The following is a 110,699-nucleotide window of genomic DNA, read 5'->3' on the forward strand; positions in this document are numbered from 1 at the left end:
TGTGAAAGTAGGTAATCGTCAGGCTCCCCAGCAGTGTCAGAAACCCCACCCCGAAAAGGTGGGGTTTCTGCGTTTACGGTAGTGCTAAAAACACTGCATATAAGTGAGAGCATTTGGGTTTGGAATAGTCGACTAACTCTTGACATCGAGCGGTTGTTCCCCCATAATCATCAGTTCTCTGCGGAGGGGTGCCCGAGTGGCTAAAGGGGGCAGACTGTAAATCTGTTGGCTTACGCCTACGTTGGTTCGAATCCAACCTCCTCCACCAGAATGCAAGTTGTAGCAGTTGTTGGGAATCCATGGGTCCTTGCGGGTGTAGCTCAATGGTAGAGCAGAAGCCTTCCAAGCTTACGACGAGGGTTCGATTCCCTTCACCCGCTCCAGCAATATAGAAGTAGCGCCCATGTGGCTCAGTGGTAGAGCACTCCCTTGGTAAGGGAGAGGTCGGCAGTTCGATCCTGCCCATGGGCACCAGAAGTACTCGGTGATTGTTTGCGCCCGGCGCAACGTACGGATAAATCCTCTTAGGAGTCGAAAATGGCCAAGGGTAAGTTTGAGCGGACCAAGCCGCACGTGAACGTCGGCACGATCGGTCACGTTGACCACGGCAAGACCACGCTGACGGCAGCGATCACGACGGTTCTGACGCAGAAGTTCGGCGGCGAAGCGAAGGCGTACGACCAGATCGACGCGGCGCCGGAAGAAAAGGCACGTGGCATCACGATCAACACGGCACACGTCGAGTACGAAACGGCTAACCGCCACTACGCACACGTCGACTGCCCGGGCCACGCTGACTATGTGAAGAACATGATCACGGGCGCAGCGCAGATGGACGGCGCAATCCTGGTGTGCTCGGCCGCTGACGGCCCGATGCCGCAAACGCGTGAGCACATCCTGCTGGCGCGTCAGGTTGGCGTGCCGTACATCATCGTGTTCCTGAACAAGTGCGACATGGTGGACGACGCCGAGCTGCTGGAGCTGGTCGAGATGGAAGTGCGCGAGCTTCTGTCGAAGTACGACTTTCCGGGCGACGACACGCCGATCATCAAGGGTTCGGCCAAGCTGGCGCTGGAAGGCGACAAGGGCGAGCTGGGCGAAGTGGCGATCATGAACCTGGCCGACGCGCTGGACACGTACATCCCGACGCCGGAGCGCGCAGTGGACGGCGCGTTCCTGATGCCGGTGGAAGACGTGTTCTCGATCTCGGGTCGTGGCACGGTGGTCACGGGTCGCGTTGAGCGCGGCGTCGTGAAGGTCGGCGAGGAAATCGAAATCGTCGGTATCAAGCCGACGGTGAAGACGACCTGCACGGGCGTGGAAATGTTCCGCAAGCTGCTCGACCAGGGTCAGGCAGGCGACAACGTCGGTATCCTGCTGCGTGGCACGAAGCGCGAAGACGTGGAGCGTGGCCAGGTGCTGGCCAAGCCGGGTTCGATCAACCCGCACACGCACTTCACGGCTGAAGTGTACGTGCTGAGCAAGGACGAAGGCGGCCGTCACACGCCGTTCTTCAACAACTACCGTCCGCAGTTCTACTTCCGTACGACGGACGTGACGGGCTCGATCGAGCTGCCGAAGGACAAGGAAATGGTCATGCCGGGCGACAACGTGTCGATCACGGTGAAGCTGATCAACCCGATCGCGATGGAAGAAGGTCTGCGCTTCGCCATCCGTGAAGGTGGCCGTACCGTTGGCGCAGGTGTCGTTGCCAAGATTCTCGAGTAACGCCAGATAGTTCTCGTTAATCTGTAGTTTCGGGGTTGGCGGTGTCGTCAACCCCAAATGGTTTAGGGGTATAGCTCAACTGGCAGAGCGTCGGTCTCCAAAACCGAAGGTTGGGGGTTCGATTCCCTCTGCCCCTGCCAACTCTCGCGTCAAATTGACGCTTCGTTAAGGTGTTATGGCGAATCCTTCCGTCGAAACTGTGAATACATCCGGCGACAAGCTGATGCTCGTCGCGGGCGTATTGCTAGTCTTGGCCGGGTTCGTGGGGTTCTTCTGGCTTAACGGTCAGGAATGGTACGTCCGCGGAGCCGCCTTGGCTGTTGGTGCAATCGCGGGTGTTGCAGTCGGTCTTCTATCCGCGCCTGGCAAGGGTTTCATCGCTTTCGCCAAAGATTCGTACAAGGAAGTCCGCAAGGTTGTCTGGCCGACTCGCAAAGAGGCTACTCAGACAACGTTGGTGGTGTTTGGCTTCGTGTTTGTGATGGCGATCTTTCTTTGGGTTAGCGATAAATCCATCGAATGGGCGATTTTCTCGGTGATTCTGGGTTGGAAATGATATGAGCGATACTCCGGCATCTCCGAGCGGCAAACGTTGGTACGTCGTGCACGCCTACTCCGGCATGGAGAAGAGCGTGCAACGCGCGCTTCAGGAGCGCATCGAACGCGCCGGCATGCAAGACCAGTTTGGCCAGATCCTCGTCCCGACCGAAGAGGTTGTCGAGGTGAAGGGTGGTCACAAGTCGGTGACCGAACGTCGTTTCTTCCCGGGCTACGTGCTCGTGGAAATGGAAATGACGGATGAAACGTGGCACCTCGTGAAGAACACCGCGAAGGTCACGGGTTTCGTAGGTGGTGCGCGTAATCGCCCGAGTCCGATTTCCCCGCGGGAAGTCGAGAAGATCATGTCGCAGATGCAGGAAGGCGTGGAAAAGCCGCGTCCAAAGACCCTGTTCGAGGTCGGCGAGATGGTCCGGGTAAAGGACGGTCCTTTCACCGATTTCAACGGCAGCGTCGAAGAAGTGAACTACGAAAAGTCGCGCGTCCGTGTCTCCGTTACGATCTTCGGCCGTGCAACGCCGGTCGAGTTGGAATTCGGCCAGGTCGAGAAGTTGTAATCCAGAATTCCGCGGAGCGCGCCTATCGGCGCGTTTTGCACTTCGCGCTTACGGTCCGCGTAATGACCGTTGAGGAGCGTAAGTAGCCGGATTCCGGTGAACGCGCGCTACTACTCACTGAACGTTCGCAGCCAATGCGACGTTCCAACGAGGTTTTCAACATGGCAAAGAAAATCATCGGCTTTATCAAGCTGCAGATTCCTGCAGGTAAAGCCAACCCGTCGCCGCCGGTCGGTCCGGCACTGGGCCAACGCGGCTTGAACATCATGGAGTTCTGCAAGGCGTTTAACGCGCAGACTCAAGCTCTGGAACCGGGTCTGCCGATTCCGGTCGTGATCACAGCGTTCGCTGACAAGAGCTTCACGTTCGTCCTGAAGACGCCGCCGGCAACGGTTCTGATCAAGAAGGCAGCGAAGATCGACAAGGGTTCGAGCAAGCCGCATACCGACAAGGTCGGCAAGATCACCCGCGCTCAAGCTGAAGACATCGCCAAGACCAAGATGCCCGATCTGACGGCAGCTGATCTGGACGCAGCGGTTCGTACGATCGCTGGTAGCGCCCGCTCGATGGGCATCACCGTGGAGGGCGTGTAAATGGCTAAGCTTTCGAAGCGTCTGCAAGCATTTGCAGCAAAGGTTGACCGTCAGAAGCTGTACCCGATCGACGACGCTCTGTCGCTCGTGAAGGAATGCGCAAGCGCGAAGTTCGATGAGTCGATCGACGTCGCTGTTCAACTCGGCATCGACGCAAAGAAGTCGGATCAAGTGGTCCGCGGTTCGGTCGTTCTGCCTGCAGGTACGGGCAAGTCGGTGCGCGTGGCAGTGTTCGCGCAAGGCGAAAAGGCTGAGCAGGCTCGCGCAGCAGGCGCTGAAGTCGTCGGTATGGAAGACCTGGCTGAACAAGTCAAGGCCGGCAATCTGGACTTCGACATCGTGATCGCTTCGCCGGACACGATGCGTGTTGTCGGTACGCTCGGTCAGATCCTCGGCCCGCGTGGCCTGATGCCGAACCCGAAGGTCGGTACGGTCACGCCGGACGTCGCGACTGCGGTCAAGAACGCCAAGGCTGGTCAGGTGCAATTCCGTGTCGACAAAGCGGGTATCATCCACGCCACGATTGGCCGCGCTTCGTTCGAGCCGACGGCTCTGCGCAGCAATCTGAGCGCGCTCATCGACGCACTGCAAAAGGCCAAGCCGGCAACGAGCAAGGGCGTGTACCTGCGTAAGGTCGCTCTGTCGAGCACGATGGGTGTCGGCGTTCGCGTCGATCAGGCATCGCTCGCGGCACAGTAAGTAATTCATCGCCTCGATGAAAATCGGGGCGGTTTATGGGCTTTGGGCGGTTGTGAGGTGGCAGTTCGCATCAAGCAACCGGTTGTCAAAGACCGTTGGCGGGCACGCAGCAGGTAGGCGGACCCTTAATGCAAAGCCAACGCAGATGGCGAACCCGAAAAGGTTTTGTAGTGATGAAACCGGTTGGCATCCGCAGCAATGCGTGTGTCGGGCGGTCGAAATACTCCTGACTGGTCGGACGCCGTTATTGAACGCGGTACACAAGGCGCACGCTGCGTGTATCGAATCTGGAGGTTAACCGTGCCACTCAACAAAGAAAGCAAGCAGGCCGTCGTCGCTGAGGTTGCCGCGCAAGTCGCGAAAGCCCAGACCGTGGTTCTGGCTGAGTATCGTGGGATCACGGTTGGCGATCTGACCAAGCTGCGCGCGAAAGCGCGTGAGCAACAGGTTTACCTTCGCGTGTTGAAGAACACGCTGGCGCGTCGCGCTGTCGAAGGTACGCCGTTCGCTCCGCTGGCAGAGCAGATGACTGGCCCCCTGATCTACGGCATCTCGGAAGATGCAATTGCTGCTGCTAAGGTCGTCAATGACTTCGGCAAAAGCAATGACAAGTTGGTCATCAAGGCTGGTTCCTACGAAGGCAAGGTGATGGACAAGGCTGGCGTGCAAGCGCTGGCAAACATCCCGAGCCGCGAAGAACTGCTCTCCAAGCTGTTGTACGTTATGCAAGCACCTGTTTCTGGCTTTGCGCGCGCTCTGGCCGCGCTGGCAGAAAAGAAACAAGGCGAAGAAACCGCTGCGTAATGTACTTCAGTCGAGCGTGATTGATCGCTGGCTGTATCCGAATTCAATTTAGGAGTATTTCAAATGGCAATCGCAAAAGATGACATCCTCGAGGCAGTAAGCTCGATGTCGGTTCTGGAACTGAACGAACTGGTCAAGGCGTTCGAAGAAAAGTTTGGCGTGTCGGCAGCTGCTGTTGCAGTGGCAGGCCCGGCAGGCGGCGGCGCTGCTGCTGCAGCTGAAGAGCAAACCGAATTCACGGTCAACCTGGTTGACGTTGGCGCGAACAAGGTTTCCGTCATTAAGGCAGTTCGTGAACTGACGGGTCTCGGCCTGAAGGAAGCGAAGGACCTGGTCGACGGCGCACCGAAGCCTGTTAAGGAAGCGGTACCGAAGGCTGCTGCAGAAGAAGCCAAGAAGAAGCTGGAAGAAGCCGGCGCGAAAGCTGAAATCAAGTAAGTTTCAGCGCGCTGTGCGAAGGCTGGCGGTTTTTCACCGCCGGCCTTTTTGTGCTTTGTGGGGGACGCGTTTTTGCCTCGCTGTACGGCAATAATGTGACTCCCAGAAGCCAAAGAAAACCGCCTATCGGCAACATTGACCGGCGCTTCTCTTTGTCTTCTGAAGCGACTGCAGAAGGCAAGTTTGGTCGGGTAGCGGGCAACATAGGCATCCGCTGCCGTCAGCCAGCGGTTGGTAGCGGCCAACCACCAAGCTTCTAGGCTCGTTCAAGCCATCGGACGGCCATCGGGTCTCAGTCGGTGAACACTCGGGTTGTCTCATCAAGGTATCCTGCCTCGACAACAATGCCCGCCGTGATTCGGAGATCGTATGCAATATTCCTTCACCGAGAAGAAGCGCATTCGTAAGAGTTTTGCGAAGCGCCCCATCGTTCACCAAGTACCTTTCCTGCTGGCTACCCAGCTTGAATCATTCAGCACGTTTCTGCAAGCAGACACGCCGTCTACGCAGCGCAAGCCGGAAGGCCTGCAGGCTGCGTTCACATCCGTTTTCCCGATCGTTTCGCACAACGGGTTCGCACGTCTTGAGTTCGTCAGCTACATGCTGTCGCCGCCGGCATTCAACATCAAGGAATGTCAGCAGCGCGGTTTGACGTACTGCTCGGCGCTGCGCGCGAAAGTGCGTCTGGTGCTGCTCGATAAAGAATCGCCGAGCAAACCGGTCGTCAAGGAAGTGAAGGAACAGGAAGTGTACATGGGCGAAATTCCGCTCATGACGCCGACGGGTTCGTTCGTCATCAACGGTACGGAGCGTGTGATCGTTTCGCAGCTGCACCGTTCTCCTGGCGTGTTCTTCGAACACGACAAGGGCAAGACGCACAGCTCGGGCAAGCTCTTGTTCTCGGCACGTATCATTCCTTACCGCGGCTCGTGGCTCGATTTCGAGTTCGACCCGAAGGACGTGCTGTACTTCCGCGTCGACCGTCGCCGCAAGATGCCGGTCACGATCCTGCTGAAGGCAATCGGCCTGACGCCGGAACAGATCCTCGCAAACTTCTTCGTGTTCGATAACTTCACGCTGATGCCGGAAGGCGCGCAGATGGAGTTCGTGCCGGAGCGTCTGCGTGGCGAAGTCGCGCGCTTCGACATCACGGACCGTGACGGCAACGTGATCGTCCAGAAGGACAAGCGGATCAACGCAAAGCACATCCGCGACCTGGACAACGCGAAGACCAAGTTCATCTCGGTCCCGGAAGACTATCTGCTCGGCCGCGTGCTGGCGAAGAATGTCGTCGACGGCGACACGGGTGAAGTCATCGCCAACGCGAACGACGAAATCACCGAAACCGTCCTCGAGAAGCTGCGCGAGTCGAAGATCAAGGACATTCAGACGCTCTACACGAACGATCTGGACCAGGGCCCGTACATCTCGTCCACGCTGCGTATCGACGAAACCGCGGACAAGATGGCCGCGCGCATCGCGATCTACCGCATGATGCGTCCGGGCGAACCGCCGACCGAAGAAGCGGTCGAGGCGCTGTTCAACCGTCTGTTCTACAGCGAAGACGCATACGACCTGTCCAAGGTGGGCCGTATGAAGTTCAATCGTCGCGTGGGCCGCGACGAGATCATCGGACCGATGACGCTGCAAGACGACGACATCCTCGCCACGATCAAGATTCTGGTCGAGCTGCGTAACGGCAAGGGCGAAGTGGACGACATCGACCACTTGGGCAATCGTCGTGTGCGTTGCGTCGGCGAACTGGCGGAAAACCAGTTCCGCGCAGGTCTCGTGCGTGTCGAACGTGCTGTCAAGGAACGCCTCGGCCAGGCCGAAAGCGAAAACCTGATGCCGCACGACCTGATCAACTCGAAGCCGATTTCGTCGGCGATTCGCGAGTTCTTCGGTTCGTCGCAGCTGTCGCAGTTCATGGACCAGACCAACCCGCTGTCGGAAATCACCCACAAGCGCCGTGTTTCGGCACTTGGCCCGGGCGGTTTGACGCGTGAGCGCGCTGGCTTTGAAGTCCGCGACGTGCATCCGACGCACTACGGTCGTGTGTGCCCGATTGAAACGCCTGAAGGTCCGAACATCGGCCTGATCAACTCGTTGGCTCTGTACGCGCACCTGAACGAATACGGCTTCCTCGAAACGCCGTATCGCAAGGTCGTGGACAGCAAGGTGACGGATCAGATCGACTATCTGTCGGCGATCGAAGAAGGCCGTTACGTGATCGCTCAGGCGAACGCGGCCGTGGCGGAAGACGGCTCGCTGACCGACGAACTGGTGTCGTCGCGCGAAGCCGGCGAAACGCTGATGGTCACGCCGGACCGCATCCAGTACATGGACGTGGCGCCGTCGCAGATCGTGTCGGTGGCTGCATCGCTGATTCCGTTCCTCGAGCACGACGACGCGAACCGCGCGTTGATGGGCTCGAACATGCAGCGTCAGGCTGTGCCGTGTCTGCGTCCTGAAAAGGCCGTGGTCGGTACGGGTATCGAGCGCACGGTGGCGGTCGACTCGGGCACGACGGTTCAGGCATTCCGCGGCGGTGTGGTCGACTATGTCGACGCAGGCCGTATCGTGATTCGCGTGAACGACGAGGAAGCGGTGGCTGGCGACGTCGGTGTCGACATCTACAACCTGATCAAGTACACGCGTTCGAACCAGAACACGAACATCAACCAGCGTCCGATCGTGAAGGTCGGCGACAAGGTTTCGCGCGGCGACGTGCTGGCTGACGGCGCATCGACGGATCTTGGCGAACTGGCTCTCGGCCAGAACATGCTGGTCGCGTTCATGCCGTGGAATGGCTACAACTTCGAAGACTCGATTTTGATCTCTGAGAAGGTGGTGGCCGACGACCGTTACACGTCGATCCACATCGAAGAACTGAACGTCGTGGCTCGCGACACGAAGCTCGGACCGGAAGAAATCACGCGCGACATCTCGAACCTCGCGGAAGTGCAACTTGGCCGTCTCGACGAGTCGGGCATCGTGTACATCGGCGCGGAAGTCGAAGCAGGCGACGTGCTGGTCGGCAAGGTCACGCCGAAGGGCGAAACCCAGTTGACGCCGGAAGAAAAGCTGCTGCGCGCGATCTTCGGTGAAAAGGCTTCGGACGTGAAGGACACGTCGCTGCGCGTGCCGTCGGGCATGAGCGGCACGGTCATCGACGTACAAGTGTTCACGCGTGAAGGCATTCAGCGCGACAAGCGTGCGCAGCAGATCATCGACGATGAACTGAAGCGCTACCGCCTCGACCTGAACGACCAGCTGCGCATCGTGGAAGGCGACGCGTTCCAGCGTCTCGCACGTATGCTGACCGGCAAGGTCGCGAACGGCGGTCCGAAGAAGCTCGCGAAGGGTACGAAGATCGAACAGGCTTACCTGGAAGATCTCGACCATTACCACTGGTTCGACATCCGCCTCGCGGACGAAGAAGCAGCGGCACAGCTCGAAGCTATCAAGGACTCGATCGAACAGAAGCGTCACCAGTTCGATCTGGCGTTCGAAGAAAAGCGCAAGAAGCTCACGCAAGGCGACGAACTGCCGCCGGGCGTGCTGAAGATGGTCAAGGTGTATCTGGCAGTCAAGCGCCGCCTGCAGCCTGGCGACAAGATGGCCGGCCGCCACGGTAACAAGGGTGTCGTGTCGAAGATCGTTCCGATCGAAGACATGCCGTACATGGCCGACGGCCGTCCGGCTGACGTCGTTCTGAACCCGCTCGGCGTGCCGTCGCGGATGAACGTGGGTCAGGTTCTCGAAGTGCATCTGGGTTGGGCCGCGAAGGGTCTCGGCTGGCGTATCGGCGAAATGCTGCAGCGTCAGGCGAAGATTGCTGAACTGCGCGAATTCCTGACCAAGATCTACAACGAGTCGGGCCGCGCCGAAGAGCTGGACAGCTTCACCGACGAGGAAATCGTCGAACTGGCGAAGAACCTGCGCGAAGGCGTGCCGTTCGCAACGCCGGTGTTCGACGGCGCGACGGAAGAAGAAATGTCGCGCGCGCTGGATCTGGCTTTCCCGGACGACATCGCGAAGAACCTGGGCATGACGCCGTCGAAGAATCAGGTGCGTCTGTACGACGGCCGCACGGGCGAAATGTTCGAACGTACGGTGACGGTCGGCTACATGCACTACCTGAAGCTGCACCACCTGGTCGACGACAAGATGCACGCGCGTTCGACGGGCCCGTACTCGCTCGTGACGCAGCAGCCGTTGGGCGGTAAGGCGCAGTTCGGTGGCCAGCGTTTCGGTGAAATGGAAGTGTGGGCGCTCGAAGCGTACGGTGCATCGTACGTGCTGCAGGAAATGCTGACGGTGAAGTCGGACGACGTGACAGGCCGGACCAAGGTGTACGAGAACCTGGTCAAGGGCGATCACGTGATCGATGCAGGCATGCCGGAATCCTTCAACGTGCTGGTGAAGGAAATCCGCTCGCTCGGTATCGATATCGACCTCGACCGCAACTAATCGGACTACTGGAGAGAAGCGATGAAAGCTTTGCTCGATCTATTCAAGCAAGTCCAACAACCTGAAGTTTTTGACGCGATCAAGATCGGTCTGGCCTCGCCGGACAAGATCCGTTCGTGGTCTTTCGGTGAAGTGAAGAAGCCGGAAACCATCAACTACCGGACGTTCAAGCCGGAACGCGATGGTCTGTTCTGCGCGAAGATTTTCGGGCCGATCAAAGACTACGAATGCCTTTGCGGCAAGTACAAGCGCCTGAAGCATCGTGGCGTGATCTGCGAGAAGTGCGGCGTCGAAGTGACGCTCGCCAAGGTGCGTCGCGAACGGATGGGCCACATTGAGCTGGCCTCGCCGGTCGCGCACATCTGGTTCCTGAAGTCGCTGCCGTCGCGTCTGGGCATGGTGCTCGACATGACGCTGCGCGACATCGAACGCGTGCTGTACTTCGAAGCGTATGTGGTGATCGACCCGGGCATGACGCCGCTGAAAGCGCGGCAGATCATGACTGAAGAGGATTACTACAACAAGGTCGAAGAGTACGGTGACGAATTCCGTGCCGAGATGGGCGCGGAAGGCGTTCGCGAACTGCTGCGTGCGATCAACATCGACGAACAGGTCGAGATGCTCCGCACCGAACTGAAGAACACGGGTTCGGAAGCGAAGATCAAGAAGTACGCGAAGCGCCTGAAGGTGCTTGAGGCATTCCAGCGTTCGGGCATCAAGCCTGACTGGATGGTGCTCGAAGTGCTGCCGGTGCTGCCGCCGGAACTGCGTCCGCTAGTGCCGCTGGATGGCGGCCGCTTCGCGACGTCGGACCTGAACGACCTGTATCGCCGCGTGATCAACCGTAACAACCGGTTGAAGCGTTTGCTCGAACTGAAGGCGCCTGAAATCATCGTCCGCAACGAAAAGCGGATGCTGCAGGAAGCCGTCGATTCGCTGCTCGACAACGGTCGTCGCGGTAAGGCAATGACCGGCGCGAACAAGCGTCCGCTGAAGTCGCTCGCTGACATGATCAAGGGTAAGGGCGGTCGTTTCCGTCAGAACCTGCTCGGTAAGCGCGTTGACTATTCCGGCCGTTCGGTGATCGTGGTCGGCCCGACGCTCAAGCTGCATCAGTGCGGTTTGCCGAAGCTGATGGCGCTCGAACTGTTCAAGCCGTTCATCTTCAACAAGCTCGAAGTGATGGGTGTCGCTACCACCATCAAGGCTGCGAAGAAGGAAGTCGAGAACCAGACACCGGTGGTGTGGGACATCCTCGAAGAGGTGATCCGCGAACATCCGGTCATGCTGAACCGTGCGCCGACGCTGCACCGTCTTGGCATTCAGGCTTTCGAGCCGGTGCTGATCGAAGGTAAGGCGATCCAGCTGCATCCGCTCGTTTGCGCGGCGTTCAACGCCGACTTCGACGGTGACCAGATGGCTGTTCACGTTCCGCTGTCGCTCGAAGCGCAGATGGAAGCGCGTACGCTGATGCTGGCGTCGAACAACGTGCTGTTCCCGGCTAACGGCGATCCGTCGATCGTGCCGTCGCAGGATATCGTGCTCGGTCTGTACTACGCGACCCGTGAAGCAGTGAACGGCAAGGGCGAAGGCCTGACGTTCACGGGCGTCTCGGAAGCGCTGCGTGCCTACGAGAACAAGGAAGTCGAGCTTGCCTCGCGCGTCAACGTGCGGATCACCGAAATGGTCCACAACGAAGACAAGTCGGAAGGCGCGCCGGCATTCGTGCCGAAGATCACGCTGTATGCAACGACCGTCGGCCGCGCAATCCTGTCGGAGATTCTTCCGCCGGGCCTGCCGTTCTCGGTGCTGAACAAGCCGCTGAAGAAGAAGGAAATCTCGCGCCTCATCAACACCGCATTCCGCAAGTGCGGTCTGCGCGAAACGGTGATTTTCGCCGACCAGTTGATGCAGTCGGGTTTCCGTCTGGCAACGCGCGCTGGTATTTCGATCTGCGTGGACGACATGCTCGTGCCGCCGCAGAAGGAAACCATCGTCGGCGACGCTGCGAAGAAGGTGAAGGAATACGACCGTCAGTACATGTCGGGTCTCGTCACGTCGCAAGAGCGCTACAACAACGTGGTCGACATCTGGTCGGCAACGTCGGAAGCGGTCGGCAAGGCGATGATGGAGCAGCTGTCGACGGAGCCGGTGGTCGATCGCGACGGCAACGAAACGCGTCAGGAGTCGTTCAACTCCATCTACATGATGGCGGACTCGGGTGCTCGTGGTTCCGCGGTTCAGATTCGTCAGCTGGCCGGTATGCGTGGCCTGATGGCGAAGCCGGACGGCTCGATCATCGAGACGCCGATTACGGCGAACTTCCGCGAAGGCCTGAACGTGTTGCAGTACTTCATCTCGACCCACGGCGCACGTAAGGGTCTGGCTGATACGGCACTGAAGACGGCGAACTCCGGTTACCTGACGCGACGTCTCGTCGACGTGACGCAGGATCTGGTGGTGGTCGAGGACGATTGCGGTACGTCCAACGGCGTCGCCATGAAGGCGTTGGTCGAAGGCGGTGAAGTCGTCGAAGCTCTGCGTGACCGTATCCTGGGTCGCGTGGCGGTGGCTGACGTCGTCAATCCGGAATCGCAGGAAACGCTGTACGAATCGGGCACGCTGCTCGACGAAGACGCGGTCGAGGAAATCGAACGCCTCGGCATCGACGAAGTGCGCGTGCGCACGCCGCTGACTTGCGAAACGCGTTACGGTCTGTGCGCAGCCTGCTATGGCCGCGACCTGGGCCGTGGCTCGCTCGTGAACGTCGGTGAGGCTGTGGGTGTGATCGCCGCTCAGTCGATCGGCGAGCCGGGCACGCAGCTGACCATGCGTACGTTCCACATCGGTGGCGCGGCGTCGCGTGCGGCAGTGGCTTCGTCGGTTGAAGCCAAGTCGAACGGTACGGTGCGTTTCACGTCGACGATGCGTTACGTCACCAATGCGAAGGGCGAGCAGATCGTCATCTCGCGCTCGGGCGAAGCGATGATCACCGACGACCACGGTCGCGAGCGCGAACGTCACAAGGTGCCGTACGGCGCGACGCTGTTGCAACTGGACGGCGCGCAGATCAAAGCCGGCACGCAACTGGCGACGTGGGACCCGATGACGCGTCCGATCATCACCGAGTACGGCGGTACGGTGAAGTTCGAGAACGTCGAAGAAGGCGTGACGGTTGCGAAGCAGATCGACGATGTGACGGGGCTCTCCACGCTCGTCGTGATCGACGTGAAGCGTCGCGGTTCGCAAGCCGCGAAGACGGTGCGTCCGCAGGTCAAGCTGCTCGACGCGAACGGCGAGGAAGTCAAGATCCCGAACACCGAGCACTCGGTGCAGATCGGCTTCCAGGTCGGCGCTCTGATCACTGTGAAGGACGGTCAGCAAGTGCAGGTCGGTGAAGTGCTCGCACGTATCCCGACTGAATCGCAGAAGACGCGTGACATTACCGGCGGTCTGCCGCGTGTGGCGGAACTGTTCGAAGCACGTTCGCCGAAGGACGCAGGTATCCTGGCGGAAGTCACGGGTACGACGTCGTTCGGTAAGGACACGAAGGGCAAGCAGCGTCTCGTTATCACGGACCTCGAGGGCAACCAGCACGAGTTCCTGATCGCGAAGGAAAAGCAGGTTCTGGTTCACGATGGTCAGGTCGTCAACAAGGGTGAAATGATCGTGGACGGACCTGCCGATCCGCACGACATCCTGCGTCTGCAGGGCGTCGAGGCGCTGTCGCGCTACATCGTGGACGAAGTGCAGGACGTGTACCGTCTGCAAGGCGTGAAGATCAACGACAAGCACATTGAAGTGATTGTTCGTCAGATGCTGCGCCGCGTGCAGATTACGGACAACGGCGATACGCGCTTCATCCCGGGCGAACAGGTCGAGCGGTCGGATATGCTCGACGAAAACGACCGTATGATCGCGGAAGACAAGCGTCCGGCAACGTACGAAAACGTGCTGCTCGGTATCACGAAGGCCTCGTTGTCGACCGATTCGTTCATCTCGGCGGCGTCGTTCCAGGAAACGACCCGCGTGCTGACCGAAGCGGCGATCATGGGCAAGCGCGACGACCTGCGCGGTCTGAAGGAAAACGTGATCGTCGGCCGTCTGATTCCGGCCGGTACGGGTCTCGCGTTCCACAAGGCGCGCAAGAGCAAGGAACTGTCCGACCGCGAGCGTTTCGATCAGATCGCAGCGGAAGAGTCGTTCGAATTCGGTACGCCGGAAACCCCGGCCGCCGAACAGCAGCACTCAGGCGAGTAAGTCCCGGCGGCGTAAGCCGCTTGGGGCTCTAGCCAGCGAAGCCGCTCAGTTTCGACTGAGCGGCTTTTTTTTATGCGCCTTTTTGCCGCGCGACGTCGCCGATTCCTAGCCCGGATGGCTAACGTTGTCGCAAAGCGCGGGCGCAGCACGAATGCGTTGGTAAAATTCGTGTCACCGCTTTACGCCGCCTCTCTCAAATTCATGTCCCGTCCGCTCGAAATCCTCAACGAAGTTTTTGGTTACCCCGCGTTCAGAGGACAGCAAGGCGAAATTGTCGAGCACGTCGCCGGCGGCGGTGACTGTCTCGTGCTGATGCCAACGGGCGGCGGCAAATCGCTGTGCTATCAGATTCCGTCGCTGGTGCGCCGCGAAGGCGGCTTCGGCACGGGCATCGTGGTGTCGCCACTGATCGCGCTGATGCAGGACCAGGTGGCTGCGCTCACCGAAGTCGGTGTGCGCGCGGCTTACCTGAACTCGACGCTCTCCAGCGCCGAGGCGATGGCTACCGAACGCGCGCTGCGCGACGGCGAGATCGACTTGCTTTACGTGGCGCCCGAGCGCCTGATGACGCCGCGATTCCAGGAACTGCTGGAACGCACGCGCATCGGACTTTTCGCGATCGACGAAGCGCATTGCGTATCGCAATGGGGGCACGACTTCCGGCCGGAATACATTCAGCTTTCCGTGCTGCACGAGCGTTTCCCGAACGTACCGCGCATTGCGCTGACGGCGACCGCGGACGCCATCACGCGCGACGAAATCATTCATCGTCTCGCGCTCGACGACGCTCGCATTTTCGTCTCGAGCTTCGACCGGCCGAACATTCGTTATCGGATCGTCGAAAAAGACAACGCGCGCACGCAGTTGCTCGACTTTATCCGCGCGGAACACACGCGAGCCGACGGCACGACCGACGCTGGCGTCGTCTATTGTCTGTCGCGGCGCAAGGTCGAAGAGACGGCCGAGTGGCTCAAGGAAAAGGGCATGCGCGCGCTGCCGTATCACGCCGGCATGGAATTCGAAACGCGCCAGAAGCATCAGGAGATGTTCCAGCGCGAGGAAGGCATTGTGATGTGCGCGACGATCGCGTTCGGTATGGGTATCGACAAGCCGGACGTGCGGTTCGTCGCTCACCTCGATTTGCCGAAGAGCGTCGAAGGGTATTACCAGGAAACCGGCCGCGCGGGCCGCGACGGCATGCCGGCCAATGCGTGGATGGCCTACGGCCTCGGCGATGTCGTGCAGCAGCGCAAGATGATCGACGAATCGGACGCCGACGACGCGCACAAACGCGTCCAGACCGGCAAGCTCGATGCGCTGCTCGGCCTGTGCGAGGCGGCGACGTGCCGGCGCGTGCGGCTTCTGGCGTATTTCGGCGAATCGAGCAAGCCTTGCGGTAACTGCGACAACTGCCTCGAGCCGCCCGCCACATGGGACGCGACGCGCGAGGCGCAAATGGCGCTGTCGTGCGTGTTCCGGGCGCAGCGGGCGAGCGGTTTTCACTTCGGCGCCGGCCACCTGATAGACATTCTGCGCGGCAATCGCAGCGAAAAAATCGTTCAGCGCGGTCATGAGAAGCTGACCACGTTCGGCATTGGCGCGGCGCTCGGCGAACCGGAGTGGCGCGCGGTGTTTCGACAGCTCGTGGCGTTCGGCTATCTGACGGTCGACCACGAGGGCTTCGGCTCGCTCGTCCTGACCGAGGCGAGCAAGCCCGTTCTGAAAGGCGAACAGAACGTGACGATGCGCCGCTATGTGAAGCCGACGCGCACGCGTCAGTCGTCCGGACGAACCAGCGAGCGCGCGGACCCGACCATCGGAATGGGGCCGCGCGAGCGGGCGCGCTGGGAGCGTTTGCGCACCTGGCGCACGGAAACCGCGAAGAGCGACGGCGTGCCCGCCTACGTGATTTTCCACGACGCGACACTCGCGGAGATCGCGCGCAACGGCCCAGACTCGATCGAGGACTTGCGAGGCATTCCAGGCATGGGCGCGCGCAAGCTCGACCGTTTCGGGGACGAACTGCTCGAAGTCGTCGCCGCGGACTAAGCCGTCCGCGGTCGCCGCAACAGGTCCACAGGTCTGCGAAACATTGCAACCTGTTGACTCGCTTAGTATTTTCGGAATATTATGCTAGGTTCCGGTTCTTGGGATGCTTGCGCGCGGACTCTGTTCACGTGCTCGCGGTCGCAGCCGGAAGTTCGATGCGCAGTCGTTTTCGCTTTGCCCGAAAACAGATGCGTCGATTTTGTTCAATTTCAGGAATAGACAATGCCAACCATCAATCAACTGGTTCGCAAAGGCCGCACGTCGGAAACGACGAAGAGCAAGAGCCCGGCCTTGCAGGACTGCCCCCAGCGTCGCGGCGTGTGCACCCGTGTGTACACCACGACGCCTAAGAAGCCGAACTCGGCACTTCGTAAGGTCGCGAAGGTGCGCCTCACGAACGGCTTCGAAGTTATCTCGTACATCGGTGGTGAAGGCCACAACCTGCAGGAACACTCGGTCGTGCTGATTCGCGGCGGTCGTGTGAAGGACTTGCCGGGTGTGCGTTACCACATGGTTCGCGGCTCGCTGGATACCCAGGGCGTCAAGGATCGTAAGCAGGCTCGCTCGAAGTACGGTGCGAAGCGTGCCAAGGCCGGCAAGTAATTCGCCGGTCAGCAGCAGTTCAGGTCGCCTGCAAAGGCGGTAATAGCGGTGGTGCCGGAATCGCCGGTGCTGTCGAGTAAGTGGTCACCCGACCAGGCTGGTAAGTCGTAAGAGATGAATCGGGTTAGTTGGTGGCCGCGGGGCTAAAAGTAGCTCCAACTGAAAAGTTAAAGGAAGAAACATGCCGCGTCGTCGCGAAGTCCCCAAGCGGGAAGTGTTGCCGGATCCGAAGTTCGGTAACGTAGATGTAGCTAAGTTCATGAACGTGCTGATGCTGTCCGGCAAGAAGTCTGTTGCCGAGCGCATCGTGTACGGCGCTTTCGAACAGATCCAGACCAAGGGTGGCAAGGACCCGCTGGAAGTGTTCACGGTAGCGCTCAACAACGTCAAGCCGGTGGTCGAAGTGAAGAGCCGCCGCGTTGGTGGTGCGAACTATCAGGTTCCGGTCGAAGTGCGTCCGTCGCGTCGTATGGCATTGGCGATGCGTTGGCTGCGTGAAGCCGCGAAGAAGCGCAGCGAGAAGTCGATGGCCCTGCGTCTGGCAGGTGAACTCTCCGAAGCGGCCGAAGGCCGTGGCGGCGCAATGAAGAAGCGCGACGAAGTTCACCGGATGGCAGAAGCCAACAAGGCGTTCTCGCATTTCCGTTTCTAAGCTTCCCGCATCGGGTTAGCAGAAACAACGGAAAGAAATTCCGGGCGGGTGCGCTTACAAAGCGCCTCGCCCGTTTGTGTTACAGCGCGATGGGTATTTTTCTCGCATCGCGTTATCCCAATAGAGGATCAAAGTGGCTCGCAAGACACCTATCGAGCGCTACCGTAACATCGGTATTAGCGCTCACATCGACGCCGGCAAAACGACGACGACCGAGCGCATCCTGTTCTATACCGGCGTGAACCACAAGATTGGTGAAGTTCACGACGGCGCTGCGACCATGGACTGGATGGAGCAGGAGCAGGAACGCGGCATCACGATCACGTCGGCTGCTACGACGGCGTTCTGGAAGGGCATGGCCGGCGACCGCGCTGAGCACCGCATCAACATCATCGACACCCCGGGTCACGTCGACTTCACGATTGAAGTCGAGCGCTCCATGCGCGTGCTCGACGGCGCGTGCATGGTGTACTGCGCTGTGGGCGGCGTGCAGCCGCAATCTGAAACGGTTTGGCGTCAGGCTAACAAGTACAAGGTTCCCCGTCTCGCGTTCATCAACAAGATGGACCGTACCGGCGCGAACTTCTTCAAGGTTTACGACCAGCTGAAGCTGCGTCTGAAGGCAAACCCGGTTCCGGTCGTGGTGCCTATCGGCGCAGAAGAAAACTTCACGGGCGTCGTCGACCTGATGAAGATGAAGGCGATCATTTGGGACGACGCGTCCCAGGGCACCAAGTTCTCGTACGAAGAAATCCCGGCTGAACTCCTCGATTCGTGCAACGAATGGCGCGAGAAGATGATCGAAGCGGCCGCTGAGTCGAGCGAAGAATTGATGAACAAGTACCTGGAAGAGGGCGAGCTCTCCGAAGCGGAAATCATCAAGGGTCTGCGCGACCGTACGATCGCTTGCGAAATCCAGCCGATGCTGTGCGGCACCGCGTTCAAGAACAAGGGCGTGCAGCGTATGCTGGACGCGGTTCTGGACTTCCTGCCGTCGCCGATCGACATTCCGCCGGTTACGGGCGAACTGGAAAACGGCGAGAAGGGTGAGCGCCGTGCTGCCGACGACGAAAAGTTCTCGTCGCTGGCATTCAAGATCATGACCGACCCGTTCGTCGGCCAGCTGATCTTCTTCCGTGTGTACTCGGGCGTCGTCAATTCGGGCGACACGGTGCTGAACGCGACCAAGGACAAGAAGGAACGTCTCGGCCGTATTCTGCAGATGCACGCGAACCAGCGCGAAGAAATCAAGGAAGTGCGCGCGGGCGACATCGCCGCGGCAGTCGGCCTGAAGGAAGCGACGACGGGCGACACGCTGTGCGATCCGCAGCACCCGATCGTCCTCGAGCGCATGATTTTCCCGGAACCGGTGATCTCGCAGGCTGTTGAGCCGAAGACGAAGCCTGACCAGGAAAAGATGGGTCTGGCACTGAACCGTCTGGCGCAGGAAGATCCGTCGTTCCGCGTTCAAACGGACGAAGAATCGGGCCAAACCATTATTTCCGGCATGGGCGAGCTCCACCTCGAAATTCTGGTTGACCGTATGAAGCGCGAATTCGGCGTGGAAGCAACTGTCGGCAAGCCGCAGGTTGCGTACCGCGAAACGATTCGCGGCAAGGCGGAAGACGTTGACGGCAAGTTCGTCAAGCAGTCGGGTGGTCGCGGCCAGTACGGTCACGCGGTCATCACGCTCGAGCCGAACGAGCAAGGCAAGGGCTACGAGTTCCTGGACGAGATCAAGGGCGGTGTGATTCCGCGTGAATACATCCCGGCAGTCGACAAGGGTATCCAGGAAACGCTGAAGGCTGGCGTGCTGGCGGGCTTCCCGGTCGTTGACGTGAAGGTTCACCTGACGTTCGGTTCGTACCACGACGTCGACTCGAACGAAAATGCATTCCGCATGGCCGGTTCGATGGCGTTCAAGGAAGCAATGCGCAAGGCTCAACCGGTCATCCTCGAACCGATGATGGCTGTTGAAGTCGAAACGCCTGAAGACTACATGGGCAACGTGATGGGCGACCTGTCGGGTCGTCGCGGCATCGTGCAGGGCATGGACGACATGGTTGGCGGCGGCAAGATCGTCCGCGCAGAAGTTCCGCTGTCGGAAATGTTCGGCTACTCGACGTCGCTGCGTTCGCTGACCCAGGGTCGTGCAACGTACACGATGGAGTTCAAGCACTACGCTGAAGCACCGCGTAATGTGTCGGAAGCGATCATCAACGCCAAGTCGAAGTAATCGCGCGGCAAGTCATTCAACGATTAACTTTTTGAAAGAAGAGAAACATGGCTAAAGGTAAATTCGAACGGACCAAGCCGCACGTGAACGTCGGCACGATCGGTCACGTTGACCACGGCAAGACCACGCTGACGGCAGCGATCACGACGGTTCTGACGCAGAAGTTCGGCGGCGAAGCGAAGGCGTACGACCAGATCGACGCGGCGCCGGAAGAAAAGGCACGTGGCATCACGATCAACACGGCACACGTCGAGTACGAAACGGCTAACCGCCACTACGCACACGTCGACTGCCCGGGCCACGCTGACTATGTGAAGAACATGATCACGGGCGCAGCGCAGATGGACGGCGCAATCCTGGTGTGCTCGGCCGCTGACGGCCCGATGCCGCAAACGCGTGAGCACATCCTGCTGGCGCGTCAGGTTGGCGTGCCGTACATCATCGTGTTCCTGAACAAGTGCGACATGGTGGACGACGCCGAGCTGCTGGAGCTGGTCGAGATGGAAGTGCGCGAGCTTCTGTCGAAGTACGACTTTCCGGGCGACGACACGCCGATCATCAAGGGTTCGGCCAAGCTGGCGCTGGAAGGCGACAAGGGCGAGCTGGGCGAAGTGGCGATCATGAACCTGGCCGACGCGCTGGACACGTACATCCCGACGCCGGAGCGCGCAGTGGACGGCGCGTTCCTGATGCCGGTGGAAGACGTGTTCTCGATCTCGGGTCGTGGCACGGTGGTCACGGGTCGCGTTGAGCGCGGCGTCGTGAAGGTCGGCGAGGAAATCGAAATCGTCGGTATCAAGCCGACGGTGAAGACGACCTGCACGGGCGTGGAAATGTTCCGCAAGCTGCTCGACCAGGGTCAGGCAGGCGACAACGTCGGTATCCTGCTGCGTGGCACGAAGCGCGAAGACGTGGAGCGTGGCCAGGTGCTGGCCAAGCCGGGTTCGATCAACCCGCACACGCACTTCACGGCTGAAGTGTACGTGCTGAGCAAGGACGAAGGCGGCCGTCACACGCCGTTCTTCAACAACTACCGTCCGCAGTTCTACTTCCGTACGACGGACGTGACGGGCTCGATCGAGCTGCCGAAGGACAAGGAAATGGTCATGCCGGGCGACAACGTGTCGATCACGGTGAAGCTGATCAACCCGATCGCGATGGAAGAAGGTCTGCGCTTCGCTATCCGTGAAGGCGGCCGTACCGTCGGCGCAGGTGTCGTTGCCAAGATTCTCGAGTAAAATCGCGGATTGACGTTTTAGCAGTAAAGCTTTTGCAGTAAGTGGTGCCCGGAGCCGGGCGCCCGCTCCCGGCGGGCATCCGGCTCTACGCTCTTTTATCGTCTGGCGGTGCAATACCGCCTCGCTCTTTTCCAAGGAATTGTCATGCAGAACCAGAAAATCCGCATTCGCCTGAAGGCTTTCGACTATCGCCTGATCGATCAATCGGCTGCTGAGATCGTCGACACCGCGAAGCGGACTGGCGCAATCGTTCGTGGTCCGGTGCCGCTGCCGACCCGTATTCAACGCTTCGACATCCTGCGTTCGCCGCACGTCAACAAGACGTCGCGCGATCAGCTCGAAATCCGTACGCACCAACGCCTGATGGACATCGTCGATCCGACGGACAAGACCGTTGACGCACTGATGAAGCTGGACCTGCCGGCTGGCGTGGACGTCGAAATCAAGCTGCAATAAGGCCCTTGGGCCGCACCCGGCCCGCCGGGTAACGCTAAGTCTTTGATTGCTTGCGGAAAACGAAAAGCCTCGCTATAATGCAAGGCTTTTCGCGCATTGGCGCAAAAAAGTCGGTGTGCTGCAGCGTGAATTCACGCCCGAAACGGCACCGGCATTTTGTAAATTAGCCCCGACCAATCGCAGTCGGGAATGGAGAAAACGATGAGCCTTGGACTCGTAGGTCGCAAGGTTGGCATGACCCGTATCTTCACGGCAGAAGGGGATTCGATTCCCGTTACCGTGCTGGACGTGTCCGACAACCGCGTGACGCAGATCAAGACTGTTGAAACCGACGGCTACACGGCCGTGCAGGTTGCATTCGGTACGCGCCGTGCATCGCGTGTGACGAAGCCGTTGGCCGGTCATCTCGCCAAAGCCGGTGTTCAAGCCGGTGAAATCCTCAAAGAATTCCAGATCGATGCCGCTAAGGCTGCCGAGTTGTCGAACGGCGCCGTGGTCGGTCCTGACCTGTTCGAAGTGGGCCAGAAGGTCGACGTGCAAGGCGTGTCGATCGGTAAGGGCTACGCCGGTACCATCAAGCGTTACAACTTCGCATCCGGCCGTGCATCGCACGGTAACTCGCGCTCGCACAACGTGCCGGGTTCGATCGGTATGGCGCAGGATCCGGGTCGTGTTTTCCCGGGTAAGCGCATGACCGGTCATATGGGTGACGACACGGTAACGGTGCAAAACCTCGAAATCGCTCGTATCGACGCTGACCGCAACCTGTTGCTGGTCAAGGGCGCCGTTCCGGGTGCGAAGGGTGGCAAGGTATTCGTTACGCCGGCCGTGAAGACGCGTGCCGTGAAAGGAGCGAAATAATGGAACTTAAGCTCCTGAATGCCAATGGTCAGGAAGGTGCAGGCGTTAGCGCGTCGGACGTCGTGTTCGGCCGCGATTACAACGAAGCCCTGATTCACCAGGTCGTGGTGGCGTATCAAGCGAATGCCCGTAGCGGCAACCGCGCGCAGAAGGACCGTGAGCAAGTCAAGCACACGACCAAGAAGCCGTGGCGCCAGAAGGGTACGGGCCGCGCCCGTGCCGGTATGTCGTCGAGCCCGTTGTGGCGCGGCGGTGGCCGGATCTTCCCGAATTCGCCGGAAGAAAACTTTTCGCACAAGGTCAACAAGAAGATGCATCGCGCAGGTCTCTGCTCGATCTTCTCGCAGCTGGCCCGCGAAGGCCGTATCTCGGTGGTCGACGAGCTGACGCTCGAAGCGCCGAAGACGAAGCTGCTGGCCGAAAAATTCAAGGCGATGGGTCTCGACTCCGTGCTGGTGATTACCGACACGGTTGACGAAAACCTGTACCTCGCGTCGCGCAACCTCGCCCACGTGGCGGTTGTCGAGCCGCGTTACGCCGACCCGCTGTCGCTGATCTACTTCAAGAAGATCCTGATCACGAAGGCTGCGGTCGCCCAGATCGAGGAGTTGCTGTCATGAGCGAGATTCGCAAAAACGATCATCGTTTGATGCAGGTCCTGCTCGCGCCGGTGATCTCCGAAAAGGCGACGCTGGTGGCCGACAAGAACGAGCAAGTCGTGTTCGAAGTCGCGCCCGATGCCACGAAGCAGGAAGTGAAAGCTGCAGTCGAGCTGCTGTTCAAGGTGGAAGTCAATTCCGTCAACGTGCTGGTCTCGAAGGGCAAAGCCAAGCGCTTTGGCCGTTTCATGGGCAAGCGCAAAGACGTGAAGAAGGCGTACGTCTGCCTGAAGCCCGGCCAGGAAATCAACTTTGAAGCGGAGGCCAAGTAATCATGGCAATCGTTAAAGTTAAGCCGACTTCGCCGGGCCGCCGCGCGATGGTCAAGGTGGTCAACAAGGATCTGTACAAGGGCAAGCCGTTCGCACCGCTGCTCGACGCGCAATCCTCGACCGCCGGCCGTAACAACAATGGTCACATCACCACGCGTCATAAGGGTGGCGGCCATAAGCATCACTATCGTGTCGTCGACTTCCGTCGCACGAAGGATGGCATTCCGGCAAAGGTCGAACGTCTTGAGTACGATCCGAACCGTAGCGCGAACATCGCGCTGGTTCTGTACGCAGACGGCGAGCGCCGCTACATCATCGCTCCGAAGGGTGTCACCGTCGGCCAGCAACTGATGTCGGGTTCGGAAGCGCCGATCCGCGCAGGCAACACGCTGCCGATCCGTAACATTCCGGTCGGTACGACGATCCACTGCATCGAAATGCTGCCGGGCAAGGGCGCGCAAATGGCGCGTTCGGCTGGTACGTCGGCGATGCTGCTGGCTCGTGAAGGCATCTACGCACAGGTCCGCCTGCGCTCGGGTGAAATCCGCCGCGTTCACGTTGAGTGCCGCGCGACGATTGGTGAAGTTGGCAACGAAGAGCATAGCCTCCGTCAAATCGGTAAGGCTGGCGCGAACCGCTGGCGCGGTATCCGCCCGACGGTGCGCGGCGTTGCAATGAACCCGGTCGATCACCCGCACGGTGGTGGTGAAGGCAAGACGGCTGCAGGTCGCGATCCGGTGAGCCCGTGGGGCACGCCTGCTAAGGGTTATCGCACCCGCAGCAACAAGCGCACGACGAGCATGATCGTCCAGCGCCGTCACAAGCGTTAAGGAGTAGGCAATGGCACGTTCTGTAAAAAAAGGTCCGTTCTGCGACGCCCATTTGCTGAAGAAAGTTGAGGCGGCAGCAGCTTCGCGGGATAAGAAGCCGATCAAAACCTGGTCGCGTCGCTCGACGATCCTCCCGGATTTCATCGGTCTGACGATCGCCGTTCACAACGGCCGTCAACACGTTCCGGTGTACATCTCGGAAAACATGGTCGGCCACAAGCTTGGCGAGTTCGCACTGACCCGTACGTTCAAGGGTCATGCAGCCGACAAGAAGGCTAAGAAATAAGGGGCTCATGATGGAAGTGAAAGCAATTCATCGCGGTGCCCGCATCTCGGCGCAGAAAACGCGCCTTGTGGCTGACCAGATCCGCGGTTTGCCGGTCGACAAGGCGCTGAACGTTCTGACGTTCTCGCCGAAGAAGGCTGCGGGAATCGTGAAAAAGGTCGTGCTGTCGGCGATCGCGAATGCGGAGCATAACGAAGGCGCCGATATCGATGAGCTCAAGATCACGAGCATCTACATCGACAAGGCTGCGTCGCTCAAGCGTTTCACCGCGCGCGCTAAAGGCCGCGGTAACCGCATCGAGAAGCAATCCTGTCACATCACTGTGACGGTCGGGAATTAAGGGGTCATACGATGGGACAGAAAATTCATCCGACTGGCTTCCGTTTGGCCGTCAGCCGCAATTGGGCGTCGCGTTGGTACGCGAACAACAACAATTTCGCGGCGATGTTGCAGGAAGACATCGGTGTTCGTGAATACCTGAAGAAGAAGCTGAAGAACGCGTCCGTCGGCCGCGTGGTGATCGAGCGTCCTGCAAAGAACGCACGCATCACGATTTTCAGCTCGCGTCCGGGTGTCGTGATCGGTAAGAAGGGTGAAGACATTGAACTGCTGAAGTCCGAGCTGCAAAAGCGCATGGGCGTTCCGGTTCACGTCAACATCGAAGAAATTCGCAAGCCGGAAACCGACGCGCAACTGATCGCGGATTCGATCACGCAACAGCTCGAGCGCCGGATTATGTTCCGCCGCGCGATGAAGCGTGCGATGCAAAACGCGATGCGTCTGGGTGCCCAAGGCATCAAGATCATGAGCGCTGGCCGTCTGAACGGTATCGAAATCGCTCGTACGGAATGGTATCGCGAAGGTCGCGTGCCGCTTCATACGCTGCGTGCTGATATCGACTACGCAACTTCGGAAGCGAAGACGACGTACGGCATCATCGGCGTGAAGGTGTGGGTCTACAAGGGCGACACGCTCGGCCGCAACGACGCACCGGTGGTTGAAGAAGTCGCCGAAGAAAAGCGTCCGCGCCGCAACGCACGTCCGGGTGGCGATCGCCGTCCGCGTCGCGATGGTGAAGGTGGTGGCCCGGCAGGTGCACGCCGTGGCGCTCCTCGTCGTGCTGGCGGTGCCGGCGGCGACGGGAAGACTGGAGAATAACGATGCTGCAACCGAAACGCAGAAAGTATCGCAAAGAGCAGAAGGGTCGTAACACCGGTGTCGCTACCCGCGGTAACGCGGTGTCGTTCGGTGAGTTCGGCCTGAAGGCTATCGGTCGTGGTCGTCTGACCGCGCGCCAGATTGAAGCGGCACGTCGTGCAATGACGCGTCACATCAAGCGTGGTGGCCGCATCTGGATCCGCATCTTCCCGGACAAGCCGATCTCGCACAAGCCGGCTGAAGTACGTATGGGTAACGGTAAAGGTAACCCTGAGTACTACGTCGCAGAGATTCAACCGGGCAAGATGCTGTACGAAATGGACGGCGTAACCGAAGAGCTGGCACGCGAAGCGTTCCGTCTGGCTGCAGCTAAGCTGCCGCTGAAGACGACGTTTATCGTGCGTCAGCTCGGCGCCTAAGGAGCAAATGATGAAGGCTTCCGAACTTCACCAGAAAGATCAGGCCGCGCTCAACAAGGAGCTGTCGGACCTGTTGAAGGCGCAATTCGGCCTGCGCATGCAACTCGCGACCCAGCAGCTCACGAACACGAGCCAGCTGAAGAAGGTTCGTCGCGACATCGCACGTGTGCGGACCGTCCTGACTGAGAAGGCGAACCAGAAATGAACGATAGCGTAAAAACCTCGCTCAAGCGGACGCTGGTCGGCAAGGTCGTCAGCAACAAGATGGACAAGACGGTCACCGTGCTGGTTGAGCACCGCGTGAAGCACCCGATCTACGGCAAGTACGTTGTGCGCTCGAAGAAGTACCACGCGCACGACGACGCGAACACGTACAACGAGGGTGACCTCGTTGAAATCCAGGAAACTCGTCCGATTTCGAAGACGAAGGCTTGGGTTGTGGCTCGCCTGGTCGAGGCTGCTCGCGTCATCTGACGCCGCATAGCTGTAGACGTAGTTGAAATCGCAGTAGATTTCGCTTGCAAGACCGAGATTATTTGTTATAATCTCGGTCTTCCCTCTTTATGGGAGCCCCGTCGCGGGCGAAGTTGGTGGGGGAAGCGGTTCAGGCGCCAGTCTGTCCCGAAGGATTCACCGGATTGCGATGGCGGGTTTCGTTTGCCGTCGCTGCTGTTCTAACCCAAGCAGCCGATTGGCTGACGGGACCAAGACTGACCGGGTACGCCATGGTGGTGTGACCGGATTAAGTTGGGAAAGATAAACCATGATCCAGACCGAAACTCGGCTTGAAGTGGCCGACAACACGGGTGCGCGTGAAGTCATGTGCATCAAGGTGCTCGGCGGCTCGAAGCGTCGTTATGCCAGCATTGGCGACATCATCAAGGTGACCGTCAAAGAAGCAACGCCGCGCGGGCGCGTGAAGAAAGGCGAAATTTATAACGCCGTGGTGGTTCGCACCGCCAAGGGCGTGCGCCGTCAGGACGGCTCGCTGATCAAGTTCGACGGCAATGCTGCAGTGCTGTTGAATGCCAAGCTCGAACCTATTGGCACCCGTATTTTCGGGCCTGTCACGCGCGAGTTGCGTAGCGAACGATTCATGAAGATCGTTTCGTTGGCACCTGAAGTGCTGTAAGGAGTCGCGATGAACAAGATTCGCAAAGGTGACGAAGTTATCGTCATCACCGGCAAAGACAAAGGCAAGCGCGGCGTCGTGCTGTCCGTTGGCGAAGGCAAGGTCATTGTCGAGGGTATCAACCTCGTCAAGAAACACGTCAAGCCGAACCCGATGAAGGGTACGACGGGTGGTGTGGAAGCCAAGACGATGCCGCTGCAAATTTCGAACGTCGCATTGGTCGACGCGAATGGCAAGGCATCGCGTGTAGGCATCAAGGTCGAAGGGGACAAGAAAGTTCGTTTCCTTAAGACGACCGGTGCCGAGCTGAGCGCCTGACGCTGCGGAGTAAAAAAATGGCTCGTTTGCAAGAGTTTTACAAAGAAAAGGTTGTACCCGGCCTCATCGAGAAGTTCGGTTACAAGTCCGTGATGGAAGTGCCGCGCATCACCAAGATCACCCTGAACATGGGCCTTGGCGAAGCGGTTGCTGACAAGAAGATCATCGAGAACGCCGTCGGCGACCTGACGAAGATCGCAGGCCAAAAGCCGGTGATCACGAAGGCACGCAAGGCAATCGCTGGCTTCAAGATCCGTCAGGGCTACCCGATCGGTGCAATGGTCACGTTGCGCGGTCAGGCAATGTACGAATTCCTGGACCGTTTCGTGACGGTCGCGCTCCCCCGTGTGCGTGACTTCCGTGGCGTGTCGGGTCGTGCATTCGATGGTCGCGGCAACTACAACATCGGTGTGAAAGAGCAGATCATTTTCCCCGAAATCGACTACGACAAAATCGACGCACTGCGTGGGCTGAACATCAGCATCACGACGACTGCGAAGACCGACGACGAAGCAAAGGCTCTGCTCGCCAGCTTCAAGTTCCCGTTCAGAAACTGAGGTTACCGTGGCTAAACTGGCACTGATCGAACGTGAAAAGAAGCGTGCTCGCCTCGCTGCTAAGTACGCGCCTAAGCGTGCAGAGTTGAAGGCGATCATCGGCGATATGAGCAAGTCGGACGAAGAGCATTACGCAGCACGTCTGGAACTGCAACAACTGCCGCGCAACTCTAACCCGACCCGTAAGCGCAATCGTTGCGCGATTACCGGTCGCCCGCGTGGCACGTTCCGTAAATTCGGGCTGGCGCGTAACAAGATTCGCGAAATCGCGTTCCGCGGCGAGATCCCTGGCCTGACCAAGGCGAGCTGGTAATAGGAGAAACGTAAATGAGCATGAGTGATCCTATCGCCGATATGCTGACTCGCATCCGCAACGCGCAGATGGTCGAGAAGGTTTCGGTGACAATGCCCTCGTCGAAAGTCAAGGTTGCGATTGCGCAGGTCCTGAAGGACGAAGGCTATATCGATGATTTCGCAGTGAAGTCCGAAGGTGCGAAGTCTGAATTGAACATCGTGTTGAAGTACTACGCCGGCCGTCCGGTCATCGAGCGCATTGAACGCGTTTCGAAGCCTGGTCTGCGTGTGTACCGCGGCCGTAACGACATCCCCGTGGTCATGAATGGCCTCGGCGTGGCAATCGTGTCGACGCCCAAGGGCGTGATGACGGACCGCAAGGCGCGCGCAACGGGCGTTGGCGGCGAAGTCATCTGCTACGTCGCTTAAGGCCGAAAGGAGAGAAACATGTCTCGAGTAGGTAAGAGCCCGATCGCGCTGCAAGGCGCAGAAGTGGCCCTGAGCGATGATCGCATCACCGTCAAGGGCCCGCTGGGTACGATTACGCAGGCGGCAAACCGCCTCGTGAAAGTGGTGAACGACAACGGCATTCTGAAGATCGAGCCGGTTGACGAAAGCCGCGAAGCGAATGCGATGTCGGGCACGATGCGCGCACTGGTTGCGAACATGGTGAACGGCGTGACGAAGGGTTTCGAGCGCAAGCTGACGCTGGTTGGCGTCGGTTACCGCGCACAGGCGCAAGGCGACAAGCTGAATCTGTCGCTGGGTTTCTCGCACCCCGTGGTGCACCAGATGCCGGAAGGCGTGAAGGCTGAAACCCCGTCGCAAACCGAAATCGTGATCAAGGGGATCGACAAGCAGAAAGTTGGCCAGGTCGCTGCAGAAGTGCGCGGCTATCGTCCGCCGGAGCCCTACAAGGGCAAGGGCGTGCGCTATGCCAACGAGGTCGTGATCCTCAAAGAAACGAAGAAGAAGTAAGGGTGCGCAATCATGGATAAGACTCAATCTCGCCTGCGCCGCGCTCGTCAGACGCGTATCAAGATCGCTGAGCTGCAGGTCGCGCGTCTCGCCGTGCATCGCACGAACACGCACATCTATGCGCAAGTGTTCTCGCCGTGCGGCACCAAGGTGCTCGCCAGCGCGTCGACGCTCGAGGCCGAAGTGCGTGCGCAACTGGCTGATCAAACGGGCAAGGGCGGCAACGTCGCCGCTGCCACGCTGATTGGCAAGCGCATTGCAGAAAAGGCTAAGGCTGCCGGCATCGAATCCGTCGCCTTCGACCGTTCGGGTTTCCGTTACCACGGCCGCGTGAAAGCGCTGGCTGATGCGGCGCGCGAAGCCGGACTCAAGTTCTAAGGGAAGAATTCGTCATGGCAAAGATGCAAGCGAAAGTTCAGGCTGACGAACGCGACGACGGCCTGCGCGAAAAGATGATTTCGGTCAACCGCGTGACCAAGGTCGTGAAGGGTGGCCGCATTCTCGGCTTCGCCGCACTGACCGTGGTTGGCGACGGTGATGGCCGCGTCGGTATGGGCAAGGGCAAGGCGAAGGAAGTGCCGGTCGCTGTCCAGAAGGCGATGGAACAAGCCCGCCGCAACATGTTCAAGGTGCCGCTTAAGAACGGTACCCTGCAACACGAAGTGCACGGCAAGCACGGCGCATCGATGGTCCTCCTCGCTCCGGCGAAGGACGGTACCGGTGTGATCGCCGGCGGCCCGATGCGCGCAGTGTTCGACGTGATGGGCGTGCAGAACGTTGTGGCCAAGAGCCACGGCTCGACGAACCCGTACAACCTCGTTCGTGCAACGCTCGACGGTCTGCGCAAGCAGTCCACGCCGGGCGACATCGCGGCGAAGCGCGGCAAGTCCGTCGAAGATATTCTGGGCTAAGGTGGACACCATGTCTGAAAAAACTGTCAAGGTCCAGCTCGTCAAGAGCCTGATCGGCACCCGTGAAACGCACCGTGCAACGGTGCGTGGCCTCGGTCTGCGCCGACTCAACTCGGTCAGCGAGTTGCAGGACACGCCGGCCGTGCGCGGCATGATCAACAAGGTTTCGTACCTCGTTAAGGTCATCAGCTAAGCGGCTGACCAGGACTCAAGGAGTTGATAATGGAATTGAATGATCTGAAGCCGGCTGAAGGCGCGAAGCACGCAAAGCGTCGCGTTGGTCGCGGTATCGGCTCTGGCCTCGGCAAGACCGCTGGCCGTGGTCACAAGGGTCAGAAGTCGCGTTCGGGCGGCTTTCACAAGGTTGGCTTCGAAGGCGGTCAAATGCCGCTGCAACGTCGCCTGCCGAAGCGTGGCTTCACCTCGCTGACGAAGGAATTCGTCGGTGAAGTGCGTCTCTCGGATCTGGAAAAGCTGCCGGTCGACGAAATCGATCTGCTGGCTCTGAAGCAAGCCGGCCTGGTCGGCGAGCTGATCAAGAGCGCCAAGATCATCGCGACGGGCGAGCTGAAGCGCAAGATCGTTGTGAAGGGTCTGGGTGCGACGAAGGGTGCGCGCGCTGCTATCGAGGCAGCCGGCGGCTCTTTTGCCGAGTAACGCGCAAGTTATTTTGCCGTCACTAGCATTTGCATCGGAGAAGGTACTTGGCTAACAGCCCGAGTCTCGCAAAACCCGGTCGCAGCGCGGCGAAGTTTGGCGATCTGCGTCGGCGAGCAGTGTTTCTGCTGCTGGCGCTGATCGTCTACCGTGTCGGCGCGCACATTCCGGTGCCGGGTATCGACCCGGACCAGCTGGCGAAGTTGTTCCAGAGCCAGTCGGGCGGCATCCTTGGCATGTTCAACATGTTCTCGGGTGGCGCGCTTTCGCGGTTCACGATTTTCGCGCTTGGGATCATGCCGTATATCTCGGCGTCGATCATCATGCAGTTGTTGGCAATTGTCTCGCCGCAACTCGAAGCGTTGAAGAAGGAAGGGCAGGCGGGGCAACGAAAGATCACGCAGTACACGCGTATCTTCACGGTCTTGCTGGCAACGTTCCAGGCTTTCGGCATTGCCGTAGCTTTGGAAAATCAGCCGGCTCTGGTGATCGATCCGGGAATGGTGTTTCGGTTGACGACGGTCGTGACGCTGGTGACGGGCACGATGTTCCTGATGTGGCTGGGTGAGCAGATCACGGAGCGCGGGCTTGGCAACGGTATCTCGATCATCATTTTCGGCGGTATTGCAGCGGGTTTCCCGAATGCAATCGGTGGTCTTTTCGAACTGGTGCGAACCGGCTCGATGAGTATCATCTCGGCGATTATTGTCGTCGCGCTGATCGCCGCAGTGACGTACCTGGTGGTGTTCATCGAACGTGGCCAGCGCAAGATCCTTGTGAACTACGCGAAGCGGCAAGTCGGTAACAAGATTTACGGCGGTCAATCTTCGCATTTGCCGCTGAAGTTGAACATGTCGGGCGTGATTCCGCCGATCTTCGCATCGTCGATCATTCTCTTCCCGGCAACCATCCTGAACTGGTTCAGTTCGGGGTCGCGCACCAGTTGGTTCGCAGACACGCTGCACAACGTGGCCGAGGCCATTAAGCCCGGTCAGCCCGTGTACGTGTTGCTGTACGCGTTGGCGATCGTTTTCTTCTGCTTTTTCTACACCGCGCTGGTGTTCAACAGCAGAGAGACGGCCGACAACCTGAAAAAGAGTGGCGCTTTCGTTCCTGGCATCCGCCCGGGCGATCAAACGGCGCGATATATCGACCGCATCCTCACGCGTCTGACGCTGGCCGGTGCGATCTACATCGTGTTTGTTTGCCTGCTGCCCGAGTTTCTGGTGCTGCGCTGGAACGTGCCGTTTTATTTTGGTGGAACGTCGCTGCTGATCATTGTCGTCGTCACAATGGATTTCATGGCGCAGGTGCAGTCGTACGTTATGTCGCAACAGTATGAATCGCTGCTGAAGAAGGCTAATTTCAAAGGCGGCGGCGTCCCGATGCGTTGAAAGGACTTATGGCCAAAGACGATGTTATCCAGATGCAGGGTGAAGTCATCGAAAACCTGCCTAATGCTACCTTCAGGGTGAAGCTGGAAAACGGCCATGTCGTATTGGGACACATATCCGGCAAGATGCGGATGCACTACATCCGAATCCTGCCGGGCGACAAGGTGACGGTTGAATTGACGCCTTACGATCTCTCGCGTGCGCGGATCGTGTTCCGGGCGAAGTGATTTGAAAAAAGGGTAATATCATGAAAGTGATGGCATCGGTTAAGCGCATTTGCCGCAATTGCAAGATCATCAAGCGCAAAGGCGTTGTGCGCGTGATTTGCAGCTCTGATCCGCGCCACAAACAGCGTCAAGGCTGAACGCCGCGCTTTTGCTTGCGCTTTTTGTTTGAGGAAAAACAATGGCTCGTATCGCAGGGGTTAACATCCCGAATCACCAGCATACTGAAATCGGCCTGACGGCTATTTACGGTATCGGCCGCACGCGCTCGCGCGACATTTGCGTCGCTGCTGGTGTGGCATTTTCGAAGAAGGTCAAAGACCTGAACGACGCAGACCTCGAAAAGCTGCGTGAAGAAGTCGGCAAGTTCATCGTTGAAGGCGATCTGCGCCGTGAAACGACGATGAACATCAAGCGCCTGATGGATCTCGGCTGCTACCGTGGCGTTCGGCATCGTAAGGGCTTGCCCCTGCGCGGCCAACGTACGCGTACGAATGCCCGTACGCGCAAGGGTCCGCGTCGTGCAGCGCAATCGCTGAAGAAGTAAGCGGAACTGACAGTTACAGGAAAACGTAATGGCTAAGGCTTCGAACAACTCCGCGGCGCAACGCGTTCGCAAGAAGGTCAAGAAGAACGTCGCCGAGGGCGTGGTTCACGTTCACGCGTCGTTCAACAACACCATCATCACGATCACCGATCGTCAAGGCAATGCACTTGCCTGGGCAACGTCGGGTGGTCAGGGCTTCAAGGGTTCGCGTAAATCGACCCCGTTTGCAGCTCAGGTGGCGGCCGAATCGGCTGGCCGCGTGGCGATGGAATACGGCGTGAAGAACCTCGAAGTGCGGATCAAGGGCCCCGGTCCTGGCCGTGAATCGGCGGTGCGCGCGTTGCATGGTCTTGGCATCAAGATCACGGCAATCTCCGACGTGACCCCGGTCCCGCACAACGGCTGCCGTCCGCCGAAGCGTCGTCGTATCTAAGACGCTGTTTTCGCTAGCGCCTGTTGCCGCTGGTTCAAGTGACCGGCGAAACAGGCTGCTTGCGCTATTGAATTGACTAAGCCCACCGTTCGACCCAAAGGGTTCGGACTAGCGCGAGTGCGAGCATTCGCGTGATCAATCAACGAAGGAATCAACGTGGCACGTTATATCGGCCCTAAGGCCAAGCTGTCCCGCCGTGAAGGCACTGACCTCTTCCTGAAGAGCGCCCGTCGTTCGCTCGCTGACAAGTGCAAGCTTGACAGCAAGCCCGGCCAGCATGGCCGCACCTCGGGTGCGCGTACGTCCGACTACGGCACGCAGCTGCGCGAAAAGCAAAAAGTGAAGCGCATCTACGGTGTTCTGGAGCGTCAATTCCGCCGTTACTTCGCCGAAGCCGACCGTCTGAAGGGCAACACGGGTGAAAACCTGCTGCAATTGCTCGAGTCGCGTCTGGATAACGTCGTGTACCGCATGGGCTTCGGTTCGACGCGTGCTGAAGCGCGTCAGCTGGTGAGCCACAAGGCGATCACGGTGAACGGCGTCGTGTCGAACATCCCGTCGATGCAAGTGAAGGCAGGCGACGTCGTCGCAGTGCGCGAACAGAAGAAGAAGCAAGCGCGTATTCTCGAAGCGCTGTCGCTGGCTGAGCAAGGCGGCATGCCGAGCTGGGTCGCCGTGGATTCGAAGAAGTTCGAAGGCACGTTCAAGTCCAAGCCGGAACGCAGCGACATCGCTGGCGATATCAACGAAAGCCTGATCGTCGAATTGTATTCGCGGTAATCGGATTAACGGCCGGGGCACCTCGTTGCGTTGCGCAAGGGGGCGTCTCGGCTGTTTATTTTCAGGTTGTTACCGGTCAGCCTTATCGGTGTAACGAGCCGAGGGTATTGAAAAGGAAAACCTATGCAAACCAGTTTGTTGAAGCCCAAGATCATCGCAGTTGAATCGCTGGGCGAAAGCCACGCGAAAGTGGTCATGGAACCGTTTGAACGCGGTTACGGCCACACCTTGGGTAACGCGCTTCGGCGCGTGCTGCTGTCGTCCATGATCGGCTATGCGCCGACCGAAGTGACGATCGCAGGCGTCGTACATGAATATTCGACGCTCGACGGTGTGCAAGAGGACGTGGTCAACCTGTTGTTGAACCTGAAGGGCGTGGTGTTCAAGCTGCATAACCGTGACGAAGTGACGGTTACGCTGCGCAAGGAAGGCGAAGGCGTTGTGACCGCTGGCGACATCGAGCTGGCGCACGACTGCGAAGTGATCAACCCTGACCACGTGATCGCGCATCTGTCGAAGGGCGGCAAGCTCGACGTTCAGATCAAGGTCGAAAAGGGCCGCGGCTACGTGCCGGGCAATGTGCGTCGTTATGGCGAGGAGTCGGCCAAGATTATCGGCCGTATCGTGCTGGACGCGTCGTTCTCGCCGGTTCGCCGCGTGAGCTACGCCGTTGAAAGCGCTCGCGTCGAACAGCGTACCGACCTCGACAAGCTCGTGATGAACATCGAAACGAACGGTGTGATTTCGCCGGAAGAAGCGATCCGTCAATCGGCGCGCATTCTGGTCGATCAGCTGTCGGTGTTCGCTGCACTGGAAGGCACCGAAGCAACGGCTGAAGCGCCGTCGCGCGCACCGCAGATCGATCCGATCCTGCTGCGTCCGGTCGATGATCTCGAACTCACGGTTCGTTCCGCGAACTGCCTGAAGGCCGAGAACATCTACTACATCGGCGATCTGATCCAGCGCACGGAAAACGAGTTGCTCAAGACGCCGAACCTGGGCCGCAAGTCGTTGAACGAAATCAAGGAAGTCTTGGCGTCGCGTGGTTTGACGCTCGGCATGAAGCTGGAAAACTGGCCGCCCGCAGGGCTGGACAAGTAACTCGGCAGTCATCCGGGGCAGAGCCCGCCGCTGTACTGGCAAAGACGCGGATTTTCCTTTAAAATCCGCGTCTTGTCTTTTTTCACTACCGGCCCGTGCACTCGCTACTTTGGTAGATCGAGCGCGATAGAAGAGCTGGATCAAAACTTTGAATCGAAGGAATTAACATGCGTCACCGTCATGGTCTGCGGAAACTGAACCGCACGAGCAGCCACCGTCTGGCAATGCTCCGTAACATGTCCAACTCGCTGATCGAGCACGAAGTCATCAAGACCACGCTGCCGAAGGCGAAAGAACTCCGTAAAGTCGTCGAGCCGCTGATCACGCTCGGCAAGAAGCCGTCGCTGGCAAACCGTCGTCTGGCGTTCAACCGCCTGCGCGATCGTGACTCGGTCACGAAGCTGTTTGAAGTCCTCGGCCCGCGTTACGCTACCCGTCCGGGCGGCTACCTGCGCGTGCTGAAGTTTGGCTTCCGCGTCGGCGACAACGCACCGATGGCTCTGGTCGAACTGCTCGATCGTCCGGAAGTTGAAGAAGTCGAAGTGCAAGAAGCTGAATAAGCTTTGAAGCGCTGATAGCACAGAAGAAAGCCAGGCTCACAGCCTGGCTTTTTTGTTTATGGCGGCAGGCGTAGTAGGCGCGCTGGCACAGGCGGCGAAACGCCGCATCCTCGCGTCCACGCGGTCGGGCAGCCAGCGGCGGTCCAAGACCAGGTGATACGATATTGACACGCAAATTGTGCCTGGCTGGAGCTTGCTGTGAACGTGAATGTGACTCTCCTTCTCACGACGGTGCCCGACGCGGCCGCTGCACAGAAGCTGGCCGCGGACGCATTGGCCGCACGCCTGTGTGCATGCGTTACGCAGCTCGGCCCGGTGCAGTCCAATTACCATTGGCAGGGTCAGCTAGAAACGGCGCAAGAAATCCAGCTGCTGTTCAAGACCAGCGCCGCCCGCGTGCTCGAGCTCGAGCAGTACCTACAGGCGAACCATCCCTACGACACGCCGGAAATCCTGTCATGGCAAGCTGCCGCATCGGCCGCCTATGGCCAGTGGATCATTTCTGAAACCCAACGTCCCCTACATGTTTAACGGTCTCAACCGACGCGCGCGTCACGCGTTGCGTGCCGCATTCCTCGTTTCCGCGTGCCTGATTCTCGCGCAGTTCGGCACGCTTGCCCGCGCTTCGGACGACTTCCTCGATCCTGCCGTCGCCTTCAAATTCAGCGCGACCGAGAAGCCCGGCGAGGTCGACGTGACCTACAAGATCGCGGACGGCTACTACATGTACCGCGAGCGCTTCGCATTTGCGGCCCGCAACGGAAACGCGACGATCGGCGAACCGCAGTTGCCGGCGGGTCATATCAAATTCGATCAGACGTTCAACAAGAACGTTGAGACGTATCGCAACGAACTGACGATCCGGATTCCCGTGAAGCAGGCCGCAGGTGGGTTCGATCTGGCGGTCACATCGCAAGGCTGCGCGGACGCCGGCATCTGTTATCCGCCGATGGAGCGCGTCTACCACGTCAGCGGCGCGGCGCTGCTGCCGGCCGGCAGCGCGGCTGCGCCGCAATCCGCGGCAAACGACGCGCCTTGGTACGAGCGCGCCACCAGCGCCGACTACGCGCAATCGCTGCTGCAAGGCGGAGGCTTCCTCGCGATCATTGGGCTTTACTTCGTTGCGGGCATCGTGCTGAGCCTGCTGCCGTGTTCCTATCCGATGATTCCGATCCTGTCGGCGATCATCATCGGTGAAGGCGCGCGGGTCACGCGGGCGCGCGGCTTCGCGCTGTCGCTGGCCTATGTCATCGGGATGGCGCTCGTCTACACCGCGCTCGGCATTGCCGCCGCGCTGGTCGGGCAGAGTCTTGGCGCCTGGCTGCAGAATCCGTGGGTGTTGGGCGCGTTCGGCGTGCTGCTGACTATTTTCGCACTCACGCTGATCGCCGGGTTTGACATCGCGTTGCCGCAGCGCTGGCAGGAAGGCGCGTCGCACGCGTCGGCGGGACGTTCGGGCGGCAAGTTCGCAGCCGTCGCCGGAATGGGCGCGCTGTCGGCACTGGTGGTCGGCGCCTGCATGACTGCGCCGCTTTTCGCGGTGCTGGCCTTCATCGCGCATACGGGGAGCGCGGTGCTCGGCGGCGCGGCGCTGTTCGCAATGGGGCTGGGGCTTGGCGTGCCCCTGATGATTGTCGGTCTCGGCGCCGGGACTTTGCTGCCGCGCGCCGGCGCATGGATGGACGACATCAAGGTGCTGTTCGGCGTCGTGCTGCTCGCCGCGGCGCTGTGGATCGTGTGGCCCGTGCTTGGAGCAACCGCCACCATGTTGCTCAGCGCACTCTGGTTGCTGATCGCCGCCGCATGCTTGGGCCTTTTTTCCGCGTCTGGCGCGCAGGCGTCGATATGGCGGCGGCTTGGACGCGGCATCGGCGCGGCCCTCGCTGTTTGGGCGGCCGTGCTGCTGGTCGGACTTGCTGCGGGTTCGTCCGATCCATTGCGTCCGCTCGCCGTGCTGGCGTCGCGGTCGGCGGCGCCGGCCGCGACGTCTGTGGCCGGCGCGCCGCAAACCGCGTCGCACGACGATCTGGCGTTCCAGGCGGTGCGTTCATCGGCGGAACTGGACGGCGCCGTCAAAGCGGCGGCACAGCCCGCCATGCTCGATTTTTACGCGGACTGGTGCGTGAGCTGCAAAGAGATGGAGAAATTCACCTTCAGCGATCCGCGCGTCCAGGCGAAGTTAAAGCAGATGAATCTGCTGCGCGCCGACGTCACCGCGAATAACGGCGACGATCAGGCTCTGCTCAAGCGATTCGGCCTTTTCGGCCCGCCGGGGATTATCTTCTTCGACCGCGGCGGCAAAGAGGTGCTGCGCGTCGTCGGTTACGAATCGGCTGACAAATTCCTGCGTTCGCTCGAGCGGGCGAGTGCGCCGCAGACCTGATCGCACGCAAATCACACGACGATGTGCAACGCGCGGGGCTTACGCCCGGTGAGCGCACAAAAAAAACGGAGGCGCGACTCAAAGTCCGCCTCCGTTTTCCATTTCTAGCGAGTTCTTCGCTACACCCGCTAACCTAAAACCCAACCCAACTCACTTCTGCGACCGCAGAATCCGCGCCGCATCCAGCGCGAAATACGTCAGAACGCCGTCCGCGCCCGCACGCTTGAACGCGAGCAGCGATTCCATCATCGCCTTGTCGTGATCGAGCCAGCCGTTCTGGGCCGCCGCTTTCAGCATCGCGTACTCGCCGCTGACCTGATAGACGTAGGTCGGGAACTGGAACTCGTCCTTCACGCGACGCACGATGTCGAGATACGGCATGCCCGGCTTGACCATCACCATATCGGCGCCTTCGTTGATGTCCGCCTGGACTTCGCGCAGCGCTTCGTTCGAATTCGCCGGGTCCATCTGGTACGTCATCTTGTTGCTTTTGCCGAGGTTCGTGGCCGAGCCCACGGCGTCGCGGAACGGGCCGTAGAACGCGGACGCGAACTTGGCCGCGTAAGCCATGATCCGCGTATGCACATGGTCCTCGCTTTCCAGCATTTCGCGGATGGCGCCAATGCGGCCGTCCATCATGTCAGAGGGCGCAACGATATCGACGCCCGCCTCGGCCTGCGCGCGCGCCTGCTCGATCAGGATTTCGACGGTTTCGTCGTTGATCACGTAACCCGTCTCGTCGAGCACGCCGTCCTGGCCGTGGCTCGTGTACGGGTCGAGCGCGACGTCGGTGAGCACGCCGAGCTCAGGGAAGTGCTTCTTGAGTTCGCGAACCGCGCGCGGAATCAGCCCCGCGGGGTTCGCCGCCTCGCGGCCATCGGGCGTTTTCAGCGACGGCTCGATCGCCGGAAACAGCGACAGCACGGGCACGCCCAGCTCGACGCATTGCTCGGCGACTTTCATCAGCAGGTCGACGGAAACGCGATCGACGCCGGGCATCGACGGCACCGCTTGGCGAATATTAGTGCCCTCGACCACGAACACGGGATAGATCAGGTCGTTGGTGGTGAGAATGTTTTCGCGCATCAGACGGCGCGAAAAGTCGTCGCGGCGCATGCGGCGCGGGCGATAGTGCGGGTAGAAGCTCATGTGGGATAGAAAACGTGAGTGTCTTGAGTGGGGCGGTGACACGAGCGGCACCAACTGCAGGCGGCCACTCGCGGAAACTTTTCAAGACAATGGTATATCATACCGATCGAGCAAGGCGCCTGGCGCTGACCTCCCCGCTTCTCCTCCCTGAGCGGGTGCCTGTCGTTTTTCGATTAGGCTGTTTGACCCGCCGTTAATGCGGCGGGTTTTTTTATGCGCCGACGAAAACGGCGCTTTCCCTGATTCGAAAACCCGGACTCGGCTTACTGCGCGGCGTCCGTTTCGCCTTTGGCGCCGGGGATCAGCCAGCTTTCGACCAATTCATGCGCCTCGTCGATACCGACACGCTTGAGCGCCGAAAAAAGCTGCGCCGTCAGTTCGCCCTGGTAGCCCGCGGCACGATACTCGGCGAAACCCTTCTGCGTTGTGCGCAACGCATTCACACTTTCCTGGCGCGTCAATTTGTCGCATTTGGTCAGGAGTGCGTGAATCGGCTTGCCGGTCGGCGCGAACCACTCGATCATTCGCCGGTCCAGATCGGTCAACGGACGGCGGGAATCCATCATCAGAATCATGCCGCGCAATTGCGAGCGCGACTGCAGGTACGTGGAAAGCAGCGCCTCCCAGTGAGCCTTCGCCGCGCCGGGCACTTCGGCGTAGCCGTAGCCCGGCAGGTCGACCAGATGGGCGACCGGTTCGTCCTCGCGTCCGACCGAAAAGTAATTGATGTGCTGCGTGCGCCCCGGCGTTTTACTCGCGAATGCCAGCCGCTTCTGATTGCACAGAATGTTGATAGCCGTCGATTTGCCCGCGTTCGAGCGCCCCGCGAAAGCGATCTCGGGCTGGGCGGTGGCAGGCAGATCGCGCAGGTGATTGACGGTCGTGAAGAAGCGCGATTGGTGGAGCAGGAAGGACATGAGCAGGCCAGAATTCGAGACGCCGGGGAACCCGGAGTGGGGACGGGTCAAGCCCGACTGGCGTCTTAGCGATTAGCGAGTTATTGTACAATACGATGGTTTACTGAAAACCTGAGGGGGCCAGCCCGCGTGCCTCGGCGGCTCCTGGCGGTCACTTGGGTCGCCGTCGTATTGTGCAAAACCTCTAAAATCCCACAAGACGAGACAGGGTGTGCGAATGAATCGACTGTGCAAGGCTCTGATGGTGTTTCAGGTAGCGGCAGGTCTTTCAGGTTTGGCAATTCAGGCACGAGCAGCAGATCCGGCAAAGCCGGACATCAACCGGGGGCAGGCAATCGCGGTGCAGGTTTGCGCGTCGTGTCACGGCGCAGACGGTAATAGCGCCGGCGGTGCCTATCCGAAGCTCGCGGGTCAGCATCCCGACTATCTCGTCAAACAACTCAAGGATTTCAAGCTGCAGCCCGGCGCCAAGCAGCCCGTGCGCAACAATGCGATCATGACGGGCATGGCGTCAGCGCTGTCGGATCAGGACATGGTCAACGTCGCTGCCTATTTCGCGACGCAGGCTCCGAAGCCCGGCTATGCGCACAACAAGAACACCGTGCCGCTCGGGCAGAAGATCTATCGTGGCGGTATTGCCGACAAGGGCGTGCCGGCATGTGCAAGCTGTCACGGGCCCACGGGTCAAGGTATTCCGTCGCAATATCCGCGTTTGTCAGGACAATGGGCGGAGTACACGGTGGCGCAGTTGAACGCGTTCACGCAAGGTCCGGGCGCGCGCAATAACAACGAGGCGATGCATGCTGTCGCAACGCGTCTGTCGGACAGCGAGATAAAGGCTGTTGCCGATTACATCGCGGGCCTGCACTAAGAGGTTCGCGCGCAAGTGCAACCGGCCCGTCGAGGCCGGTGAAAAACAAGAAAAGGGTGGGGGCGTCGTATCTACGATCGCCCTTCACCCTTTTTTGCTGTTCAGTCGGAGTATGAATGAGCGTCACCACGTCGGGTTTGCAGTCGAAGTCGGGCAATCGCGTCTTGCGCAGCGTCATCGAAGTATTGAGTTCGATGCGTTTTGCCATTGCGCTGCTTGTGATTCTGTCGATCGCCAGCATCATCGGCACCGTTCTCACGCAGGACGATCCCTACCCCAACTACGTCAATCAGTTCGGTCCTTTCTGGGCCGACATCTTCCGCTCGCTGAGCCTCTACACGGTCTACAGCTCGTGGTGGTTCATGCTGATTCTCGGCTTTCTGATGGTGTCGGTGTCGCTGTGCGTGATCCGCAACGCGCCGAAAATGATCGCCGACACGAAGAGCTGGAAAGACAAGGTCCGCGAAGCCAGCCTGCGCGCGTTCCATCACAAGGGCGAATTCGCGGTGCACGGCACGCGGGCGCAGACCGCGGCGGTGCTCGGGAAACTATCGGCGAAACTCGGCTATAAGTTCGTCACGCGGGAGTCCGAGGGCGCGACGCTGATCGCGGCCAAACGTGGCGCGTTGACCAAGCTCGGCTACATTTCCGCGCACATTGCAATCGTGGTGATCTGCCTGGGTGGCCTGCTCGACAGCAATCTGCCGATCAAGCTGCAAATGTGGCTCTTCGACAAGTCGCCGATCCGCGCGAACACGGTCATCAACGACATTCCTCCGGAACACCGTCTGTCGCAATCCAATCCGACGTTCCGCGGTTACGCGTGGGTGCCGGAAGGGCAGCACGTGTCGACGGCGATCCTGAACCAGCCGGACGGCTCGCTGATTCAGGACTTGCCGTTCTCGATCGAGCTGCAAAAGTTCATCGTCGACTATTACTCGACGGGCATGCCCAAGCTGTTCGCGAGCGACATCGTCGTGGTCGATCACAAGACCGGCGCCCGCGTGCCGGCGCGCATCGAGGTGAACAAGCCGTTCGAGTACGACGGCGTGTCGATCTATCAATCGAGCTTCCAGGACGGCGGCTCGCAAATGCAGATGACCGCGTTTCCGATGACCGGCGCAAGCGCGGCAACCGCGCCGTTCGGCGGCGCGATCGGCGGCAATGCGCCGTTGAGTTCCGCGACGCCGCTTGCAGACGGCCAGACGGTCGAGTTCACCGATTTCCGTGCGATCAACGTCGAAAACATTTCGAACGCCAACGGCCAGACGGATGCCCGCGGCGTCGCCGCGCACCGCTCGCTGAAGGAAGCGTTCGACGAGCGCCTCGGCTCCGGCGCGAAGACTTCGAAGCCGCTCGAGCTGCACAACGTCGGTCCTTCGGTGCAGTACAAGGTGCGCGACAAGGACGGCCAGGCGCGCGAGTACAACAACTACATGCTGCCGGTCACGGTGGGCGGCGAGCGGTTCTTCCTCGCCGGCATGCGCCTGAATCCGGACGATCCGTTCCGCTACCTGCGCATTCCCGCGGACAGCGGCGGCACCGTCAAGGAGTGGATGAACCTGCGCGCCACGCTGGAAAATCCGGGGGCGCGCGCGCAAGCCGCTCGCCGCTTCGCGCAGCGTTCGGTGCCCGAAGCGAACACCGAATTGCAGCAGCACCTGGAAGAAAGCGCGCTGCGCGTGCTGACCCTTTTTGCCGGCGCAGACACAAGCGTCAAGATGCCGAACGGCCAGCCGGTGGGCGGCTTCCAGGCGATCGCCGGATTCATCGACCATTCGGTGCCGAAGGGCGAGCAGGAAAAGGCCGCGGGTTTGCTGCTGCGTATGCTGGAAGGCTCGATGTGGGACCTGTGGCAACTGTCGCGCCAGCAACTCGGCGAGCCGCAGGCAGACGCGAACGCGGACGCGAGCCGCTTCGTCCAAAGCTCGATCAACGCGCTATCAGACAGCTTTTTGTATGGATCGCCGGTCTACTTGCAGCTCGATTCCTTCAAGCAGGTGCAAGCCTCGGTATTTCAGCTGACGCGCGCGCCCGGCAAAAAAGTCGTGTATCTTGGCAGCCTGCTCCTCGTATTGGGCATCTTCTCGATGTTCTACGTCCGCGAACGGCGCCTCTGGTTCTGGCTCAAAGATAGTGAGCAGGGCACGCATGTCGTGATGGCAATGTCGAGCGCCCGTAAGACGCTCGACTTCGAGAAAGAATTTGCTCAGACGCGCGACGCGGTCGGCGCCGCGCTGGGCGCGAAACCCGCTGATCCAGCATCCGGCAACGCGGGCGCGCAGTCCGCAAGCTCACAAGATTCAACCCGGTAATACCATGGACTTGACTCAGGTTTCCTCATCCTCTCCTTCCTCCTCCCGGCCTGCCAGGGCGGCCGCGGAGGAAGCGCTCAACGCGGCTCAATACGACGAGCGGCCGTTTCTGAAGCGGCTCGGCATTGTCGACTGGCTGTTCGCCCTCGCGATGGTCGCGGGCGCCGGGTTCGCGCTGACGCGCTATCACCCGTTCATGAATTACTACGACAAACTGGTGCTGGTGTGCTCGGTGCCGGTGTTCGTCGTGCTCGGCTGGCGCTGGAAACCGGTGCGTCCGCTGATGGCGGGAATCGCGGCGCTGTCGCTGCTGGCCATCCAGATTTATCACGGCGATCTGAGCCGCGCCGACAACGCGTTCTTCCTGAAATACTTCCTGTCGAGCCAGTCCGCGATTCTGTGGATGAGCGCGCTCTTCGTCTTCGCGACCGTGTTCTACTGGATCGGTTTGCTGTCCCGTTCGCCGACGGGCGGCGCGATCGGCTCGCGCATGGCGTGGGTTGCGGTGCTGATGGGTTTTGTCGGCCTGATGGTGCGCTGGTACGAGTCGTATCTGATCGGCGCGGACGTCGGCCATATCCCTATCTCGAACCTGTACGAAGTGTTCGTGCTGTTCAGCCTGATCACCGCGCTCTTCTATTTGTACTACGAGCAGCACTACAACACGCGCGCGCTCGGCGCCTTCGTTCTGCTGGTGATCAGCGCCGCCGTCGGCTTCCTGATGTGGTACTCGGTTGCCCGCGACGCGCAGCAGATCCAGCCGCTCGTTCCGGCTCTGCAAAGCTGGTGGATGAAGATCCACGTGCCGGCGAACTTCATCGGCTACGGCAGTTTTGCGTTGTCGGCGATGGTGGCGGTCGCGTATCTAGCCAAGGAGCGCGGCGTGCTGGCCGATCGTCTGCCGGCGCTCGAAGTGCTCGACGACGTCATGTACAAGTCGATCGCCGTCGGTTTCGCGTTCTTCACGATCGCGACGATTCTCGGCGCGCTGTGGGCGGCCGAAGCGTGGGGCGGTTACTGGAGTTGGGACCCGAAGGAAACGTGGGCGCTGATCGTCTGGCTGAATTACGCGGCCTGGCTGCATATGCGTCTGATGAAGGGGCTGCGCGGCGCGGTTGCCGCATGGTGGGCGCTGACCGGCCTGCTGGTCACGACGTTTGCGTTCCTCGGCGTGAATATGTTTCTGTCGGGGCTGCATAGTTACGGCAAGCTGTAATATCCGCCGTTCTCGACCGACAAAGAACCGCCGCGTGTTTCACACCGGCGGTTTTTTTATGGCTGGCGGAATATTTGCGCATCGAATGTGTTCGTATTGAAGAGCGCGCATGGATAGCCCGACGAGCGATCATCACCTGGCCCCGTTAGATGTTTCAACGCAAGGGCCGCAAGGAGCAGCACGATGTGGATCAAGCGAAGCGACAGGATTCAACTCACCGGCGACGATATCGCTCGCAGCGAAATCACGCCGCAGCACATTTTCGAAAACCGGCGGCGCGTGCTGCAGGCGGCCGGCGCGTTGGCGCTCGGCGGTCTGATCGGCGTGAACGGCGAAGCGCTGGCTGCGTACACGTCGACCGATCCGAAGGCGCAGAAACTCGCCGCGAAGACCAACGCGAAGTTCATCGCGCTCGACAAGATCACGCCGTTCAAGGACATCACCAGCTACAACAACTACTACGAGTTCGGCACCGATAAGTCCGACCCGGCGCAGCACGCGGGCACGCTGCGTCCGCGTCCGTGGAAGGTGAGCGTCGAAGGCGAGATCAAGAACCCGAAGGTGTACGACATCGACGAGTTGCTCAAGCTCGCGCCGCTCGAGGAGCGCGTGTATCGGCTGCGCTGCGTCGAAGGTTGGTCGATGGTGATTCCGTGGATCGGCGTGCCGCTCGCGGAGTTGATCAAGCGCGTGCAGCCGACCGGCAACGCGAAATACGTACAGTTCATCACGCTCGCGGACCCGTCGCAGATGCCGGGGCTTTCCACGCCGATACTCGACTGGCCTTATTCCGAAGGCTTGCGCATGGACGAGGCGATGAATCCGCTCACGCTGCTCACGATGGGCGTCTACGGTCAGGTGCTGCCGAATCAGAACGGCGCGCCGGTTCGCATCGTGGTGCCCTGGAAATACGGCTTCAAGAGCGCGAAGTCGCTCGTGAAAATCCGCTTTGTCGAGAAGCAGCCGCCGACGAGCTGGAACACGTACGCGTCGAGCGAGTACGGGTTTTATTCGAATGTGAATCCGAATGTCGACCACCCGCGCTGGAGTCAGGCGACCGAGCGGCGCATCGGCGAAGACGGATTTTTCACGCCGAAGCGTAAGACGTTGATGTTCAACGGTTACGGCGATCAGGTCGCGTCGCTGTATCAGGGCATGGACCTGAAGAAAAACTTCTGAGCGACATGACGATGGCTTCCGACACTCAATCCGTCGCTCGCACAGAGCGCAATGCGCCGCGAGCGCAGGCTCGCGCAACGCAGACGGCGGGCGCGACGGCGAAACGGCCGACCGCCGGCGCGCGCTGGGTCGTGCCCGCGAAAATCGCGGTGTTTATCGCGGCGTGGTATCCGCTTGCGCGCATCGTGTTGTTCGGCATGACCGACCGGCTCGGCGCCAACCCGATCGAGTTCATCACGCGTTCCACGGGTCTCTGGACGCTCGTGTTTCTGTGCATCACGCTGACCGTGACGCCGTTGCGTCGTCTGACAGGCGTCGCGGCGTTCGTGCGCTTTCGCCGCATGCTTGGGCTCTACGCGTTTTTCTACGCGACGCTGCATTTCACGACGTACCTGTGGTTCGACAAGTGGTTCGACGTCGCTGAAATCATCAAGGACATCGGCAAGCGGCCGTTCATCACCGTGGGCTTTGCCGCTTTCGTGCTATTGATCGCGTTGGCTGCCACGTCGCCGCGCGCAATGGTGCGCAAGCTCGGCCGCCGCTGGCAGACTTTGCATCGTGCGATCTACGTGATCGGAGCGCTGGCGATTCTGCATTTCTGGTGGATGAAGGCCGGCAAACACGACCTGATTCTGCCGAAGATCTACGGCGCGATCATGCTGGCGCTGCTGGGCTGGCGCCTGATCGTGTGGCTGCGAGCGCGCAGTTTGAAGCCGCGTTAGACGAGCGCGTGCCGCAAACAAAAAAGGCGATGCCACCGAGGGCATCGCCTTTTTTATTCAATCGCCGGTTGAGACGTCGCGGTGCTGGTTACGCCGGCAAGATCGCTTCGCCCGCAAACAGTTGCTGGACTTCCTCGCGAGCGCGGACCACATGCGCCTGTGTACCATCAACCATCACCTCCGCTGCGCGCGGACGCGTGTTGTAGTTCGAGCTCATCGCGAAGCCATAGGCGCCGGCCGAACGAATTGCGAGCAGATCGCCCGGCTCGACGGACAGCAGCCGCTCGCGCCCGAGCCAGTCGCCGCTTTCGCAAACGGGACCGACGATGTCGTAGACATGCGCCGGCACGTCGCGCTTAACCGCGGCGTCGATTGCGTGATACGCGTCGTACATCGCGGGACGGGCGAGATCGTTCATGGCCGCATCGACGATGGCGAAGTTCTTTTCAGCGCCCGGCTTCAGAAACTCGACGCGCGTGAGCAGCACGCCCGCATTGCCGACGAGCGAGCGGCCCGGCTCGAAGTACACCTCGCGATGGCCGTGGCCGCGCGCCTCGATCCGATCGAGCACGGTGCGCACGAACTCGCCGATGTCCGGCGGCGTCTCGTCGTCGTAAGTAATGCCCAGACCGCCGCCCACGTCGATATGACGGATCGTGACGCCGTCCTGCTCGATCTGCTCGACCAGTTCCAGAACCTTGTCGACCGCGTCGAGATAAGGCGCTATCTCGGTAATCTGCGAACCGATATGGCAGTCGATGCCGACCACCTCGAGGTTCGCCATGGCCGCGGCCGCCTGATAGGTCGCGCGCGCATCTTCGAACGCGACGCCGAACTTGTTCGACTTGAGCCCGGTGGAAATATATGGATGCGTTTTCGCGTCGACATCCGGATTCACGCGCAGCGAGACCGGCGCCTTCTTGCCCATTTGCTCAGCGACCTGGTTCAGCCGATCGAGCTCCGGTATCGACTCGACGTTAAAGCACTTGACGCCCGCCGCGAGCGCCTCGCGCATTTCGTTGGCATGCTTGCCGACGCCGGAAAACACCGTGTTTTCCGCTTTGCCGCCGGCGGCCAGCACGCGCGCCAGTTCGCCGCCCGACACGATGTCGAAGCCCGCGCCGAGGCGCGCGAACACGTTCAGCACCGCGAGATTGCTGTTGGCCTTGACGGCGACGTGCACGCTCGCGCGACGGCCGGCGCATGCGCCGGCGTACGCGTTCCACGCGGCGGTGAGCGCGGCGCGCGAATAAACATAGAGCGGCGTGCCGAACTGTTCGGCGAGCGAAACGGCGGACACGCCTTCGGCGTGAAGCACGCCGTCGACGTAGTCAAATGCAGGTCGAGTCATGCGAAGGTCTTATTGAGCGGGAGTGGCGGCGGGCTGCGAGGTCGGCTGCGAAGCTGCCTTTGAAGCCGATGCAGCGGAAGCTGCGGACGTAGGCGATGCGGACAGTTCATCTGCCGGTGCAAGCGAAAGCGGCGTGCCGGAAGTATCGGGAATGGAGTCCGAGTCGGTAGCGGTTTCTGCGCCCGGTTTCACTTCATCAGGCGACGACGGCTGCGTGCGGTCGATCGGCTTGGCCGGCGACGGCGGCACCGTGGGCAAATAGAGCGAACCGCGTTGCCCGCAACCGGTGAGCGAACCGCCGAGCGCGCAACCTGCGAGAATGGCTAAACCCGCTACAATCGCGCGGCCGGGCGCCGCCGCGCGCATCCGAGATACGACTCGCATGACTGTCCCTGAATAAATAATCGATGGAGTTTAGCATGTCCGATAGTGATTACCTGACCCGCGCGGAGGCCGCGCTAGCCGTCATCGAACGCGCTTTGGACGACACCGAGGCCGACATCGAACTCGAGCGCAGCGGCAACGTGCTGACCCTCGAGTTCGCGAATCGCTCGAAGATCATCGTCAACCTGCAACCGCCTATGAGCGAGATCTGGATCGCCGCGAAAGCGGGCGGTTTTCACTACCGTTTCGTCGACGGCGAGTGGCGCGACACGCGCAGCGGCAAGGAGTTTTTCGAGGCGCTCTCCGAATACGCGACGCAGCAGGCTGGCGAACCGGTCCACTTCGAAGCCTGAACGCAGAGTCGGGCTGTCGACGGAAAGAAGGTCAAAAAAAGCCGCCGCGCAGATCATGCGCGGCGGCTTTTTTCTTCAGCAAGCGGGGCGCTGTGTCAGTGCCCGCGGAACAGATTCATGATGTCCTGCTTCTCCTGTTCGCCGACCTGTCCCGGCGCGGCGGATGCGGCGCTCGCTTCATCGAGCGCGGCCTGGCTGATGCCGACCGTCGAGACAAAGCCGTGCCCCGGCGTGAATTCGTCGAAATACAGTTCCGAGCCGATTTCGGTCACGCCATCGGGCTTCGGCATCTTGTAGTCCGGCACGCCTTTGAGCGCGCGTCCCATGTACTCGATCCACACCGGCAACGCGAGGCCGCCGCCGGTTTCCTTGTCGCCGAGACTGCGCGGGTTGTCATAGCCGATCCACGCAATCGCCGTGAGCGTGTGCTGATAGCCGGCGAACCAGGCGTCGCGCGAATCGTTCGTCGTGCCGGTCTTGCCGCCGAGATCCGTGCGCTTGAGCGCGTTGGACTTCGCGCCCGTGCCGCGCTGCGCGACGCTTTGCAGCAGGCTGTTCATCACATACGCGTTGCGCGGCTCGATAGCGTGCGGCGCGCTTTGCTCGGCGACGAGCGGCTGTGCGTGTGCGACGACGACGCCGCGCGGATCGGTGACCTCGGCGATCAGGTACGGGTTGATCCGATAGCCGCCGTTCGCGAACACCGAGAACGCGCCCGCCATCTGCAACGGCGTGACGAGACCCGCGCCGAGCGCCATCGGCAGATACGCCGGATGACGGTCCGCATCGAAGCCGAAGCGCGTAATGTACTGCTGCGCGTACTTCGTGCCGATGTGGTTGAGGATACGAATCGACACCAGGTTTTTCGACTTCTGCAACGCGGTGCGCATGCTCATCGGCCCGTCGAAACCGCCTCCGTAGTTCTTCGGCTCCCACGGCTGGCCGCCTGTTTCCGCGGCGCTGAAAAAGAGCGGCGCGTCGTTGATGACGGTTGCCGGGCCGAGTCCCTTTTCGAGCGAAGCCGAATAGATGAACGGCTTGAAACTCGAGCCCGGCTGACGCCATGCCTGCGTGACGTGATTGAACTTGTTCTTGTTGAAGTCGAAGCCGCCGACGAGCGCACGAATCGCCCCGTCCTGCGGCACGACGGAAACGAAGGCGCCTTCGACTTGCGGCAACTGCGTGATTGCCCACTCGCCTTCGTCGTTCTTCACGAGACGAATGATCGCGCCGGGCCGCAGCCGCTGATTCGGCTGCGCGCGTGCGCTTAGCGCCGATTGCGCGAAGCGCAGGCCGTCGCCCTGAATGGTCGCCACATTGCCGTCGATAAACGTGGCCTGCACCTGCTTCGGGCTCGCCGCGGTCACGACTGCCGCAATGATTTCGCCGTTATCCGGATGCTCGAGCAGCGCGTCGTCGATGGCCTGCTCGCGGTCGTCCGCGTCCGACGGCAAGTCGATGAACGCCTCCGGGCCGCGGTAACCGTGGCGCCGCTCGTAGTCCATCAAACCTTTGCGCAACGCGCGATAGGCGACGTCCTGATCGGCGGAGTCGATCGTCGTCACGACGTTCAGGCCGCGCGTGTACGCTTCCTCGCGGTACTGCGCGTACATCATCTGCCGCACCATTTCCGCGACATACTCCGCGTGCACGCTGAATTCCTTGCCGGCGCCCTTCACGACAAGCGGCTGACGGCTCGCTTCGTCGTACTGCTGCTGGTTGATGTAATGCAGCTCGTACATGCGCTGAAGGATGTACTCCTGGCGCACCTTCGCGCGCTTCGGATTCACCACGGGGTTATACGCGGACGGCGCCTTCGGCAAGCCGGCCAGCATCGCAGATTCCGCGAGCGTCAGGTCCTTCAGATCCTTGCCGAAATACACGCGTGCCGCGCTCGCGAACCCATATGCGCGCTGACCCAGATAGATCTGATTCATATACACCTCGAGAATCTGATCCTTGCTGAGCTTCGACTCGATCTTGTACGCGAGCAGCATCTCGTAGATCTTGCGCGTATAGGTCTTCTCGCTGGAGAGAAAGAAGTTGCGCGCGACCTGCATCGTGATCGTGCTCGCGCCTTGCGTCGCGTGGCCGTTGGTCAGCGCGACGAAGCCGGCGCGCGCGATGCCCGTCAGGTCGACGCCGCCGTGGTCGTAAAAGCGCGCGTCTTCAATGGCGAGCACGGCCTTCTTCAGGCTGTCGGGCACGTCCTGAATGCGGACGATGTCGCGGCGTTCTTCGCCGAACTCACCGATCAGCACGTGATCGGCCGTATAGATGCGCAGCGGCACTTTCGGCCGGTAGTCGGTGAGCGCTTCGAGCGAGGGCAGGTTAGGCGTCGCGACCACGAGCGCATAACCGAGCACCAGCAGCACGCACGCGATGCCCGCGACGATCAGGCCAAAAAACCCAAGCAGGAGCTTGAGCCACAACGGGCGTTTGCGCTTAGGCGGCGCGGGCGGCGGAGAGGTGGGAGACGTGGATTGCATATAGGCACCAAAAAACAGTCCCGCGATTATAGCCGCCCCGCTTTTCAGCTTTCGGCATGCTTACTGACAGTTCTTTACAAGTCTCCGCGCCACGTTGAATGAGGCTTCACTGTAGCTGCTTTGACGATCGCCGGCGCGTCGGTTTCGACGACGTTGGCCGTTTGGCTGAGTGTCGCTCAGACGCGCCGATGCGCACAATTCTTCCTCGCTGCTCGCGTTCGAATCGTTCGCCGCGCGAGTCTCAGGGAGGGCGTGATGACAATAAGAAGTTCATGGCTGGAAGCTGTGCAGGCGGGTATGCAGCGTTTCGCTGCGGGTATCGACGTGAGTTCGCAGGACGTGCGGCTCGTCGTGGTGAGTCAGCGTGCGCGAGCCTGCGCGTCGTTGCAGATCGAATATGTGCGCACGGTGCCGTTGCCGCCGAATGCAATGGCCGGCATCGAGATCGCGGATCGCCAAGCGGTCTCGCGCGCGTTGCGCGATGCGTTTGCCGATCTGCCTCATTCATGCGCGACGTCCGCATTGCGATGCGCGATGGCGGTGCCCGCGTCCGCGACGCTGACCGCTACGGTCCCGCTCGCACGCCTCGCCGTGCAAAGCGGTGGCGCCGAAGACGGCGGATATGAACTCGCCGAACTCGAACCGGCGGTGATGAGCGAAGTGGAACGCATCGCGGGGCTCGAGCGGCATGCATTGGCCGTCGACTGGTTTGTCGATGACCGGCCGTCGCCGGTTCGTTCGGTGACGATTGCCGCGACCGCGCGTCAGCATATCGAAGCGCGCATCGAATGCGCGGCGGCCGCGGGCATTTCGCTGACCGCGATAGACGGCGAGCCGCATGCCGCGCTGCGTGCGATGCGCTACGCGGCGAGTCGCGAGCTCGATCCACATGAACCGTATGTGGCGTTGTGGATCGGCGCCGACGGCGTGCAAGGCTGGCGTCTCGTCGACGACAGCGTCGCCGCCGAAATGCGCTATCCCGCGCCTGAGCATTCCGATCTCGCCGATGCATTGCGCGATCTGGCGCATGGCCCGGAGTGCGACTGTGCGCTGGTGGGCGGCGAGCTCGATCTGTTGGAGGGCGTCGGCTTCTCGATGGCGGATATCGCGGATGTTCTCGGCTGCACCGTGTTGCCGTTCGAGTGCGGCGCATTGGGCGGCGTCGCGCGCAAGCTGAGCGATCCGCTGCTGCACGAACCGGCAGGCGCCGTTGCATTCGGGCTTGCATTGCGCGGGGTGCTCGAATGAGCGCGGCCGCTTTCGATGCAGGGCGTCTCGGCGCGGCGGCGCAATCGCATGTCGCGCGCGATATGCGCCGGCTGCGCGCCGCGCATTCGTTCACGCCGAGGCTCGGCGGTTTCAATCTGCTGCCGCACAGACAACGCGACGCGCGGCTTGCGCGTCGGCGGTGCGTCCTTCTATGGGCCGCCGCCGCGTTGGCCGGCTGCGCTGCTGTGATTGCGCTCGCCGGATATCAGATGGTCGAGAAAGCGCGGCTCGATGCGCAGCGCGAGTCGGCCGAGCAGGCGCTTGCGCAGCTCGCCGCGCCGCTGGCGGAGCATACGAAGCTGCTGCGCGCGCGCGACAGGCAACGCGATGAAGCCGCCCGCGCAAAACGTCTCGCCGAGCCGCTCACCTATTTGCGCGATCTGCTCGATGCGCTGAGTTTCGAACCTGGCGACGGTGTGCTGTTGCAGCAGCTTCGCCAGCGCGAGCATGAGACCGAACTCGTGGCGAGTTCGCGAGCGCACATCGATTCCGCGCAGTGGCTCAAGCGCCTCGGTGCGATACGCGGCGTGGAGAGCGCGGAGATGAGCGAATCGCATCGCGCGTCGGGCAAGGCGAATGCCGCGGCGAGCACTGCCGGCTCAACGGAGTTCGGTGCCCGCCTGCGCTGGGAGCACACCATAAAAAATACGGCCGAGCATGCGGGCCTGGCGGCATCGCGGAAAACGAGCGCCGATCACAGCGGAGGTTTGAAATGAGTACGACGTTTATCGACTTCGGCGGCGCGCAACAGCCAGGTTCCATGCTGGCGCATTGGATCAAACGTGCGCGCGCGCCGCTTCATACGTGGAGCAGGCGTCGCCGCTGGGCGGTTGCGTTGCTGATTGCGCTGGTGGTGTTCGGCCTCGGCGCGCATGGATGGATCGTGGCCGATCTCGGGCGCCTCGAAGCAAGCCGCGCGGCGCTGCATGCGAGCGCGCAGCGTCTCGCGGAGGCAAAGCGTGCGCTTTTGCAATTGCCCGCGTTGCGTCGCGAAGCCGATGCGGCGAGCGGAACGACAGGAGGCGCGTGGCCGTCGCGGGCGCAATGGACTTCGGCGGATGACGTGCGCGTCGTCTCCGAACTCGCCGCGCAAAACGGCGTGATGTTGCTGGCCGTGGAGCCCGGTACCGCGAGCGGCACGGGCGCACAAAGCGAGCGACCGTTGCAGTTCTCGGCGCATACGGACTTCGTTCATCTGATGTCGTTTCTGCGTGGCTTGACGGAGTTGCCGGTGCTGATGGTTCCCGTCGACGTCACGATCAAGCGCGATGCGGCGTCGCTCTCGGTGAACGCGACGCTGCGCGTGTACAGCGGCTTGCGCCCGGCGCCCGCGAGCCTCTCGGTGCAGGAGCTCGCCGACGCAAGCCTTGATTCGGATGACGAAGAAGATGTCGTGTTCTTCGACCCGTTCTCGCCCGCCCAGATGCAGGCCGCGATCGACTTGCCTGGGCTCGCGCAACTGCGCCTCGTTGGATTGCTGCATGACCGTGCGCGCGGTCTGGCGTTAGTCGATACGCCGGACGGCGCAGCGACTGTCGCGTCCGGTCAGCAGATCGGCGACGAGCGCTTCACGCGCTTCGATGCGTCGGGTATCACGCTCGCCCGAGGTGATGCGACGCGCACGCTGCTGCTCGCGGAGGCATCGTGATGAGCATCAGGAAGGTCTTGTGTGCCGCCGCGCGGTCGATGGTGGGGGCTGTTTTCCAACGTGTGGCCCGCGCATGCTCTGGCTTTGGCCTGTCGATCAGCGTGCATCTCAGCGTGTGCGTCAGCATCGCAATCGGCGTGGCGCTCAGTGCGGGCATCGCGCAGGCGGCGATTCCATCGCTGCCACCGTTGCCTGCCTATCTGCCGCTCGACGACACACCGGCGCAGTCCGACGCGCGCTACGATGCCCCGCCGCTGCCACGCGGCGAAGTCGCGCAAACGCCGAACCCGTTCCGCGACGATTCTCCCGATGACACGGCGGTCTCGCACACGACGCCTGCGCTGGCCGGCCCAACCCGCACGGACGATGCAACCGACCCCGCCGACGGCTCCGCGCCTCTTGGCCCGCAAGCGGCAGCATTAAGCCGCGAGGCCGCTGCGACATCATCCGCGCTCGAAGGCCCGCCCGTCCCGTTGCCGCCGCTCGCACGCCTGAGCGGCGCGCCGAAAACCGCCGCCGACGCCTCGCTAGCCGCCGACGACAAGCCGATCTCGCTGAACTTCCAGCGCGCCGAGCTGGGCGCGGTGCTGAATGCGTTCGCGCAATTCACCGGCTTGAACATCGTCGCGAGCGAGAGAGTGCGCGGCGCGGTGTCGCTGCGCCTCGACAAAGTGCCGTGGCGCGTCGCGTTCGACACGCTGCTCGACGTTCACGGCCTCGCGATGGAGCGCCACGGCAACGTCGTGTGGGTCGCGCCCATCGCGGATCTGGCGGCGCGCGAGCGGCAGCGCTACGAGGCCCACGCGCGGGCCGCCGATCTCGAACCGCTCGCGAGCCGCACATTCCAGTTGCACTATGCACGCGCCGAAGACGTGCGGCGTCTGTTGACCGGCTCGGGCAACCAGCGCGTGCTGTCAAAGCGCGGCGCTGTGACCGCCGATCCGCGCACGAATCTGCTGTTCGTGACCGACCTGGAGGGCCGCCTCGCGCAGATAGCCGCGCTGCTTGCTTCCGTCGACCGGCCGACGCGGCAGGTGCTGATCGAGGCGCGCATCGTCGAAGGCGAGCATGGTTTTTCGCGCAATCTCGGCGTGCGGCTTTCGATGGCGGGCACCAGCGCCGACGGCACCACGCGTGGCCTCAGCGGCGGCAAGGACGGGCTGGTCGCCGATCTGTCCGCGCGGCCGATCGCGGGCTTCGACGCCGCCACGGCCGGGCTCACGCTGTTCGCGGCGGGCGCGACGCGGCTTCTGAACATCGAATTGAGCGCGCTCGAGGCCGAGGGGCGTGGAGAGGTCGTTTCAAGCCCCCGCGTCGTTACGGCCGACCGGATGAAGGCCGTGGTCGAGCAGGGCACCGAACTGCCGTATCAGGCGAAAGTCGGGCAGGGCGTGTCGGGCGTGCAGTTCCGGCGGGCCACGCTGAAGCTCGAAGTCGAGCCGCAGATCATGCCGGACGGCCGCGTCGTGCTGGACCTCGATGTGGCCAAGGACAGCGTCGGCGAACAGACCGACGCCGGTCCCGCGATCAACACCAAGCATGTGCAAACCCGGGTCGAAGTGGAAGATGGTGGTACGGTGTCGATCGGCGGAATCTACGCGACGGACGGTCGCGACGATGTGACTCGGGTGCCGCTCCTGGGCAAAATACCGGTTTTAGGCGCGCTTTTCCGCCATCGGGCTCATCGCGACCAGCGCAGCGAACTGGCTGTTTTCATCACGCCGCGCGTCGTTCAGACGAATTGAGGGCACGCGCCCGCCGCTCGAAAGCGGCGGCGCGCAGGCTCGACAAGGCAGCCGCTTTGCCAGTAAGCTGCGGCACGAACCATACCGGATTAGCCAGAGGACACCGTTGCAAGCGCGGGACGCACACGCCAATGTATTTTTTGTAGGGCTCATGGGGGCAGGAAAGACCACCGTGGGCCGGGCCATTGCGCGCCGTCTCGATCGCCCGTTCTTCGATTCGGACCATGAAATCGAAGCGCGTACGGGCGCACGCATTCCGGTCATCTTCGAGCTCGAGGGCGAAGCCGGCTTTCGCGACCGCGAAGCGAGCGTCATTTCGGAACTCACGGAGCGCGACAACATCGTGCTGGCAACCGGCGGCGGCGCCGTGCTTCGGCCGGAAAACCGCGCGGCGCTGCAAAACCGCGGCGTCGTGATTTACCTGCGCGCGAATCCGCACGATCTGTGGCTGCGCACGCGGCGCGACAAGAATCGTCCGCTGCTGCAAACCGACGACCCGAAAGCGCGGCTCGAAGCGCTCTACGAAGTGCGCGATCCGCTCTACCGCGAGTGCGCGCACTTTGTGATTGAAACAGGCCGGCCTTCGGTCAACGGACTCGTCAATATGGTTCTGATGCAGCTCGAGATGGCCGGCGTCGCCAAACATCCTGCGTCATAATGGGCCGTATGATTACCGTCAACGTCGAACTGGGCGAACGCGCCTACCCCATCCATATCGGCGCCGATCTCATCGGCCAGACTGCGCTGTTCGCGCCGCACATTGCGGGCAATTCGGTCACGATCGTCACCAACACCACCGTCGATCCGCTCTATGGCGACACGCTGCGCGCGGCGCTTGCGCCGCTCGGCAAGCAGGTGTCCACGGTCGTGTTGCCCGACGGCGAGGCGTACAAGAACCTCGAAACGCTGAACCTGATTTTCGACGCGCTGCTCGGTTCGCGCGCCGACCGCAAGACGACGCTGATCGCGTTGGGCGGCGGCGTGATCGGCGATATGACGGGTTTTGCGGCGGCCTGCTATATGCGCGGCGTGCCGTTCATCCAGGTGCCGACCACGCTGCTCTCGCAGGTGGATTCGTCGGTGGGCGGCAAGACGGGCATCAATCATCCGCTCGGCAAGAACATGATCGGCGCGTTTTATCAGCCGCAGGCGGTGATCGCCGACATCGGCGCATTGCGCACGTTGCCCGCGCGCGAACTGGCCGCGGGCATCGCCGAGGTCATCAAGACCGGCGCGATTGCCGACGCCGGCTTTTTCCGCTGGATCGAGGCCAACGTCGAGGCGTTGAACGGCTGCGAACCCACGGCGCTCGCGGAGGCGGTCAAGCGCTCGTGCGAGATCAAGGCGTCGGTGGTCGCGCAGGACGAGCGCGAAGGCGGGCTGCGCGCCATTCTCAACTTCGGCCACACGTTCGGTCACGCGATCGAAGCGGGCCTTGGCTACGGCGAGTGGCTGCACGGCGAGGCCGTCGGCTGCGGAATGGTGATGGCGGCGGATCTGTCCGTGCGTCTCGGCTATCTCGACGAAGCGTCGCGCAAGCGGCTCGTCGACGTGATCGTCGCCGCGCATTTGCCGACCCGCGCGCCCGCGCTCGGCGAATCGCGCTACATCGAACTTATGCAGGTCGACAAGAAGGCGGAAGCCGGCGCGATCAAGTTCATTCTGCTGAAGCGTTTCGGTGAGACGCTCATCACCCAGGCGCCCGACGCCGAGGTGCACGCCACGCTGGCCGCCGCCGTCTGACACGCGGACATTCCAGCAAGGCGCCGCGCACGGCGTCGAGCGGCGCCGCCCATGTTTCGGAGAAGCCGGTGACAGACAGGCGCAGCGACGATGTAAAGCAGCAACCCGCCGCAGCCGCGGCCGCGGCCGCGCTCGGCGCGCTCACGCAGGAAGCGCTCGAAGCGCATCTCGCGCCGTATGCCGCGCACTCGGCGCATTCGCGCGGGCGCCGCTATCCGGAAGCCCCGCCGAGCGCGCGCACCGAGTTCCAGCGCGACCGCGACCGCATCGTTCATTCGACCGCGTTCCGCCGCCTCGAATACAAGACGCAGGTGTTCGTGAACCATGAGGGCGACCTGTTCCGCACGCGTCTCACGCATAGTCTGGAAGTCGCGCAGATCGCGCGCTCCGTGGCGCGTAACCTGCGCGTGAACGAAGACCTCGTCGAAGCCATTTCTCTTGCCCACGATCTCGGCCACACGCCGTTCGGCCATGCCGGCCAGGACGCGCTGAACGAGTGCATGCGCGAGCACGGCGGCTTCGAGCACAATCTGCAAAGCCTCGCAGTGGTGGACGATCTCGAGGAGCACTATGGCGCGTACAACGGCCTGAACCTGTGTTTCGAAACGCGCGAAGGCATTCTCAAGCATTGCTCACGTGAGAATGCGCGGCGGCTCGGCGCTTTAGGCGAGCGGTTTCTCGAAGGGCGTCAGCCGTCCATCGAAGCGCAGATCGCGAATGTCGCCGATGAAATCGCCTACAACAATCACGATGTCGACGACGGCCTGCGCTCGGGTCTACTGACCGTCGAGCAACTCGCCGAAGTCGAGCTTTGGCAAACGCACTTCGAAGCGGCGCGGCGCGATTTCCCGCAGATCGAAGGCCGCAGGCTGATTCACGAGACGGTGCGGCGCATCATCAATACGCTGATCGTCGATCTTATCGACACGACCAAGCTGAACCTTGCGCATCATGCGCCGGATTCGCTCGACGCCGTGCGCGCGGCGCCGGCGCTCGTCGCGCATAGCGAGCCGATCGCGGCTCAGGCGGCGGCGCTCAAGCGCTTTCTGTTCAAGAACCTGTACCGCCATTACCGCGTGATGCGGATGGCCAACAAGGCGCGCCGCGTCGTCGTCGGTCTGTTCGACGCGTTCACCGACGATCCGCGGCTCCTGCCGCCCGGCTATCAGTCGACCGACGCCGCGCTGCAACCGCGCCTGATCGCGCATTACATCGCGGGCATGACGGACCGCTATGCGCTGAAGGAGTATCAGCGCCTTTTCGTCATCGACGACAACTGAGCGGCCACGACGGCGACGCCGTAGCGTGCCGCGGTGGCCGCGCGCCCGGCAAGCGCGCGTTCGCACTAGCCGCGCCTGTCAGCGCACCCGCGAGGCAAACAGCGCGCCTACGATCAACGCGACGCCGCCGACAATCGCCAGCGTCTGCCACGGATTCTCATGCACGTAGTCGTCGGCATCGGCTAGCGCGACGTTGGCGCGTTCGCGCACGGCTTCGCGCGTGTCGCTTAAACGGGCGCGCGCGTTGTCGAGCTGCTTGCGCAATTTGCCGCGCAGTGCGACGGCGTCGGCCTGCGTGCCGTCCGCCAGGGTGGATTCAAGCTCGGACATCAGCGTGCGCAGTTCGCCTGCAATGTCTTCTGCCGCGTGGCGGCTGTGTCGCGCAATGCGTCGCGCGCGGCGGCTCGTGCTGGTCCAGGATTCGCCGAGGGCGTCTCGCGTATTCGGAAGTGCTGTCATGGTCGCTCCGTCGATGAGGGTGAAAAAGGCCCACGTTCACGGTTGCGTTAAACCTGATCGCAACGCAGGAAACACCAGCAGAACGCAACTTCGGTGCCACAGCCGAATGCTCCGCCCACGGCGGCGCGCGCCGAATTTCCTCAGCACATATTGCCTTCGCGACGGGTCAAATTTACAAACGCAGCGGCAACGGGACGCGCGGCATCGGTAAAGCCGGCGCGGTGGCTCGCCGCGCGCACAAAATAAAAAACGCCGCCATTGGATGAATGACGGCGTTGTTCAAGCCCCCGAAATTCGACTACCCTAATCGCACGGCATAGTTTCATGCCCGCGCGTTGAACGCTGTGCGAAGCGGGCGTTTGGAGCGACTGCAAAAAGCGAGTGTTAAAAGCGGTAACCGATATTGACGTAGGTAACGATCGGGTTCAGCTTGATCTTGGTTTCCGATTGCACATTGAGCGTGCCGACCGGCGTCTTCGCCTGCGTGTTCAGTTTGGCCGTCGTGCTGAGCGGCAGGTACGACACCGAAGCGCCTGCGAACCAGTGCTCGTTGAACGCGTAAGTGAAACCCAGATTAAACACCGGCTCCCACGAACTATCCGTAGTGACGCTGGTCGGACCATGCAGGACGTTTGCCTGAAATGCGCCGTTGGTGATCTTCTCGTCGGTGAACCAGATACGGCTCACGCCGATACCGAGATACGGACGGAACGTAGCGGTGGGGGCGTTGAAGTAGTACTTGAACAGCAGCGTCGGGCTCCACTGTTTCGCCTGCCCGATCTTGCCGAATTGTTCGAGGCTGCCGCTGCCGTTCAGGTCGAACGAAGGCGGATAGCCAACCACGAATTCGGTCGCGATATGGTCGGTGATGAAGTAGCCAAGAGCCAGGCCGATGGTGTCGGCCGAACTCAGCGTTGCTCCGGTGTTCGGTTCGGTGATGTTGGTCGGACTACCGCCGATGCTCGTCACTTTCAGGGGCTTGCTGCTCGATTGAGGCGCAAGATGGAACCAGCCTGTTGTGACGGTAAAGCTACCGGCCGATTGTGCGTATGCTGCCGTTGTCATGCCGGCTAGCATCGCGGTCCCCACTACGGCCTGTTTTAATTTCATATGTGCTCCTCCAAAAAAGGCCCGCTCATTATGAACACAACGTTTGAAACTAACCATACGCGGCGGTTAGAGTTTTCTCCCTAAGCCACGCGCGCTTTCTGGCCTGGCCGCGCCGCGCCGAATCTCCGGCGCATGCGGCTCTTCGGACCTTCGGGTATGTACCAACGCGACTATCGGATACTTCAGCATGGCACGGCTTGCACGTCTTTATGTTCCTGACCAGCCGCAGCACGTCATCCTCCGCGGACTCGATCAGCAGCCTGCGTTCGTCGACGACCAGGACTATGAATTGTTCATCGACTGTTTGAAAGCGGCTTCCCGCGACCATCACCTGTCGATCCACGCTTATGCGTTGATGCCGGGCGCGGTTCAACTGCTCGTCACGCCGACCGAGGAGTCGAGTCTGCCCAAGGCGATGCAGGCGGTGGGGCGCCGCTATGTGGCGCACTTCAACCGTCGCTACGCGCGGCGCGGCACGCTGTGGGAAGGGCGTTATCGCGCCACGGTGATCGAGGGCGAGCGGTACTTTCTGCTGGCGAGCCGCGTCGTCGAAATGTGTCCGGTGCGCATGCAGCTCGTGAGCGCGCCGGAAGACTACCGGTGGTCGAGCTACCGGCACCACATCGGTCTCACGCTCGACAGCCTGATCACCGACCATCCGCTTTACTGGTCGCTCGGCAATACGCCGTTCGAGCGGCAGCGCGCGTACCGCGAGCTCTGCGAGCAGCCGCTCGACGAACGCGAGGCAAGCCAGCTTCAGCAGGCCACGTTAAAGGGCTGGGTGCTCGGCAGCGACACGTATCGCGAATGGGCGGCGCGCGCGGCGAACCGGCGCGTGTCTCCGTTGCCGCGCGGACGGCCGCGCAAAGTCCGCGAGACGCCGCAGACGCAATAAACGCAGCGAGCGCCCCACGCTCGATAGGCAATCAGAATCAACGGTTTATTTTTTGAACGGCATTCGGACATGCCGTTTTATTTTGCCCACTTTCGATATGGCACCAATAAAAAGGAGCCGCAATGCACCAAATTGATAATTGGGGATCGAACGCAACGTTTTATTTGCTATTCCGTTGATTCGTCGCGTATATTCCGAATTCCGGCGTTTTTGATATGTGCAGGATGCAGCCTCAGAAGCGCCTTCGCCGTTGCGGGTGTGCACGTGCGGCAATAGAAAAAACGGTTTAACGGCCTGTCCGGCCCCTCACAGACGGTGTCCCCATGAACGATCACCAGCAACCGGTTCACCCGGTTCCCGCCGCGCAAGGGTTGTACGACCCGCAAAACGAACATGACGCCTGCGGCGTCGGCTTCGTCGCTCATATCAAGGGCAAGAAAAGCCACGAGATCATCGAGCAGGGCCTGAAGATTCTCGAGAATCTCGACCACCGCGGCGCCGTCGGCGCCGATCCGCTCATGGGCGACGGCGCGGGCATCCTGATCCAGATTCCGGACGGTTTCTATCGCGAGGAAATGGCGAGGCAAGGCGTGACCTTGCCGCCGTTCGGCGAATACGGCGTCGGCATGGTGTTCCTGCCGAAGGAACACGCGTCGCGTCTCGCGTGCGAGCAGGAACTGGAGCGCACGGTCAAGGCCGAAGGCCAGGTCGTGCTCGGCTGGCGCGATGTGCCGGTCGATCACACCATGCCGATCTCGCCCACTGTGAAGGCGAGCGAGCCGCTGATCCGCCAGATCTTCATCGGCCGCGGCAAGGACATCATGGTGACCGACGCGCTCGAGCGGAAGCTGTATGTGATCCGCAAGACCGCGAGCCACCGCATCCAGGCGCTCAAGCTCAAGCACGGCAAGGAATACTTCGTGCCGTCCATGTCGGCGCGCACGGTGGTCTACAAGGGGCTGCTGCTCGCGGGTCAGGTCGGCGTGTACTACCGCGACCTGCAAGACGAGCGCACCGTGTCGGCGCTCGCGCTCGTGCACCAGCGCTTCTCGACCAACACGTTCCCGGCGTGGGAACTGGCTCACCCGTACCGCATGATCGCCCACAACGGCGAAATCAACACGGTGAAGGGCAACGTCAACTGGCTGAACGCGCGTACCGGCGCGATCGCGTCGCACGTGCTCGGCGACGATCTGCCGAAGCTGTGGCCGCTCATCTATCCGGGCCAATCGGACACGGCATCGTTCGACAACTGCCTCGAACTGCTCGTGATGGCCGGCTATCCGCTCGTCCACGCAATGATGATGATGATCCCGGAAGCCTGGGAACAGCACACGCTGATGGACGACAACCGCCGCGCGTTCTACGAATACCACGCCGCGATGATGGAGCCGTGGGACGGCCCCGCTGCAATCGCCTTCACCGACGGCCGCCAGATCGGCGCGACGCTCGATCGTAACGGCCTGCGCCCGGCGCGCTACATCGTCACGGACGACGACCTCGTCATCATGGCGTCCGAAGCGGGCACGCTGCCTATCCCCGAGTCGAAGATCGTCAAGAAGTGGCGTCTGCAGCCGGGCAAGATGTTCCTGATCGACATGGAGCACGGCCGCATCATCGACGACAAGGAACTGAAGGACAACCTCGCGAACGCGAAGCCGTACAAGAGCTGGATCGACGCCGTGCGCATCAAGCTCGACGAGATCGAGCCGAAGGCCGAAGACGTCGCGACGGAACGCCGCGAAGCCGCCGCGTTGCTGGATCGTCAGCAGGCGTTCGGCTACACGCAGGAAGACCTCAAGTTCCTGATGGCGCCGATGGCGCAAGCCGGTGAAGAAGCCGTCGGTTCGATGGGCAACGACTCGCCGCTTGCGGTCATGTCCAACAAGAACAAGACGCTCTATCACTACTTCAAGCAGCTGTTCGCGCAAGTCACGAACCCGCCGATCGACCCGATCCGCGAAAACATGGTGATGTCGCTCGTGTCGTTCGTCGGTCCGAAGCCGAACCTGCTCGACACGAACAACATCAACCCGCCGATGCGCCTCGAAGTGTCGCAGCCGGTGCTCGACTTCAAGGACATCGCGAAGATCCGCGCGATCGATCAGTACACGGGCGGCAAGTTCAGCTCGTACGAACTGAACATCTGCTATCCGGTCGCGTGGGGCAAGGAAGGCATCGAGGCGCGCCTCGCGTCGCTGTGCGCGGAAGCCGTCGACGCCGTCAAGTCCGGCTACAACATGCTGATCGTGTCGGACCGCAAGACCGACCGCGACAACGTCGCGATCCCGGCGCTGCTGGCCACGGCCGCTATTCACACGCATCTCGTGCAGCAAGGTCTGCGCACGAGCACGGGTCTGGTCGTCGAAACCGGCTCCGCGCGTGAGACGCATCACTTCGCGCTGCTCGCGGGCTATGGCGCGGAAGCCGTGCATCCGTACCTCGCGATGGAAACGCTCGCGCAACTCGCGGCCGGCCTGAAGGGCGACCTGTCGGCGGAGAAGGCGATCTACAACTTCACGAAGGCGGTCGGCAAGGGCCTGCAGAAGGTCATGTCCAAGATGGGCATTTCGACCTACATGTCGTACACCGGCGCGCAGATTTTCGAAGCAGTCGGCCTCGCTGAAGACCTCGTGCAGAAGTACTTCAAGGGCACGTCGTCGAAGGTCGGCGGTATCGGTTTGTTCGACGTCGCCGAAGAAGCGATCCGTCTGCATCGTGACGCATTCGGCGACAACCCGGTTCTCGCGAGCATGCTCGACGCGGGCGGCGAGTACGCGTATCGCGTGCGCGGCGAAGAACACATGTGGACGCCGGATGCGATCGCCAAGCTGCAACACTCGGCGCGCAGCAACTCGTATCAGACGTACAAGGAATACGCGCATCTGATCAACGATCAGACCAAGCGTCACATGACGTTCCGCGGCCTGTTCGAATTCAAGCTCGATCCGGCCAAGGCAATTCCGCTCGACGAAGTCGAACCGGCGAAGGAAATCGTCAAGCGTTTCGCGACCGGCGCCATGTCGCTCGGCTCGATCAGCACCGAAGCGCACGCCACGCTGGCGGTCGCGATGAACCGCATCGGCGGCAAGTCGAACACGGGCGAAGGCGGCGAGGACGAAAACCGCTATCGCAACGAACTGCGCGGCATTCCGATCAAGAACGGCGACACGATGAAGTCCGTGATCGGCGACGAAGTGATCGTCGACATTCCGTTGAAGGACGGCGATTCGCTGCGCTCGAAGATCAAGCAGGTCGCATCCGGCCGCTTCGGCGTGACGGCGGAATATCTTGCGTCCGCCGATCAGATCCAGATCAAGATGGCGCAGGGCGCGAAGCCGGGCGAAGGCGGCCAGTTGCCGGGCCACAAGGTGTCCGACTACATCGGCAAGCTGCGTTATTCGGTGCCGGGCGTCGGCCTGATTTCGCCGCCGCCGCACCACGACATCTATTCGATCGAAGATCTGGCGCAGCTCATCCACGATTTGAAGAACGCGAACCCGGCGGCGAGCGTCTCGGTGAAGCTCGTGTCGGAGTCGGGCGTCGGCACGGTTGCCGCGGGTGTTGCCAAGGCGAAGGCCGATCACGTCGTGATCGCGGGCCACGACGGCGGCACGGGCGCGTCGCCGCTGTCGTCGATCAAGCACGCCGGCACGCCGTGGGAACTCGGTCTCGCCGAAACGCAGCAGACGCTGGTGCTGAACCAGTTGCGCGGCCGTATCCGCGTGCAGGCCGACGGTCAGATGAAGACTGGCCGCGACGTCGTGATCGGTGCGCTGCTCGGCGCCGACGAATTCGGCTTTGCGACGGCGCCGCTCGTCGTCGAAGGCTGCATCATGATGCGCAAGTGCCATCTGAACACGTGCCCGGTCGGCGTCGCGACGCAAGATCCGGTGCTGCGTGCGAAGTTCAAGGGCCAGCCGGAACACGTCGTGAACTTCTTCTTCTTCGTCGCTGAAGAAGCACGCGAACTCATGGCGCAACTGGGCATCCGCAAGTTCGACGACCTGATCGGCCACGCCGAATTGCTCGACATGAAGAAGGGCGTCGAGCACTGGAAGGCGAAGGGTCTCGACTTCTCGCGCGTGTTCTATCAGCCGCAAGTGCCGGCCGAAGTCGCGCGCAAGCACGTCGAACAGCAGGATCACGGTCTCGATCGCGCGCTCGATCACACGCTGATCGAGAAAGCGAAGGCGGCCATCGAGAAGGGCGAGCATGTGTCGTTCATCCAGCCGGTGCGCAACGTCAATCGTACGGTCGGCGCGATGCTGTCCGGCACGATCGCGAAGAAGTACGGCCACGACGGCTTGCCCGACGACACGATTCACATCCAGTTGAAGGGCACGGCGGGCCAGAGCTTCGGCGCGTTCCTCGCGAAGGGCATCACGCTGGATCTCGTCGGCGACGGCAACGACTACGTCGGCAAGGGTTTGTCGGGCGGGCGCATCATCATTCGCCCCACGAACGATTTCCGCGGCAAGTCGGAAGAGAACATCATCTGCGGCAACACGGTGATGTACGGCGCGATCGAAGGCGAAGCCTTCTTCCGCGGCGTGGCGGGCGAGCGTTTCTGCGTGCGTAACTCGGGCGCGACGGCGGTTGTCGAAGGCACGGGCGACCACGGCTGCGAATACATGACGGGCGGCACGGTGGTCGTGCTCGGCGAAACCGGGCGCAACTTCGCTGCCGGCATGTCGGGCGGTATCGCTTATGTGTACGACCCGGACAACACGTTCGCGGGCAAGTGCAACAAGTCGATGGTCGCACTCGATCCGGTTCTGCAGCAGGCCGAACAGGAACGCACGGTCGACCGCGGCCTGTGGCACGCCGGCACCACCGACGAAGCGCTGCTGAAGGGTCTCGTCGAGCGTCACTTCCAGTTCACGGGCTCGCCGCGTGCAAAGGCGCTGCTCGAAAACTGGGACGCGTCGCGCCGTCAATTCGTGAAGGTGTTCCCGACCGAATACAAGCGCGCGCTCGGCGAAATGGCAGCGAAGAAAGCGAACAAGGAAGTGCTCGCCGCCTGAGCGCGGATTGAGCACTGACTGAACGCTGACTAAGCGCTGACTAAGCGCCGACCGCTCCCGCACAGTAGACGTCACCTTTAGCCGTACCCGCCGCCGCTCGACAATCCGAAGCGCGGTGGGTCCAGATTACCCCTAGATACAGATAGAGAAGAGAACCACATGGGCAAGGCAACCGGTTTTCTCGAGTTCGAGCGCCGCCACGAGGCGTACGAAGCTCCGCTCACGCGTGTGAAGCACTACAAGGAATTCGTCGCGGCACTCACCGACGACGAAGCGAAGATTCAAGGCGCACGTTGCATGGACTGCGGCATCCCGTTCTGCAACAACGGCTGCCCGGTGAACAACATCATTCCGGACTTCAACGACCTGGTGTTCCATCAGGACTGGAAGACCGCGATTGAAGTGCTGCACTCCACGAACAACTTCCCGGAATTCACGGGCCGCATCTGCCCGGCGCCGTGCGAAGCAGCGTGCACGCTCGGCATCAACGACGATCCGGTCGGCATCAAGTCGCTCGAACACGCGATCATCGACAAGGCGTGGGCCGAAGGCTGGGTCGCGCCGCAGCCGCCGAAGCACAAGACCGGCAAGAAGGTCGCCGTGGTCGGTTCGGGCCCTGCTGGCCTGGCCGTCGCGCAGCAACTCGCGCGCGCGGGCCACGAGGTCACCGTGTTCGAGAAGAACGACCGCATCGGCGGCCTGCTGCGTTACGGCATTCCCGACTTCAAGCTGGAGAAGTGGCTGATCGACCGCCGCATGCGCCAGATGGAAGCGGAAGGCGTGACGTTCCGCGCCAACGTGTTCGTCGGCAAGGTGGACTCGCTGCCGCCGTACATCGGCAACACGGCGAAGGAAACCATCACGCCGGAACAGTTGAAGGAAGACTTCGACGCGGTCGTGATTGCCGGCGGTTCCGAAACGCCGCGCGATCTGCCGGTGCCCGGACGCGAGCTGGAAGGCATTCACTATGCAATGGAATTCCTGCCGCAGCAGAACAAGGTCAACGCCGGCGACAAGGTCGCGAACCAGTTGCTCGCGAAGGGCAAGCATGTGGTCGTGATCGGCGGCGGCGATACGGGCTCGGACTGCGTGGGCACGTCGAATCGTCATGGCGCGAAGAGCGTCACGCAGTTCGAACTGCTGCCGCAACCGCCGGAAGAAGAGAACAAGCCGCTCGTGTGGCCGTACTGGCCGATCAAGCTGCGCACGTCGTCGTCGCATGACGAAGGCTGCTCGCGCGATTGGGCGGTCGCCACGAAGCGCCTCGAAGGCAAGAACGGCAAGGTCGAAAAGCTGATCGCGGCACGCGTCGAATGGAAGGACGGCAAGATGGTCGAAGTGCCGGGTTCGGAGTTCGAAATGAAGGCCGACCTCGTGCTGCTCGCGATGGGCTTCACGCAGCCGGTGTCGCCGGTGCTCGAGGCGTTCGGCGTCGACAAGGATGCGCGCGGCAACGTGCGTGCTTCCACTGAGGGCGACAAGGCGTATTACACGTCGGTGGACAAGGTGTTCACGGCGGGCGATATGCGCCGCGGCCAGTCGCTGGTGGTGTGGGCGATCCGCGAAGGTCGTCAGTGCGCGCGTTCGGTCGATGCGTTCCTGATGGGTCATTCGGAACTGCCGCGTTAAACGTCTGTCTCGCCGCCAGCCAGGGTTTGCAGGAAGAGGTGGAGACGACGACAGTGCCTGCTTCGCGTTATAGCGGGCGGCACCGCTGAGAGCAGTGAGAACAAAGCCGGGCACCTGAGAAGGTGACCCGGCTTTTTAACGTGCGGTTTCTGCGTGCCTTAGTGCCTTAAATTGCGCAGAGGCTAGCTACTTCCCATAACGCGCCAGCGTCAGCCCGTCCAGATCGATCTCCGGTTCGCGCTGCGTGATCAGATCCGCGACGACACGCGCCGAGCCCATCGACATCGCCCAGCCCGTCGAGCCGTGGCCGAGGTTGAGCCATAGGTTGCCGATGCCCGAAGGCCCGAGCAACGGTGCGCCGTCGGGCGTCATCGGGCGGCGGCCGACCCAGAAATGCGCGGACGTCGGCGCCGCGGCGTGCGGAAACCAGTCGGCCAGCACTTTCATCAGCGTCTGCAACGCCTGCTCGCGCAGCGTCGCGTCGCGGTTGCCGAGTTCCGCCGTGCCGGCCACCCGCAGGTTGTCGCCGAAACGCGTGATCGCCGTCTTCAGCGATTCGTCCATGAGCGCGGCGCGCGGGGCCTTTTCGTCGTCGATCACAGGCAGCGTCGCCGAATAGCCTTTCACCGGATAGAGCGGCACCTTCACGCCAAGCGGCGCGAGCAACGCCGCACTGTCGACACCAAGCGCCACCACCACGCCGTCGGCCGGCACCGCCTCCGTGCCGCGCTCGCTTTCGACACGCACCGCGCGCACGACGCCGCCTTCCACGTCGAGCGATGTCACGCGCGTGTCGAAGCGAAAGCGCACGCCATGACGTTCGCAGATGGCGCGGAGTTCACGCGTGAAGCGCGCGCAGTCGCCGGCTTCGTCGTCGGGAAGATGGACGCCCGACACCGGCGTCGCGCGTGCCCAGCGCAGGCCCGGCTCGATGTCGACGCATTGCGCGGCGCTCACTTCCCGATAGGCGATGCCCGCGTCGCGCAGCACCGCGAGCGCCGGCTGCGCGAGTTCGACGTCGTACTCGCTGCGAAAGAGTTGCAGGTAGTCTTGGCTGCGGCCGTAATCGAACGGATGACGGCTGCGGAATTCGCGCAGACACTCGCGGCTGTAGTAAGCGATGCGCTGCATCCGCTGCTTGTTGACGCGAAAGCGCTCGAGCTCGCATTCGCGCAGCCAGCGCGCGATCCAGCGCCATTGAGCCGGGTCCAGCGTCGGCCGGAAAATCAGTGGCGAAGCGGGCTTGAACAGGTATTTGAGAATCTTGGCCGGCATGCCGGGCGCGGCCCACGGCGTCACATAGCCGGGCGCGATCACGCCCGCGTTGCCGAAGCTCGTGGCGAGCGCAACGTCCGGCTCGCGTTCGATCAGCGTCACCTCGCAGCCTTGATGGCGCAGGTAGAAGGCGGTGGCGACGCCGATCACGCCGCCTCCGAGAACAATCGTTTTCATGTGCTGTTATCAGGCAAATCAGCGGCAACGTCGGGTTGCAACTCAGGCCGCAACTCAGGCCGCCATGTCATGCAGCAGGATGCGCCGCGCCGAGCACCTTGCCCTTCGTCTCAGGCAGGCACAAAGCGGCGACGATCACGAGCAGATAACCCGAACCGGCGACAATCCCCATCGCCTTCACGAGCGACATGCCCTGCGAAAGCGTGCCGACGAGAATCGGAAAGAACGAGCCGAAGCCGCGCCCCAGGTTGTAGCAGAAGCCCTGGCCCGATCCACGAATCGCATTCGGATACAGCTCCGACAGATACGCGCCCACGCCGGCGAAAATCCCTTGCACGACGATGCCGAGCGGAAAGCCGAGCGCGAGCATCATGCCATCGGTGATCGGCAGCATCGTGTAGATCATGCCGAGCACGAACGAGCCGATCGCGAACAGGATGAAGGACGCGCGCCGGCCGATCTTGTCGCACAGAATCGCGCCGACGATATAACCGGTGAACGAGCCGACAATCAGCACGATCAGATAGCCGCTCGTGTTGAACACCGACAGATGGCGCACAGTCTTCAGATAGGTCGGCAGCCAGGTGGTAATCGCGTAATAGCCGCCGAGCATGCCGGTGCATAACGCGCTGCCGAGCAGCGTCGTGCGCAGATGAGGCAGCGAGAAAATCTGCAGGAAATGCGCGGTCTCCAGGCCGCTGTCGCGCGCACGGCGCGTCTCGAGATAAATGTCCGGGTCGCTGACGTTGCGGCGAATGTAGATGATCCACGCCGCGGGCAGGAGGCCGATCCAGAAACAGGCGCGCCACGCGACTTGCTCCGGCAGCAACGCAAAGAACGCCCAATAGACGATGGCCGCGGCCGCCCAGCCGAACGACCAGCTGCTCTGCACGGTCCCGACGGCTTTCGCTCGATGCTGCGGCGAGCGTATCGTCTCGGCCATCATGATCGTGACCACTGACCATTCACCGCCGAAGCCGATGCCTTGTAGCGTGCGTGTCGCGAGCAGTTGCCAGAACGAATGCGTGAAGCCGGACAGAAACGTGAACAGCGCGAAAGTCGCGATGGTCCATTGCAGCACGCGGATGCGGCCGTAGCGGTCGGCCAGAATGCCGGCAAGCCATCCGCCGAGCGCCGATGAAATCAGCGAACTCGTCGCGATCATGCCCGCTTCGCTTTTGCTCATGCCCCACGTCGCGATCAGCGTTGGAATCAGGAACGAGTAGATCATGAAGTCGAACGCGTCGACCGCGTAGCCGCCGAAACCCGCGTAGAGCGTGCGGCGTTCCCGCTGCGTCAATTCGGTGAACCATTGGAGAGAAGGCATGTTTGTTGTGTTCTCCTGGGCTTTTCTTGTGTGCGTGCGGCTCGAGGGGAGGTCTTTGCATTCTACGGGGCGAGGCGTCGTGCGGCCACTTGTGGTCAAAATTGGCAGCAGACGGTAAGCAGGGAGTAAGCAGCCGACAGGAGACGAAATGCCTAGGAGAATGGCTTAAGAAGCGCTTTTTCGCGCGTGATTGCAGCGGGCATATCGGAAGCGCGCGCGGCACGGGCAAAGACCAAGCTGACCGTTGCTTACGAACTAATACGTCGTAACCAAAAAAATATTGGAAACGTTAAACTGCGCCCGCAGCGCTCAGGCTGCACTTTTTTTACTCACCTCGCGCATGACACATCAGATCGCCTAATGCCCGCCACCGCGAAAACCTGTCCGGCAACTCGCCGCCACCTTGTTCCCCCGGCCATGCCCGCGCACTCGCTGGCGGCATGCGCGTCGCGACGGACGTTCCTGAAGCGCTCCGCCAGCGTGCTGCTGGTGTCCGGCGTGGGCAGCTCGCTGCTCTCCGCATGCGGCGGCGGCCTCGGCGACGAGCAGGGCGACACGCCGCGGCTTGCATCGGTGGACAATTTCCGCGATGTCGCGGGCGCTGCGGCCGGCTATCCGACCGTCGACGGCAAGAAGATGCGGCGCGGCCTCTTTTTCCGCGCGAACGTGCTGACGCTGAGCGTGGCCGATCAGACGGAAATGGAGCGGCTCGGCATTGCGAGCGTCTACGATTTGCGCACGCCGGGCGAGGTGGAACGAACCGCCGACATCGTTCCTCGCGGCGCGGTTTCGCAAACGCTCGATGTGCTCGGTGTGCGCGACTTCACGCCGCCGCCTTTCGATTCAGCCGCTGGCGCGACCGCGTTCATGGAGTCGCAGGCGCGCGGCTATGTGACCGGCGCGGCGCAGCGGGCGAACTTCGGCGCGCTGCTGCGCCAGCTCGCGGACGGCACGGGCCCGCAGCTCTTTCATTCCAACGCGGGTAAGGATCGCGCCGGCTGGGTTGCGGCGCTGCTGCAGAGCATCGCGAATGTGCCGCTCGATGTGATTATGCAGGACTATCTGCTGAGCAACGTCTACCGCGCGCAGGCCATCAGGTCGCTGAAGGAAACATTGCGCGCGCAGGACGGCGACGCGCTCGCCGCGATTCAGGAACCGTTGCTCGGCGTGCAGGAGAGTTTTCTGCAGGCTGGCTTCGATCAGGTGCAGACGAGCTACGGCACGATGACGCGCTATCTGACTGACGGGCTTGGCGTATCGGAGGCGGCTATCGAGAGCTTGCGGAGCCGGCTGGTTGTTTGATGTGGCGGCGAGGGAGCGGGTTAGGCGCGTGGGCTGAACGGGCTAGCTGAAAACAGCGGCTGAAGATGCGCGCCGAACGCGCGGGCCGAACGCGCACGCCAAACACGCAGGCCAAGCACGCAGGCCGAACGCGCAGGCCGAACGTGCAGGCCAAACACGCAGGCCAAACACGCAGGCCAAACACGCAGGCCAAACACGCAGGCCAAAACACGCAGGCCGAACACGCAGTCAAAAAAAATCCGCCCCGGATACGCGGGCGGACTGAGAGGGCGGCATCGAGGTTGCCGGGGTCGACTATAAGGCCCGCGATCATGCGTTAGCCGATGCGGTAAGGCAGCGTAAGCGCGCGCCTTGCGCCGCGCCGCGCAGTGCGATCACGACCGCTACCGCTACCGCGAGCCCACCTGTCACGCCGACGCCGACGCCGACGCCGCCACCATCGCCACCGGCAACTCAATACACACTTCCAGCCCACCCTCGGCGTGATTGCGCACGTGGCAACGTCCGCCGCGATCGTGCGCGAGCCGCGCGACAATCGCGAGACCGAGACCGCAATGGCCTTCACCTCCGCGCGCGGCGTCGAGCCTCACGAACGGCTTCATCGCGGCGGCAATGCGGTCGTCGGGAATGCCCGCGCCATGATCCCGCACGCTGATGACCCAATGTCCGTCGCTGCGTGCGGTGCGGATATCGACGGGCGGCGCGCCATGCTCGAGTGCGTTATCGACGAGGTTGGTCGCCAGCCGGTCGAGCAGCGTGCGCGGCAGCGTGAACGACGCGCCGGCACGCAGATCCAGCGCGAACAGCCGGGCTTCGCCGCCCGCGTCCTGCGAGCCCGAGCCATCGACGGCGCCGTCGGTCGTGCAGTCACCTACACCGTCACTATCCGAAAACTGCTCGCGCAGGAATTCATCGACCTGAACCGGCGGACCGGCATCGGCGGATTGACCGGCGAACTCAAGAAACTGCTGGACAATGTTAGTCAGCGAATCGACATCGCGAATCAGGCCGGCACGTTCGCTTTCCGCGACCAGCACGCTCGCGCGCAGCTTCAGGCGCGTGAGCGGCGCTTTCAGGTCGTGCGCGACGCCGGCGAGCATGACCGCCTGGTCGTCGCCGGCCTCGTTCAGGCGCCGCATCATGTCGTTGAACGAGCCGATCAGCTCGCGCAGTTCGCGCGGGCCTTGCACCGTCACGGGTTCCGGCCGGCCGCCCGAACCGAAGACGCGCGCGGCGTCGGCGACGCGCGACAGCGGACGCTGCATCTGCCACACCGCGAACAACGACAGGATCAACGCGGCGGCCAGCATCGAAATGGCTTCGATCAGAAAGCGCGGCGGCGGCGGCAGATCGACCGGCAGCACGACCCAGTTCGACTTGCCCGGAAACAGCACCCACAGTTGCGGCGGACGCAGATCGTCGACGGCAATCTGGGTGCCTGGCGGAAGCGTCTCACGCAGATGCTGCGTCAACTGGACAACCAGGTGCTCGGTGGGTTCGCGCAGGTGGACGCTCGGCGGCATGTTCCAGGTCGGAACCAGATGCACGCGCATGGCCGGCGCGAGCGCGGCGCCCTTGATCGGCTCGCCGTTGATGGCCTGAAGCGCCAGCACGACGCCGCGCGCAAAGCCGTCGATCTCATGGCGCGGCGGCTGCATCACCACCAGCACGAACCAGCCGGCCTGAATCGCCAACAGCACCGCCGTCGAAAGCAACGCCATTCTGCCGAACAGCGTGTTCAGCGGGTTTCTCATGCGTTCGAGGCGGCCTCGTCGGAGAAAGGTGTGCCGTCGGCGTCGGGGACGAAAACATAGCCCTTGCCGCGCACCGTTTGCACGTAGCACGGATTGGACGGATCGTCCTCGATCACGCGCCGCAGACGCCAGATCGGCACGTCGAGGCTGCGATCGCGGAAGGCGAGGTTGTCGCGATGCACGAGGTCGTGAATCAGCACACGCGATAACACCTTGTACGGGTTGTTGACGAAGATCTTCAGTAGCGCGAACTCACTGTCGCGCAACGGCAGCTTCGTATCGGCGCGCGACAGCGAGCGTGTGGCGAAATCCAGTTCGAACGGGCCGAACCTGTACGGCTTGCGGGCTTCCGGCGCGCTCGTGGTCGACGGCCCGCGGCGCCGCAGCACCGTGTGGATGCGCGCGAGCAGTTCGCGCGGATCGAAGGGCTTGGTCAGATAGTCGTCCGCGCCGAGCGACAGCCCGACGATGCGGTCGGCCACCGTGCCGCGCGCCGTCACGAAGATCACCGGAATGTCGTCGCCAGCGGCGCGCAGCGCGGTGAGCGCGCGCAGGCCGTCGGTGTTCGGCATCATGATGTCGAGCACGACGACCGACGGCCGTTCGCGCTCGAGCCGGCGCTGGAGATGGGTGCCGTCATGCAGCACCGACGCGTCAAAGCCGTTCGACTGCAAGAACTTGCAAAGCAGATCGCGTACGACCGGATCGTCGTCGACGATAAGGACCTGTGGATTCATGGCGAAATTCTAGACCGGCGCGCGCGACGCGCGGCCGACTGTTTTCTTACCAATGCTTACCCGATGCGGTGCGAGTTTTTCGGCGCGATTCTGGCGCAATTGGGCGCAATGTCCGCACACGCGAGCGTAAGGCCCGTCAACCAAGGTTCACAGCATATTTCAGCACTGCCGCTTCTGGCAACGCGGGCGCGCGTGCGGGCTCGCATTCGATGTGCGCACGCGGTATTTCTCGAAACAGTTTGCGCACAACGGCAAGTGCCGGAAAGCACTCGCAACGCGTCGTAAGCACCGTCGAAAAGCGCGCTTTTCTTCGTGCATCGGCGAGGCGTGGGCGGCGAGATGATTCGTCCTGCGATACGTCGCGCCGCACGCCGGCAGAGCTTCAGGCTCTCATCCGGCGCACGCGGTGCGCGACCGACATCTTGCCAAACCCAGCCCAACCAGCGCCATGCGAGGCTCATCATGACTGTTCCCAGTAACCTCAATTCCACCCATTTTTCTTCGATTGCGCCCACCAAGGCGACGGAAAAGCCGGCGTCCAACGGCAGTTCCGCAGCGACAAGCGGGAGCGGCAGCGGCAACGCGCAAGCCAAGGGCTCGGCGACTCAGCCGCAGCCGTCGGTGCCCGCGGGCCTCGTCGGCCATCACGTCAACACGACCGCCTGACGTACCGAGGCGCGCGTGTCGACATCAATAATTTCCGGGCGCCTCGTGCGCGCCGCTGCGTGGCTCGCGCTCGGCGCGGCGCTGTTGCCGCTCGACGGCTGCGCCGTTGCGGCGCTGCCTTGCCGGCTCACGTCGGCGACGCTGAAGATCATCCCGGTCGTCGGCCATGCGGCGGCCACGCCGTTCGACATCTGCTCATCCGCGATCGATTGAAACATGAGACCACAACGGATTGCCTGCGCGCTGGCGCTGCTGTGCGGCACATTCTCGCTGACCGTGCCGGCGCAGCCGGCGGCGCGCGACGCGGGCGCCGCAGCTTCGGCGTCGGCATCGAAGGACGCATTCGCCGACGCCCGCCGACGCGCGCAGGACACGCCATTTGCATTCCGCGGCATTGCGCTCGGCATCACGCTCGATGAGTTCCGCGCCGGTTCGAAAGTGCGTGCGACGCCGGTCGGCAGCGTGCCGGTCTGCGAGACGGACGTGCAGGCGGGCGCGCTCGGCATGCGGCTGAAGTCGCACGAGAGTCTGACCGTCGCGTGCCGGTGGGCGCATCGCGACGACAACGGTTGGGCGCTGTCGCAAGCGGTCGTCGACGGTGCGCCGGCGGCCGAGCATGTGCTGCGTTTCGCGCGCATGGAAGGGCAAAGCGCGCTGCGGCTCTACGAGATTTCCTTCGTGATCGACGAAGTCACCGCCGAAGATCTGCGCGACGCGCTCGCGGACCGCTACGGCCCGCCGCGTCATGCGACGCGGAACGTGTCGTCGCCGGGCGCGTTGCCGGTCTACGTGTGGGAAAACGCGGTCAGTTCGATCACGTTGTGTTTCCTGCCGGGCACGCGCAACGGCACGCTCACTTATCTGCTGAAGGGTTCGGACGCGTGGGTGAAGTCCGTCGTGCGGCAGTGGCAGGCGAGCGATGCAGAAGCCGGTTGATGCAGCGGCGCCGATGCGCGGATCAGCACCATTCAGCGAGGGAGTAAACCCGATGCCTACGCTACGTTTTTCCGTCGCGCTATGCGCGGCGGCATGTGTGTCCGCTTGCGCGAGCGGACAGAGGTCGATTGTCGAAACACCGATGGCGCCGCCGCTCGTGTCCGCGCCGCTGAACGTCAACACGCAGGGCGCAATTTATCAGGCGGGCACGCTGATGGTGCTGTACGAGACGCCGCGCGCGCAACACATCGGCGACGTGCTGACGATCCGCCTGTCGGAGTCGTATAGCGGGAACAACAGTTCGACGGCGGCCGCGAGCCGGGCGAGCAGCATCACCGCCGATGCCGCCGATAAATCGACGGGCGCCGCCGCGCGGCTCGCGAGGCTCTTCAACATCGGCTCGGCCAGCACCGAATTCAAAGGACAAGGCAGTCTCACCGACGCGAGCGCGATGACCGGCACGCTCGCCGTGACCGTGATCGGCACGATGCCGACCGGCAACCTGGTCGTGTCGGGCGAAAAGGTGATTTCGATGGGCGGCAACCGCGACCGCTTGCGGCTGTCAGGCGTGGTGAATCCTAAGGATATCGAAACAGGCAACTACGTCGCGTCGAGTAAGGTCGCGAATGCGCGCATCGAGCAGGCCGGCGCCGGCATGATCTCCGACGCGACGACGATGGGCTGGCTGCAGAGAATGTTTTTGAGCGTGCTGACTTTCTGAGGCGTCGTCAACGAACGCGCTCACTGCGCAGCCGCGCCCGCTCCGCGCTCGGCCGCGCCGATCTCGCCGTCCGGCACGAACACATAGCCGCGTCCCCACACCGTTTGCACATAGCGCGGCTCGGACGGATCGACTTCGATCAGCCGACGCAAACGCCAGATCGACACATCCAGACTGCGGTTGCGATGCGTCTCGCTATTGCCATGCAGTTTTTCGAGCAGTTGCGCGCGCGTGAGCACGGTCATCGCGTGAGTGACGAACACTTTTAGCATCGCGAATTCGCTTGAGCGCAGCGTGATGCGTTCGCCGTCGCGGCGCAATTCACGCGCCGGGAAATTCACCTCGAAGCGGCCGAAGCGATACGGCGCGCGTTGTTCGGGCGCGCTCGGCGCAATCGAGCCGCGCCGGCGCAGCACCGTGCGAATCCGCGCGACGAGTTCGCTCGGTTCGAACGGCTTGCCCAGGTAATCGTCCGCGCCGAGTTCGAGACCGATCACACGGTCGATCGGATCGGCGCGTGCGGTCAGCAGAATCACGGGGATATCGTCGCCCGCCACGCGCAGCGCGCGCAGCGCACTGATGCCGTCGAGCTCGGGCATCATGATGTCGAGCACGACCAGCGCGGGACGCTCGTCCTGAAGCTTGCGCTGCAGCGCCATGCCATGCTCGAGCGTGGCAACCTTGAAGCCGCGCCCTTCGAGATACTGGCTGACGAGCTCACGTACGACGGGGTCGTCGTCGACGACCAGAATGGATTGGTTCATTCAGGTCATCTTAGTGATCCGCGCGCGCGCAGCAAAGCGGCTAACGCTTTCCAATCCTTTCTCGCGTAAGAGAAAGCAACCGGCATGCGGCTAGTTGACCTGCGAGGTCTGAATGGTCTGCCGTGTTTCGCGGCCGAAATCGGTCCGGTCGATCACCATCTTGTCGATCAACCCATTGAGCTTGGTCGACGCCGACGAGAAGCGGTCGCTGTTCAGGCCGCCCGTCTGGTAGCGCGCGGTGACGAGAATGCGGCCACTCTGCACGAGCGTCAGGTCGATGACCGACAGATACTGGATCGCGTCGTCGCTGAACGAGCGGCGGCCGTAGTCGATCGCCGCGTTGTAGACGAGGCGCGCCTCGCAGCCGGCGGGCGAGGTGCCGGGATTGTAGACATCCGAACGAATGCCGCGGCGATCGAGCGCGAGTTGCAGCGCCGGCACGAAATCGCCGACCGACACAGCAGTGTTCACTTCGATGCAAACGTGCCGCACATCCGCGGGACGGCCGCTCACGAAGGTCGGCGACGAATAGTTCGCGGCGATCGCGTAGCCGGCCTGGATCACGGAGCCGGTGGCGTCGGCTGCCTGGATCAGCGTCCACGCGCAGCCGTTCAGTCCGACCGTCAGCGTCGTACAGGCGACGAACCGCGCGCTCGGCCGCCGCAACCTGACCCAGGCCGCGCGAGGGGCTCGCGTTAAAGCGTTAGCGCGTGTGGTGGTCAGGAAGGTCATGAGGCGGAGCCAGGGCGATTAAGCCGATCATGGAGATCGACCGAGCGAAGCGAAATGCGGCGGAACGCGCATCGTCCTCGACGCGTCTGCATTCAGCGCGCGACGCGCAGCCGCAACTCGTTTTGCCCTTGCACGCTCGCAGTGACATTCACGCGCCGCTCGCCGGTCGTCACGATGAAATGCTGGCGCGTCGGCGTGTTCACGTCATGCACGACGTTCGGAAAGCACGCGGCGATGTCAGCGCCGATTTCCTCGAGCGGATCGTTGACGACACCGTCGGCTTGCCAGTGCGCGCGCCAGTGGCAGTCGTACGCGTGCGTGTTGGCGCGGCAATCTTCGGTGCTCGCGACGCCCGGCAGTTGCGCGGCCGGTTGCGTGTGCAATTGCTTGTAGTCGGATGCTTCGACGATGTGCCTGAGCGCGGGGCACACGTCGGCGGGTTCGTTCGGCGGCGTGGTTTGCGCGGCGTGAGCAAGATGAGCGGCACTTCCGAGCAGCACCGCTGCGGAGAGAGCGAGGCCGAGCCGGTGAATCGAAGGATAAGAGCGGCGATCGAATGACATGAGCGAGAGTCCGTTAGCAGTGGATGGCGTGCGGGCCGCAGGGGACGGCGCGCACGACTATCGTCGCTGTTTCGGGCTCGTTTCAAAGGGCTGAAAAGCTTGCCCGCTTCGCAAATGCTTTCGAGGTGTTCTCGCGCGTTTCGGGATCTTGCCGCGGCTCGCGCGAATGTGAGTACGGGTGCGAGTGCGTTGGCGAACGGCGCGCGGCGGTGTGAATCAGCCGAGCGTCAGTCCGCCGTCGACGTGGATCACCTGGCCGGTGATGTGACGCGCTTCGTCGGAAAGCAGGAAGGCGATCAGCGCGGCAATGTCGGCTGGCTCGGCGATGTGGCCGAGCGGTGTCGATTCCGCGGCACGCGTCCACACGGCGGCGTTATCGGCGCTCGGTCCGCGGTCCTTGCGCGTATAGCCGGGCGCGACGCAATTCACGGTCACGCCATGCGGCGCGAGTTCGGCGGCTGCGGTTTTCGCGAGCGACTCGAGCGCCGCCTTGGCCGCGGCGGTCGCGGCAAACGGCGTATCCGCTCGATAACGATGCGCGACGAACGAACTCAACGCGATCACTCGGCCTCGCTTCGAGGTTTCCAACGCAGGCGTGGCGCGCTTCACGAGCGCCGCGAAGGCGGCGGGCATCGCGGCGAATGCGGCGCCGAGCACATCGGAATCGAGCGTCTGGAGCGTCTGGCGCTGCGCATGCCCCGCGTTCGCGACCAGTTGATCGAGTGCGCCGAAGTTCGCGAGCGTTTGATGCACCACATGTTCCGCGGCGCCGCGCTCGGCGAGATCGCCCGTCACCGTTGCGCAGGCCGCGCCGTTCGCGCTGCAATCGGCGGCAACGTGCGCGAGACGCTCGCGCGACTCGCGCTCGGCGCCGCGTGCGTGCAGCATCAGCGCGGTGCGCGGCGCGGCGATCCGCCGGGCCAGCGCCGCGCCGATGCCGGAACCCGCGCCGGTGATCAGCACGACGCGATCAAAGCCCGCACTGGCTTCGCTCGCTGCGGCGCTCTCCGGGTTCATGCCGCGACCGCTTCGCCGGCGCGCTCGACTTCGAGCGTTTCGTCATGGAACGCCGCCAGCGATTCGCGATGCGCGACGCTGACGATGGCCGCCTTCGGCAGCCGCTCGGTGAAGAGGCGATAGAGACGCGCTTCGTTCTCGGCGTCGAGCGCGCTCGTCGCTTCGTCGAGGAACAGATAGTCGGGCTTGTGCAGCAGCACGCGCGCGGCGGCGAGGCGCTGTTGCTCGCCCGGCGAGAGCACGCGCGTCCAGTGCGCGGATTCCTGCAAACGGTCCGCGTATTGCGACAGGTGGCAAACGACGAGCGCCTCGCGGCATTCGTCGTCCGTATACGTGTCGGCCGCCGACGGATACGCGAGCGCCGCCTTCAGCGTGCCGATCGGCATGTAGCTCACTTGCGGAATGAACATCATGCGGGCGTTGACCGGCGCGTCGATCGCGCCATCGCCGAACGGCCACAAGCCGGCGAGCGCGCGCATCAGCGTGCTCTTGCCCGAGCCGGACGGCCCGCGCACGAGCCAGCGCGAGCCCGGATGAATCACGATGTCGCGGATGCGCGAGAGCGGGCTGCCGTTCGGAAGCGCGAGCTGGAGGCCGTCGGTGGAGAGCTTGTCGGCGTCGACGAAATGCAGGTTGATGCCGCCGTGCGCGGTGGCCGGCGAGACGGATTCCTTCAGACGCGGCGCATGCACGACGCGCTTGAATTCGCGCAGACGGTTGACCGTGGCGCGCCATTCGACCAGCGTCGAGTAACTGTTGATGAACCACGAGAACGAGTCGCTGACCGTGTTGAATGCGCTGGAGATTTGCATCAGCACACCGAACGTGAAGGCGCCCGCGAAGTAACGCGGCGCGGCGACGACGAGCGGAAAGATGATCGCGATCTGACCGTAGAAGCTCAGCACGAAGGTGAGCCGCTTCGTGTACTTCATGACCTGCCACCAGTTATCGCGGATGCGGCCGAACAGCGAATGGGCGTTCGTCTTCTCCGTGTCCATGCCGTTGTAGAACGCGATCTGCTCGGCGTTCTCGCGCAGGCGGATCAGGCCGAAACGGAAATCGGCCTCGACTTTCTGCGCCTGATAGTTGATCGGCACGAGCGGATGACCGACTTTCTGGATCACGAGCGAGCCGACCACTGCGTACAGCGCGGCTGCCCACACCATGTAGCCGGGAATCTGCAGCGGCACGCCGCCGAGCGTGATGGTCAGCGCGCCGGCCAGCGCCCACAGGATCGTGATGAACGAGACGAGCGTGACGACCGTGGACAGCAGATCGAGCGTGAGCGACAGCGTGGTCGTGGCGAACGACTGCAGGTCGTCGCTGATCCGCTGGTCTGGGTTGTCGGCGAGGCGGTCGCGCTCGATCCGGTAAAACGCGCTGTCGTGCAGCCACTCGTTCAGATAGCGCGTCGTCAGCCACTGACGCCAGCGAAAGCCGAGCATCTGGCGCATATAGCGTCCGTACACCGCGAGGATGATGTAGCCGAACGCGAGCCCGGAAAAGATCATCAGCAGATGCGGGAAGTCGCGCACGTTCTTGGTTTGCAGCGCGTTATAGAAGTCGGCGCTCCAGCGGTTCAGGCGGACGTTGATCCACACCACCGCGAGGTTCATCGCAATGATCGCGATGAGCATCCCCCACGCCGTCTTTTTTTCTTCCGACACCCAGTAAGGCTTGATGAGGCTCCATGCGGAGACTTTCTCGTCGGGCGGCAGCGCGGGGCTGACAGAAGTATTCGTTGTCATGAGCGTCCTGGGAATGCTGTTCGATTCGGGCCGGTCCACGCGGGCCGACCCCTCGCGGGTCTTCGTATCTGTCGTGTCTTGTCTGTGCGTATCTGCGCGGTCACGGCGGCTGACGGCCGGGCGCCGCGGCGACTGCCGATTCTGGCGCGAAGCCCTTAAGCGAAAATTAATTCGCGGCGCCGGCGCAAAGCCGGCAGTCATTGCTGCCGCCTCTGCGCGAGCGCCGCCGCGACATAACCGCCGACCGTTCGCGCGATGCCGCGTTTTCCGCGTCATCTCTCGTGGCATTGTGCCAGAGCGGTGGGCCGCTCATCCGGCTAAAGCGTAAGGCGCAAAAGGTGGTGCCGGATCAAGCCGCGCGCGGCGCGATGCGCCGCTCGTTTGCGAGCGCCGCGCCTTTTATGGTCTAATGACCTTCGACGAAACAGGGGTGCTTTGCACTTGAGCGGCGTGATTCTCACGCTGCGGCTGCGAGGCTGAGAGAGACCCTTTGCACCCGATCCGGGTAATACCGGCGCGGGAAGTTTCCGGAAGCAGCCAGTCTTCCATTCCCCGCCGGGCGGCGTACTTCATTGGAGTACGCATGTTGCCTGGCCGGCCTTGCCCGCCGGTTTCGTCCTGGGTACGCGCTTTTTGTCGGCCGTACGGAAAGGACTCGATGACCGCCTATTGTTCAGTTATGTGTTTTGCTCCTTGTCGCGCCGTTCTTGACGCGCGCTGCATTGCTTTTGTCCGTCGTATCGAAGCGGAGCGCGCACGATGAGCCGCGCCGCACAACCCGATTTCGCTGTGCTCGGCGGCGGTCTGTGCGGGCGCCTCGTCGCGTGGCGGCTCGCCGGAGAAGGACATCGCGTGGCGCTTTATGAGCGCGGCGACGCCGACGGCTCGCAGGCTGCCGCGTGGGTCGCGGCCGCCATGCTCGCGCCGCTTGCCGAAGCCGCCAGCGCCGAACTTCTGATTACGCGTCTCGGCGCCGCATCGCTCGAAACCTGGCCGCAAGTGCTGGCCGGGTTGCCCGAGCCGGTGTTTTTCCAGCGCAATGGCACGCTCGTCGTCTGGCATCACGCGGATCGGACCGAGGCGCCGTTGTTCGAAAGACGGGTGCGCTCGAACGCGCCGGCCGAACTGCTGGACGGCGGCTTCGTCACGCTGGCCGGCGCGCAACTCGGTGCCGCCGAACCTGCGCTCGCGGGGCGCTTCAATCAGGGCTGGCTGCTGCCGCGCGAAGGTCAACTGGACAATCGCCAGGTGCTGCGCGCGTTGGCGGCGGGTCTCGGGCAACGCGGCGTACAAACGCATTGGAATACGCCCGCGCTCGATGGGGCGCTGCCGCCTGCGCGCATCACCATCGACTGCCGCGGTCTCGGCGCGAAACCCGTGCTGCCGACGCTGCGCGGCATCCGCGGCGAAGTCGCGCGCGTGCACGCGCCCGGCATTAATCTGACGCGGCCGGTGCGGCTGCTGCATCCGCGCTATCCGCTCTACATCGCGCCGAAGCAGGACGATTTGTATGTGATCGGCGCCACCGAGGTGGAAGGCGAGGACATGTCGCCCGTCAGCGTGCGATCCGCGCTGGAGCTGCTGAGCGCGGCGTTTTCCGTGCATCCGGGCTTCGGCGAGGCGCGCATTCTCGAGCTGAATTCGCAGTGCCGTCCGACCTTGCCCGATCATCGGCCGGCGCTGTTGTGGGACGGCGCGCAGACGCTGCGCGTGAACGGGCTGTACCGGCACGGCTACATGATCGTGCCCGAGGTCGCCGACGAAGCCGCGCGCTTCGCGGCGGCGCTGCTGGACGGACGCATCGGCGACGCCGACGCGTTCGCGGACTGGCGGCGCGCCGCGCGCTGGAGCGAACTGTTCCACGAGCAGCGCGCGCGGGAGCCCGCGTGAGCACCGGTTGCCGGCGCGACGCTGCGAACGCCTGCGCAATTGCCATCGACTGAACCGTATTCGAACACCATGGACATTCATATCAATCAGAAGCCGTTGTCGTTGCCCGAGGGCGCGACTGTCGCCGATGCGCTCGCTGCGTACGGCGCGCGGCCGCCGTTCGCCGTCGCGCTGAACGGCGATTTCGTCGCGCGCACGCAGCATGCGGCGCGCGCATTGCAGCCGGGCGACAAGCTGGACGTCGTGCAGCCTGTGGCCGGCGGTTGAGCGCGTTGCCGCGCCAAACCAAGCCAGCCGATCACGCAATCGCAGACGAGCGAACACAACCACGCACGACCACGCACGATCACGAGCAATCGCCGCCCGCCCCGCCTTGCCGGAGACCAGATGATGCAAATGACTTCCCCCCAAACCGCCGACGCGCTCACGCTCTACGGCCAACCCTTCGCGAGCCGGGTGCTGCTCGGCACGTCGCGCTATCCGTCGCTGCAATCGCTGTCCGATTCGATCGACGCCGCGCGCCCCGGCATGGTGACCGTCGCGCTGCGCCGGCAGATGAACGAAGGCGGCGCCGAAGCCGGTTTCTTCGATCTGCTCAAGCGCCACGGCGTGCCGCTGTTGCCGAACACGGCCGGTTGCCTGACCGTCGGCGAGGCGGTGGCGACCGCGCACATGGCGCGCGAAATCTTCGAAACCGAGTGGATCAAGCTCGAACTGATCGGCGACGACTACACGCTGCAGCCCGATCCGGTCGGCCTGATCGAGGCGGCGGCGAAGCTCGTCAAGGACGGCTTCAAGGTGCTGCCGTATTGCACCGAAGACCTGGTGATCGGCCGCCGTCTGCTGGACGCCGGCTGTGAGGCGCTGATGCCGTGGGGCGCGCCGATCGGCACCGGCAAGGGCGTGATTAATCCGTATGGCTTGCGAGTGTTGCGCGAGCGGCTGCCTGACGTGCCGCTGATCGTCGACGCCGGGCTCGGCGTGCCGTCGCACGCGGCCCAGGTGATGGAGTGGGGTTTCGACGGCGTGCTGCTGAACACGGCGGTGTCGCAGGCCACGCATCCCGACGCGATGGCGCGCGCGTTTGCGCTGGGCGTCGAAGCGGGCCGTCAGGCGTTTCTCGCCGGACCGATGGCCGAGCGCGAAAGTGCGCACGCGAGCACGCCGGTGGTCGGCATGCCGTTCTGGCATCAGGACGGGAGCGCCGCATGACGCAGACCCTGGCCCTGAAAGACCGCGACCTGTTCTGGCCGCCCGCCGACGAACTCACCGAAGCGACCGAACGCATCCGCGCCCGTCTCGGCGACTGGCCGCCCACGCACGCGCCGTGGCGCATCTGCCTGACCGCGCCGGATCAGCCGAATGGCGGCGATCTGATCGTGCTCGCCGATGCCGCGCGGCACGGCGAACAGATGGCGCGCTGGCTCGTGCAGGGCGCGGCGGTGGTCGAAGCCGCCGAGAACAAGGCGACGCTGCATCTCGGAGGCGAAAAATACCGTCTGGAAGGCCATCTCGCCGAAGACTGGATCCCCGCGCTCGCCGCGTTCCTCGACTGCGGTTTCGATCCGCACGACGCGCTCGTGTTGGCGCTCGCGTGGCGCGACGGCGACGAAACGCGGACCAACGCCGCGGGCGACTCCTTCCCCTGCGATCTGGCTGCCTTTCCGCGTCTTGCCGGTTTGCCGCCAGCGCCGGCGCAGCCGTTCCCGCGCTGCCCCGAGCGGCTCGGACTCTATCCGGTGCTGCCTAGTGCCGAGTGGGTCGAACGCGTGGTCGGCTACGGCGTGAAAACGGCGCAACTGCGCCGCAAGTCCGCCCATCCCGCCGACGAGCTTCAGCGCGAGATCGCCCGCTGCGTCGCGGCGGGAAAGCGGCATGACGCGCAGGTTTTCATCAACGATCACTGGCAGGCCGCGCTCGATGCGGGCGCCTACGGCGTGCACCTCGGCCAGGAAGACGTGCACACGGCGGATCTGGCGGCGCTGGCGGCGGCCGGCATCCGGCTCGGTCTGTCGACGCACGGCTTCTACGAAATTCTGAAGGCGCTGCACTTCCGCCCGAGCTATATCGCGTTGGGAGCGGTGTTCCCGACCACGACGAAAGTGATGCCGACCGCGCCGCAGGGCGTCAAGCGCCTCGCGCGCTACGTCCGGCTGCTGGACGGCGTCGTGCCGCTGGTCGCGATCGGCGGAATCGATTTGCAGGTGCTGCCTGAGGTTCTCGCGACGGGCGTCGGTTGTGCGGCGGTGGTGCGCGCGGTCACCGAAGCGTCTGATCCGGCGGCCGCCGTTGCCGCACTGCAACAAGCTTTTACGCAATAATCGTCATGATTGGTTAAGGGACAGGGCGCCTCACGGCAACATTTGCATGATGGCCCTATAATTCGGCCTTCCGTGCAAAAGGATTGTCACTCAGTGTCTTCCCCATCCGAGACCTTACTCGAGCTGCGCGACGTCGACTTCGGTTACGGCGACCGGCTCGTCCTGTCGAACCTGAACCTGCGCTTTCCGCGCGGCCAGGTCGTCGCGGTCATGGGCGGTTCGGGTTGCGGCAAAACAACGGTGCTGCGGCTGATCGGCGGTCTGGTTCGCGCGCAGCGCGGCGAGATTCTGTTCCACGGCGAAAACGTCGGCGCGCAAACGCGCGACGGCCTGTACGCGCTGCGCCGCAAGATGGGCATGCTGTTCCAGTTCGGCGCGCTGTTCACGGACATGTCGGTGTTCGAAAACGTGGCGTTTGCGCTGCGCGAGCACACCGATCTCCCGGAGGAACTGATCCGCGATCTCGTGCTGATGAAGCTCAACGCGGTTGGCCTGCGCGGCGCGCGCGACCTGCTGCCGTCGGAGATTTCCGGCGGCATGGCGCGGCGCGTGGCGCTCGCGCGCGCCATCGCCCTCGACCCCGAACTGATGATGTACGACGAGCCGTTCGCCGGCCTCGACCCGATCTCGCTTGGCATCACCGCGAACCTGATTCGCGCGCTCAACCAGGCGCTCGGCGCGACGTCGATTCTGGTCACGCACGACGTGCCGGAGTCGTTCGCGATCGCGGACTACGTTTATTTCCTCGCCAACGGCGGCGTTCATGCCGAGGGCACGCCGGCGCAACTGCGCGCGTCGACTGATCCGACGGTGCGGCAGTTCATCGACGGCGCGCCGGACGGTCCGTTCAAATTCCACTATCCGAGCAGAACGCCGCTCGCGGCGGACTTCGGCGTCGGCGGAGGGCGGTCATGATCGGCACATTGATCTCCTCGGTCGGCCGCGTGGTGCTCGACGGGCTCGGCACGGCCGGCTACGCGACGCGCTTTTTTCTCCGGCTGCTGGTCGAATTTTTCCCGCTGCTGCGCCGTCCGCGGCTTGTCACGAAGCAGATCCACTTCGTAGGTAATTATTCGCTGGTGATCATTGCGGTGTCGGGGCTGTTCGTCGGCTTCGTGCTGGGCTTGCAGGGCTATTACACGCTCAATCGCTATGGTTCCGAGCAGGCGCTCGGGCTGCTGGTCGCGCTCTCGCTCGTGCGAGAACTCGGGCCGGTCGTCACGGCGCTGCTGTTCGCCGGCCGCGCGGGCACCTCGCTCACCGCCGAAATCGGCTTGATGAAAGCGGGCGAGCAACTGACCGCGATGGAAATGATGGCGGTCGACCCGGTCAAGGTCGTGGTCGCGCCGCGTCTGTGGGCCGGCATTATCGCGATGCCGATTCTCGCGGCGATTTTCAGCGCGGTCGGTATCGCGGGCGGCTATGTGGTCGGCGTGCTGCTGATCGGCGTCGATGCCGGCGCGTTCTGGTCGCAGATGCAAGGCGGCGTGGACGTCTGGCGCGACGTTGGCGCGGGCGTCGTCAAAAGCGTGGTGTTCGGCCTTGCGGTGACGTTCGTGGCGCTCTTCCAGGGCTACGAAGCGCGGCCGACGCCCGAGGGCGTGTCGCGCGCCACGACGAAGACGGTCGTGTATGCGTCGCTCGCGGTGCTCGGCCTCGATTTTCTGCTGACCGCGCTGATGTTCAGTTAAGACTGCGTTGCCTGTTTTGCCGCTGCGGCGCGTCACTGAGCGCGCGCGGCGGCGCGACGGCGGCGCGGCGATTCACTTTGGGATGACGATGAAAAAGACTGCTCTCGACTTCTGGGTCGGCCTGTTCGTGGTGTTGGGTTTCGTGGCGCTGCTGTTTCTCGCGCTGAAGGCCGGCAACATGAGCTCGCTGTCGTTCCAGGCGACCTATCCGGTCAAGCTCAAGTTCGACAATATCGGCGGATTGAAGGCGCGCGCACCCGTCAAAAGCGCGGGCGTGACGGTGGGCCGGGTCGCCTCGATCGGGTTCGACAGCAACGCCTATCAGGCGCAGGTGACGATCGACATCGACAAGCAGTATCAGTTTCCGAAAGACACGTCGGCGAAAATCCTGACTTCGGGGCTGCTCGGCGAGCAATACATCGGCCTCGAACCGGGCGGCGATACCGAGATGCTCAAAGCCGGCGACACCATTTCGATGACGCAATCGGCAATCGTGCTTGAAAACCTGATCGGACAGTTCCTCTACAGCAAAGCGGCCGATTCGGGCGCATCGAAGCCGGGCGCCGCATCGGTGGCACCGGCTGCAGCACCCGCTCCGGCGCCCGCGGCGGCGGTGCCCGCTTCCGGCTCGGCCGGTCAATAAGGAGAACAACAATGCAGACCTTACAGGCCGGGGGCGCGCGCGTCTTCCGGATGGGTAGACTGGCGGTTGCGGCCGCGATCCTGGCCGGTTGCACGACGGTGCAGACGCCGACCAAGGGCGATCCGCTCGAGGGCCTGAACCGCACCATCTTCACGGTCAACGACAAGCTCGACCAGTACGCGCTGAAGCCGGTCGCGAAGGGCTATGTGTTCATCACGCCGCAGCCTGTGCGCGACAGCGTGACGAACTTCTTCTCGAATATCGGCGACGTCTACATTGCGGCGAACAACCTGCTGCAACTGAAGATCACCGACGGCGTGCAGGACATCATGCGGATCGTGATCAACACGATCTTCGGTGTCGGCGGATTGTTCGACGTGGCGACGCTCGCGAAGCTGCCCAAGCACGACAACGACCTCGGCCTGACGCTCGGCCACTACGGCGTGCCTGCCGGTCCGTATCTGGTGCTGCCGCTGTTCGGGCCGAGCACCGCGCGCGACGCGGTCGGCTCGATCGGCAATTACTATATCAACCCGCTCAGCTACGTCGATCCGGCGGGCTTGAGCTGGGCGCTGTACGGTCTGAACATCGTCAATACGCGTGCGAATCTGCTGAATGCGAGCGACGTGCTGGAAGGCGCCGCGCTCGACAAGTATTCGTTCGTGCGCAACGCATATCTGCAACGCCGCGAGTATCTGCTGTCGGACGGCAAGCAGTCGCAGGCGCTGCCGAACTATGGCGATGAAGCGCCGCTGCCGAAGTACGAAGACGTCGACGGCACGCCCGCCGGCGCGCCGGCCGGTGCAGTGACCGGAACCGCGGGCGCGGCGGGAACGAGCGGTGCTGCCGCCAAGGCGTCGGCTGCATCCGGTGCATCCGGTGTGAGCGCCGCGACGCCGCCGCAAGCCGCGTCAGCCGCTGCAACGGCGAACGGCGCCTCGGCGCCCGAAGCGGCTTCGGGCGCGGAAACGCCGCCGCTCGACCTCAACGGCGGTCCGGAAACCACGCAGATTCCGGCGGGTCAACTGGTGCCGCCCACGCGCTTCAACTTACCGTCGTTCAAGTTGCGTTGAGCGTGCCGGCGCGGCCGTAACAGATCGATACGACTCTCGCAGTTTGCGCATGGATTGCCGCTGAACTCGCGTGTTAATGTCGCCTCAAACGGTTGCACTATTTTTTAAGCAAGGCTCGATATGAAAAAATTCTTTCTGATTCCGTTGTTTGCAGCGTTGTTCTCTTTCGTGAGTGTTGGAGCATCGGCGCAAGCCGTCGACAGCAGCGCGCCCGACGTGCTCGTCAAGACCGTCACCCAGCAGGTGATCGACGCGGTGCGTGCCGACAAGTCGATCCAGCAGGGCGACATTTCGCACATCACGCGTCTCGTCAACGAAAAGATCCTGCCGTACACGGACTTCCGCCGCACCACGCAACTGGCGATGGGCCGCAACTGGCGCACGGCGACGCCCGAGCAGCAGAGCCAGGTCGTCGAACAGTTCAAGATGCTGCTGATCCGCACGTATTCGGGCGCGCTCGCGCAGGTGCGCGACCAGCAGATCCAGTACAAGCCGTTCCGCATGAATCCGGACGACACCGACACGGTGGTCCGTTCGGTCGTGATGAACAACGGTTCGCCGATCGAGCTCGACTACCGTCTGTACAAGACGCCGCAAGGCTGGCGCGTGTATGACATCAACGTGCTCGGCGCGTGGCTGATCCAGGCTTATCAGCAGCAGTTCAGCGAGCAGATCCAGCAGAAGGGCGTCGACGGACTGATCCAGTTCCTCACGCAGCGCAATCAGCAACTCGCCGCGGGCAAGCAGTCGTGAGCGAAGTGCTGAGCCCCGTCGCTCAACGGTTCGCGAGCGGCGCGACGCTGACCCACGCGAGCGCAAAGGCCGCGCTCGCGGCGGGTCTCGAGCGAATCGCAGCGGGCGCGGGCGGCGTCGATTGCGCGCCGCTCACGCACTTCGATTCATCGGCGCTGGCCGTGCTTCTCGCATGGCGGCGCGCCGCTCAGGCGCGCGGCGGCGCATTCGAAGTTCTCAATCTGCCGGCCGGGCTCGCGAGTCTCGCGCAAGCCTACGGCGTCGATACGCTGATCGCCGGTTCCATCGAAGGCGCTCGCGCCGCGTGAGCGGTCCGGCGCGCTTCAGCGCCGGCTTCACGCGATTCTGCTCACGTCGTTCGCCAGCTTGCCGTCAGCGCCACACGCGCGCGCACCTGACGCGTTCATCACGCTTCCCGCTATCCCCCGACTGAGATAGGGCCGCCAGGTTTTGCCCTATAATCAAACGTTTTTTGGGCCACGGTTAGGGCAATCCCACCGGCCCCAATTCCGTTTTTTCCAGCACTTTGCGCCCGCCCAGGGCTCCTTTAAGCGCCGCGACGCACGCGGCGCACTGTCATGTCAGCCATAGAAATTCGTAACGTCAAAAAGCGCTACAAGGACTTGCAGGCGCTCAAGGGCGTCAGCCTCACGGTGGAAGAAGGCGAGTTCTTCGGGCTGCTCGGTCCGAACGGCGCGGGCAAGACAACGCTCATCAGCATTCTCGCGGGACTCGCGCGCGCGGACGAAGGCAGCATCGCGGTGCGCGGCCACGACGTGGTGGGCGACTTCCGCGCGGCGCGCCGCGCGTTGGGCGTGGTGCCGCAGGAACTCGTGTTCGATCCGTTCTTCACGGTGCGCGAAACGTTGCGCATCCAGTCCGGCTACTACGGGCTGCGCAATAACGACGCGTGGATCGACGAAATCATGGCCAACCTCGACCTCACCGAGAAAGCCGACGCCAACATGCGCGCGCTGTCGGGCGGCATGAAGCGCCGCGTGCTGGTCGCGCAGGCATTGGTGCATCGGCCGCCGGTGATCGTGCTCGACGAGCCGACCGCGGGCGTCGACGTCGAGTTGCGCCAGACGCTGTGGAAATTCATCTCGCGCCTGAACCGCGAAGGCCACACGATCGTGCTGACCACGCACTATCTCGAGGAAGCCGAATCGCTGTGCGACCGCATCGCGATGCTGCGTCGCGGCGAAGTGGTGGCGCTGGATCGCACCAGCACGCTGCTGCAACGCTTCGCCGGCATGCAACTGTTCGTGCGTTTCGCGCAAGGCGTGCTGCCTGCCGAACTGCGTCCCCTGGAAGCCGAGGGCGGCGCGGGCAACGGCAATGGCCGCCAGCATCTGCTGCGTCTCGCGAGTTATGACGACGTCGAGAAGATTCTCGCGCAATGCCGCGCGGCGGGCTGCACATTCGAAGAAATCGAGGTCCGTAAAGCCGACCTCGAAGATGTTTTCGTTCAGGTGATGAACGGTCCGGAAGTGATCGAGGGGCTCGCATGAGCGGCTATAGCGGTTTCGGCACGCTGTTCTATAAAGAAATCCTGCGCTTCTGGAAAGTGTCGTTCCAGACCGTGCTTGCGCCCATCATCACGGCGCTGCTGTATCTGACCATTTTCGGCCACGCGCTGCGCAATCATGTGCAGGTTTATCCGGGCGTCGAATACACGAGTTTCCTGGTGCCGGGCCTCGTGATGATGAGCGTGTTGCAGAATGCGTTTGCGAACAGTTCGTCGTCGCTGATCCAGTCCAAGATCACCGGTAATCTGGTGTTCGTGCTGCTGCCGCCGCTGTCGCACTACGAGATGTTCGCCGCGTATGTTCTCGCCGCGGTCGCGCGCGGTCTCGCGGTCGGTTTCGGAGTGTTCATCGTGACGATCTGGTTTGTGCCCGTCAGCTTCACCGCGCCGCTCTACATCATTCTGTTTGCGATTTTCGGCGCCGCGATTCTCGGCACGCTCGGTTTGATCGCGGGCATCTGGGCCGAGAAGTTCGACCAGCTCGCCGCATTCCAGAATTTTCTGATCATGCCGCTCACGTTTCTCTCAGGCGTGTTCTACTCGACGCATACGCTGCCGCCGGTGTGGCGGGAAATATCGCGGCTCAATCCTTTTTTCTACATGATCGACGGCTTTCGCTATGGCTTCTTCGGGATGTCGGATATCAATCCGCTCGTGAGCCTTGCGATCGTCGCCGGTTTCTTCGTGGTGCTGGCCGTGGTGGCGATGCGCATGCTCGCGTCCGGCTACAAGCTGCGCCACTGACGAGGAGCTTCTCACATGTTGCCGACTCCCGAACAGGTCAAGCAATACATCGCCGCTGGGCTCGCTTGCCAGCATCTCGAAGTCGAAGGCGACGGTCAGCATTTCTTTGCGACCATCGTTTCTCCGAGCTTCGAGGGCAAGCGTCTGATCCAGCGTCATCAACTCGTGTATGCGGCGCTCGGCGACCGCATGCGCGAAGAAATCCACGCGCTCAGCATGAAAACGCTGACGCCCGCCGAATGGCAGAACGCGTAATCTGGAAATTTAGTGCGAATTACTCAGGAAGGACGCGACGCCGGCAGCGGCGCGTCGAACACAATCAAGGCAGTTCCGGCTGAAGTCCGGATCGATCAGGAACACACAGGCATGGACAAACTCGTCATTGAAGGTGGCTACCCGCTGTCGGGTGAGGTCGTTGTCTCGGGTGCGAAGAACGCGGCGTTGCCGATTCTGTGCGCGAGTTTGCTGAGCGCGGAGCCGGTGCAGCTCGACAACGTGCCCGATCTGCAGGACGTGCGCACCATGCTCAAGCTGCTCGGGCAAATGGGCGTGCGCATCGAAAGTGCTGAAGGGCGCGTGTCGCTCGACGCGTCGAAGGTCGACAACCTCGTCGCGCCGTACGAAATGGTCAAGACCATGCGCGCGTCGATCCTCGTACTCGGGCCGCTCGTCGCACGCTTCGGCCATGCGCGCGTGTCGCTGCCGGGTGGTTGCGCGATCGGCGCGCGTCCGGTCGATCAGCACATCAAGGGCCTGCAGGCGATGGGCGCCGAGATCACGATCGATCACGGCTTCATCGAAGCGCGTGCGGAGCGGCTGAAGGGCGCGCGCATCATCACCGACATGATCACCGTGACCGGCACCGAGAACCTGCTGATGGCAGCCGTGCTCGCCGAAGGCGAAACCGTCATCGAGAACGCGGCGCGCGAACCGGAAGTGGGCGACCTCGCGCACCTGCTCGTGCAGATGGGCGCGAAGATCGAAGGCATCGGCACCGACCGTCTCGTGATCCAGGGCGTGGACAAGCTGCACGGCGCAAAGCACACGGTGATTCCGGACCGCATCGAAGCCGGCACGTTCCTGTGCGCGGTGGCGGCGGCCGGCGGCGACGTCACGCTGAAGAACGTGCGTCCGCAGACTCTCGACGCGGTGACCGCCAAGCTGCGCGAAGCGGGCGTGACGATCGACGAAGGCGACGACTGGATGCGCGTGCGCATGGACAAGCGTCCGAGCGCGGTGTCGTTCCGCACGTCCGAATACCCGGCGTTTCCGACCGACATGCAGGCGCAGTTCATGGCGCTGAACACGGTCGCGGACGGCAAGGCGCAGGTCGTCGAGACGATCTTCGAGAACCGCTTCATGCACGTGCAGGAGCTGAACCGCCTCGGCGCCAACATCACGACCGACGGCAAGACCGCGCTCGTGACGGGCGTCGAAAACCTGTCGGGCGCGAAGGTCATGGCGACGGATCTACGCGCGTCGGCGAGCCTCGTGATTGCCGCGTTGCGCGCGGAAGGCGAGACGCTGATCGACCGTATCTATCACCTGGATCGCGGCTACGACCGGATGGAAACCAAGCTCAACGCGATCGGCGCGAAGGTGCGGCGCATTGCCGGGAGCCAGGCATGAGTTCGATGCCGCAAACGTCGAGTTCGCCGGCGGTCAGCGCGCCGTTGACGCTGGCTTTGTCGAAGGGGCGTATCTTTGAAGAAACGCTGCCGCTGCTCGCCGCGGCCGGCATCGAAGTCGCCGAAGATCCGGAAAGCTCGCGCAAGCTGATCCTGCCGACCACCGACGCGAACCTGCGCGTGATCATCGTTCGCGCGACCGACGTGCCGACCTACGTCGAATACGGCGCGGCGGACTTCGGCGTCGCGGGCAAAGACGTGCTGCTCGAACACGGCGGCAGCGGGCTGTATCAGCCGGTGGACCTGGACATCGCGCGTTGCCGCATGTCGGTCGCGGTTGCCGCGGGTTTCGATTATGCGAACGCGGTGCGCCAGGGCGCCCGCTTGCGCGTCGCGACCAAGTACGTCGAGACCGCACGCGAGCATTTCGCCGCCAAGGGCGTGCACGTCGACCTGATCAAGCTGTATGGTTCGATGGAGCTCGCGCCGCTCGTCGGTCTCGCGGATGCGATCGTCGATCTGGTGAGTTCGGGCAATACGCTGCGCGCCAACCATCTGGTGGAGGTGGAGGAAGTCATGCAGATTTCATCGCGCCTCGTGGTGAACCAGGCGGCGTTGAAGCTCAAGCGCGCTGCGTTGCGGCCGATTCTCGACGCGTTCGAACGCGCGACCAAAGCCGGCGTTGCGGCGGCCTGACATCCGCATCGAATCAGTCTGACCTCGCTTTAAAGCGCGCCTTACCGAAACGGATACCCGTATGTCTATCAAGATTCGCAAACTCGATTCCACGGCTCGCGACTTCCAGAAGTCGCTGCACGCGGTGCTCGCGTTCGAGGCGAGCGAAGACGAAGCAATCGAGCGCTCGGTCGCGCAGATCCTGAACGACGTGAAGGCGCGCGGCGACGCGGCGGTGCTGGAATACACGAACCGCTTCGACCGGCTCGACGCGAAGAGCGTCGCGGCGCTGGAGCTGCCTATCTCCGAGCTGGAAGCGGCGCTCGAAAGTTTGGAGCCGAAGCGCCGCGCGGCGCTCGAAGCGGCGGCGGCGCGCGTGCGCGGCTATCACGAGAAGCAGAAGATCGAGTGCGGCAGCCATAGCTGGCAGTACACGGAAGCAGACGGCACCGTGCTCGGCCAGAAGGTCACGCCGCTCGATCGCGCGGGTATCTACGTGCCGGGCGGCAAGGCGGCGTATCCGTCGTCGGTGCTGATGAATGCGATTCCGGCGCGCGTGGCCGGCGTGCGCGAGATCGTCATGGTGGTGCCCACGCCGGACGGCGTGAAGAATCCGCTCGTGCTGGCGGCGGCGTTGCTCGGCGGCGTGGATCGCGTGTTCACGATCGGCGGCGCGCAGGCTGTAGGCGCGCTCGCGTACGGCACCGAAACCGTGCCGGCCGTCGACAAGATTTGCGGCCCCGGCAACGCGTATGTCGCGTCGGCCAAGCGGCGTGTGTTTGGCACGGTCGGCATCGACATGATCGCCGGGCCGTCGGAAATTCTCGTGCTGTGCGATGGGACGACCGATCCGCGCTGGGTCGCGATGGACCTGTTCTCGCAAGCCGAGCACGACGAACTCGCGCAGTCCATTCTGCTGTGTCCGGACGACGCGTTCATTGGCCGCGTGAAGGACGCCATCGACGAACTGCTGCCCACCATGCCGCGCCGCGACGTGATTCAGGCGTCGCTGGAAGGGCGCGGCGCGCTCGTCAAGGTTCGCGACATGGCCGAAGCCTGCGCGATCGCCAACGACATCGCGCCGGAACACCTTGAGATCTCGGCGCTGGAGCCGCATCAATGGGGGCAACTGATCCGCCATGCGGGCGCGATCTTCCTCGGCCGCTATACGAGCGAGAGCCTCGGCGACTACTGCGCGGGACCGAACCACGTTCTGCCTACGTCGCGTACCGCACGGTTCTCGTCGCCGCTCGGCGTCTATGATTTCTTCAAGCGTTCGAGCGTGATCGAAGTGAGCGCGGAAGGCGCGCAGACGCTTGGCGAAATTGCCGCCGAACTCGCTTACGGCGAAGGCTTGCAGGCCCACGCCCGCAGCGCCGAGTACCGGATGCGGCAAGGCGGTTGAGCGGATCGGGGCTCAGGCGCTCCACCGCTGCGCGCCTTGCCCCGCATAAGCCGTTCGACGAATCGCCGCCTCATAACAAGAACGAACAACAAACGCACAACACAGACCAACCCGGCGCGGCGAGCCTGCCGCGCAACGAGGCGTGTCCGCAGCGTTCCATGCGCCTTGCATGCGACGCGCGCGGCCCGGCCCACTGACTTATGACGACACCTCAAGACATCATCCGCCACGACGTGCTCGCGATGACGAGCTATCCGGTACCCGACGCCACCGGCTACATCAAGCTCGACGCAATGGAGAACCCGTTTTCGCTGCCGCCGACGCTGGCCGCGCACCTCGGCGAGCATCTGGCGGGCGTCGCGCTGAACCGCTATCCGGCGCCGCGTCCGGAAGCGCTCATCGAGAAGATCAAACGCACGATGGGCGTGCCGGCCGGTTGCGACGTGCTGCTCGGCAACGGCTCGGACGAGATCATCAGCATGCTCTCGATTGCCTGCGCGAAGCCGGGCGCCAAGGTGCTCGCGCCCGTGCCGGGCTTCGTCATGTATCAGATGTCGGCGAAGCTGGCGAACCTCGAATTCGTCGGCGTGCCGCTGAACAGCGACTTCACGCTCGACACCGAGGCGATGCTCGCGGCCATCGCCGAGCACCAGCCCGCGGTTGTGTATCTCGCGTATCCGAACAACCCGACCGGCACGCTCTTTAACGACGCCGACATGGAGCGCATCATCGCCGCGGCGACGAAGAGCCTGGTCGTAATCGACGAGGCTTATCAGCCGTTTGCGCAGCGAAGCTGGCTGCCGCGCGCCGACGCGTTCGGCAACGTGGTCGTGATGCGCACGGTGTCGAAGCTGGGTCTCGCCGGCATCCGCCTCGGCTATCTGGTTGGCAAGCCCGCGTGGCTTAACGAACTCGACAAGGTGCGCCCGCCGTACAACACCAACGTGCTGACCCAGGCGGCCGCGGATTTCCTGCTCGATCACGTCGACGTGCTCGACTCGCAGGCGGCGAAATTGCGCGACGAGCGTACGAAACTCGCAGACGCCGTCGCTCAATTGCCCGGTGCCGAAGTGTTTCCGAGCGCCGGCAATTTTCTGCTGGTGCGTGTGCCCGACGCGTCGATTCTGTTCGAAACCCTGCTCACGTCGCGGGTTCTGGTCAAAAACGTGAGTAAAATGCACCCATTGCTGGCGAATTGCGTGCGTTTGACCGTTGGTTCTCCCGACGAAAACGCCCAGTTGCTTGCCGCGCTGAAGCTCGTATTGCACTGAGCGTGCAATAAGCGTGCATTAAGCGGCGGCTCGCCGCTCCCCTCCCACACTACTAGCGCTTTCTAGCCAGATTCGAGGAATTACCATGCGCCTTGCGGAAGTCGTTCGCAACACCAGCGAAACGCAGATCCGTGTCAAGATCAACCTGGACGGCACCGGTCAGCAGAAGCTGGCCACCGGCGTGCCGTTCCTGGACCACATGCTCGACCAGATCGCGCGGCATGGCCTGTTCGATCTCGACATTGAAGCGCATGGCGACCTGCATATCGACGACCATCATACGGTCGAAGACACCGGCATCACGCTCGGCCAGGCCGTCGCGAAAGCAATCGGCGACCGCAAGGGCATTCGCCGCTACGGTCATTCGTATGTGCCGCTCGACGAAGCGCTGTCGCGCGTCGTGATCGACTTTTCGGGCCGTCCGGGCCTCGAGTTTCATGTGCCGTTCACGCGTGCGCGCATCGGCACGTTCGACGTCGATCTGTCGATCGAATTCTTCCGCGGCTTCGTGAACCATGCGGGCGTGACGTTGCATATCGACAATCTGCGCGGCCTGAATGCTCACCATCAAATGGAAACGGTGTTCAAGGCGTTCGGCCGCGCGCTGCGCATGGCCGTCGAACTGGACGAGCGCGCGGCGGGGCAGATTCCGTCGACCAAAGGCAGTCTTTAAGCGACTTATTTACCGGGACCGGAACCGCGCCGTGCGCGCGCCCGGTGTTCAATGGATATTCTGAAGTCGTTTATCTCGCTGCTCGCGCTGATCAATCCGGTCGGCGCGATTCCGTTCTTCATGAGCCTGACGGCGAATCAGAGCGACGTCGAACGGCGCAGGACCCTTCGGATCGCGGCTATTTCGGTGTTCTGCGTGATCGCGGTGACGACGCTGCTCGGGCAGCAGATCATCAGCTTCTTCGGCATTTCGGTCGGTTCGCTCGAAGTGGGCGGCGGCATCATCATGCTGCTGATGGCGATCAACATGCTGAACGCGCAGATCGGCAACAGTCGTTCGACGCCCGAAGAGCGCGACGAAGCCGAGCAGAAGGAGAACATCGCGGTCGTGCCGCTGGCCATTCCGCTGTTGACCGGCCCCGGCGCGATCAGCACGACGATCATCTATGCGGCCAGTTCGCCGCATTGGTACGACCGCATCGGTCTGATCGCGATCGGCGCGGTGCTGGCGGCGATCTGCTTTTTTTCGCTGCGCCTCGCTGAACCGATTGCACGCTGGGTCGGTCGCACCGGTATCAACATCGGCACGCGGCTCATGGGTTTGATGTTATCGGCGCTGGCGGTGGAATTCATCGTCGATGGACTGAAGGCTTTGCTGCCTACTTTGAAATGAAAACTTCGATAGCGATTGTGGATTACGGAATGGGCAACCTGCGCTCGGTGGCGCAGGCGTTGCGCAAGGCCGCGCCGGAAGCGGACGTGGCGATCGTCGACCAGCCGGAAGCGATCCGCGCGGCCGACCGCGTCGTGCTGCCCGGCCAGGGCGCGATGCCCGATTGCATGCGCAGTCTCGCCGAGTCCGGCCTGCAGGAAGCGGTCGTGGAAGCGTCGCGCACGAAGCCGCTGATGGGCGTGTGCGTGGGCGAGCAGATGCTGTTCGACTGGAGCGCCGAGGGCGGCACGCCCGGCCTCGGGCTCCTGCCGGGCAAGGTGCTGCGCTTCGACCTGGAAGGTCAGGTGCAGGACGACGGCTCGCGCTTCAAGGTCCCGCAGATGGGCTGGAACCGCGTGCGCCAGGCGCAGCCGCATCCGCTGTGGGACGGCGTGGCCGACAATGCGTTCTTCTACTTCGTGCATAGCTATTACGTGGTGCCGGACAATGCCGCGCACACGTCGGGCGAGACGGTGTACGGCGTGCCTTTTACGTCGGCGGTCGCGCGGGACAACATCTTCGCGACCCAGTTTCACCCGGAAAAGAGCGCCGAAGCCGGGCTGCGCGTGTATCGCAACTTCGTGCACTGGAACCCGTGAGCGCCTCGCTTCCTGCTGCCGCGGCGCGCTGTTTTGCCGCAAGCGGGGCATTCGCCGCGCGCTGCGGCGGCCGCATCCTGATTTCGCTTTGCGCCGCCGGTGCGCAAGAGCGTCGAAAGAGTTGTACTAAACTAGCGAGACGGCGTTTGGGCGGGCTGGCCGACCAGCCGCCGCCGCCGACCTTCAACCCATTCCCACTCAACACCCGATTGCTATGCTGCTGATCCCCGCCATCGACCTGAAAGACGGTCAGTGTGTACGCCTCAAACAGGGCGATATGGACCAGGCGACGATATTCTCCGAGGAACCGGCGGCGATGGCCCGACATTGGGTCGAGCGCGGCGCGCGCCGTCTGCACCTCGTCGACCTGAACGGCGCGTTCGCCGGCAAGCCGAGGAACGAAGACGCGATTCGCGCGATCATCGAGGAAGTGGGCGGCGAGATTCCCGTGCAGCTCGGCGGCGGCATCCGCGACCTGAACACCATCGAGCGCTATCTCGACGACGGTCTCGAGTACGTGATCATCGGCACGGCCGCGGTGAAAAATCCGGGCTTCCTGCAGGACGCGTGCACGGCGTTCGGCGGCCATATCATCGTCGGGCTGGATGCGAAAGACGGCAAGGTCGCGACCGACGGCTGGAGCAAGCTGACGGGTCACGAAGTGGCCGATCTGGCGCGCAAGTTCGAGGACTACGGCTGCGAGTCGATCATCTACACGGACATCGGCCGCGACGGCATGCTCCAGGGCATCAACATCGAGGCGACGGTGCGCCTTGCGCGCGCCGTGAAGATTCCGGTGATCGCAAGCGGCGGGCTGTCGAATCTGGCCGACATCGAATCGCTGTGCGAAGTCGAGGGCGAAGGCATTGAAGGTGTGATCTGCGGCCGGGCGATCTACTCGGGCGATCTCGACTTCACGGCTGCGCAGACTTTGGCAGACCGGTTGCGGGAATCGGACGACGCCTGAGCGGCTGCGCGGCGGTCGATCGGGCGAGCGGTTGAACGGATGAGCGCGGCGGCGTGGTCAGCCTCGCGTCTGAGGACAACGCCCGCCGCACGCAAGCACGCGCTGCATGCCTGCTCACCTGCTCGCCTGCATGCGGCGCAATCCGAGCCGCAGTTGGCGGTGGCTTTCTGAACAAGCGCCCCAAGCGCCCCAAGCGGCACGCGCCGAACCCGCCGCGAGCAACTCGGCCCGGCACCCCGGCCCATCACCGCTCGCCTGCGGTCCAGGCGAGCGGCCCCATCAGCGGTATTGGCAGAATTGCAAGATCATGGCTCTAGCTAAACGCATCATTCCCTGTCTCGACGTCACCGCCGGCCGCGTGGTCAAGGGCGTCAACTTCGTCGAACTGCGCGACGCGGGCGATCCCGTGGAAATCGCGCGCCGTTACGACGATCAGGGCGCGGACGAACTGACTTTCCTCGACATCACCGCGACTTCCGACCAGCGCGACCTGATCCTGCCGATCATCGAAGCAGTCGCCTCGCAAGTGTTCATTCCGCTGACGGTCGGCGGCGGCGTGCGCGCCGTCGAAGACGTGCGGCGCCTGCTCAACGCGGGCGCGGACAAGATCAGCATGAACTCGTCGGCGGTGGCGAATCCGCAGCTCGTCAAGGACGCCACGGACAAATACGGCTCGCAATGCATCGTCGTCGCGATCGACGCCAAGCGCGTTTCCGCGGACGGTGAACCGCCGCGCTGGGAAGTCTTCACGCACGGCGGACGCAAGGCGACCGGCCTCGAAGCCGTCGAATGGGCGCGCAAGATGGCCGAGCTCGGCGCGGGCGAAATCCTCTTGACCAGCATGGATCGCGACGGCACGAAAAGCGGCTTCGACCTCGCGCTCACGCGCGCGGTCTCCGACGCGGTGCCGATTCCGGTGATCGCCTCGGGCGGCGTCGGCAACCTGCAGCATCTCGCCGACGGCATCAAGAACGGCCACGCCGACGCGGTACTCGCCGCCAGCATCTTCCACTACGGCGAGCACACGGTGGGCGAGGCCAAGCGCTTCATGGCCGGGCAGGGCATTTCGGTGAGGTTGTGACGTGGTGAATCCAACGGCAGTCAATTGGCTCGACAAGGTCAAGTGGGACGCGAACGGCCTTGTGCCGGTGATCGCGCAGGAAGCGTCGACGAACGACGTGCTGATGTTCGCGTGGATGAACCGCGAGGCGTTGGCGAAAACCGTCGAACTCGGCCGCGCGGTGTACTTCTCCCGCTCGCGCCAGCGCCTGTGGTTCAAGGGCGAGGAGTCCGGCCACGTTCAGCACGTGCATGAAGTGCGGCTCGATTGCGACGAAGACGTCGTGCTGCTGAAGGTGGAGCAGGTGTCCGGCATTGCGTGCCACACCGGCCGCCACTCGTGTTTTTTCCAGAAATTCGAAGGCTCGACAGATGACGGCGACTGGATTGCCGTCGATCCCGTGCTGAAAGACCCCGAACACATCTACAAATGACGCAGACCACCCAAGCCGCATCCGCCAATCCATCCACGACCGATACGTTGATGCGCCTCGCGGCGATCATCGACAGCCGCAAGGGCGGCGACCCGGACGTGTCGTATGTGTCGCGCCTGTTCCATAAGGGCGACGACGCGGTGCTGAAGAAAATCGGCGAAGAAGCCACCGAAGTCGTGCTGGCCGCCAAGGACACGCGCCACGGCGGCGAGACGAAGGCGCTCGTCGGCGAGGTCGCGGATCTGTGGTTCCATTGCCTCGTCATGCTGTCGCACTACGATCTGAGCCCCGCGGACGTGCTCGCCGAGCTGGAGCGCCGCGAAGGCATGTCGGGCATTGAGGAAAAAGCGCTGCGCAAGAGCCGCGAGCGCGAGCAGAACGGCGATTGAGCGCGCGATTTTCCCGAGTGCGATTTCTGCTGTTTCTTCGCGCGGTTTGCCTTGAAGTGGCGAGCGCCGGCGCCCACATTGCAGTGAACGCATCGCAAACCCATCGTCCGGAGGACGCAGCATGGAACAGTCGCACCAGAGTTATCCGCCGCCGGCTTACCGCCACGCGATCGAGCCGGAGCGGGAACGCAGCCTGCGCACGCTGACGCATGTGCTGTACGCGCTGTATGCGGTTCACTGGCTGACGGGCGGCCTGACGATCCTGATCGCGATCATCATCAATTACGTGAAGCGCGGCGACGCGGCGGGCACGCCGTATGAACCGCATTTCGAGTGGCAGATCCGCACGTTCTGGATCGGCCTGCTGGGTTACGCGATAGGCGGGCTGCTGGTGTTCGTCTTCATCGGCTTTGCGGTGTTGTGGGCCGTCAGCATCTGGATGTTGTACCGTATTATCAAGGGCTGGCTGTATCTGTACGATAACAAGCCGCTTGCGAATCCGCGGGCGTGGTTCTGAATTGGTGTCATGTCGTGCGGCGCCGGCGCAAAGCCGCTCTGCCGCATCGAGCCACGCTTCGCGCTTTAGCCCTACCGCGTCAGGAATACGATGAGTCACGACCCGAATTGCCTCTTCTGCAAGATCGCCGCCGGCGAGATCCCGTCGACCAAAGTCCATGAAGACGAAGAGTTTCTTGCCTTCCGCGACATCCGTCCGGCGGCCGAAACCCATGTGCTGGTCATTCCGCGCAAGCACATCGCCACGCTCACGGACTGCACCGAAAGCGATGCGCCCATGCTTGGTAGAATGCTTGTTTTGACCGCGCGTTTGGCCGATCAGTTGGGCGTGGCGTACACCGGTGGCGAAACCGGCTTCCGCACCGTCATCAATACCGGCCCGGGCGGCGGGCAAGAGGTGTATCACCTGCACGCGCACATTCTGGCGGGGCCGCGTCCGTGGCAGCGCATGGGTTAGTGGGCCTGGCGCAGCCTGGCTTGGCCGGGCCGCGCAGGCGTTGCCGGGTGCACAGCATTTTTGCCTCGCTGTTTTTGCCGCGCTGTTTTTGCCGCGCTGTAATTTTGGCGACGCGATTCTCTGGCCACAATACGGGCGAGGTCCTGGCGAAACAGCGGCACGCGCGGCAACGCTGCTGTAACGTATAGATGAAGCGCAAGCGCTTCGATTCACGCCGCAAGGCAGACGAGTTTTTGCCGCATTACGTGCGGCGTCGGGGTTAAGGAGAGTAGTCATGGGTTCGTTGAGTATTTGGCATTGGTTGATCGTGTTGCTGATCGTGGCGCTCGTGTTCGGCACGAAGAAGCTGCGCAACATCGGCGGCGATCTGGGTGGCGCTGTGAAGGGCTTCAAGGAAGGCATGCGCGAGAACGAAACGCCTTCGGCGGACGCGCAGCAGCAGCGCGAACTGCCGCGCAACGGCGCGGTGGATGTGGAAGCCAAGGAAAAGACCCCGCGTTCGGGCGATTACCGCTAAGCCGCGGGCCAACCGCGTTACTGACGGACATTTCCCTCCATGCTGGACCTCGGTCTAACCAAGATGGCGCTCATCGGCGTCGTCGCACTGGTCGTGCTCGGCCCTGAGCGGCTGCCGCGCGTCGCCCGCACGGCGGGCGCGCTGTTCGGCCGCGCGCAGCGCTACATCAACGACGTCAAGTCGGAAGTCACGCGGGAAATCGAACTCGACGAATTGCGTCGCATGAAAACCGAGTTCGAGACGGCGGCGAGCAACGTCGAAACGGCCGTTCAGGAAAACCTGCGCAAGCATGAGAGCGAACTGAACGACGCGTGGAACAGCGGGACGTCCGTGTCGCCGAGCATCGCCGGCGGGGCGCTCGAAGACGCCGGCAATGCCGGCAGCACTTCGTGGCAGAACAGCACGCCCGCCGCGGCGGGGAAGCGCAAGAACTGGCGCGTCAAGCAAACGGCAATGCCCACCTGGTACAAGCGCGCCACCACGCGCCGCACGCGCGTGCAATCCGGGGCGGCACGCGTCGCGCGGCATACGCCTGCCAGCATGCGTCGTCCGACGCGGTTTTTCTGATGATCAGAACGACAATCTCTAACCGAGGGCCGGTGTGAGCGACCCCCAGAAAAGCCAGGACGAAGGCACTGAAGAGACCTTCATTTCCCACCTCGTTGAATTGCGCGACCGCATCATCCGCGCGGGCCTTGCCGTCATCGTGGTGTTTGTCGGGCTCGTGTATTGGGCGCCGGACATCTTCCGGCTGCTGGCGCGCCCGCTGATGCAGAACCTGCCCAAAGACGGCAAGATGATCGTGACCGACGTCACCGGCTCGTTCTTCGTGCCGATGAAAGTGACCATGCTGGTCGCCTTCGTGATCGCGCTGCCTATCGTGCTGTATCAGATCTGGGCGTTCGTCGCGCCGGGTCTTTATCAGCACGAGAAGAAGCTGGTCGGGCCGCTCGTCGGCAGCAGCTATACGCTGTTTCTCTGCGGCATGGCGTTCGCGTATTTCGTTGTGTTTCCCACCATCTTTCGCGTGATGGCGCATTACAACGCGCCGCTCGGCGCGGAGATGACGACGGACATCGACAATTACCTGAGCTTCGTGCTGACCATGTTCATTGCGTTCGGCGTGACGTTCGAAGTGCCGATCGTCGTCGTACTGCTCGTGCGCATGAACGTGGTGACGCTGAAGAAGCTAAAGGAAATCCGGCCGTATGTGATCGTCGGCGCGTTCGTGATTTCGGCCGTGGTCACGCCGCCGGACGTCTTCTCGCAACTGATTCTGGCCATTCCGCTGATCGTTTTGTACGAGGCGGGGATCATCGCGGCGCGGTTGATTGTCGGCAAGCAGCCGGCGGTGGTCGAGGACGCGAGTCCGCCGGGCTAATGCAATGCATGCCGCGTGGCGCGGCTGCAACGCGTAAGCAAACAAAGCAAAAGGGCAGTCCGCAACGGACTGCCCTTTTTACGTTCTACGCGTTCTACCAGCGGATTCGGCACGGGCGCTACTACCCGCACACCGCTTGCGCTCAACCGCCTTCGTCGTCCTGCTGCTCGCTGTCGTCGGCGGGCTGTTTCGGCGGAGGCGGGCGCTTGCCGATGACCACGTCGACATCCAGCTCGCGGTTCTTGCGCACCAGATGCACCTTGGCGGCCGTGCCCGGCTTGATCTGCGCGATCACGTTCAGCAGGCGCGTGGTGTCGGTGATTTCCTGACCGTTGACGCTCATCAGAATGTCGCCCGGCTTGATGCCCGCGCGGTCGGCGGGACCGTTCTTCAGCACGCCCGCGACGATCGCGCCCGACTTCTGGTCGAGCCCGAACGACTCGGCGATTTCCGGCGTCACGTCTTGCGGCTCGACGCCGATCCAGCCGCGCGTGACCGAACCCGTCGTGATGATGCTTTCGAGCACGCTGCGCGCAGTCGACACCGGAATCGCGAAGCCGATGCCGAGCGAGCCGCCCGAGCGCGAGTAGATCGCGGTGTTGATGCCGAGCAGATTGCCGTTCACGTCGACGAGCGCGCCACCCGAGTTGCCGGGATTGATCGCCGCATCGGTCTGGATGAAGTTTTCGAACGTATTGATGCCGAGGTGATTGCGGCCGAGCGCGCTGACAATACCCATGGTGACCGTCTGCCCGACGCCGAACGGATTGCCGATGGCCAGCACCACGTCGCCCACGCGCGTCTGCTCCATGCGGCCGAGCGTGATGGTGGGCAGATTGGTCATGTTGACCTTGAGCACGGCCAGATCCGTTTCCGGATCGATGCCGATGACCTTGGCGTTCGTGGTGCGTCCGTCGGCGAGCGCGATTTCAATCTGATCCGCACCGTCGACGACGTGCTGGTTCGTTAGAATGTACCCTTCCGAACTCACGATCACCCCGGAGCCCAGGTTCGCGGCCGGTTGTTCGCGCTGCCTGCGATTGTTCTTGTCGCCGAAGAAGTAGCGGAACAGCGGGTCTTTCGCGCGCGGGTCCGGCGGCAGTGAGCCATCTTTGCTGGAAAAGACGTTTACGACCGCGGGCATGGCCTTTTGCGCGGCGTCGGCATAAGACGCCGTTGCGGGCCCGCTGCCCATGCCAGGCGCGACTTCGCGCAGTGCGACGATCGGTTCGGCAAGTTGCTTGCCGAATTGCCCTTGACGCTGAAGCCACTGCGGTTTGAGGGTCGCGATGATGAACATCAGCGCCAACAGCACAGTCACCGCTTGGGCAAAGAACAGCCAGAAGCGTCTAAGCATCTGAAGACTAGAGGTTTATATGGATCGGATCGAACTTGAATTGTACTTGAACAATCTCCTTGAAACCGCGCGGTTCAAGGACTATTGCCCGAACGGTCTGCAAGTCGACGGGCGCCGCAAGATCGGCAAACTCGCGACCGGCGTGACCGCGTCAGTTGCGTTTCTCGAAGCCGCGCTCGATTGGGGCGCGGACGCCGTGCTGGTCCATCACGGCTACTTCTGGCGCAACGAGGCGCCGCAGATCACCGGCCGCAAATACGGGCGCCTGAAGCTGCTGCTCGCCAACGACCTGAACCTGTTCGCCTATCACCTGCCGCTCGACGACCATCCCGAGTTCGGCAACAACGCGCAGATCGGTGCGAAGATGGGCTGGATCAGCGACGCGCGCTTCGGCGAGAACGACCTCGGCTGGCTCGCCACGTTTGCGATGCCGATCACGCTCGCGCACTTCACCGCCGAGATCGAGCAGACGCTCGGCCGCACGCCGCTCGTGTTCGGCGACCCGGATCGCAGTCTGCGCCGCGTGGCGTGGTGCACGGGCGCCGCGCAAGGCATGTTCGACGCGGCGATCAACGCCGGCGCCGACGTCTATCTGACGGGCGAGGTGTCGGAGTCGGTCATGCACACGTCGGCAGAAAGCGGCGTAGCGTTTCTCGCGGCCGGCCATCATGCGACCGAGCGCTTCGGCGTGCAGGCGGTGGGCAAGCATCTGTCGGAGCAGTTCGACATCGAGCATCTCTTTATCGATATTCCGAATCCCGTTTGAGTCGTTGAAATATCAAATGGGCATTAGCGAAGCAAAAGGCACGAATAACGGAGGGGACACTTAAAAGCTGCTGCAAAAAAGTTTGTGATGCGTACGGAGAAACCCTGAGTTATCAAGGGCTTCGCACGGTTTTTGGCAATCGGCCCTTGTAAATGGCGACTCCATTCGAGCAAACTAGCGGCGGTAGAAGCGACGTGAAGGAAAAATCCAACTCAGAAGTGGGGCGTGTAATGCGAGACAAGGAAGATGAACGCGTCGACGGCAGCCGCCGTACCTGGCTGATAGCGACGACCGTAGCAGGTGGCATTGGAGGCGTTGCCACTGTCGTACCCTTTGTTAGTTCGTTTGCACCATCTGAAAAGGCCAAGGCAGCAGGAGCCCCGGTCGAAGTCGACATCAGCGATCTCAAGCCCGGCGACATGAAGACCGTGGCCTGGCGCGGCAAGCCCGTGTGGATCATCAACCGCACCGAGAAGATGCTCGCCGACGTCAAGAAGGCCGACAACGAAGTCGCCGATCCCGCGAGCAAGAATCCCTTTTCGTTGCCGCTGCCGGAGTACTGCAACAACGAATTCCGTTCACGCGCCGACCACAAGAACGTTTTTGTCGCCGTCGCCGTGTGCACCCATCTGGGCTGCACGCCGACGCCGCGCTTCCAGGAGGGCGCGCAGCCCAATCTTCCGGACGACTGGCCTGGCGGCTTCCTGTGCCCGTGCCACGGCTCGACCTATGACATGGCCGGCCGCGTCTTCAAGAACAAACCTGCGCCGCAGAACCTCGACATCCCGCCTTATATGTTCACGTCGGCCAATGGGCTCGTGATCGGCAAGGACGAGAAAGGAGAAGCGTAATGGCGATCGAACACGAAGTGGAGACGACCGGGCTCGTCGGCTGGATCGACCGGCGCTTTCCGTTCACGTCCACCTGGAAGAAGCACGTCTCCGAATACTACGCACCGAAGAACTTCAACTTCTGGTACTTCTTCGGCTCGCTCGCGCTGCTCGTGCTGGTGAACCAGATCGTCACCGGCATCTTCCTCACGATGAACTACAAGCCCGACGCGACGCTCGCGTTCGGCTCGGTCGAGTACATCATGCGCGAGGTGCCGTGGGGCTGGCTGATCCGCTACATGCACTCCACGGGCGCGTCGATGTTCTTCGTCGTCGTGTATCTGCATATGTTCCGCGGACTGATGTACGGCTCGTATCGCAAGCCGCGCGAGCTCGTGTGGATCTTCGGCTGCGCGATCTTTCTGTGCCTGATGGCCGAGGCGTTTTTCGGCTACCTGCTGCCGTGGGGCCAGATGTCGTTCTGGGGCGCGCAGGTGATCGTGAACCTGTTCTCGGCGATTCCGTTCATCGGGCCGGACCTGTCGCTGTGGATTCGCGGCGACTACGTGGTGTCGGATGTGACGCTGAACCGCTTCTTCGCGTTTCACGTGATCGCGATTCCGCTGGTGCTGCTCGGGTTGGTCGTCGCGCATCTGGTCGCGCTGCACGAAGTCGGCTCGAACAACCCTGACGGCATCGAGATCAAGGCGAAGAAGGACCCGGACGGCATTCCGCTCGACGGCATTCCGTTTCATCCGTACTACTCGGTGCACGATTTCTTCGGCGTGTGCATTTTCCTGATGATCTTCGCGGCGATCATCTTCTTCGCGCCTGAAATGGGCGGCTACTTCCTCGAAGCGAACAACTTCGTGCCGGCCAACCCGCTGCAGACACCGCCGGAAATCGCGCCGGTCTGGTACTTCACGGCCTTCTACGCGATGCTGCGCGCCACGACCGATCCGTTCAAGATCGTCCTGATGATCGTCATTGCGCTGCTCGGCCTGCTCGCGCTGGTGCGCGCGCGCGGCAAGTGGAAGCTCGGCTTGCCGGTGCTCGCCGTGCTCGTGATTCTGGCCATGGCGTTCACCGAATCCAAGTTCTGGGGCGTCGTGGTGATGGGCGGCGCGGTGGTTTCGCTGTTCTTCCTGCCGTGGCTCGACCGCTCGCCGGTGAAGTCGATCCGTTACCGGCCGTTCTTCCACAAGGTGTTCTACGGGATTTTCGTGCTCGCTTTCCTGACGTTGGCGTTCCTCGGCACCAAACCGCCGTCGCCGGTCGCTACGTTGATTGCGCAGGTGTGCGCGCTGATCTACTTCGCGTTTTTCCTCGGCATGCCGTTCTGGACGCGGCTTGGCACGTTCAGGCAGCCGCCTGAGCGCGTGCGCTACAAGCCCCACTAATCGAGAGCGAGGAGAACACGAAGATGAAAAAACTGCTTTCGACGTGCGCGCTGATCGGCGCGACACTGCTCGCGGTGCTGAGCGGCCCGGCGTATGCGGACGAGAATGTTCATCTCGACCGCGCGCCGGATAACGCAGACAATTTCGCTTCTTTGCAGCACGGCGCGCAATTGTTTGTAAACTACTGCCTGAATTGCCACAGCGCGAACCTGATGCGCTACAACCGGCTGACCGACCTCGGCATCGCGCCGAGCGAAATCCAGTCGAACCTGCTTTTCACCACCGACAAAATCGGCAACACGATGACCGTCGCCATGCGCCCGGACGACGCCAAAGCGTGGTTCGGCGCGAGTCCGCCGGATTTGTCGGTGGAAGCGCGGGCGCGCGGCAAGGACTGGCTGTACACGTATCTGCGCAGTTTTTATCGCGACAATACGCGGCCGACCGGCTGGAATAATCTGGTGTATGAAAACGTGAGCATGCCTCACGTGCTGTGGCAGCTTCAGGGGCAACGTACTGCGAAATTCGGTGACGAAGTCGACGAAAAAACGGGCGAGACGGTGCACAAATTTGTGGGCTTCCAGCAGGTCACGCCGGGGACGATGTCGCCGGTAGATTATGATTCTGCTGTGGCCGACCTTGTGTCGTATATGTCCTGGATGTCCGAGCCGACTCAGAAAACCCGCAAGCAGCTTGGCGTGTGGGTGCTGCTGTTCCTCGGTATTCTGAGCTTTTTCGCCTGGCGACTGAACGCCGCGTACTGGAAACATATCAAATAATCACGCCGCTATACGGCGTGGGGCCGGCGCCAGGAAAAACCTGCTGAACGGTTTTTCCGCGCGCTGGCCTTTCAGCTTTTTGAGGAAACGTAAATCATGATGGTTCTGTATTCCGGCACAACTTGCCCGTTCTCCCAGCGCTGCCGGCTGGTGTTGTTCGAAAAGGGCATGGACTTCGAGATCCGCGACGTCGACCTGTTTAACAAGCCGGAAGACATCGCCGTGATGAATCCGTATGGTCAAGTGCCGATTCTCGTCGAACGGGACCTGATTCTGTACGAATCGAACATCATCAACGAGTATATCGACGAGCGCTTCCCGCATCCGCAGCTCATGCCGGCCGATCCGGTCCAGCGTGCGCGCGCGCGCCTGTTCCTGCTGAACTTCGAGAAAGAGCTGTTCGTCCACGTCGGCACGCTCGAGAACGAAAAGGGCAAGGCTGCGGAGAAGAACCACGAGAAGGCGCGCCTCGCGATTCGCGACCGTCTGACGCAACTCGCGCCGATCTTCCTGAAGAACAAGTACATGCTCGGCGAAGAGTTCTCGATGCTCGACGTCGCCATTGCGCCGCTCTTGTGGCGTCTGGATCACTATGGCATCGAACTGTCGAAGAACGCGGCGCCGCTCATGAAGTACGCCGAGCGCATTTTCAGCCGTCCGGCTTATATCGA

At 62.5% G+C, this 110,699-nt stretch carries 117 protein-coding genes, 4 tRNA genes and 1 riboswitch (1 of these 122 running past the window's edge); of the genes, 104 read left to right on the top strand and 17 right to left on the bottom strand.

Going from position 1 to position 110,699, the window contains the following annotated elements; translation table 11 throughout:
• Positions 1-182: 182 nt before the first annotated feature.
• The 49 genes from AB6809_RS26265 (at position 183) to dsbD (ending at position 38,101) form a co-directional block, all read left to right on the top strand.
• A tRNA-Tyr gene (locus AB6809_RS26265) sits at positions 183-268 on the top strand.
• A 41-nt stretch (positions 269-309) separates the two neighbouring features.
• Positions 310-383 (top strand) — tRNA-Gly (locus AB6809_RS26270).
• A gap of 16 nt (positions 384-399) precedes the next feature.
• Positions 400-474: transfer RNA gene (locus AB6809_RS26275), tRNA-Thr, on the top strand.
• Between the two features lie 63 nt (positions 475-537).
• Positions 538-1,728 carry an elongation factor Tu gene (gene tuf / locus AB6809_RS26280; RefSeq protein WP_012434572.1) on the top strand — a complete coding sequence of 397 codons (1,191 nt, stop codon included), beginning with the start codon at positions 538-540 and terminating at the stop codon, positions 1,726-1,728.
• A gap of 64 nt (positions 1,729-1,792) precedes the next feature.
• Positions 1,793-1,868: transfer RNA gene (locus AB6809_RS26285), tRNA-Trp, on the top strand.
• A 35-nt stretch (positions 1,869-1,903) separates the two neighbouring features.
• On the top strand, positions 1,904-2,284 hold the full coding sequence (secE, locus tag AB6809_RS26290) for a preprotein translocase subunit SecE (RefSeq protein WP_015003929.1): 381 nt from the start codon (positions 1,904-1,906) through the stop codon (positions 2,282-2,284).
• Between the two features lies 1 nt (position 2,285).
• Entirely contained in the window at positions 2,286-2,843 is a 558-nt protein-coding gene (gene nusG, locus AB6809_RS26295; RefSeq protein WP_007180147.1) for a transcription termination/antitermination protein NusG, read from the top strand.
• 161 nt (positions 2,844-3,004) lie between these two features.
• The gene (gene rplK / locus AB6809_RS26300; RefSeq protein WP_007180146.1) at positions 3,005-3,436 is read left to right on the top strand and encodes a 50S ribosomal protein L11; all 432 of its coding nucleotides are present in this window, start codon (positions 3,005-3,007) and stop codon (positions 3,434-3,436) included.
• Positions 3,437-4,135, top strand: a complete 699-nt coding sequence (gene rplA, locus AB6809_RS26305; protein WP_006053278.1) for a 50S ribosomal protein L1 — start codon at positions 3,437-3,439, stop codon at positions 4,133-4,135.
• A gap of 300 nt (positions 4,136-4,435) precedes the next feature.
• Complete coding sequence (gene rplJ / locus AB6809_RS26310; RefSeq protein WP_006053279.1) at positions 4,436-4,939, top strand: 50S ribosomal protein L10; 504 nt, start codon at positions 4,436-4,438, stop codon at positions 4,937-4,939.
• Between the two features lie 63 nt (positions 4,940-5,002).
• Positions 5,003-5,377, top strand: coding sequence for a 50S ribosomal protein L7/L12 (gene rplL, locus AB6809_RS26315; RefSeq protein WP_029972178.1), 375 nt, complete (start codon positions 5,003-5,005; stop codon positions 5,375-5,377).
• A 369-nt stretch (positions 5,378-5,746) separates the two neighbouring features.
• On the top strand, positions 5,747-9,853 hold the full coding sequence (rpoB, locus tag AB6809_RS26320; protein ID WP_029972179.1) for a DNA-directed RNA polymerase subunit beta: 4,107 nt from the start codon (positions 5,747-5,749) through the stop codon (positions 9,851-9,853).
• Between the two features lie 21 nt (positions 9,854-9,874).
• Complete coding sequence (gene rpoC / locus AB6809_RS26325; RefSeq protein ID WP_029972180.1) at positions 9,875-14,113, top strand: DNA-directed RNA polymerase subunit beta'; 4,239 nt, start codon at positions 9,875-9,877, stop codon at positions 14,111-14,113.
• Positions 14,114-14,314: 201 nt separating this feature from the next.
• Positions 14,315-16,162 carry a DNA helicase RecQ gene (gene recQ, locus AB6809_RS26330; RefSeq protein WP_029972181.1) on the top strand — a complete coding sequence of 616 codons (1,848 nt, stop codon included), beginning with the start codon at positions 14,315-14,317 and terminating at the stop codon, positions 16,160-16,162.
• Positions 16,163-16,384: 222 nt separating this feature from the next.
• A complete protein-coding gene (gene rpsL, locus AB6809_RS26335) occupies positions 16,385-16,765 on the top strand; it encodes a 30S ribosomal protein S12 (RefSeq protein ID WP_006053290.1) in 381 nt (126 codons plus the stop codon).
• A gap of 181 nt (positions 16,766-16,946) precedes the next feature.
• Entirely contained in the window at positions 16,947-17,417 is a 471-nt protein-coding gene (gene rpsG / locus AB6809_RS26340; protein ID WP_006053291.1) for a 30S ribosomal protein S7, read from the top strand.
• Between the two features lie 133 nt (positions 17,418-17,550).
• Positions 17,551-19,653, top strand: coding sequence for an elongation factor G (gene fusA, locus AB6809_RS26345; protein ID WP_029972182.1), 2,103 nt, complete (start codon positions 17,551-17,553; stop codon positions 19,651-19,653).
• Between the two features lie 47 nt (positions 19,654-19,700).
• Complete coding sequence (gene tuf, locus AB6809_RS26350; protein ID WP_012434572.1) at positions 19,701-20,891, top strand: elongation factor Tu; 1,191 nt, start codon at positions 19,701-19,703, stop codon at positions 20,889-20,891.
• A 144-nt stretch (positions 20,892-21,035) separates the two neighbouring features.
• Positions 21,036-21,347 (top strand): 30S ribosomal protein S10, encoded by a 312-nt coding sequence (gene rpsJ / locus AB6809_RS26355; RefSeq protein ID WP_006998489.1) that lies wholly within the window; start codon positions 21,036-21,038, stop codon positions 21,345-21,347.
• A gap of 201 nt (positions 21,348-21,548) precedes the next feature.
• A complete protein-coding gene (gene rplC / locus AB6809_RS26360; RefSeq protein ID WP_029971245.1) occupies positions 21,549-22,208 on the top strand; it encodes a 50S ribosomal protein L3 in 660 nt (219 codons plus the stop codon).
• Entirely contained in the window at positions 22,208-22,828 is a 621-nt protein-coding gene (gene rplD, locus AB6809_RS26365; protein ID WP_007180136.1) for a 50S ribosomal protein L4, read from the top strand. The genes rplC and rplD overlap by 1 nt, the downstream gene beginning before the upstream one ends.
• Positions 22,825-23,139, top strand: coding sequence for a 50S ribosomal protein L23 (gene rplW, locus AB6809_RS26370; RefSeq protein ID WP_007180135.1), 315 nt, complete (start codon positions 22,825-22,827; stop codon positions 23,137-23,139). Before rplD ends, rplW begins: the two co-directional genes overlap by 4 nt.
• Positions 23,140-23,141: 2 nt before the next feature.
• Positions 23,142-23,969, top strand: coding sequence for a 50S ribosomal protein L2 (rplB, locus tag AB6809_RS26375; RefSeq protein WP_029971246.1), 828 nt, complete (start codon positions 23,142-23,144; stop codon positions 23,967-23,969).
• Positions 23,970-23,979: 10 nt separating this feature from the next.
• The gene (gene rpsS, locus AB6809_RS26380) at positions 23,980-24,255 is read left to right on the top strand and encodes a 30S ribosomal protein S19 (protein WP_004199273.1); all 276 of its coding nucleotides are present in this window, start codon (positions 23,980-23,982) and stop codon (positions 24,253-24,255) included.
• A gap of 7 nt (positions 24,256-24,262) precedes the next feature.
• Positions 24,263-24,595: a 50S ribosomal protein L22 gene (rplV, locus tag AB6809_RS26385; RefSeq protein ID WP_007180133.1), complete on the top strand. Its 333-nt coding sequence runs from the start codon at positions 24,263-24,265 to the stop codon at positions 24,593-24,595.
• Between the two features lie 11 nt (positions 24,596-24,606).
• On the top strand, positions 24,607-25,413 hold the full coding sequence (gene rpsC / locus AB6809_RS26390) for a 30S ribosomal protein S3 (RefSeq protein WP_012434570.1): 807 nt from the start codon (positions 24,607-24,609) through the stop codon (positions 25,411-25,413).
• 2 nt (positions 25,414-25,415) lie between these two features.
• Positions 25,416-25,832 (top strand): 50S ribosomal protein L16, encoded by a 417-nt coding sequence (gene rplP / locus AB6809_RS26395; protein ID WP_013340739.1) that lies wholly within the window; start codon positions 25,416-25,418, stop codon positions 25,830-25,832.
• 10 nt (positions 25,833-25,842) lie between these two features.
• Positions 25,843-26,037 carry a 50S ribosomal protein L29 gene (rpmC, locus tag AB6809_RS26400; RefSeq protein ID WP_007180130.1) on the top strand — a complete coding sequence of 65 codons (195 nt, stop codon included), beginning with the start codon at positions 25,843-25,845 and terminating at the stop codon, positions 26,035-26,037.
• A complete protein-coding gene (gene rpsQ / locus AB6809_RS26405) occupies positions 26,034-26,306 on the top strand; it encodes a 30S ribosomal protein S17 (RefSeq protein WP_007180129.1) in 273 nt (90 codons plus the stop codon). Before rpmC ends, rpsQ begins: the two co-directional genes overlap by 4 nt.
• Before the next feature lie 289 nt (positions 26,307-26,595).
• Positions 26,596-26,964 carry a 50S ribosomal protein L14 gene (gene rplN, locus AB6809_RS26410; RefSeq protein WP_006052212.1) on the top strand — a complete coding sequence of 123 codons (369 nt, stop codon included), beginning with the start codon at positions 26,596-26,598 and terminating at the stop codon, positions 26,962-26,964.
• Positions 26,965-26,973: 9 nt separating this feature from the next.
• A complete protein-coding gene (gene rplX, locus AB6809_RS26415; protein ID WP_006052213.1) occupies positions 26,974-27,282 on the top strand; it encodes a 50S ribosomal protein L24 in 309 nt (102 codons plus the stop codon).
• 17 nt (positions 27,283-27,299) lie between these two features.
• Entirely contained in the window at positions 27,300-27,839 is a 540-nt protein-coding gene (gene rplE, locus AB6809_RS26420; protein WP_006052214.1) for a 50S ribosomal protein L5, read from the top strand.
• Positions 27,840-27,846: 7 nt separating this feature from the next.
• Complete coding sequence (gene rpsN / locus AB6809_RS26425; protein WP_006052215.1) at positions 27,847-28,152, top strand: 30S ribosomal protein S14; 306 nt, start codon at positions 27,847-27,849, stop codon at positions 28,150-28,152.
• 14 nt (positions 28,153-28,166) lie between these two features.
• Positions 28,167-28,562 carry a 30S ribosomal protein S8 gene (gene rpsH / locus AB6809_RS26430; protein WP_006052216.1) on the top strand — a complete coding sequence of 132 codons (396 nt, stop codon included), beginning with the start codon at positions 28,167-28,169 and terminating at the stop codon, positions 28,560-28,562.
• Between the two features lie 18 nt (positions 28,563-28,580).
• The gene (rplF, locus tag AB6809_RS26435) at positions 28,581-29,111 is read left to right on the top strand and encodes a 50S ribosomal protein L6 (protein WP_006052217.1); all 531 of its coding nucleotides are present in this window, start codon (positions 28,581-28,583) and stop codon (positions 29,109-29,111) included.
• A gap of 12 nt (positions 29,112-29,123) precedes the next feature.
• Positions 29,124-29,489: a 50S ribosomal protein L18 gene (gene rplR / locus AB6809_RS26440; protein ID WP_006052218.1), complete on the top strand. Its 366-nt coding sequence runs from the start codon at positions 29,124-29,126 to the stop codon at positions 29,487-29,489.
• Positions 29,490-29,503: 14 nt separating this feature from the next.
• A complete protein-coding gene (gene rpsE, locus AB6809_RS26445) occupies positions 29,504-30,022 on the top strand; it encodes a 30S ribosomal protein S5 (protein WP_006052219.1) in 519 nt (172 codons plus the stop codon).
• Positions 30,023-30,032: 10 nt separating this feature from the next.
• The gene (rpmD, locus tag AB6809_RS26450; protein WP_006052220.1) at positions 30,033-30,215 is read left to right on the top strand and encodes a 50S ribosomal protein L30; all 183 of its coding nucleotides are present in this window, start codon (positions 30,033-30,035) and stop codon (positions 30,213-30,215) included.
• Positions 30,216-30,244: 29 nt separating this feature from the next.
• Positions 30,245-30,679 carry a 50S ribosomal protein L15 gene (rplO, locus tag AB6809_RS26455; protein WP_006052221.1) on the top strand — a complete coding sequence of 145 codons (435 nt, stop codon included), beginning with the start codon at positions 30,245-30,247 and terminating at the stop codon, positions 30,677-30,679.
• A 47-nt stretch (positions 30,680-30,726) separates the two neighbouring features.
• Positions 30,727-32,073 carry a preprotein translocase subunit SecY gene (gene secY, locus AB6809_RS26460; protein WP_006052222.1) on the top strand — a complete coding sequence of 449 codons (1,347 nt, stop codon included), beginning with the start codon at positions 30,727-30,729 and terminating at the stop codon, positions 32,071-32,073.
• 8 nt (positions 32,074-32,081) lie between these two features.
• Positions 32,082-32,300 (top strand): translation initiation factor IF-1, encoded by a 219-nt coding sequence (gene infA / locus AB6809_RS26465; protein WP_004521905.1) that lies wholly within the window; start codon positions 32,082-32,084, stop codon positions 32,298-32,300.
• Between the two features lie 20 nt (positions 32,301-32,320).
• On the top strand, positions 32,321-32,437 hold the full coding sequence (rpmJ, locus tag AB6809_RS26470) for a 50S ribosomal protein L36 (protein ID WP_004199844.1): 117 nt from the start codon (positions 32,321-32,323) through the stop codon (positions 32,435-32,437).
• A 41-nt stretch (positions 32,438-32,478) separates the two neighbouring features.
• Positions 32,479-32,844 (top strand): 30S ribosomal protein S13, encoded by a 366-nt coding sequence (gene rpsM / locus AB6809_RS26475; RefSeq protein WP_006052223.1) that lies wholly within the window; start codon positions 32,479-32,481, stop codon positions 32,842-32,844.
• Between the two features lie 28 nt (positions 32,845-32,872).
• On the top strand, positions 32,873-33,277 hold the full coding sequence (rpsK, locus tag AB6809_RS26480; RefSeq protein ID WP_006052224.1) for a 30S ribosomal protein S11: 405 nt from the start codon (positions 32,873-32,875) through the stop codon (positions 33,275-33,277).
• A 156-nt stretch (positions 33,278-33,433) separates the two neighbouring features.
• Positions 33,434-34,057 carry a 30S ribosomal protein S4 gene (gene rpsD, locus AB6809_RS26485; RefSeq protein WP_006052225.1) on the top strand — a complete coding sequence of 208 codons (624 nt, stop codon included), beginning with the start codon at positions 33,434-33,436 and terminating at the stop codon, positions 34,055-34,057.
• A 123-nt stretch (positions 34,058-34,180) separates the two neighbouring features.
• Positions 34,181-35,158 carry a DNA-directed RNA polymerase subunit alpha gene (rpoA, locus tag AB6809_RS26490; protein ID WP_006052226.1) on the top strand — a complete coding sequence of 326 codons (978 nt, stop codon included), beginning with the start codon at positions 34,181-34,183 and terminating at the stop codon, positions 35,156-35,158.
• Between the two features lie 167 nt (positions 35,159-35,325).
• Positions 35,326-35,718, top strand: coding sequence for a 50S ribosomal protein L17 (gene rplQ, locus AB6809_RS26495; RefSeq protein ID WP_006052227.1), 393 nt, complete (start codon positions 35,326-35,328; stop codon positions 35,716-35,718).
• A 198-nt stretch (positions 35,719-35,916) separates the two neighbouring features.
• Positions 35,917-36,249: a divalent-cation tolerance protein CutA gene (cutA, locus tag AB6809_RS26500; protein ID WP_371027498.1), complete on the top strand. Its 333-nt coding sequence runs from the start codon at positions 35,917-35,919 to the stop codon at positions 36,247-36,249.
• Positions 36,242-38,101: a protein-disulfide reductase DsbD gene (dsbD, locus tag AB6809_RS26505; RefSeq protein WP_371027499.1), complete on the top strand. Its 1,860-nt coding sequence runs from the start codon at positions 36,242-36,244 to the stop codon at positions 38,099-38,101. The genes cutA and dsbD overlap by 8 nt, the downstream gene beginning before the upstream one ends.
• Positions 38,102-38,251: 150 nt before the next feature.
• On the opposite strand, the gene hemB is transcribed toward dsbD, so the two are convergent.
• Together hemB and yihA are read right to left on the bottom strand one after the other, a co-directional pair.
• Entirely contained in the window at positions 38,252-39,250 is a 999-nt protein-coding gene (hemB, locus tag AB6809_RS26510; RefSeq protein ID WP_006052230.1) for a porphobilinogen synthase, read from the bottom strand.
• 263 nt (positions 39,251-39,513) lie between these two features.
• The gene (yihA, locus tag AB6809_RS26515; protein ID WP_006052231.1) at positions 39,514-40,167 is read right to left on the bottom strand and encodes a ribosome biogenesis GTP-binding protein YihA/YsxC; all 654 of its coding nucleotides are present in this window, start codon (positions 40,165-40,167) and stop codon (positions 39,514-39,516) included.
• A gap of 217 nt (positions 40,168-40,384) precedes the next feature.
• Here yihA and AB6809_RS26520 point away from each other — a divergent pair, with 217 nt between their 5' ends.
• The 5 genes from AB6809_RS26520 to msrQ all read left to right on the top strand — a co-directional run bounded on the left by AB6809_RS26520 (position 40,385) and on the right by msrQ (position 46,470).
• Positions 40,385-41,038, top strand: a complete 654-nt coding sequence (locus AB6809_RS26520; RefSeq protein WP_006052232.1) for a cytochrome c — start codon at positions 40,385-40,387, stop codon at positions 41,036-41,038.
• 116 nt (positions 41,039-41,154) lie between these two features.
• Complete coding sequence (locus AB6809_RS26525) at positions 41,155-43,353, top strand: cytochrome c biogenesis protein ResB (protein ID WP_371027500.1); 2,199 nt, start codon at positions 41,155-41,157, stop codon at positions 43,351-43,353.
• Positions 43,354-43,357: 4 nt separating this feature from the next.
• Entirely contained in the window at positions 43,358-44,569 is a 1,212-nt protein-coding gene (gene ccsB / locus AB6809_RS26530) for a c-type cytochrome biogenesis protein CcsB (protein WP_371027501.1), read from the top strand.
• A 183-nt stretch (positions 44,570-44,752) separates the two neighbouring features.
• Positions 44,753-45,748: a protein-methionine-sulfoxide reductase catalytic subunit MsrP gene (msrP, locus tag AB6809_RS26535; RefSeq protein ID WP_371027502.1), complete on the top strand. Its 996-nt coding sequence runs from the start codon at positions 44,753-44,755 to the stop codon at positions 45,746-45,748.
• An 11-nt stretch (positions 45,749-45,759) separates the two neighbouring features.
• On the top strand, positions 45,760-46,470 hold the full coding sequence (gene msrQ, locus AB6809_RS26540; RefSeq protein WP_371027503.1) for a protein-methionine-sulfoxide reductase heme-binding subunit MsrQ: 711 nt from the start codon (positions 45,760-45,762) through the stop codon (positions 46,468-46,470).
• Between the two features lie 88 nt (positions 46,471-46,558).
• Here msrQ and lysA read toward each other — a convergent pair whose 3' ends face one another.
• A complete protein-coding gene (gene lysA, locus AB6809_RS26545; RefSeq protein ID WP_371027504.1) occupies positions 46,559-47,821 on the bottom strand; it encodes a diaminopimelate decarboxylase in 1,263 nt (420 codons plus the stop codon).
• 9 nt (positions 47,822-47,830) lie between these two features.
• Positions 47,831-48,205, bottom strand: coding sequence for a lipoprotein (locus AB6809_RS26550; RefSeq protein ID WP_371027505.1), 375 nt, complete (start codon positions 48,203-48,205; stop codon positions 47,831-47,833).
• A gap of 35 nt (positions 48,206-48,240) precedes the next feature.
• Between AB6809_RS26550 and cyaY the strand changes: the two genes are divergently transcribed.
• Positions 48,241-48,558: an iron donor protein CyaY gene (gene cyaY / locus AB6809_RS26555; protein ID WP_006052238.1), complete on the top strand. Its 318-nt coding sequence runs from the start codon at positions 48,241-48,243 to the stop codon at positions 48,556-48,558.
• 95 nt (positions 48,559-48,653) lie between these two features.
• On the opposite strand, the gene AB6809_RS26560 is transcribed toward cyaY, so the two are convergent.
• Positions 48,654-51,047, bottom strand: coding sequence for a penicillin-binding protein 1A (locus AB6809_RS26560; protein ID WP_114156524.1), 2,394 nt, complete (start codon positions 51,045-51,047; stop codon positions 48,654-48,656).
• A gap of 255 nt (positions 51,048-51,302) precedes the next feature.
• On the opposite strand from AB6809_RS26560, the gene pilM reads away from it, so the two are divergent.
• From pilM to AB6809_RS26595, 7 genes are all read left to right on the top strand, one after another.
• Entirely contained in the window at positions 51,303-52,295 is a 993-nt protein-coding gene (gene pilM / locus AB6809_RS26565) for a type IV pilus biogenesis protein PilM (RefSeq protein WP_029971258.1), read from the top strand.
• Positions 52,292-53,032 (top strand): fimbrial assembly protein, encoded by a 741-nt coding sequence (locus AB6809_RS26570; protein WP_371027506.1) that lies wholly within the window; start codon positions 52,292-52,294, stop codon positions 53,030-53,032. The genes pilM and AB6809_RS26570 overlap by 4 nt, the downstream gene beginning before the upstream one ends.
• Positions 53,029-53,964, top strand: coding sequence for a hypothetical protein (locus tag AB6809_RS26575; protein ID WP_371027507.1), 936 nt, complete (start codon positions 53,029-53,031; stop codon positions 53,962-53,964). Before AB6809_RS26570 ends, AB6809_RS26575 begins: the two co-directional genes overlap by 4 nt.
• Positions 53,964-55,709, top strand: a complete 1,746-nt coding sequence (gene pilQ / locus AB6809_RS26580; RefSeq protein WP_371027508.1) for a type IV pilus secretin PilQ — start codon at positions 53,964-53,966, stop codon at positions 55,707-55,709. The genes AB6809_RS26575 and pilQ overlap by 1 nt, the downstream gene beginning before the upstream one ends.
• A 106-nt stretch (positions 55,710-55,815) precedes the next feature.
• Positions 55,816-56,367, top strand: a complete 552-nt coding sequence (gene aroK, locus AB6809_RS26585) for a shikimate kinase AroK (RefSeq protein WP_371027509.1) — start codon at positions 55,816-55,818, stop codon at positions 56,365-56,367.
• Positions 56,367-57,452, top strand: coding sequence for a 3-dehydroquinate synthase (gene aroB, locus AB6809_RS26590; RefSeq protein ID WP_006052246.1), 1,086 nt, complete (start codon positions 56,367-56,369; stop codon positions 57,450-57,452). The genes aroK and aroB overlap by 1 nt, the downstream gene beginning before the upstream one ends.
• A gap of 68 nt (positions 57,453-57,520) precedes the next feature.
• Positions 57,521-58,732, top strand: a complete 1,212-nt coding sequence (locus tag AB6809_RS26595) for a deoxyguanosinetriphosphate triphosphohydrolase (RefSeq protein WP_371027510.1) — start codon at positions 57,521-57,523, stop codon at positions 58,730-58,732.
• Positions 58,733-58,810: 78 nt separating this feature from the next.
• Here the strand turns inward: AB6809_RS26595 and AB6809_RS26600 are convergent, their stop codons facing one another.
• Positions 58,811-59,191, bottom strand: a complete 381-nt coding sequence (locus AB6809_RS26600) for a YqjD family protein (protein WP_006052248.1) — start codon at positions 59,189-59,191, stop codon at positions 58,811-58,813.
• Between the two features lie 384 nt (positions 59,192-59,575).
• Positions 59,576-60,301, bottom strand: coding sequence for an OmpW family protein (locus tag AB6809_RS26605; protein ID WP_006052249.1), 726 nt, complete (start codon positions 60,299-60,301; stop codon positions 59,576-59,578).
• Between the two features lie 187 nt (positions 60,302-60,488).
• On the opposite strand from AB6809_RS26605, the gene AB6809_RS26610 reads away from it, so the two are divergent.
• The 3 genes from AB6809_RS26610 to AB6809_RS26620 all read left to right on the top strand — a co-directional run bounded on the left by AB6809_RS26610 (position 60,489) and on the right by AB6809_RS26620 (position 67,852).
• Complete coding sequence (locus AB6809_RS26610; RefSeq protein ID WP_006052250.1) at positions 60,489-61,196, top strand: transposase; 708 nt, start codon at positions 60,489-60,491, stop codon at positions 61,194-61,196.
• A 323-nt stretch (positions 61,197-61,519) separates the two neighbouring features.
• Positions 61,520-66,223, top strand: coding sequence for a glutamate synthase-related protein (locus AB6809_RS26615; RefSeq protein ID WP_107710636.1), 4,704 nt, complete (start codon positions 61,520-61,522; stop codon positions 66,221-66,223).
• A gap of 159 nt (positions 66,224-66,382) precedes the next feature.
• Complete coding sequence (locus AB6809_RS26620) at positions 66,383-67,852, top strand: glutamate synthase subunit beta (protein WP_371027511.1); 1,470 nt, start codon at positions 66,383-66,385, stop codon at positions 67,850-67,852.
• A gap of 186 nt (positions 67,853-68,038) precedes the next feature.
• On the opposite strand, the gene AB6809_RS26625 is transcribed toward AB6809_RS26620, so the two are convergent.
• Positions 68,039-69,304, bottom strand: a complete 1,266-nt coding sequence (locus tag AB6809_RS26625; protein WP_371027512.1) for a D-amino acid dehydrogenase — start codon at positions 69,302-69,304, stop codon at positions 68,039-68,041.
• 67 nt (positions 69,305-69,371) lie between these two features.
• A complete protein-coding gene (locus tag AB6809_RS26630; protein ID WP_006052254.1) occupies positions 69,372-70,631 on the bottom strand; it encodes an MFS transporter in 1,260 nt (419 codons plus the stop codon).
• A gap of 417 nt (positions 70,632-71,048) precedes the next feature.
• Here AB6809_RS26630 and AB6809_RS26635 point away from each other — a divergent pair, with 417 nt between their 5' ends.
• Complete coding sequence (locus tag AB6809_RS26635) at positions 71,049-71,933, top strand: tyrosine-protein phosphatase (protein WP_371027513.1); 885 nt, start codon at positions 71,049-71,051, stop codon at positions 71,931-71,933.
• Between the two features lie 407 nt (positions 71,934-72,340).
• Here AB6809_RS26635 and AB6809_RS26640 read toward each other — a convergent pair whose 3' ends face one another.
• Complete coding sequence (locus AB6809_RS26640; RefSeq protein WP_371027514.1) at positions 72,341-73,687, bottom strand: ATP-binding protein; 1,347 nt, start codon at positions 73,685-73,687, stop codon at positions 72,341-72,343.
• Positions 73,684-74,424: a response regulator gene (locus AB6809_RS26645; protein WP_006052257.1), complete on the bottom strand. Its 741-nt coding sequence runs from the start codon at positions 74,422-74,424 to the stop codon at positions 73,684-73,686. The genes AB6809_RS26640 and AB6809_RS26645 overlap by 4 nt, the downstream gene beginning before the upstream one ends.
• Positions 74,425-74,886: 462 nt before the next feature.
• Between AB6809_RS26645 and AB6809_RS26650 the strand changes: the two genes are divergently transcribed.
• From AB6809_RS26650 to AB6809_RS26665, 4 genes are read left to right on the top strand one after another with little or no spacing between them, the layout of a single operon-like run.
• Positions 74,887-75,090 carry a hypothetical protein gene (locus AB6809_RS26650; RefSeq protein WP_371027515.1) on the top strand — a complete coding sequence of 68 codons (204 nt, stop codon included), beginning with the start codon at positions 74,887-74,889 and terminating at the stop codon, positions 75,088-75,090.
• A gap of 45 nt (positions 75,091-75,135) precedes the next feature.
• The gene (locus AB6809_RS26655) at positions 75,136-75,303 is read left to right on the top strand and encodes a DUF6726 family protein (RefSeq protein ID WP_321175810.1); all 168 of its coding nucleotides are present in this window, start codon (positions 75,136-75,138) and stop codon (positions 75,301-75,303) included.
• A 3-nt stretch (positions 75,304-75,306) separates the two neighbouring features.
• The gene (locus tag AB6809_RS26660; RefSeq protein ID WP_371027516.1) at positions 75,307-76,026 is read left to right on the top strand and encodes a hypothetical protein; all 720 of its coding nucleotides are present in this window, start codon (positions 75,307-75,309) and stop codon (positions 76,024-76,026) included.
• A gap of 52 nt (positions 76,027-76,078) precedes the next feature.
• Entirely contained in the window at positions 76,079-76,747 is a 669-nt protein-coding gene (locus AB6809_RS26665; protein ID WP_114156517.1) for a flagellar basal body L-ring protein FlgH, read from the top strand.
• Between the two features lie 20 nt (positions 76,748-76,767).
• Here AB6809_RS26665 and AB6809_RS26670 read toward each other — a convergent pair whose 3' ends face one another.
• The 5 genes from AB6809_RS26670 to AB6809_RS26690 all read right to left on the bottom strand — a co-directional run bounded on the left by AB6809_RS26670 (position 76,768) and on the right by AB6809_RS26690 (position 81,571).
• The gene (locus tag AB6809_RS26670) at positions 76,768-77,511 is read right to left on the bottom strand and encodes a response regulator (protein ID WP_053858810.1); all 744 of its coding nucleotides are present in this window, start codon (positions 77,509-77,511) and stop codon (positions 76,768-76,770) included.
• Between the two features lie 90 nt (positions 77,512-77,601).
• Entirely contained in the window at positions 77,602-78,243 is a 642-nt protein-coding gene (locus AB6809_RS26675; protein ID WP_029971271.1) for a hypothetical protein, read from the bottom strand.
• A 92-nt stretch (positions 78,244-78,335) separates the two neighbouring features.
• Positions 78,336-78,806, bottom strand: a complete 471-nt coding sequence (locus AB6809_RS26680; RefSeq protein ID WP_371027517.1) for a hypothetical protein — start codon at positions 78,804-78,806, stop codon at positions 78,336-78,338.
• A gap of 216 nt (positions 78,807-79,022) precedes the next feature.
• Complete coding sequence (locus AB6809_RS26685) at positions 79,023-79,823, bottom strand: SDR family NAD(P)-dependent oxidoreductase (RefSeq protein ID WP_371027518.1); 801 nt, start codon at positions 79,821-79,823, stop codon at positions 79,023-79,025.
• Positions 79,820-81,571, bottom strand: a complete 1,752-nt coding sequence (locus AB6809_RS26690; protein WP_114156515.1) for an ABC transporter ATP-binding protein/permease — start codon at positions 81,569-81,571, stop codon at positions 79,820-79,822. The genes AB6809_RS26685 and AB6809_RS26690 overlap by 4 nt, the downstream gene beginning before the upstream one ends.
• Before the next feature lie 416 nt (positions 81,572-81,987).
• Positions 81,988-82,111, top strand: a riboswitch (TPP riboswitch).
• A gap of 219 nt (positions 82,112-82,330) precedes the next feature.
• Between AB6809_RS26690 and AB6809_RS26695 the strand changes: the two genes are divergently transcribed.
• The 29 genes from AB6809_RS26695 (at position 82,331) to tatC (ending at position 104,896) form a co-directional block, all read left to right on the top strand.
• Entirely contained in the window at positions 82,331-83,461 is a 1,131-nt protein-coding gene (locus AB6809_RS26695; RefSeq protein ID WP_371027519.1) for an FAD-dependent oxidoreductase, read from the top strand.
• Positions 83,462-83,530: 69 nt separating this feature from the next.
• A complete protein-coding gene (thiS, locus tag AB6809_RS26700) occupies positions 83,531-83,728 on the top strand; it encodes a sulfur carrier protein ThiS (protein ID WP_006052269.1) in 198 nt (65 codons plus the stop codon).
• A gap of 129 nt (positions 83,729-83,857) precedes the next feature.
• Positions 83,858-84,673, top strand: coding sequence for a thiazole synthase (locus AB6809_RS26705; protein ID WP_029971276.1), 816 nt, complete (start codon positions 83,858-83,860; stop codon positions 84,671-84,673).
• Entirely contained in the window at positions 84,670-85,782 is a 1,113-nt protein-coding gene (gene thiE / locus AB6809_RS26710; protein ID WP_371027520.1) for a thiamine phosphate synthase, read from the top strand. Before AB6809_RS26705 ends, thiE begins: the two co-directional genes overlap by 4 nt.
• Positions 85,783-85,875: 93 nt before the next feature.
• The gene (locus tag AB6809_RS26715) at positions 85,876-86,697 is read left to right on the top strand and encodes an ABC transporter ATP-binding protein (RefSeq protein WP_006052272.1); all 822 of its coding nucleotides are present in this window, start codon (positions 85,876-85,878) and stop codon (positions 86,695-86,697) included.
• A gap of 8 nt (positions 86,698-86,705) precedes the next feature.
• Positions 86,706-87,473 (top strand): lipid asymmetry maintenance ABC transporter permease subunit MlaE, encoded by a 768-nt coding sequence (gene mlaE, locus AB6809_RS26720; RefSeq protein ID WP_053859096.1) that lies wholly within the window; start codon positions 86,706-86,708, stop codon positions 87,471-87,473.
• An 88-nt stretch (positions 87,474-87,561) separates the two neighbouring features.
• A complete protein-coding gene (gene mlaD, locus AB6809_RS26725; RefSeq protein ID WP_006052274.1) occupies positions 87,562-88,116 on the top strand; it encodes an outer membrane lipid asymmetry maintenance protein MlaD in 555 nt (184 codons plus the stop codon).
• 11 nt (positions 88,117-88,127) lie between these two features.
• Positions 88,128-89,189, top strand: coding sequence for a VacJ family lipoprotein (locus tag AB6809_RS26730; protein WP_371027521.1), 1,062 nt, complete (start codon positions 88,128-88,130; stop codon positions 89,187-89,189).
• Positions 89,190-89,309: 120 nt separating this feature from the next.
• Positions 89,310-89,942, top strand: a complete 633-nt coding sequence (locus AB6809_RS26735) for a phospholipid-binding protein MlaC (RefSeq protein ID WP_006052276.1) — start codon at positions 89,310-89,312, stop codon at positions 89,940-89,942.
• Complete coding sequence (locus AB6809_RS26740; protein ID WP_029971279.1) at positions 89,939-90,250, top strand: lipid asymmetry maintenance protein MlaB; 312 nt, start codon at positions 89,939-89,941, stop codon at positions 90,248-90,250. Before AB6809_RS26735 ends, AB6809_RS26740 begins: the two co-directional genes overlap by 4 nt.
• A 270-nt stretch (positions 90,251-90,520) precedes the next feature.
• Complete coding sequence (locus AB6809_RS26745; RefSeq protein WP_006052278.1) at positions 90,521-91,453, top strand: ABC transporter ATP-binding protein; 933 nt, start codon at positions 90,521-90,523, stop codon at positions 91,451-91,453.
• Entirely contained in the window at positions 91,450-92,214 is a 765-nt protein-coding gene (locus AB6809_RS26750; protein WP_006052279.1) for an ABC transporter permease, read from the top strand. The genes AB6809_RS26745 and AB6809_RS26750 overlap by 4 nt, the downstream gene beginning before the upstream one ends.
• 15 nt (positions 92,215-92,229) lie before the next feature.
• A complete protein-coding gene (locus AB6809_RS26755) occupies positions 92,230-92,469 on the top strand; it encodes a BolA family protein (RefSeq protein WP_006052280.1) in 240 nt (79 codons plus the stop codon).
• Between the two features lie 111 nt (positions 92,470-92,580).
• On the top strand, positions 92,581-93,843 hold the full coding sequence (gene murA, locus AB6809_RS26760; protein ID WP_006052281.1) for a UDP-N-acetylglucosamine 1-carboxyvinyltransferase: 1,263 nt from the start codon (positions 92,581-92,583) through the stop codon (positions 93,841-93,843).
• Complete coding sequence (hisG, locus tag AB6809_RS26765) at positions 93,840-94,538, top strand: ATP phosphoribosyltransferase (protein ID WP_053858805.1); 699 nt, start codon at positions 93,840-93,842, stop codon at positions 94,536-94,538. Before murA ends, hisG begins: the two co-directional genes overlap by 4 nt.
• Before the next feature lie 61 nt (positions 94,539-94,599).
• Positions 94,600-95,922 carry a histidinol dehydrogenase gene (hisD, locus tag AB6809_RS26770; protein ID WP_006052283.1) on the top strand — a complete coding sequence of 441 codons (1,323 nt, stop codon included), beginning with the start codon at positions 94,600-94,602 and terminating at the stop codon, positions 95,920-95,922.
• 200 nt (positions 95,923-96,122) lie between these two features.
• Positions 96,123-97,193, top strand: a complete 1,071-nt coding sequence (hisC, locus tag AB6809_RS26775; protein ID WP_371027522.1) for a histidinol-phosphate transaminase — start codon at positions 96,123-96,125, stop codon at positions 97,191-97,193.
• An 85-nt stretch (positions 97,194-97,278) separates the two neighbouring features.
• Complete coding sequence (hisB, locus tag AB6809_RS26780; protein WP_006052285.1) at positions 97,279-97,866, top strand: imidazoleglycerol-phosphate dehydratase HisB; 588 nt, start codon at positions 97,279-97,281, stop codon at positions 97,864-97,866.
• Positions 97,867-97,917: 51 nt separating this feature from the next.
• Positions 97,918-98,538: a YchE family NAAT transporter gene (locus AB6809_RS26785; RefSeq protein WP_371027523.1), complete on the top strand. Its 621-nt coding sequence runs from the start codon at positions 97,918-97,920 to the stop codon at positions 98,536-98,538.
• On the top strand, positions 98,535-99,176 hold the full coding sequence (gene hisH / locus AB6809_RS26790) for an imidazole glycerol phosphate synthase subunit HisH (protein ID WP_006052287.1): 642 nt from the start codon (positions 98,535-98,537) through the stop codon (positions 99,174-99,176). The genes AB6809_RS26785 and hisH overlap by 4 nt, the downstream gene beginning before the upstream one ends.
• A 214-nt stretch (positions 99,177-99,390) precedes the next feature.
• Positions 99,391-100,143 (top strand): 1-(5-phosphoribosyl)-5-[(5-phosphoribosylamino)methylideneamino]imidazole-4-carboxamide isomerase, encoded by a 753-nt coding sequence (gene hisA / locus AB6809_RS26795; RefSeq protein WP_006052288.1) that lies wholly within the window; start codon positions 99,391-99,393, stop codon positions 100,141-100,143.
• A gap of 307 nt (positions 100,144-100,450) precedes the next feature.
• Positions 100,451-101,224 (top strand): imidazole glycerol phosphate synthase subunit HisF, encoded by a 774-nt coding sequence (hisF, locus tag AB6809_RS26800; RefSeq protein ID WP_006052289.1) that lies wholly within the window; start codon positions 100,451-100,453, stop codon positions 101,222-101,224.
• A gap of 1 nt (position 101,225) precedes the next feature.
• On the top strand, positions 101,226-101,636 hold the full coding sequence (hisI, locus tag AB6809_RS26805; protein WP_006052290.1) for a phosphoribosyl-AMP cyclohydrolase: 411 nt from the start codon (positions 101,226-101,228) through the stop codon (positions 101,634-101,636).
• Entirely contained in the window at positions 101,633-102,025 is a 393-nt protein-coding gene (locus AB6809_RS26810) for a phosphoribosyl-ATP diphosphatase (RefSeq protein ID WP_006052291.1), read from the top strand. Before hisI ends, AB6809_RS26810 begins: the two co-directional genes overlap by 4 nt.
• 121 nt (positions 102,026-102,146) lie before the next feature.
• Complete coding sequence (locus AB6809_RS26815; RefSeq protein WP_006052292.1) at positions 102,147-102,542, top strand: hypothetical protein; 396 nt, start codon at positions 102,147-102,149, stop codon at positions 102,540-102,542.
• A gap of 90 nt (positions 102,543-102,632) precedes the next feature.
• A complete protein-coding gene (locus tag AB6809_RS26820) occupies positions 102,633-102,998 on the top strand; it encodes a histidine triad nucleotide-binding protein (protein ID WP_006052293.1) in 366 nt (121 codons plus the stop codon).
• Positions 102,999-103,272: 274 nt separating this feature from the next.
• Positions 103,273-103,515, top strand: a complete 243-nt coding sequence (tatA, locus tag AB6809_RS26825; RefSeq protein ID WP_006052294.1) for a Sec-independent protein translocase subunit TatA — start codon at positions 103,273-103,275, stop codon at positions 103,513-103,515.
• Between the two features lie 39 nt (positions 103,516-103,554).
• Positions 103,555-104,082 carry a Sec-independent protein translocase protein TatB gene (tatB, locus tag AB6809_RS26830; RefSeq protein ID WP_371027524.1) on the top strand — a complete coding sequence of 176 codons (528 nt, stop codon included), beginning with the start codon at positions 103,555-103,557 and terminating at the stop codon, positions 104,080-104,082.
• Between the two features lie 34 nt (positions 104,083-104,116).
• Positions 104,117-104,896, top strand: coding sequence for a twin-arginine translocase subunit TatC (tatC, locus tag AB6809_RS26835; protein WP_371027525.1), 780 nt, complete (start codon positions 104,117-104,119; stop codon positions 104,894-104,896).
• Between the two features lie 142 nt (positions 104,897-105,038).
• On the opposite strand, the gene AB6809_RS26840 is transcribed toward tatC, so the two are convergent.
• The gene (locus AB6809_RS26840) at positions 105,039-106,253 is read right to left on the bottom strand and encodes a Do family serine endopeptidase (RefSeq protein WP_029971284.1); all 1,215 of its coding nucleotides are present in this window, start codon (positions 106,251-106,253) and stop codon (positions 105,039-105,041) included.
• Positions 106,254-106,272: 19 nt separating this feature from the next.
• Between AB6809_RS26840 and AB6809_RS26845 the strand changes: the two genes are divergently transcribed.
• From AB6809_RS26845 to AB6809_RS26865, 5 genes are all read left to right on the top strand, one after another.
• Positions 106,273-107,019: a Nif3-like dinuclear metal center hexameric protein gene (locus AB6809_RS26845; protein ID WP_371027526.1), complete on the top strand. Its 747-nt coding sequence runs from the start codon at positions 106,273-106,275 to the stop codon at positions 107,017-107,019.
• A 230-nt stretch (positions 107,020-107,249) separates the two neighbouring features.
• Complete coding sequence (gene petA, locus AB6809_RS26850; protein WP_029971285.1) at positions 107,250-107,870, top strand: ubiquinol-cytochrome c reductase iron-sulfur subunit; 621 nt, start codon at positions 107,250-107,252, stop codon at positions 107,868-107,870.
• A complete protein-coding gene (locus AB6809_RS26855; RefSeq protein WP_371027527.1) occupies positions 107,870-109,249 on the top strand; it encodes a cytochrome bc complex cytochrome b subunit in 1,380 nt (459 codons plus the stop codon). The genes petA and AB6809_RS26855 overlap by 1 nt, the downstream gene beginning before the upstream one ends.
• Before the next feature lie 23 nt (positions 109,250-109,272).
• Positions 109,273-110,028: a cytochrome c1 gene (locus AB6809_RS26860; protein WP_029971286.1), complete on the top strand. Its 756-nt coding sequence runs from the start codon at positions 109,273-109,275 to the stop codon at positions 110,026-110,028.
• Positions 110,029-110,124: 96 nt separating this feature from the next.
• On the top strand, positions 110,125-110,699 hold the 5' portion of the coding sequence (locus AB6809_RS26865; RefSeq protein ID WP_006052302.1) for a glutathione S-transferase N-terminal domain-containing protein. 37 nt of this gene lie beyond the right edge of the window; the window shows 575 of its 612 coding nt (coding positions 1-575); its start codon is at positions 110,125-110,127; the stop codon falls past the right edge of the window.

Source organism: Paraburkholderia sp. RCC_158 (assembly GCF_041355255.1).
Taxonomy (GTDB): Bacteria; Pseudomonadota; Gammaproteobacteria; order Burkholderiales; family Burkholderiaceae; genus Paraburkholderia; species Paraburkholderia graminis.

Bases quoted from the DNA above. Each gene is read 5' to 3' on its own strand.
- tuf (WP_012434572.1), top strand. From the start codon at position 538: ATGGCCAAGGGTAAGTTTGAGCGGACCAAGCCGCACGTGAACGTCGGC.
- secE (WP_015003929.1), top strand. From the start codon at position 1,904: ATGGCGAATCCTTCCGTCGAAACTGTGAATACATCCGGCGACAAGCTG.
- nusG (WP_007180147.1), top strand. From the start codon at position 2,286: ATGAGCGATACTCCGGCATCTCCGAGCGGCAAACGTTGGTACGTCGTG.
- rplK (WP_007180146.1), top strand. From the start codon at position 3,005: ATGGCAAAGAAAATCATCGGCTTTATCAAGCTGCAGATTCCTGCAGGT.
- rplA (WP_006053278.1), top strand. From the start codon at position 3,437: ATGGCTAAGCTTTCGAAGCGTCTGCAAGCATTTGCAGCAAAGGTTGAC.
- rplL (WP_029972178.1), top strand. From the start codon at position 5,003: ATGGCAATCGCAAAAGATGACATCCTCGAGGCAGTAAGCTCGATGTCG.
- rpoB (WP_029972179.1), top strand. From the start codon at position 5,747: ATGCAATATTCCTTCACCGAGAAGAAGCGCATTCGTAAGAGTTTTGCG.
- rpoC (WP_029972180.1), top strand. From the start codon at position 9,875: ATGAAAGCTTTGCTCGATCTATTCAAGCAAGTCCAACAACCTGAAGTT.
- recQ (WP_029972181.1), top strand. From the start codon at position 14,315: ATGTCCCGTCCGCTCGAAATCCTCAACGAAGTTTTTGGTTACCCCGCG.
- rpsL (WP_006053290.1), top strand. From the start codon at position 16,385: ATGCCAACCATCAATCAACTGGTTCGCAAAGGCCGCACGTCGGAAACG.
- rpsG (WP_006053291.1), top strand. From the start codon at position 16,947: ATGCCGCGTCGTCGCGAAGTCCCCAAGCGGGAAGTGTTGCCGGATCCG.
- tuf (WP_012434572.1), top strand. From the start codon at position 19,701: ATGGCTAAAGGTAAATTCGAACGGACCAAGCCGCACGTGAACGTCGGC.
- rpsJ (WP_006998489.1), top strand. From the start codon at position 21,036: ATGCAGAACCAGAAAATCCGCATTCGCCTGAAGGCTTTCGACTATCGC.
- rplC (WP_029971245.1), top strand. From the start codon at position 21,549: ATGAGCCTTGGACTCGTAGGTCGCAAGGTTGGCATGACCCGTATCTTC.
- rplD (WP_007180136.1), top strand. From the start codon at position 22,208: ATGGAACTTAAGCTCCTGAATGCCAATGGTCAGGAAGGTGCAGGCGTT.
- rplW (WP_007180135.1), top strand. From the start codon at position 22,825: ATGAGCGAGATTCGCAAAAACGATCATCGTTTGATGCAGGTCCTGCTC.
- rplB (WP_029971246.1), top strand. From the start codon at position 23,142: ATGGCAATCGTTAAAGTTAAGCCGACTTCGCCGGGCCGCCGCGCGATG.
- rpsS (WP_004199273.1), top strand. From the start codon at position 23,980: ATGGCACGTTCTGTAAAAAAAGGTCCGTTCTGCGACGCCCATTTGCTG.
- rplV (WP_007180133.1), top strand. From the start codon at position 24,263: ATGATGGAAGTGAAAGCAATTCATCGCGGTGCCCGCATCTCGGCGCAG.
- rpsC (WP_012434570.1), top strand. From the start codon at position 24,607: ATGGGACAGAAAATTCATCCGACTGGCTTCCGTTTGGCCGTCAGCCGC.
- rplP (WP_013340739.1), top strand. From the start codon at position 25,416: ATGCTGCAACCGAAACGCAGAAAGTATCGCAAAGAGCAGAAGGGTCGT.
- rpmC (WP_007180130.1), top strand. From the start codon at position 25,843: ATGAAGGCTTCCGAACTTCACCAGAAAGATCAGGCCGCGCTCAACAAG.
- rpsQ (WP_007180129.1), top strand. From the start codon at position 26,034: ATGAACGATAGCGTAAAAACCTCGCTCAAGCGGACGCTGGTCGGCAAG.
- rplN (WP_006052212.1), top strand. From the start codon at position 26,596: ATGATCCAGACCGAAACTCGGCTTGAAGTGGCCGACAACACGGGTGCG.
- rplX (WP_006052213.1), top strand. From the start codon at position 26,974: ATGAACAAGATTCGCAAAGGTGACGAAGTTATCGTCATCACCGGCAAA.
- rplE (WP_006052214.1), top strand. From the start codon at position 27,300: ATGGCTCGTTTGCAAGAGTTTTACAAAGAAAAGGTTGTACCCGGCCTC.
- rpsH (WP_006052216.1), top strand. From the start codon at position 28,167: ATGAGCATGAGTGATCCTATCGCCGATATGCTGACTCGCATCCGCAAC.
- rplF (WP_006052217.1), top strand. From the start codon at position 28,581: ATGTCTCGAGTAGGTAAGAGCCCGATCGCGCTGCAAGGCGCAGAAGTG.
- rplR (WP_006052218.1), top strand. From the start codon at position 29,124: ATGGATAAGACTCAATCTCGCCTGCGCCGCGCTCGTCAGACGCGTATC.
- rpsE (WP_006052219.1), top strand. From the start codon at position 29,504: ATGGCAAAGATGCAAGCGAAAGTTCAGGCTGACGAACGCGACGACGGC.
- rpmD (WP_006052220.1), top strand. From the start codon at position 30,033: ATGTCTGAAAAAACTGTCAAGGTCCAGCTCGTCAAGAGCCTGATCGGC.
- rplO (WP_006052221.1), top strand. From the start codon at position 30,245: ATGGAATTGAATGATCTGAAGCCGGCTGAAGGCGCGAAGCACGCAAAG.
- infA (WP_004521905.1), top strand. From the start codon at position 32,082: ATGGCCAAAGACGATGTTATCCAGATGCAGGGTGAAGTCATCGAAAAC.
- rpmJ (WP_004199844.1), top strand. From the start codon at position 32,321: ATGAAAGTGATGGCATCGGTTAAGCGCATTTGCCGCAATTGCAAGATC.
- rpsM (WP_006052223.1), top strand. From the start codon at position 32,479: ATGGCTCGTATCGCAGGGGTTAACATCCCGAATCACCAGCATACTGAA.
- rpsK (WP_006052224.1), top strand. From the start codon at position 32,873: ATGGCTAAGGCTTCGAACAACTCCGCGGCGCAACGCGTTCGCAAGAAG.
- rpoA (WP_006052226.1), top strand. From the start codon at position 34,181: ATGCAAACCAGTTTGTTGAAGCCCAAGATCATCGCAGTTGAATCGCTG.
- rplQ (WP_006052227.1), top strand. From the start codon at position 35,326: ATGCGTCACCGTCATGGTCTGCGGAAACTGAACCGCACGAGCAGCCAC.
- dsbD (WP_371027499.1), top strand. From the start codon at position 36,242: ATGTTTAACGGTCTCAACCGACGCGCGCGTCACGCGTTGCGTGCCGCA.
- hemB (WP_006052230.1), bottom strand. From the start codon at position 39,250: ATGAGCTTCTACCCGCACTATCGCCCGCGCCGCATGCGCCGCGACGAC.
- yihA (WP_006052231.1), bottom strand. From the start codon at position 40,167: ATGTCCTTCCTGCTCCACCAATCGCGCTTCTTCACGACCGTCAATCAC.
- AB6809_RS26520 (WP_006052232.1), top strand. From the start codon at position 40,385: ATGAATCGACTGTGCAAGGCTCTGATGGTGTTTCAGGTAGCGGCAGGT.
- AB6809_RS26525 (WP_371027500.1), top strand. From the start codon at position 41,155: ATGAGCGTCACCACGTCGGGTTTGCAGTCGAAGTCGGGCAATCGCGTC.
- ccsB (WP_371027501.1), top strand. From the start codon at position 43,358: ATGGACTTGACTCAGGTTTCCTCATCCTCTCCTTCCTCCTCCCGGCCT.
- msrP (WP_371027502.1), top strand. From the start codon at position 44,753: ATGTGGATCAAGCGAAGCGACAGGATTCAACTCACCGGCGACGATATC.
- msrQ (WP_371027503.1), top strand. From the start codon at position 45,760: ATGGCTTCCGACACTCAATCCGTCGCTCGCACAGAGCGCAATGCGCCG.
- lysA (WP_371027504.1), bottom strand. From the start codon at position 47,821: ATGACTCGACCTGCATTTGACTACGTCGACGGCGTGCTTCACGCCGAA.
- AB6809_RS26550 (WP_371027505.1), bottom strand. From the start codon at position 48,205: ATGCGAGTCGTATCTCGGATGCGCGCGGCGGCGCCCGGCCGCGCGATT.
- cyaY (WP_006052238.1), top strand. From the start codon at position 48,241: ATGTCCGATAGTGATTACCTGACCCGCGCGGAGGCCGCGCTAGCCGTC.
- AB6809_RS26560 (WP_114156524.1), bottom strand. From the start codon at position 51,047: ATGCAATCCACGTCTCCCACCTCTCCGCCGCCCGCGCCGCCTAAGCGC.
- pilM (WP_029971258.1), top strand. From the start codon at position 51,303: ATGACAATAAGAAGTTCATGGCTGGAAGCTGTGCAGGCGGGTATGCAG.
- AB6809_RS26570 (WP_371027506.1), top strand. From the start codon at position 52,292: ATGAGCGCGGCCGCTTTCGATGCAGGGCGTCTCGGCGCGGCGGCGCAA.
- AB6809_RS26575 (WP_371027507.1), top strand. From the start codon at position 53,029: ATGAGTACGACGTTTATCGACTTCGGCGGCGCGCAACAGCCAGGTTCC.
- pilQ (WP_371027508.1), top strand. From the start codon at position 53,964: ATGAGCATCAGGAAGGTCTTGTGTGCCGCCGCGCGGTCGATGGTGGGG.
- aroB (WP_006052246.1), top strand. From the start codon at position 56,367: ATGGGCCGTATGATTACCGTCAACGTCGAACTGGGCGAACGCGCCTAC.
- AB6809_RS26600 (WP_006052248.1), bottom strand. From the start codon at position 59,191: ATGACAGCACTTCCGAATACGCGAGACGCCCTCGGCGAATCCTGGACC.
- AB6809_RS26605 (WP_006052249.1), bottom strand. From the start codon at position 60,301: ATGAAATTAAAACAGGCCGTAGTGGGGACCGCGATGCTAGCCGGCATG.
- AB6809_RS26610 (WP_006052250.1), top strand. From the start codon at position 60,489: ATGGCACGGCTTGCACGTCTTTATGTTCCTGACCAGCCGCAGCACGTC.
- AB6809_RS26615 (WP_107710636.1), top strand. From the start codon at position 61,520: ATGAACGATCACCAGCAACCGGTTCACCCGGTTCCCGCCGCGCAAGGG.
- AB6809_RS26620 (WP_371027511.1), top strand. From the start codon at position 66,383: ATGGGCAAGGCAACCGGTTTTCTCGAGTTCGAGCGCCGCCACGAGGCG.
- AB6809_RS26625 (WP_371027512.1), bottom strand. From the start codon at position 69,304: ATGAAAACGATTGTTCTCGGAGGCGGCGTGATCGGCGTCGCCACCGCC.
- AB6809_RS26630 (WP_006052254.1), bottom strand. From the start codon at position 70,631: ATGCCTTCTCTCCAATGGTTCACCGAATTGACGCAGCGGGAACGCCGC.
- AB6809_RS26635 (WP_371027513.1), top strand. From the start codon at position 71,049: ATGCCCGCGCACTCGCTGGCGGCATGCGCGTCGCGACGGACGTTCCTG.
- AB6809_RS26640 (WP_371027514.1), bottom strand. From the start codon at position 73,687: ATGAGAAACCCGCTGAACACGCTGTTCGGCAGAATGGCGTTGCTTTCG.
- AB6809_RS26645 (WP_006052257.1), bottom strand. From the start codon at position 74,424: ATGAATCCACAGGTCCTTATCGTCGACGACGATCCGGTCGTACGCGAT.
- AB6809_RS26650 (WP_371027515.1), top strand. From the start codon at position 74,887: ATGACTGTTCCCAGTAACCTCAATTCCACCCATTTTTCTTCGATTGCG.
- AB6809_RS26660 (WP_371027516.1), top strand. From the start codon at position 75,307: ATGAGACCACAACGGATTGCCTGCGCGCTGGCGCTGCTGTGCGGCACA.
- AB6809_RS26665 (WP_114156517.1), top strand. From the start codon at position 76,079: ATGCCTACGCTACGTTTTTCCGTCGCGCTATGCGCGGCGGCATGTGTG.
- AB6809_RS26670 (WP_053858810.1), bottom strand. From the start codon at position 77,511: ATGAACCAATCCATTCTGGTCGTCGACGACGACCCCGTCGTACGTGAG.
- AB6809_RS26675 (WP_029971271.1), bottom strand. From the start codon at position 78,243: ATGACCTTCCTGACCACCACACGCGCTAACGCTTTAACGCGAGCCCCT.
- AB6809_RS26680 (WP_371027517.1), bottom strand. From the start codon at position 78,806: ATGTCATTCGATCGCCGCTCTTATCCTTCGATTCACCGGCTCGGCCTC.
- AB6809_RS26685 (WP_371027518.1), bottom strand. From the start codon at position 79,823: ATGAACCCGGAGAGCGCCGCAGCGAGCGAAGCCAGTGCGGGCTTTGAT.
- AB6809_RS26690 (WP_114156515.1), bottom strand. From the start codon at position 81,571: ATGACAACGAATACTTCTGTCAGCCCCGCGCTGCCGCCCGACGAGAAA.
- AB6809_RS26695 (WP_371027519.1), top strand. From the start codon at position 82,331: ATGAGCCGCGCCGCACAACCCGATTTCGCTGTGCTCGGCGGCGGTCTG.
- thiS (WP_006052269.1), top strand. From the start codon at position 83,531: ATGGACATTCATATCAATCAGAAGCCGTTGTCGTTGCCCGAGGGCGCG.
- AB6809_RS26705 (WP_029971276.1), top strand. From the start codon at position 83,858: ATGACTTCCCCCCAAACCGCCGACGCGCTCACGCTCTACGGCCAACCC.
- thiE (WP_371027520.1), top strand. From the start codon at position 84,670: ATGACGCAGACCCTGGCCCTGAAAGACCGCGACCTGTTCTGGCCGCCC.
- mlaD (WP_006052274.1), top strand. From the start codon at position 87,562: ATGAAAAAGACTGCTCTCGACTTCTGGGTCGGCCTGTTCGTGGTGTTG.
- AB6809_RS26730 (WP_371027521.1), top strand. From the start codon at position 88,128: ATGCAGACCTTACAGGCCGGGGGCGCGCGCGTCTTCCGGATGGGTAGA.
- AB6809_RS26735 (WP_006052276.1), top strand. From the start codon at position 89,310: ATGAAAAAATTCTTTCTGATTCCGTTGTTTGCAGCGTTGTTCTCTTTC.
- AB6809_RS26745 (WP_006052278.1), top strand. From the start codon at position 90,521: ATGTCAGCCATAGAAATTCGTAACGTCAAAAAGCGCTACAAGGACTTG.
- AB6809_RS26750 (WP_006052279.1), top strand. From the start codon at position 91,450: ATGAGCGGCTATAGCGGTTTCGGCACGCTGTTCTATAAAGAAATCCTG.
- AB6809_RS26755 (WP_006052280.1), top strand. From the start codon at position 92,230: ATGTTGCCGACTCCCGAACAGGTCAAGCAATACATCGCCGCTGGGCTC.
- murA (WP_006052281.1), top strand. From the start codon at position 92,581: ATGGACAAACTCGTCATTGAAGGTGGCTACCCGCTGTCGGGTGAGGTC.
- hisG (WP_053858805.1), top strand. From the start codon at position 93,840: ATGAGTTCGATGCCGCAAACGTCGAGTTCGCCGGCGGTCAGCGCGCCG.
- hisD (WP_006052283.1), top strand. From the start codon at position 94,600: ATGTCTATCAAGATTCGCAAACTCGATTCCACGGCTCGCGACTTCCAG.
- hisC (WP_371027522.1), top strand. From the start codon at position 96,123: ATGACGACACCTCAAGACATCATCCGCCACGACGTGCTCGCGATGACG.
- hisB (WP_006052285.1), top strand. From the start codon at position 97,279: ATGCGCCTTGCGGAAGTCGTTCGCAACACCAGCGAAACGCAGATCCGT.
- AB6809_RS26785 (WP_371027523.1), top strand. From the start codon at position 97,918: ATGGATATTCTGAAGTCGTTTATCTCGCTGCTCGCGCTGATCAATCCG.
- hisH (WP_006052287.1), top strand. From the start codon at position 98,535: ATGAAAACTTCGATAGCGATTGTGGATTACGGAATGGGCAACCTGCGC.
- hisA (WP_006052288.1), top strand. From the start codon at position 99,391: ATGCTGCTGATCCCCGCCATCGACCTGAAAGACGGTCAGTGTGTACGC.
- hisF (WP_006052289.1), top strand. From the start codon at position 100,451: ATGGCTCTAGCTAAACGCATCATTCCCTGTCTCGACGTCACCGCCGGC.
- AB6809_RS26810 (WP_006052291.1), top strand. From the start codon at position 101,633: ATGACGCAGACCACCCAAGCCGCATCCGCCAATCCATCCACGACCGAT.
- AB6809_RS26815 (WP_006052292.1), top strand. From the start codon at position 102,147: ATGGAACAGTCGCACCAGAGTTATCCGCCGCCGGCTTACCGCCACGCG.
- AB6809_RS26820 (WP_006052293.1), top strand. From the start codon at position 102,633: ATGAGTCACGACCCGAATTGCCTCTTCTGCAAGATCGCCGCCGGCGAG.
- tatA (WP_006052294.1), top strand. From the start codon at position 103,273: ATGGGTTCGTTGAGTATTTGGCATTGGTTGATCGTGTTGCTGATCGTG.
- tatB (WP_371027524.1), top strand. From the start codon at position 103,555: ATGCTGGACCTCGGTCTAACCAAGATGGCGCTCATCGGCGTCGTCGCA.
- AB6809_RS26840 (WP_029971284.1), bottom strand. From the start codon at position 106,253: ATGCTTAGACGCTTCTGGCTGTTCTTTGCCCAAGCGGTGACTGTGCTG.
- AB6809_RS26845 (WP_371027526.1), top strand. From the start codon at position 106,273: ATGGATCGGATCGAACTTGAATTGTACTTGAACAATCTCCTTGAAACC.
- petA (WP_029971285.1), top strand. From the start codon at position 107,250: ATGCGAGACAAGGAAGATGAACGCGTCGACGGCAGCCGCCGTACCTGG.
- AB6809_RS26855 (WP_371027527.1), top strand. From the start codon at position 107,870: ATGGCGATCGAACACGAAGTGGAGACGACCGGGCTCGTCGGCTGGATC.
- AB6809_RS26860 (WP_029971286.1), top strand. From the start codon at position 109,273: ATGAAAAAACTGCTTTCGACGTGCGCGCTGATCGGCGCGACACTGCTC.